This is a genomic window from uncultured Campylobacter sp., from assembly GCF_937921625.1.
Taxonomy (GTDB): Bacteria; Campylobacterota; Campylobacteria; order Campylobacterales; family Campylobacteraceae; genus Campylobacter_B.
In genome coordinates, this window is the sequence record NZ_CAKZTI010000054.1 from 1 (window position 1) to 112,300 (window position 112,300).

Annotated in this window: 109 protein-coding genes, 2 tRNA genes, 1 other RNA gene and 2 pseudogenes; 68 read left to right on the forward strand and 46 right to left on the reverse strand. The window is 45.5% G+C overall.

Annotated features, from left to right (window positions below):
• Positions 1-190 precede the first annotated feature (190 nt).
• From Q0101_RS08410 to Q0101_RS08460, 11 genes are all read left to right on the forward strand, one after another.
• Positions 191-266 (forward strand) — tRNA-Ala (locus Q0101_RS08410).
• A gap of 207 nt (positions 267-473) precedes the next feature.
• Positions 474-623: a hypothetical protein gene (locus Q0101_RS08415; RefSeq protein ID WP_297944308.1), complete on the forward strand. Its 150-nt coding sequence runs from the start codon at positions 474-476 to the stop codon at positions 621-623.
• 103 nt (positions 624-726) lie between these two features.
• The gene (gene imm40, locus Q0101_RS08420; protein ID WP_297944310.1) at positions 727-1,092 is read left to right on the forward strand and encodes an Imm40 family immunity protein; all 366 of its coding nucleotides are present in this window, start codon (positions 727-729) and stop codon (positions 1,090-1,092) included.
• Between the two features lie 34 nt (positions 1,093-1,126).
• Positions 1,127-1,495 carry an Imm40 family immunity protein gene (gene imm40, locus Q0101_RS08425; RefSeq protein ID WP_297944313.1) on the forward strand — a complete coding sequence of 123 codons (369 nt, stop codon included), beginning with the start codon at positions 1,127-1,129 and terminating at the stop codon, positions 1,493-1,495.
• Between the two features lie 259 nt (positions 1,496-1,754).
• On the forward strand, positions 1,755-2,129 hold the full coding sequence (locus Q0101_RS08430; protein WP_297944316.1) for a hypothetical protein: 375 nt from the start codon (positions 1,755-1,757) through the stop codon (positions 2,127-2,129).
• Positions 2,130-2,168: 39 nt separating this feature from the next.
• Positions 2,169-2,483 carry a hypothetical protein gene (locus Q0101_RS08435; protein ID WP_297944318.1) on the forward strand — a complete coding sequence of 105 codons (315 nt, stop codon included), beginning with the start codon at positions 2,169-2,171 and terminating at the stop codon, positions 2,481-2,483.
• A 501-nt stretch (positions 2,484-2,984) separates the two neighbouring features.
• The gene (locus tag Q0101_RS08440; protein ID WP_297944321.1) at positions 2,985-3,461 is read left to right on the forward strand and encodes a hypothetical protein; all 477 of its coding nucleotides are present in this window, start codon (positions 2,985-2,987) and stop codon (positions 3,459-3,461) included.
• Positions 3,462-3,494: 33 nt separating this feature from the next.
• Positions 3,495-3,971 carry a hypothetical protein gene (locus Q0101_RS08445; RefSeq protein ID WP_297944324.1) on the forward strand — a complete coding sequence of 159 codons (477 nt, stop codon included), beginning with the start codon at positions 3,495-3,497 and terminating at the stop codon, positions 3,969-3,971.
• Positions 3,972-4,018: 47 nt separating this feature from the next.
• On the forward strand, positions 4,019-4,645 hold the full coding sequence (locus tag Q0101_RS08450) for a hypothetical protein (protein WP_297944326.1): 627 nt from the start codon (positions 4,019-4,021) through the stop codon (positions 4,643-4,645).
• Positions 4,646-4,664: 19 nt separating this feature from the next.
• The gene (locus tag Q0101_RS08455) at positions 4,665-4,886 is read left to right on the forward strand and encodes a hypothetical protein (protein WP_297944329.1); all 222 of its coding nucleotides are present in this window, start codon (positions 4,665-4,667) and stop codon (positions 4,884-4,886) included.
• A 97-nt stretch (positions 4,887-4,983) separates the two neighbouring features.
• A complete protein-coding gene (locus Q0101_RS08460; RefSeq protein ID WP_297944331.1) occupies positions 4,984-5,898 on the forward strand; it encodes a DUF3137 domain-containing protein in 915 nt (304 codons plus the stop codon).
• Between the two features lie 202 nt (positions 5,899-6,100).
• Here the strand turns inward: Q0101_RS08460 and Q0101_RS08465 are convergent, their stop codons facing one another.
• Positions 6,101-8,473, reverse strand: a complete 2,373-nt coding sequence (locus Q0101_RS08465) for a ribonucleoside-diphosphate reductase subunit alpha (protein WP_297944334.1) — start codon at positions 8,471-8,473, stop codon at positions 6,101-6,103.
• Between the two features lie 394 nt (positions 8,474-8,867).
• Positions 8,868-10,316: a DUF945 family protein gene (locus Q0101_RS08470; protein WP_297944338.1), complete on the reverse strand. Its 1,449-nt coding sequence runs from the start codon at positions 10,314-10,316 to the stop codon at positions 8,868-8,870.
• A 138-nt stretch (positions 10,317-10,454) separates the two neighbouring features.
• On the opposite strand from Q0101_RS08470, the gene Q0101_RS08475 reads away from it, so the two are divergent.
• Both Q0101_RS08475 and recJ read left to right on the forward strand, forming a co-directional pair.
• A complete protein-coding gene (locus tag Q0101_RS08475) occupies positions 10,455-12,086 on the forward strand; it encodes a CTP synthase (protein ID WP_297944341.1) in 1,632 nt (543 codons plus the stop codon).
• Positions 12,076-13,656, forward strand: a complete 1,581-nt coding sequence (recJ, locus tag Q0101_RS08480; RefSeq protein WP_297944344.1) for a single-stranded-DNA-specific exonuclease RecJ — start codon at positions 12,076-12,078, stop codon at positions 13,654-13,656. Before Q0101_RS08475 ends, recJ begins: the two co-directional genes overlap by 11 nt.
• Positions 13,657-14,128: 472 nt before the next feature.
• On the opposite strand, the gene Q0101_RS08485 is transcribed toward recJ, so the two are convergent.
• From Q0101_RS08485 to Q0101_RS08515, 7 genes are all read right to left on the reverse strand, one after another.
• Positions 14,129-14,458 (reverse strand): cupin domain-containing protein, encoded by a 330-nt coding sequence (locus Q0101_RS08485; RefSeq protein ID WP_291939008.1) that lies wholly within the window; start codon positions 14,456-14,458, stop codon positions 14,129-14,131.
• A gap of 66 nt (positions 14,459-14,524) precedes the next feature.
• Positions 14,525-16,024, reverse strand: a complete 1,500-nt coding sequence (locus Q0101_RS08490; RefSeq protein ID WP_297944348.1) for an NnrS family protein — start codon at positions 16,022-16,024, stop codon at positions 14,525-14,527.
• A gap of 74 nt (positions 16,025-16,098) precedes the next feature.
• A complete protein-coding gene (locus Q0101_RS08495; protein ID WP_297944351.1) occupies positions 16,099-16,296 on the reverse strand; it encodes a hypothetical protein in 198 nt (65 codons plus the stop codon).
• Between the two features lie 156 nt (positions 16,297-16,452).
• Positions 16,453-16,626, reverse strand: a complete 174-nt coding sequence (locus Q0101_RS08500) for a hypothetical protein (protein ID WP_297944353.1) — start codon at positions 16,624-16,626, stop codon at positions 16,453-16,455.
• Between the two features lie 107 nt (positions 16,627-16,733).
• The gene (locus tag Q0101_RS08505; RefSeq protein ID WP_297944356.1) at positions 16,734-17,423 is read right to left on the reverse strand and encodes an ATP-binding cassette domain-containing protein; all 690 of its coding nucleotides are present in this window, start codon (positions 17,421-17,423) and stop codon (positions 16,734-16,736) included.
• The gene (locus Q0101_RS08510) at positions 17,423-18,220 is read right to left on the reverse strand and encodes an ABC transporter permease (protein ID WP_297944359.1); all 798 of its coding nucleotides are present in this window, start codon (positions 18,218-18,220) and stop codon (positions 17,423-17,425) included. The genes Q0101_RS08505 and Q0101_RS08510 overlap by 1 nt, the downstream gene beginning before the upstream one ends.
• Positions 18,214-19,173, reverse strand: coding sequence for an ABC transporter substrate-binding protein (locus Q0101_RS08515; protein ID WP_297944361.1), 960 nt, complete (start codon positions 19,171-19,173; stop codon positions 18,214-18,216). The genes Q0101_RS08510 and Q0101_RS08515 overlap by 7 nt, the downstream gene beginning before the upstream one ends.
• Positions 19,174-19,364: 191 nt before the next feature.
• Between Q0101_RS08515 and ilvD the strand changes: the two genes are divergently transcribed.
• Positions 19,365-21,038 (forward strand): dihydroxy-acid dehydratase, encoded by a 1,674-nt coding sequence (gene ilvD, locus Q0101_RS08520; protein WP_297944364.1) that lies wholly within the window; start codon positions 19,365-19,367, stop codon positions 21,036-21,038.
• 554 nt (positions 21,039-21,592) lie between these two features.
• On the opposite strand, the gene Q0101_RS08525 is transcribed toward ilvD, so the two are convergent.
• Positions 21,593-22,858: a 3-isopropylmalate dehydratase large subunit gene (locus Q0101_RS08525; protein WP_297944367.1), complete on the reverse strand. Its 1,266-nt coding sequence runs from the start codon at positions 22,856-22,858 to the stop codon at positions 21,593-21,595.
• A gap of 97 nt (positions 22,859-22,955) precedes the next feature.
• On the opposite strand from Q0101_RS08525, the gene Q0101_RS08530 reads away from it, so the two are divergent.
• The 15 genes from Q0101_RS08530 to Q0101_RS08600 all read left to right on the forward strand — a co-directional run bounded on the left by Q0101_RS08530 (position 22,956) and on the right by Q0101_RS08600 (position 32,260).
• Positions 22,956-23,480, forward strand: a complete 525-nt coding sequence (locus tag Q0101_RS08530; protein WP_297944368.1) for a nitroreductase family protein — start codon at positions 22,956-22,958, stop codon at positions 23,478-23,480.
• A gap of 5 nt (positions 23,481-23,485) precedes the next feature.
• Entirely contained in the window at positions 23,486-24,808 is a 1,323-nt protein-coding gene (locus tag Q0101_RS08535) for an NFACT RNA binding domain-containing protein (protein ID WP_297944371.1), read from the forward strand.
• A gap of 49 nt (positions 24,809-24,857) precedes the next feature.
• Entirely contained in the window at positions 24,858-25,622 is a 765-nt protein-coding gene (locus Q0101_RS08540; protein ID WP_005872778.1) for a phosphatidate cytidylyltransferase, read from the forward strand.
• Entirely contained in the window at positions 25,616-26,716 is a 1,101-nt protein-coding gene (gene dxr / locus Q0101_RS08545; RefSeq protein WP_297944374.1) for a 1-deoxy-D-xylulose-5-phosphate reductoisomerase, read from the forward strand. The genes Q0101_RS08540 and dxr overlap by 7 nt, the downstream gene beginning before the upstream one ends.
• An 80-nt stretch (positions 26,717-26,796) precedes the next feature.
• Positions 26,797-27,741, forward strand: coding sequence for a DUF3137 domain-containing protein (locus tag Q0101_RS08550; RefSeq protein WP_297944377.1), 945 nt, complete (start codon positions 26,797-26,799; stop codon positions 27,739-27,741).
• A gap of 356 nt (positions 27,742-28,097) precedes the next feature.
• Positions 28,098-28,173, forward strand: a tRNA-Val gene (locus Q0101_RS08555).
• 189 nt (positions 28,174-28,362) lie between these two features.
• Positions 28,363-28,632, forward strand: a complete 270-nt coding sequence (locus Q0101_RS08560; protein WP_297944380.1) for a hypothetical protein — start codon at positions 28,363-28,365, stop codon at positions 28,630-28,632.
• Between the two features lie 31 nt (positions 28,633-28,663).
• Positions 28,664-28,984 (forward strand): hypothetical protein, encoded by a 321-nt coding sequence (locus Q0101_RS08565; protein ID WP_297944382.1) that lies wholly within the window; start codon positions 28,664-28,666, stop codon positions 28,982-28,984.
• A 103-nt stretch (positions 28,985-29,087) separates the two neighbouring features.
• Positions 29,088-29,492: a hypothetical protein gene (locus Q0101_RS08570; protein WP_297944385.1), complete on the forward strand. Its 405-nt coding sequence runs from the start codon at positions 29,088-29,090 to the stop codon at positions 29,490-29,492.
• Positions 29,493-29,525: 33 nt separating this feature from the next.
• Positions 29,526-29,957: a hypothetical protein gene (locus Q0101_RS08575; protein WP_297944389.1), complete on the forward strand. Its 432-nt coding sequence runs from the start codon at positions 29,526-29,528 to the stop codon at positions 29,955-29,957.
• 1 nt (position 29,958) lies between these two features.
• Complete coding sequence (locus Q0101_RS08580; protein ID WP_297944392.1) at positions 29,959-30,366, forward strand: hypothetical protein; 408 nt, start codon at positions 29,959-29,961, stop codon at positions 30,364-30,366.
• A gap of 13 nt (positions 30,367-30,379) precedes the next feature.
• Positions 30,380-30,889, forward strand: coding sequence for a hypothetical protein (locus Q0101_RS08585; protein WP_297944395.1), 510 nt, complete (start codon positions 30,380-30,382; stop codon positions 30,887-30,889).
• A 133-nt stretch (positions 30,890-31,022) separates the two neighbouring features.
• The gene (locus tag Q0101_RS08590) at positions 31,023-31,343 is read left to right on the forward strand and encodes a hypothetical protein (protein ID WP_297944398.1); all 321 of its coding nucleotides are present in this window, start codon (positions 31,023-31,025) and stop codon (positions 31,341-31,343) included.
• Between the two features lie 30 nt (positions 31,344-31,373).
• Positions 31,374-31,856: a hypothetical protein gene (locus Q0101_RS08595; protein ID WP_297944401.1), complete on the forward strand. Its 483-nt coding sequence runs from the start codon at positions 31,374-31,376 to the stop codon at positions 31,854-31,856.
• A 35-nt stretch (positions 31,857-31,891) separates the two neighbouring features.
• Positions 31,892-32,260 (forward strand): hypothetical protein, encoded by a 369-nt coding sequence (locus Q0101_RS08600; RefSeq protein WP_297944404.1) that lies wholly within the window; start codon positions 31,892-31,894, stop codon positions 32,258-32,260.
• A 303-nt stretch (positions 32,261-32,563) separates the two neighbouring features.
• Here the strand turns inward: Q0101_RS08600 and Q0101_RS08605 are convergent, their stop codons facing one another.
• Positions 32,564-33,904 carry an FAD-dependent oxidoreductase gene (locus Q0101_RS08605; protein WP_297944406.1) on the reverse strand — a complete coding sequence of 447 codons (1,341 nt, stop codon included), beginning with the start codon at positions 33,902-33,904 and terminating at the stop codon, positions 32,564-32,566.
• Between the two features lie 335 nt (positions 33,905-34,239).
• Positions 34,240-34,863 (reverse strand): TetR/AcrR family transcriptional regulator, encoded by a 624-nt coding sequence (locus tag Q0101_RS08610; protein WP_297944409.1) that lies wholly within the window; start codon positions 34,861-34,863, stop codon positions 34,240-34,242.
• Between the two features lie 277 nt (positions 34,864-35,140).
• On the opposite strand from Q0101_RS08610, the gene Q0101_RS08615 reads away from it, so the two are divergent.
• From Q0101_RS08615 to Q0101_RS08630, 4 genes are all read left to right on the forward strand, one after another.
• On the forward strand, positions 35,141-35,776 hold the full coding sequence (locus tag Q0101_RS08615; RefSeq protein WP_297944412.1) for a helix-turn-helix domain-containing protein: 636 nt from the start codon (positions 35,141-35,143) through the stop codon (positions 35,774-35,776).
• A complete protein-coding gene (locus tag Q0101_RS08620) occupies positions 35,773-36,360 on the forward strand; it encodes a UPF0323 family lipoprotein (protein ID WP_297944415.1) in 588 nt (195 codons plus the stop codon). Before Q0101_RS08615 ends, Q0101_RS08620 begins: the two co-directional genes overlap by 4 nt.
• A gap of 868 nt (positions 36,361-37,228) precedes the next feature.
• On the forward strand, positions 37,229-38,413 hold the full coding sequence (locus Q0101_RS08625; protein WP_297944418.1) for a glutathionylspermidine synthase family protein: 1,185 nt from the start codon (positions 37,229-37,231) through the stop codon (positions 38,411-38,413).
• Positions 38,414-38,997: 584 nt separating this feature from the next.
• A complete protein-coding gene (locus tag Q0101_RS08630; protein ID WP_297944421.1) occupies positions 38,998-39,930 on the forward strand; it encodes a D-2-hydroxyacid dehydrogenase in 933 nt (310 codons plus the stop codon).
• Positions 39,931-40,119: 189 nt separating this feature from the next.
• On the opposite strand, the gene Q0101_RS08635 is transcribed toward Q0101_RS08630, so the two are convergent.
• Together Q0101_RS08635 and Q0101_RS08640 are read right to left on the reverse strand one after the other, a co-directional pair.
• Entirely contained in the window at positions 40,120-41,265 is a 1,146-nt protein-coding gene (locus Q0101_RS08635) for a PepSY domain-containing protein (RefSeq protein ID WP_297944424.1), read from the reverse strand.
• 50 nt (positions 41,266-41,315) lie between these two features.
• Positions 41,316-43,286, reverse strand: a complete 1,971-nt coding sequence (locus Q0101_RS08640) for a TonB-dependent receptor (RefSeq protein ID WP_366939423.1) — start codon at positions 43,284-43,286, stop codon at positions 41,316-41,318.
• Positions 43,287-43,395: 109 nt separating this feature from the next.
• Here Q0101_RS08640 and Q0101_RS08645 point away from each other — a divergent pair, with 109 nt between their 5' ends.
• Positions 43,396-44,352 carry an AraC family transcriptional regulator gene (locus tag Q0101_RS08645; protein ID WP_297944430.1) on the forward strand — a complete coding sequence of 319 codons (957 nt, stop codon included), beginning with the start codon at positions 43,396-43,398 and terminating at the stop codon, positions 44,350-44,352.
• 221 nt (positions 44,353-44,573) lie between these two features.
• Here the strand turns inward: Q0101_RS08645 and Q0101_RS08650 are convergent, their stop codons facing one another.
• From Q0101_RS08650 to Q0101_RS08675, 6 genes are all read right to left on the reverse strand, one after another.
• Entirely contained in the window at positions 44,574-45,377 is an 804-nt protein-coding gene (locus Q0101_RS08650; RefSeq protein ID WP_297944432.1) for a transporter substrate-binding domain-containing protein, read from the reverse strand.
• 15 nt (positions 45,378-45,392) lie between these two features.
• Complete coding sequence (locus Q0101_RS08655) at positions 45,393-46,196, reverse strand: transporter substrate-binding domain-containing protein (protein WP_297944435.1); 804 nt, start codon at positions 46,194-46,196, stop codon at positions 45,393-45,395.
• 65 nt (positions 46,197-46,261) lie between these two features.
• Positions 46,262-47,065: a transporter substrate-binding domain-containing protein gene (locus tag Q0101_RS08660; RefSeq protein ID WP_297944438.1), complete on the reverse strand. Its 804-nt coding sequence runs from the start codon at positions 47,063-47,065 to the stop codon at positions 46,262-46,264.
• 22 nt (positions 47,066-47,087) lie between these two features.
• Positions 47,088-47,897, reverse strand: coding sequence for a transporter substrate-binding domain-containing protein (locus Q0101_RS08665; protein WP_297882281.1), 810 nt, complete (start codon positions 47,895-47,897; stop codon positions 47,088-47,090).
• A gap of 616 nt (positions 47,898-48,513) precedes the next feature.
• Complete coding sequence (locus tag Q0101_RS08670; RefSeq protein ID WP_297944441.1) at positions 48,514-48,957, reverse strand: copper resistance protein CopD; 444 nt, start codon at positions 48,955-48,957, stop codon at positions 48,514-48,516.
• Positions 48,958-49,237: 280 nt separating this feature from the next.
• Complete coding sequence (locus tag Q0101_RS08675) at positions 49,238-50,557, reverse strand: Na+/H+ antiporter NhaC family protein (protein WP_297944444.1); 1,320 nt, start codon at positions 50,555-50,557, stop codon at positions 49,238-49,240.
• Between the two features lie 87 nt (positions 50,558-50,644).
• Between Q0101_RS08675 and Q0101_RS08680 the strand changes: the two genes are divergently transcribed.
• Positions 50,645-51,655 (forward strand): DUF475 domain-containing protein, encoded by a 1,011-nt coding sequence (locus Q0101_RS08680; protein WP_297944447.1) that lies wholly within the window; start codon positions 50,645-50,647, stop codon positions 51,653-51,655.
• A 205-nt stretch (positions 51,656-51,860) separates the two neighbouring features.
• Here the strand turns inward: Q0101_RS08680 and Q0101_RS08685 are convergent, their stop codons facing one another.
• Positions 51,861-52,937, reverse strand: coding sequence for a DUF3137 domain-containing protein (locus tag Q0101_RS08685; RefSeq protein ID WP_297944450.1), 1,077 nt, complete (start codon positions 52,935-52,937; stop codon positions 51,861-51,863).
• A gap of 140 nt (positions 52,938-53,077) precedes the next feature.
• Here Q0101_RS08685 and Q0101_RS08690 point away from each other — a divergent pair, with 140 nt between their 5' ends.
• The 4 genes from Q0101_RS08690 to Q0101_RS08705 all read left to right on the forward strand — a co-directional run bounded on the left by Q0101_RS08690 (position 53,078) and on the right by Q0101_RS08705 (position 57,477).
• Positions 53,078-53,509 (forward strand): redoxin, encoded by a 432-nt coding sequence (locus tag Q0101_RS08690; RefSeq protein ID WP_297944453.1) that lies wholly within the window; start codon positions 53,078-53,080, stop codon positions 53,507-53,509.
• 136 nt (positions 53,510-53,645) lie between these two features.
• A complete protein-coding gene (locus Q0101_RS08695) occupies positions 53,646-54,206 on the forward strand; it encodes a sel1 repeat family protein (RefSeq protein ID WP_297944455.1) in 561 nt (186 codons plus the stop codon).
• A 292-nt stretch (positions 54,207-54,498) separates the two neighbouring features.
• Positions 54,499-55,017, forward strand: a complete 519-nt coding sequence (locus Q0101_RS08700) for a hypothetical protein (RefSeq protein WP_297944458.1) — start codon at positions 54,499-54,501, stop codon at positions 55,015-55,017.
• A 951-nt stretch (positions 55,018-55,968) separates the two neighbouring features.
• Entirely contained in the window at positions 55,969-57,477 is a 1,509-nt protein-coding gene (locus Q0101_RS08705; protein WP_297944461.1) for a succinate CoA transferase, read from the forward strand.
• A 589-nt stretch (positions 57,478-58,066) separates the two neighbouring features.
• Here Q0101_RS08705 and Q0101_RS08710 read toward each other — a convergent pair.
• Genes Q0101_RS08710 through Q0101_RS08720 form a run of 3 tightly spaced genes read right to left on the reverse strand, consistent with a single transcriptional unit; the run spans position 58,067 to position 62,220 of the window.
• Positions 58,067-60,487, reverse strand: coding sequence for an EAL domain-containing protein (locus tag Q0101_RS08710; RefSeq protein ID WP_297944464.1), 2,421 nt, complete (start codon positions 60,485-60,487; stop codon positions 58,067-58,069).
• A complete protein-coding gene (locus tag Q0101_RS08715) occupies positions 60,477-61,349 on the reverse strand; it encodes a cytochrome c peroxidase (protein ID WP_297944467.1) in 873 nt (290 codons plus the stop codon). Before Q0101_RS08715 ends, Q0101_RS08710 begins: the two co-directional genes overlap by 11 nt.
• Entirely contained in the window at positions 61,312-62,220 is a 909-nt protein-coding gene (locus Q0101_RS08720; protein WP_297944470.1) for a bifunctional 2-polyprenyl-6-hydroxyphenol methylase/3-demethylubiquinol 3-O-methyltransferase UbiG, read from the reverse strand. The genes Q0101_RS08715 and Q0101_RS08720 overlap by 38 nt, the downstream gene beginning before the upstream one ends.
• Before the next feature lie 99 nt (positions 62,221-62,319).
• Here Q0101_RS08720 and Q0101_RS08725 point away from each other — a divergent pair, with 99 nt between their 5' ends.
• Complete coding sequence (locus tag Q0101_RS08725; RefSeq protein WP_297944472.1) at positions 62,320-63,087, forward strand: ABC transporter ATP-binding protein; 768 nt, start codon at positions 62,320-62,322, stop codon at positions 63,085-63,087.
• Positions 63,080-63,883: a metal ABC transporter permease gene (locus tag Q0101_RS08730; RefSeq protein ID WP_297904212.1), complete on the forward strand. Its 804-nt coding sequence runs from the start codon at positions 63,080-63,082 to the stop codon at positions 63,881-63,883. Before Q0101_RS08725 ends, Q0101_RS08730 begins: the two co-directional genes overlap by 8 nt.
• Here Q0101_RS08730 and Q0101_RS08735 read toward each other — a convergent pair.
• Both Q0101_RS08735 and Q0101_RS08740 read right to left on the reverse strand, forming a co-directional pair.
• A complete protein-coding gene (locus Q0101_RS08735) occupies positions 63,827-65,665 on the reverse strand; it encodes a DMT family transporter (protein ID WP_297944475.1) in 1,839 nt (612 codons plus the stop codon). The genes Q0101_RS08730 and Q0101_RS08735 overlap by 57 nt on opposite strands.
• A 45-nt stretch (positions 65,666-65,710) precedes the next feature.
• On the reverse strand, positions 65,711-66,340 hold the full coding sequence (locus Q0101_RS08740; protein ID WP_297944478.1) for a hypothetical protein: 630 nt from the start codon (positions 66,338-66,340) through the stop codon (positions 65,711-65,713).
• A gap of 86 nt (positions 66,341-66,426) precedes the next feature.
• Here Q0101_RS08740 and Q0101_RS08745 point away from each other — a divergent pair, with 86 nt between their 5' ends.
• The 6 genes and pseudogenes from Q0101_RS08745 to Q0101_RS08770 all read left to right on the forward strand — a co-directional run bounded on the left by Q0101_RS08745 (position 66,427) and on the right by Q0101_RS08770 (position 71,238).
• Entirely contained in the window at positions 66,427-66,981 is a 555-nt protein-coding gene (locus tag Q0101_RS08745; RefSeq protein ID WP_297944481.1) for a manganese efflux pump MntP family protein, read from the forward strand.
• A gap of 55 nt (positions 66,982-67,036) precedes the next feature.
• A complete protein-coding gene (locus Q0101_RS08750; protein ID WP_297944484.1) occupies positions 67,037-67,207 on the forward strand; it encodes a hypothetical protein in 171 nt (56 codons plus the stop codon).
• Positions 67,208-67,344: 137 nt separating this feature from the next.
• On the forward strand, positions 67,345-67,563 hold the full coding sequence (locus tag Q0101_RS08755; RefSeq protein WP_297944486.1) for a threonine/serine exporter family protein: 219 nt from the start codon (positions 67,345-67,347) through the stop codon (positions 67,561-67,563).
• A gap of 17 nt (positions 67,564-67,580) precedes the next feature.
• Positions 67,581-68,077: pseudogene (locus Q0101_RS08760) on the forward strand (threonine/serine exporter family protein).
• A 123-nt stretch (positions 68,078-68,200) separates the two neighbouring features.
• Entirely contained in the window at positions 68,201-69,838 is a 1,638-nt protein-coding gene (locus Q0101_RS08765; protein WP_297944489.1) for a DUF262 domain-containing protein, read from the forward strand.
• Positions 69,835-71,238, forward strand: a complete 1,404-nt coding sequence (locus Q0101_RS08770) for an AAA family ATPase (RefSeq protein ID WP_297944491.1) — start codon at positions 69,835-69,837, stop codon at positions 71,236-71,238. Before Q0101_RS08765 ends, Q0101_RS08770 begins: the two co-directional genes overlap by 4 nt.
• 264 nt (positions 71,239-71,502) lie before the next feature.
• On the opposite strand, the gene Q0101_RS08775 is transcribed toward Q0101_RS08770, so the two are convergent.
• The 11 genes from Q0101_RS08775 to Q0101_RS08825 form a co-directional block, all read right to left on the reverse strand.
• Positions 71,503-72,294 (reverse strand): class I SAM-dependent methyltransferase, encoded by a 792-nt coding sequence (locus Q0101_RS08775; protein WP_297944494.1) that lies wholly within the window; start codon positions 72,292-72,294, stop codon positions 71,503-71,505.
• A 119-nt stretch (positions 72,295-72,413) separates the two neighbouring features.
• A complete protein-coding gene (locus Q0101_RS08780) occupies positions 72,414-74,486 on the reverse strand; it encodes a TonB-dependent receptor (protein ID WP_297944496.1) in 2,073 nt (690 codons plus the stop codon).
• Between the two features lie 255 nt (positions 74,487-74,741).
• Positions 74,742-75,230, reverse strand: coding sequence for a chemotaxis protein (locus tag Q0101_RS08785; protein WP_297944498.1), 489 nt, complete (start codon positions 75,228-75,230; stop codon positions 74,742-74,744).
• Positions 75,231-76,088: 858 nt separating this feature from the next.
• Entirely contained in the window at positions 76,089-77,498 is a 1,410-nt protein-coding gene (locus tag Q0101_RS08790; protein ID WP_297944501.1) for an SbmA/BacA-like family transporter, read from the reverse strand.
• Positions 77,434-77,991, reverse strand: coding sequence for a hypothetical protein (locus Q0101_RS08795; RefSeq protein ID WP_297944503.1), 558 nt, complete (start codon positions 77,989-77,991; stop codon positions 77,434-77,436). The genes Q0101_RS08790 and Q0101_RS08795 overlap by 65 nt, the downstream gene beginning before the upstream one ends.
• Before the next feature lie 382 nt (positions 77,992-78,373).
• On the reverse strand, positions 78,374-80,878 hold the full coding sequence (locus Q0101_RS08800) for a TonB-dependent siderophore receptor (RefSeq protein ID WP_297944506.1): 2,505 nt from the start codon (positions 80,876-80,878) through the stop codon (positions 78,374-78,376).
• A gap of 298 nt (positions 80,879-81,176) precedes the next feature.
• Entirely contained in the window at positions 81,177-82,022 is an 846-nt protein-coding gene (locus tag Q0101_RS08805) for a universal stress protein (RefSeq protein ID WP_297944509.1), read from the reverse strand.
• 394 nt (positions 82,023-82,416) lie between these two features.
• Positions 82,417-82,668 (reverse strand): hypothetical protein, encoded by a 252-nt coding sequence (locus tag Q0101_RS08810; protein ID WP_297944512.1) that lies wholly within the window; start codon positions 82,666-82,668, stop codon positions 82,417-82,419.
• A 312-nt stretch (positions 82,669-82,980) separates the two neighbouring features.
• The gene (prfA, locus tag Q0101_RS08815) at positions 82,981-84,048 is read right to left on the reverse strand and encodes a peptide chain release factor 1 (protein WP_297944516.1); all 1,068 of its coding nucleotides are present in this window, start codon (positions 84,046-84,048) and stop codon (positions 82,981-82,983) included.
• A 24-nt stretch (positions 84,049-84,072) separates the two neighbouring features.
• On the reverse strand, positions 84,073-84,345 hold the full coding sequence (gene rpsT, locus Q0101_RS08820; RefSeq protein WP_297944519.1) for a 30S ribosomal protein S20: 273 nt from the start codon (positions 84,343-84,345) through the stop codon (positions 84,073-84,075).
• Positions 84,346-84,440: 95 nt separating this feature from the next.
• Positions 84,441-85,175, reverse strand: coding sequence for a cold shock domain-containing protein (locus Q0101_RS08825; protein ID WP_297944520.1), 735 nt, complete (start codon positions 85,173-85,175; stop codon positions 84,441-84,443).
• 92 nt (positions 85,176-85,267) lie between these two features.
• Between Q0101_RS08825 and glmM the strand changes: the two genes are divergently transcribed.
• From glmM to nhaA, 5 genes are all read left to right on the forward strand, one after another.
• Positions 85,268-86,608 (forward strand): phosphoglucosamine mutase, encoded by a 1,341-nt coding sequence (glmM, locus tag Q0101_RS08830; protein WP_297944523.1) that lies wholly within the window; start codon positions 85,268-85,270, stop codon positions 86,606-86,608.
• A 98-nt stretch (positions 86,609-86,706) separates the two neighbouring features.
• Entirely contained in the window at positions 86,707-87,168 is a 462-nt protein-coding gene (gene lspA, locus Q0101_RS08835; protein WP_297944526.1) for a signal peptidase II, read from the forward strand.
• The gene (locus Q0101_RS08840) at positions 87,155-87,547 is read left to right on the forward strand and encodes an SHOCT domain-containing protein (protein WP_297944529.1); all 393 of its coding nucleotides are present in this window, start codon (positions 87,155-87,157) and stop codon (positions 87,545-87,547) included. The genes lspA and Q0101_RS08840 overlap by 14 nt, the downstream gene beginning before the upstream one ends.
• A gap of 9 nt (positions 87,548-87,556) precedes the next feature.
• A complete protein-coding gene (locus tag Q0101_RS08845; protein WP_177386933.1) occupies positions 87,557-87,997 on the forward strand; it encodes a CopD family protein in 441 nt (146 codons plus the stop codon).
• Positions 87,998-88,061: 64 nt separating this feature from the next.
• Positions 88,062-89,225, forward strand: coding sequence for a Na+/H+ antiporter NhaA (gene nhaA / locus Q0101_RS08850; RefSeq protein WP_297944532.1), 1,164 nt, complete (start codon positions 88,062-88,064; stop codon positions 89,223-89,225).
• Between the two features lie 149 nt (positions 89,226-89,374).
• On the opposite strand, the gene Q0101_RS08855 is transcribed toward nhaA, so the two are convergent.
• Genes Q0101_RS08855 through ruvC form a run of 3 tightly spaced genes read right to left on the reverse strand, consistent with a single transcriptional unit; the run spans position 89,375 to position 91,196 of the window.
• Entirely contained in the window at positions 89,375-89,902 is a 528-nt protein-coding gene (locus Q0101_RS08855; RefSeq protein WP_297944535.1) for an isochorismatase family cysteine hydrolase, read from the reverse strand.
• Positions 89,902-90,708 (reverse strand): nitrilase-related carbon-nitrogen hydrolase, encoded by an 807-nt coding sequence (locus tag Q0101_RS08860; RefSeq protein WP_297944537.1) that lies wholly within the window; start codon positions 90,706-90,708, stop codon positions 89,902-89,904. Before Q0101_RS08860 ends, Q0101_RS08855 begins: the two co-directional genes overlap by 1 nt.
• 8 nt (positions 90,709-90,716) lie before the next feature.
• On the reverse strand, positions 90,717-91,196 hold the full coding sequence (gene ruvC, locus Q0101_RS08865; protein ID WP_297944540.1) for a crossover junction endodeoxyribonuclease RuvC: 480 nt from the start codon (positions 91,194-91,196) through the stop codon (positions 90,717-90,719).
• Positions 91,197-91,306: 110 nt separating this feature from the next.
• Between ruvC and dnaA the strand changes: the two genes are divergently transcribed.
• From dnaA to Q0101_RS08900, 7 genes and pseudogenes are all read left to right on the forward strand, one after another.
• Positions 91,307-92,635, forward strand: coding sequence for a chromosomal replication initiator protein DnaA (dnaA, locus tag Q0101_RS08870; protein WP_297944543.1), 1,329 nt, complete (start codon positions 91,307-91,309; stop codon positions 92,633-92,635).
• A gap of 29 nt (positions 92,636-92,664) precedes the next feature.
• Complete coding sequence (locus Q0101_RS08875) at positions 92,665-92,787, forward strand: hypothetical protein (protein ID WP_297944547.1); 123 nt, start codon at positions 92,665-92,667, stop codon at positions 92,785-92,787.
• Between the two features lie 4 nt (positions 92,788-92,791).
• The gene (gene dnaN / locus Q0101_RS08880; protein ID WP_297944550.1) at positions 92,792-93,871 is read left to right on the forward strand and encodes a DNA polymerase III subunit beta; all 1,080 of its coding nucleotides are present in this window, start codon (positions 92,792-92,794) and stop codon (positions 93,869-93,871) included.
• A 9-nt stretch (positions 93,872-93,880) separates the two neighbouring features.
• The gene (gene gyrB / locus Q0101_RS08885; protein WP_297944552.1) at positions 93,881-96,193 is read left to right on the forward strand and encodes a DNA topoisomerase (ATP-hydrolyzing) subunit B; all 2,313 of its coding nucleotides are present in this window, start codon (positions 93,881-93,883) and stop codon (positions 96,191-96,193) included.
• Positions 96,193-97,626: an EAL domain-containing protein gene (locus Q0101_RS08890; protein ID WP_297944556.1), complete on the forward strand. Its 1,434-nt coding sequence runs from the start codon at positions 96,193-96,195 to the stop codon at positions 97,624-97,626. The genes gyrB and Q0101_RS08890 overlap by 1 nt, the downstream gene beginning before the upstream one ends.
• Positions 97,602-98,000, forward strand: a pseudogene (gene queF / locus Q0101_RS08895) (preQ(1) synthase); the annotation flags it as partial. The gene Q0101_RS08890 and the pseudogene queF, both read left to right, overlap by 25 nt.
• A complete protein-coding gene (locus Q0101_RS08900) occupies positions 98,000-99,235 on the forward strand; it encodes an HD domain-containing protein (RefSeq protein WP_297944562.1) in 1,236 nt (411 codons plus the stop codon). The pseudogene queF and the gene Q0101_RS08900, both read left to right, overlap by 1 nt.
• A 3-nt stretch (positions 99,236-99,238) precedes the next feature.
• Here the strand turns inward: Q0101_RS08900 and ffs are convergent.
• Positions 99,239-99,336, reverse strand: an RNA gene (gene ffs, locus Q0101_RS08905) — signal recognition particle sRNA small type.
• A gap of 47 nt (positions 99,337-99,383) precedes the next feature.
• Here ffs and Q0101_RS08910 point away from each other — a divergent pair.
• The 4 genes from Q0101_RS08910 (at position 99,384) to Q0101_RS08925 (ending at position 102,485) form a co-directional block, all read left to right on the forward strand.
• The gene (locus tag Q0101_RS08910) at positions 99,384-99,803 is read left to right on the forward strand and encodes a hypothetical protein (protein WP_297896890.1); all 420 of its coding nucleotides are present in this window, start codon (positions 99,384-99,386) and stop codon (positions 99,801-99,803) included.
• A 64-nt stretch (positions 99,804-99,867) separates the two neighbouring features.
• A complete protein-coding gene (gene typA, locus Q0101_RS08915; RefSeq protein ID WP_297944565.1) occupies positions 99,868-101,670 on the forward strand; it encodes a translational GTPase TypA in 1,803 nt (600 codons plus the stop codon).
• Between the two features lie 112 nt (positions 101,671-101,782).
• Positions 101,783-102,370: an HAD-IB family hydrolase gene (locus tag Q0101_RS08920; RefSeq protein WP_297944568.1), complete on the forward strand. Its 588-nt coding sequence runs from the start codon at positions 101,783-101,785 to the stop codon at positions 102,368-102,370.
• Entirely contained in the window at positions 102,363-102,485 is a 123-nt protein-coding gene (locus Q0101_RS08925; RefSeq protein WP_297944571.1) for a hypothetical protein, read from the forward strand. The genes Q0101_RS08920 and Q0101_RS08925 overlap by 8 nt, the downstream gene beginning before the upstream one ends.
• Before the next feature lie 92 nt (positions 102,486-102,577).
• Here Q0101_RS08925 and Q0101_RS08930 read toward each other — a convergent pair whose 3' ends face one another.
• From Q0101_RS08930 to Q0101_RS08940, 3 genes are all read right to left on the reverse strand, one after another.
• Entirely contained in the window at positions 102,578-102,733 is a 156-nt protein-coding gene (locus Q0101_RS08930) for a hypothetical protein (protein ID WP_297944574.1), read from the reverse strand.
• A gap of 26 nt (positions 102,734-102,759) precedes the next feature.
• Positions 102,760-103,572 (reverse strand): transporter substrate-binding domain-containing protein, encoded by an 813-nt coding sequence (locus tag Q0101_RS08935; protein ID WP_297944577.1) that lies wholly within the window; start codon positions 103,570-103,572, stop codon positions 102,760-102,762.
• Positions 103,573-103,799: 227 nt separating this feature from the next.
• Positions 103,800-104,603 carry a transporter substrate-binding domain-containing protein gene (locus Q0101_RS08940; RefSeq protein WP_297944580.1) on the reverse strand — a complete coding sequence of 268 codons (804 nt, stop codon included), beginning with the start codon at positions 104,601-104,603 and terminating at the stop codon, positions 103,800-103,802.
• A gap of 97 nt (positions 104,604-104,700) precedes the next feature.
• Between Q0101_RS08940 and Q0101_RS08945 the strand changes: the two genes are divergently transcribed.
• On the forward strand, positions 104,701-105,729 hold the full coding sequence (locus Q0101_RS08945) for a hypothetical protein (protein WP_297944582.1): 1,029 nt from the start codon (positions 104,701-104,703) through the stop codon (positions 105,727-105,729).
• Between the two features lie 382 nt (positions 105,730-106,111).
• Here the strand turns inward: Q0101_RS08945 and Q0101_RS08950 are convergent, their stop codons facing one another.
• Positions 106,112-106,693, reverse strand: a complete 582-nt coding sequence (locus tag Q0101_RS08950) for a Crp/Fnr family transcriptional regulator (RefSeq protein WP_297944585.1) — start codon at positions 106,691-106,693, stop codon at positions 106,112-106,114.
• Between the two features lie 127 nt (positions 106,694-106,820).
• Here Q0101_RS08950 and Q0101_RS08955 point away from each other — a divergent pair, with 127 nt between their 5' ends.
• The 4 genes from Q0101_RS08955 to Q0101_RS08970 all read left to right on the forward strand — a co-directional run bounded on the left by Q0101_RS08955 (position 106,821) and on the right by Q0101_RS08970 (position 111,141).
• The gene (locus tag Q0101_RS08955) at positions 106,821-107,387 is read left to right on the forward strand and encodes a hypothetical protein (RefSeq protein ID WP_297944588.1); all 567 of its coding nucleotides are present in this window, start codon (positions 106,821-106,823) and stop codon (positions 107,385-107,387) included.
• A 13-nt stretch (positions 107,388-107,400) separates the two neighbouring features.
• Positions 107,401-109,842, forward strand: a complete 2,442-nt coding sequence (locus Q0101_RS08960; RefSeq protein WP_297944590.1) for a molybdopterin-dependent oxidoreductase — start codon at positions 107,401-107,403, stop codon at positions 109,840-109,842.
• A gap of 227 nt (positions 109,843-110,069) precedes the next feature.
• The gene (locus Q0101_RS08965) at positions 110,070-110,786 is read left to right on the forward strand and encodes a hypothetical protein (protein WP_297944593.1); all 717 of its coding nucleotides are present in this window, start codon (positions 110,070-110,072) and stop codon (positions 110,784-110,786) included.
• A gap of 49 nt (positions 110,787-110,835) precedes the next feature.
• Positions 110,836-111,141 carry a lactoferrin binding protein gene (locus Q0101_RS08970; RefSeq protein ID WP_297944596.1) on the forward strand — a complete coding sequence of 102 codons (306 nt, stop codon included), beginning with the start codon at positions 110,836-110,838 and terminating at the stop codon, positions 111,139-111,141.
• 221 nt (positions 111,142-111,362) lie between these two features.
• Here the strand turns inward: Q0101_RS08970 and Q0101_RS08975 are convergent.
• A partial coding sequence (locus Q0101_RS08975) for an SLAC1 anion channel family protein (RefSeq protein ID WP_297944599.1) occupies positions 111,363-112,300 on the reverse strand: 938 nt, incomplete at its 5' end.

The window sequence follows — 112,300 nt, forward strand, 5'->3', positions numbered from 1 at the left end:
GAACTCGCGACATCAACCATGGCAAGGTTGCGCTCTACCACTGAGCTATTCCCGCGCAAAGAAATGAAATATTACCCAATGCAAGCTTAAAATTTCATTTTATAGCGGTCTTTGCGGAGAAAATTTTGGCGTAGCGCTGGAATTTAAAAATTTTGTAAGTAAAATAATGTAAAATTACAAAATCTTTATTGGGGTTATAGCTCAGCTGGGAGAGCGCTTGAATGGCATTCAAGAGGTCGGCGGTTCGATCCCGCTTAACTCCACCATTTAAGCTATTTTTAAGTTTAATCACTTCTTTTAGATTTCTTTTGCTTCCTTTAAATGCCGATACTTAGGGCCTTTATTAATTTTGATTATTTTTGTTTCTTTTTGTGTTATAATTATTTTAGAATAATTCAGTTGTTTATTAGGTTAGTTAAAAACCTATTAGGTCGGTTTTACAGAAAGAGCGATAAATATCGCCCAAAAGCCCTTTGACGCATATATCGCACAAAAAACCAAAAAACGGCATAAGCGAGAACTATATCGCGAAAATCGTTAAGATGAACGAAAAATATATACTTCCATCTTTTGACGAGCGCGATATAAAGACGATGAAATATAGTGATATTTTAGAATTTTAAAACAAAATAATCCGAGTTCTAGTCGTCTCGAAGCACTTCATTGCCTAATAAACGATATAGAAAAGTCTTTGCAATAAATTAAATTTTAATGGAAGGAGAGATTATGTCAGTTGAAGAAGATGGCGCGGCGTTTATAGATGAAGATTACGTAAATATCGTGCCGCAGGATCTGCTAGAGCGCGGTATACGCTTAAGGGAGGAGTACGGAATTTATGGAATCGCTTGGAAATTTGACGATGTAATAGAGGTGCTAAAAATCACAAGAGATAGAGATATGCTTATCGTCGGAGGGGATGTATATCGCCTAAGCGACAATAAGCCCATAATCACATACGATAGTTGGAGTATTAAATCGGAAGATGACGATGCATTTGAAGTAGCAACCCAATATATCACTAATTATCGCGCTAGAAACGGAGATGATTTTGCATACTGCCCGGTCATTAGCCCCGGGCGGGTGTCCAAATGAAAATTTTAGCTTCCAATATTGAAAAGGAGAGATTATGCCATTTATAGATGAAGACTACGTAAATATCGTGCCGCAGGATCTATTGGAGCGCGGTATTCGCTTAAGAGAGGAACTCGGTTTTTATGAAATCGCTTGGAAATTCGACGATGTAATGGAGGTGCTTAAAATCACAAAAAGTAAAGATATGGTTATCCTCGGAGGAGATGTATATCGCTTAAGCGGTAATAAGCCCATAATCACAGGCGATGGCTGGTACACGAACAAGGGAGATGACGATGCATTCGAAGTAGCGATCCGATATATCACCAATTATCGCGCGAGAAACGGAGATGACTTTGCATACTGCCCGACTATTTGTCCATATACCATCCTACAGGAACCAAATGAACAAACAGAAAAATGATCAATAGCTGGGATACCAAAGCGGAAGACGACAAAGCATTCGAAGTGGCGATCCAATATATCACCAATTATCGCGCTAGAAACGGAGATGATTTTGTATATTGCCCAGCCATTGGCCCTGGGCGGGTGTCTAAATGAAAATTTCATAAGGATTTAGCAAATATAACGAAGCATAAAAGTACGCCGTCGCCTGGATGAAGTTTGGCGAATAGCTACGGCGGGTTTTATTCAAGTCATATTTTAAAACAATAAGGAGCTGTATGCCTAAACATAAATTTTTACTCAAAAAGACAAAAGAAAATATCTTCTCTAAAGAGCACTGCGTAGTAATTAGCGACGATCTGATACTTCATATTTTATACTCTCTAAAGTGGGTACAAACCACATGGAACGATGAGATAAATTTGAAAAAAGGTCTAAATTACTATGGCTATAGCTGGATAGAAGATAAAGCTAAATTTAGAGACATAATATGCTCTTGGAGGTCGCTTTTCTTGAGCGCGGATGAGCAAATTGTTTTTGATAAAACTTGTGTGTTAAACAGATCCTCGGTTATCGAGCAATTAGACAGTCTATTGGAACTAATCGATTCGGCAATTAAAAATGATTTATATATTTTGCATTTAGGAATTTAGCGAGTGTGCGCGATTTAATAATAAAATAGAAGAAAGATCATGAAAAGAAATTATAAAAAGATAATACCCGTAAGAGGTAGAAGGAAATTTTCGATTAATAATTTTAGAGAAATTTTCGCGGAGGGCGATATACTGCAAATCGGTCAAGGGCGGTTTTTATTTTGTAGCTGGAATAACCTGCTGCGTATAAACGGCGATAATTCGGGGGAGTTTATAGTATTGCCGCCCGAAGCTAATGCGAAAAATAATAATAGTTTGATTTCTAAAAAGTGGGTATTGGAGAATTTAGATTTTGTATGTGATACCGAGCCATCCAGAAATATAAGCATATTTTCTTATTACGATAGTTTTTAGCCGAATACAAAAGGATAAATGATAAAATTCCTGCAAAATTTACTTATAAATTTTTAGAATTCAAAGACGATCTAAAAAATGGAGATATTATAGAGTGCCATAAGGCTTTTCGTCCATATGATCGAAAGATAAAATTTATCGTCGCAACCGATACGGAAGGATGCCCGAGACTACCCTATCTGGAGGGGTTTTATTCCGGTATGTTTGCGCCTATTGGCTATAGCGATAAAATGCGCTCGGATAAAGGACGGGAATATGCGATAAGCTCGAGTTGGCTAATTAAGAACTGGGAAGCCGCCTTTGTCGGTAATTGCGATATAAGGCACACTTATGTAAATTTACAAAACCGAAAAGAGATTTTAAATTTTACCGATAAGCAACTGGAAAATTTTATAAAAATTAAGCGAAAGAAGTTTAAATTTAAATGGAAAAAGTAGATAAAGATTTTAAAGCGGGCTTGTATAGCATCACGCAACAAAAGGTTTTTAAAAGGCGAGGGCAATGATAAAAAGCATTATAAACCCGACTAATTTCGATATAGAATTTAGAAAAATAAGCAGAAATAAAAGAGGCGTAGCCAGATCAAGAATAGATTTTGAAAATATCGATGTAGAGGCCAAAATAAGGCTAGTTATGTTTTTAATTTCAAAAGCAAGCCACTTAGATAGCGTAGTTTATAAAATTCTTTTTTGGGAAAGAGACGAGAAAATAGAGGAGTATCTTCTTAAAAATATGAAGGGGCAATACACAAAATCTAAGCCTTATAAAAACGGCGCCAGAGCGGGCGTTATCTTTATAGAAGAAAAGACGCTTGAGCCAAATTTTTTGAGATCCATACTGCTGCACCATTTTAATTTTGAGCTGGCAAAAGAACCCTCTTTGAACATTAGAGTTCAATTAGCCGCAAACAATAAAGAGAAATTTTCGATTTTATTTGATATATACGATGACCGAGGCTGCTATGTGTATTACTTTTAAATTTTATAATGAAAATATTTGAGAAAGGAAGATATGGCAATTTGGCAATGTGAGTTTTTTATTCTGCCCAAAAGCAATACCTACGATCTACAATACGATCCGCAATATAGCGATATAAAGCTCTTTGAAGACGATAAGTATTGGAAAAAAGCAAAGATCAAAAAAGAGATATTTTCTGAAATTTCGCGCCTATTAAAGCCCGAAAAATCTTGGTTTAGCGAAATGGATCTATACGGAAGCGAAAACGGCAACCGCCTAGAGATACTTTTTGATGCTAATAATATAATAGAGTCCGTTACGTTTCGTATCGATTTTAGATCCGAGTATGAAGCGGTATTAAGGGGCATAATATCATTATGTGAGAAAAACGGCTTTTGCATTATAGATGGCAATTTAAAGAATTTAAAATTATCCTTTAATACTATAAAAGAGGCAATCAACAAATCCAAAAACAAAGAATTTTTTACAGAACTTGTTAAAAATAGTATAATAGGCGATAAAGACGGGTAGCCCATCATAGAGGCCGTAGATGATTTCAAATTTAAGGACGATTAAAAATGATTGTAAAATGTATAAAAGAAGATAGGCATGAGTATCTGGGATTAAACAGAACCTATTTTGTTTATGGTATCCAATATGAAGAGGGACAGGTTTATTATTGCATATTGCCACTTGAAGATGATAGAGCCTGGTATCGATTTGATAGTGAATATTTTCAAGTAATAGATGAAACGATACCTACGAATTGGACATTTGGGACGCACGAGGGATATTACAGATGGTTTACCATATCTTACGAAGAGGCCGCAACCGATGAAGATCATTATGGAGGGCTTGTCGACAGCGATCCAATAGAGAAGAAAATTTTTCAGAAGAGAAGAGCCGAGATGATCGATGACGTATACAATACCCATATCATCAAAGATTTTAATCGTTTCATATATGATCTAAGCCCTAATCTATCGATACAGATGAATATTGCAAATAAAGTACTGGATATAGAGATATCTGACGCAAACGCTGAGGCCAAACATCGCAAAATGAATATTTTAAAGGATGACGGATATAGCTGGTATTTGATAGAATCAGACGCGAGCACCTTTAAAGCCAACTTTACAAATGATTATTTAAGACCCGTATTAAAATATCTTAAATTGTGGCTAGGCAGAAAGAATTTTAGATAACCGGGCAGAAAGGTTTAATATGGCGAACGCGATCGATAAAAAAATTTTTATAAAAATTTTGAATGAAGATATCGATGTATGGCGCCCGGTAAAGGCTGCTCAAATCGCGCAATATATTTTTAAAATTACCGATACGACGAAATTTGAATCCGAACTGGATGAAATTTTAGAATTCAAACAGGGCGATATTGTGAAATGTAGAGAAAAAGACGGCGATTTCTATGCTTTTGAGCTATTATAAAAACCCGCCTTATAAATAGCAACGCGCTTATCATATGGCTTGATTTAATCCCATTTTTCGCTATAATGAGCGTCAAATTTCACTAACGGGGATAGCGATGAGCCTTGTTTCTTACGAATTAAAAAAGCAAAAACTAGATGGAGCGCGCAATGTGGCGCTTTGGAAGGCGCGTGGCGGCGTGGCGGCAGTAGTACTGGCGCTGTTTATTGCTATGCGCAAGGATTTCGGAGATTTCTCGTTCCTGTTTTTATTGGTACTGCTAGCTCTTGCTTATCCTGCTTACAAATACCTAGCTGTGCGCATTTCGCATAAATTTGAATCGCTCAGCGAAGAGGCTTTTAAAAACGAATTTCTGCTTTGGATTGCAAAGGAGCTGCGTCTTGCCTTTCAGCCTTTCGGCGCGTTTTTACTTGATGAAATTTACAAAAATCCGCTCCGTAAAGAGGCAAATCTATGCACTTGCAAGCACGCGATAGTGGGCAAGACGCCCGAATTTGGCATAAAAATAGGCGATATCTGTCTAAGCCGCGACTTCGATAAAAACAGAGAGGATCGGGTATTTGAGCTGGATAAAATTCTGCATCTTAAAAAAAAAGACGATACTGCGATCTTCGACGGGCTTTTTGCAAAATTCGATTTTAGCGAGACTTTCGATAGCAAAATTTTAGTCGTACCGCGCGGAGAGTTCATCTTCGGCGCATCGGATCTGAAGCTGCTAAAAGATAGCCCGCATTTAAGCGCATCGTTTGACGTCTATCTTAACAATCTCGCCGCCGCCGCATTTTTGCAAAACAAAAAAATTTTAGAAAACATGCAGACGATCACCCTAAATTTGTTCGGCAAAACCGAGCTTTATCTGGGCGAAAACAGCCTCGTAATCGGCGTTGAAAATAGCGAAATTTTCAAATCTGCGCCGAGCTCGCAAAGCGCGAAGCTACTCGAAAGCCTAAATAAAATGATCGAGATCGCTAAAATTTTTGCTTATCTTAAAAAGCTCGGGCAGGTAGAGTAGTCTACGCCTAAATTTGAGCGAGCGCTATTGGGCAATTTTATTTTTGCAAATCCGATCATAATCGCTCATAATTTAAGTAATTCACACCTCGAGAGGGGCGAATTACTTAGTGAATAATTTTGCCTTTCCATTAGTATTAAACGCTTAAATTTTTACAAAATTCTATGGCGGCGCTTAAAAAATTCTAAAATCTCTCGAAATTTCACTGACACCCCTCGCACTCGATCGAGCGGTCCGCGACGTTGTTTAGCTTCTCGCTATCAGGGCTTTCGGAGCGCAGGTAGTAGGTCGATTTTAGCCCCAGCTGCCACGCAAGCGTGTAAATTTCGCTCAGATAGCCGCCGCTAGCTTTGTCTAGGCTCATGAAAATATTTAGGCTCTGACCTTGATCGATCCATTTTTGGCGGATGGCGCCTGCTTTTACGAGTAGGCGCTGATCGAGCTCGTATGCAGGTACGTACGCCTGCCACGTTTTTGGACTTAAATTCGGCACGACGACCGGGATCATGCCGCTTAGGTTGTGCTCGAACCACTTGCGCTTATACACCGGCTCTATCGTCTGCGTGGTGCCTACGAGTATGCTGATACTCGATGTCGGTGCAATCGCCATCAGATAGCCGTTTCGCATGCCGTCGCGCTTTACTTTCTCGCGCAGTCCGTCCCAATCGCAGCTGCTCTGCTCAAAGAGCCCGCCGCGCTTAACGAGCGCTTTGGCGTTTTCGTTTGCTAAATCGATCGGAAAAATTCCTTCGCTCCACTTTGAGCCTGCAAAATCGGGGTATCTGCCCTTTTCTACGGCTAAATTTGAACTTGCCTTGATCGCGTTAAAACTCACGTTTTCCATTATCCTATCGATCAGCTCGAAGTGCTCGTAGCTGCCCCACTTCACGCCGCGCTCGGCTAGCATCTGCGCTTCGCCCATTACGCCGAGCCCTATCGCGCGGGTTTTTAGATTGGTGTGTTTAACCTTGGCGTGCGGGTAAAAATTTAGATCGATGACGTTATCGAGCATCCGCACGGCGATCGGCATCACGCGAGCTATCTCCTCGCGGCTGTTGATTTTGCTTAAATTTACGCTTGCGAGGTTGCAAACCGCCGTCGCGCCCTCGCTGCAGCCCTTTTCTACGATAAAAATTTCTTTGCCGCCCAGCGTGTCTAGCGCGGTGATCTTTTTTGCCTTTTTTACGATGCCCGCGTCGGTTCTTACATCTTCGTTTTCCTCAAACAGTCTCTCGCTGCCGTCAGCAAAAACGACTTTGATTTTGTAGTGGTTCGGCGCCGTGTTTTGAAAGATCTCCGTGCATAAATTTGAGCTTCTGATTAAGCCTTGATGCGCGTTTGGATTGATGCGGTTGGCGTTATCTTTGAAGCATAAAAAGGGCATTCCGGTCTCAAAATAGCTCGTTAAAATTTTCTTCCAAAGCTCCTTTGCCAGGATGGTGGATTTTGAAATTTTATCATCGGCCTCGTACTGCTCGTAGCGCGCCTGAAATTCCGCGCCATATAGATCGCTCAGATCGCTTACTTCTGCGGGATCGAAGAGCGTCCATTTGCCGCCGCTTTGAAGTCTTTTCATAAACAGATCGTTTATCCACAGCGCGGGGAAAATTTCATGCGCTCTACGCCTCTCCTCGCCCGAGTTTTTGCGCAGATCAAGGAAGTCGCTCACGTCCATATGCCACGGCTCGATATACACGGCGATAGCGCCCTTGCGCGTGCCCAGCTGATCGACGGCGACGGCGATGTCGTTCGTGATCTTTAAAAACGGGATGATACCGCCCGCGGCGTTTTTGTGCCCGTCGATGCTGCCGCCCATCGCGCGCACCTTGCACCAGTCCCAGCCGATACCGCCGCCGAATTTGCTTAGAAGCGCCATCTCCTTGTAACTATCAAAAATCCCCTCGATATTATCGGGAGTGGAACCCACGTAGCAGCTGCTTAGCTGATGTCGCGTCGTGCGGGCGTTTGAGAGCGTCGGAGTAGCCAGCATGACTTCAAATTTAGATATGAGATCGTAAAATTTCTTCGCCCAGCTCTGGCAGTCGAGTTCATTTTGCGCGAGGAACATCGCGATCGCCATAAACATCTGCTGCGGAAGCTCGATCGGCGCGCCGCTTTTATCTTTGATGAGGTAGCGATCGTAAAGCGTCTTGATGCCGAGGTAATTAAACTGCAAATCGCGCTGCGGCTGCAAATAAGAATTTAGATCCTCAAGATCGTATTTTTCCTTTAAGCCGAGCATTATGCGACCCACCGCCTCGCCGCGAGCGAAGTAATCTTGCAGGCTGTTGTAGCCGCTAAAGCCCGTTACTTTGTGATATAGATCGTATAAAAATAACCGCGCGGCGACGAAGGTCCAGTTCGGGCGGTCCACGTCGATCTTTTCGACTGCGGTTTTGATGAGGGTTTGTTGGATCTCCTCGGTGGTGATCATATCGCGAAACTGGATCTTTGCATCCACCTCAAGCTCGCTAAGGCTTACGTTTTCCAGCCCTTCCACTGCCTCGCTCGTGTATTTTTTGATCTTACTTACGTCAAGTTCCTCGGTTCTGCCGTTGCGTTTGATTACTTTCATATCGTTCCTTGAAATTTAAAAATGCAAATTTAGCGTTAGTTTCCCAATATAAAATACGTCGTCAAAAGAGGCGGCGTAATAAATGCCGCTCATAATCCGCCGTCTTTTAAATTTACGCTAGCTGCGCTGCAAAAGCGCGCATTATAGCCAAATTTGCTTAAGAATATCTGTCGTTAAAGGATAAAATTTTTCGATTGTAGAATCAAATGCAGGATCAAAATTTAGCAGGGCGGGCGCAAACTCTGCGGTAAAATTTGAGCGAAATTTTATGGCGCCGCTGCGGAATTCTGCAGGTAAAAATTTGCGCGGAGTTTTGCGAAATTCTGCGCCGAAAAAGTAAGAAATAAAAAGAGCTTTGCGAGCAGGTTTAAAATTTGCTCGCGAAGCTTAAAATTTAGTTGTGCGGTAGTGGGATAGGCTTTCCGTTTAAGATCATAGAGTTGCTTGCCTTATCGAAGCTAAACTCCATCTTAACTCCATCTCCATCAGGCTTAAGAAACTGCGAGCCGTAAACTTCCGCCATAGGCGCAAAATCGCGCAGGCTGTCATAAGGCGATAGGAAGTCCGTGATGGTCGTATTTATCGTAGCTTTGCCGTCCAAGCTCATACGCTTAAAAAGCTGCGTCTCGTCGATGTAGCCGCCTACTAGCGCGCTTGCGTTAAAAGCAAATTTCTTACCGAGGCTATTTTCAAACGAAAAATCATTCACGTTGATTTTCATATCATCTTTTAGTAGCTTCATAAAAAGCTCTTTATTTTCCGCTAATTTTTCGCCTTCTTGCGGATTTGAGATAACAGACAGATATTTTTCGAAAAGTGCGGCGCTAAAGCTGGTATCGACGCCTAAATGGATGTTTCGCACTAGCACATCGGCGATCTTTAAGCTTTGGGCTTTATCACTTTCGTTGAAATTTAAAATTCCATCTTTTACGCGGTAGCTACCTTCCGTGCTCATATCCGTAACTACGACGAAGCGCTGTTTATCTACAGTTACGACAAGCTCTTTTGTGCTGCCTGCAAAATCTATGTCATTCAAAAAGAGCTTGGTTATATTATCGTCTAGATCTTGGATACCGTTTTTAAAGTTTGCCTCATAGATAAGATCCTTCACATCAAGACCCGAATCCTTGCCGTCGTCTATAAAAATTTCACCGATTTTAAAGCCCAAGGCTTTTATCGTTTTACCGCTCATATCGCTCGTGCCGTTTAGACTAAGGCCTGCAAGACGTCCTATTCCGCCATCTTCTAGTACATTTATATCGGCTAGCTTTGCGCTAAATTTAACCTCTGTAGGTCCGTAGTTTAGATGCGTGCTAAGCGGCGCGTCAGTCTTAAACAGCTTCTTGCAAGGCTCCGCGTAATATGGAGTCTTAATCGTTAAAATTCCGTCGCTCTCAAATCCATCCGCAGCGTTTTTTACGCTATGCTTGATAGTGTAGTCATAGCGAAAAGCAAAATCCTCCGGGAAAATTTTAGCAGGATCTGGCTCGTCCGTATCGTTGCTATCTTGCGCGCCTGCTTTTTCCTTTAGCTTGCTAAAGCCCTCGGCAAGGCTTTTTTGTAGTTTCTCTTTTTTTACTACGCCTTCGATAAAGCCGCTTGAGTTGCTATCTCCGGGATAAAATTTAGCGCTTTTAGTCTCGAAAATTTCGTTTCTAGCGATAAATTCCGCAATCTGCTGCTCAATCGCGGCGCTGGCACTCTTGCCGACCGCACCGTCAACCGTTTTGGTTATGCTATCATTTACACTTTTAGCTACGCCCGTTTTAGCGTCCTTTGTCGCTACAAAAACGCCCACTATAAGCGCTACGATGACCACTAAAGCCGCGATGATCTTTTTCATCATCTCTCCTTTAAATTTAAAATTTATTTGGGTGTGTATTTTGCCGTAAATTTCTAAAATTTTCAAATTCTAGCTTAGTGTGCTTTAACCTAAAAGAAGTTATAATCGCGGCATTAATATCAAAATTTAGGAAAACTTATGGCAAAACAAACGAAATATATTTTCGTCACCGGCGGAGTGCTGAGCTCGCTGGGTAAGGGCATTGCGGCGGCGTCGATCGCGACGCTTTTAAAGCACGCAGGGCTTAAAGTGCGCATCCTAAAGGCGGATCCTTATATCAACGTCGATCCAGGCACTATGAGCCCGCTGGAGCATGGAGAGGTTTTCGTCACCGACGACGGCGCGGAGACCGATCTGGATCTTGGACATTATGAGCGGTTCTTGGATGAAAATTTAAGCCAAGATAACAACTTCACCACGGGCAAAGTTTACAGCTCCGTCATCGAAAAGGAGCGCAGGGGCGATTATCTGGGCAAGACGATACAAGTGATCCCTCACATCGTAGGCGAGATCGTGCGCCGCATAAAAAAGGCGGGCGAGGGCAACGACGTGCTGATCGTCGAGATCGGAGGCACTGTGGGCGACATCGAGGGACTGCCCTTTTTAGAGGCGATCCGCGCGATGAGAGTGGAGCTTGGCAGAGTAAATACAATGAATATCCACCTCACGCTCGTGCCTTTCATCAAGGTCGCGGGCGAGCTCAAAACCAAGCCCACGCAGCACAGCGTAGGCGAGCTGCGCCGTATCGGTATCAGCCCCGATATGATAATCTGCCGCTCCGAAATGCCGCTAAATCGCGCGCTTAAAGACAAGATCGCGCTAAGCTGCGGAGTGGATAAAAACTGCGTCATTGAAAGCCCTGATAGCGCGAGCATCTATCAGATCCCGCTTGCGTTTTTGAAGCAGGATATTTTAACGCCGATCGCGGAGACTCTAAGCTTAAACAAGCTCGAAGTCGATATGAGCAACTGGGACAGCCTAGTTAAGCGCGTCATCGTGCCTACGAACGAAACTACGATCGCCTTCGTCGGCAAATATATCGATCTGAAAGAAAGCTACAAATCCCTCACCGAGGGGATCATCCACGCGGGCGCGACGCTTGATACGCGGATAAATTTGAAGTGGATCGATAGCGAAAAAATTGAAGCGAGCAATGTGGATGAAATTTTCCGCGACGTAAACGGAATTTTAGTCGCGGGCGGCTTCGGCTCGCGCGGGGTAGAGGGTAAAATTTTAGCCATAAACTACGCGCGGGTGCGTAAGGTGCCATTTTTGGGTATCTGCTTGGGGATGCAGCTTGCGATGGTGGAGTTTGCGCGCAATGTCTTAAAACTGAAAAACGCTAACTCCTCGGAATTTGACCCGCAGACCGAAGATCCGGTGATTTACCTCATCGACAGCTTTATCGACGCAAGCGGCAAAAAGCAGATCCGCACGCATAAATCCCCTATGGGCGGCACTATGCGACTGGGCGGCTATGACTGCGACGTCAAAAAGGGCTCGCTTTTGGGTAAAATTTACGGCGAGCAAAAGACCATCCGCGAGCGCCACCGCCACCGCTACGAAGCCAATCCGAAGTACCGCACCGAGTTTGAAAAGCACGGTCTTATCGTCTGCGGCGAGAGCGACGGGCTTATCGAAGCGGTCGAGCTAAAAAACCATCCGTTTTTTCTGGGCGTGCAGTTTCACCCGGAATTTACCAGCCGTTTAGTGCGCCCAAATCCCGCTATTTTGGGCTTTATCGAAGCATCTATAAAAAATGCTAGGTAAAAATGAGATAAGGGAAATTCTAAAATCGAGATTTGCGAACGATCGGCATACTAAAATTTCTGAAATTCCCTTACCCTGCGATCTGAAAGATACCTATAAGGCGGCTTTGCGCATAAAAACTGCCATCGAAGAAAACCAGCGCATAGCCGTAGTCGGCGATTACGACGTCGATGGTATCGTAAGCACCGTCATAATGAGCGATTTTTTCAATCAAATAGGCGCGGATTACGTCATTAAGATCCCGAACCGCTTCACCGACGGATACGGGCTAAACAGCGAGATTATAGAAGAGCTTGAGGATGTGGATCTCATCATTACCGTAGATAACGGCACCTCCGCAACGGAAGCTGCCGAAATTTGCGCCCAAAAGGGGATCGATCTCATCATCACCGATCACCACATGCCCCCGCCCGTGCTGCCTAGAGCTTACGCGATAATCAATCCGAAGCAGCCTGACTGCACCTTTCCCAATATCGAAATTTGCGGCGCTCAGGTAGCGTGGTATCTCGTAGGCGCACTAAAAGAAACCCTCGGCGTGAACTACGATATGGCAAGCTCGATGGATATCCTCATCATCGCCATAATCGCCGATATGATGGAGCTGCGCGATATGAACCGCGCGCTGCTGCGTTTCGGCATCAAGCGGCTAAATAGCTCGAACCGCGCCTGCTTCAAGGCGATTAAAGAGCATTATTTTAAAAAACACTTCGAATTTGACGATATCAGCTACACGATCGCGCCGCTTATCAACTGCACGGGGCGGATGGACGATGCTACGATGTCGTACAACTTTTTATGCGCCAAAAATATCAGAGAGGCAAACCACTACCTAGAGACGATAAATTCCATCAACAACTCGCGCAAAGAGGAGGAGAAAAACCTCTACGACGAGATCGTAAAAAGCGTCGATCCGAGCGACAACGTCATCGTCGTGTGGGGTCCGCAGTGGCACGAAGGGATCATCGGCATCGTCGCAAGCCGCCTAAGCAAGACCTACAAAAAGCCCGCGATCGTCTTTAGCGTGAGCGACTCACGCGCCAAAGGAAGCGCACGTAGCATCGGCAAATTCGACATTTTAGAGCTGATCTCCTCACAAAGCGAAATTTTAACGACCTTCGGCGGACACAAGGGCGCTGCGGGCGTAGGGATCGATCCTGCGCTACTTCAGGAGTTTAAGCGCCGTGTAAATGAGCGCATAACGTCTAAAGATCTGAGCGATTTTAGCGCGCAAGACGATCTGTTGGGCGAGCTGGACGCGTCGCAGATAGACTTCGAGCTGCTTGAAATTTTAGAATTTTACGAGCCCTACGGGCAGAAAAATCCGCGCCCGCTCTTTTGCATCAAAGGCGCGCGCGCCCGCAATATCAGGGAGATAGGCAAGGAGGGCAAGCATATCAAAATGGCGCTTGACAAAAACGGCGGCAGCGTCGAGGCGTTGTTTTTCAACTACGACTTTTTGCCGCGCGCTGGCGAGCGAGTGGACGCGATCTTTACGATTAGCAAAAATAACTTCCGCGGCACGATCACGCCCGAGCTCATCATCAAGGAGCTGACCCCGAGCGAGAGCTAAATTTTAAAATTTAGGCCGGCTTGACGTGCATTTCGCGCAGAACACGGCCTTTAAATTTAACGCTCGATCTATGGGCTAGGCGCGCATTGTGCACTCGGCGGGTTCGCCCTACTACAGCGTCCATCTGCTCTACTTGCCCGATATGTATTGCACGCTCGGCGCGACTTTGAAATTTAACGCGCGAGCTATGGATTTGACTTGCGATGCGAGCTCAAGCGTGCGATTTCGGGGCTAGACATAGCGCGCAAACGCGGTGCGTTATTTTCAGCTCCCGCACGGTTTGCAAAACAGACGAAATTTTTTGACGCGGTAAAAGTAAAATTTAAACGTTTCTAAATTTTAAAATTTTGTGAGGGCAAGCGGGAGCAGTCAAAACAGGCAGAATAGCCCTGCAAATGGAATTTCGGATAAAATTTTATGAAGCGGCGGGCGGGCTAAATTTTAAAATTTGACCCGCCCTTAAACTTATAGGCTAAAAAACCACCACTAAAAACCACTTAAACGGCACCGGCGCGAAGATCGCGTGCGGCAAGCCCGCAGGCATGACGATGCTTTGCCCCGCTTTTACGCGGTGTTTCTGCCCGTCGATCGTGAAATCACCCTCCCCCTCAAGCACGTAAACGAATGCGTCGCCGTCGGATTTGTGCGAGCTGATCTCCTCGCCGCCGTCGAAGGCAAAAAGCGTCATATTCAGCGCAGGATTTTGCGCGAGGGTGCGCGAAATCACCTTGTGAGGGGATACTTCGACTAGCGAAGCAAGCTCTACAGCCTTAGCGGCATCGATATTTTTGATATGTTGCATAAGCTCTCCTTGAAATGAAATTTGATCGATTTTAGCCAAAATTTGGCAAATCCGCTTTGATGAGCATCAATCCGGATCCGCGCTGAAAGGATTTTTCAGAAAGATCGGGATGAAATTTATCAGATATAGCGCGACTGCGGCGATAAAAAGCGCCGAGGGGATCATCACGTATAAAACAAAGCTCTCGCCCGCAAAAACGGCTCTTAAAGTCCCCGCGAGTAGAGCCAAAACGAGCGCCGCGCGGCTTAGGCGCGGGAAGTTTAGCGGCGAAATTCCGCTGTGGCGCTGTCCGGCGATCATTCCTACGAAAAGTATCGCTCCATACATATAGCAGATCGCGATGACGTGCAGCGGCGCGGCAGCGTATCCCCCGCGGATCAGCGCCGCGCCCAGCCACAGGTACCCCGCCGCGCACGCAGCTTGCAACGCGTAGTAAAACGCCATATAGTGGCGGCTTAGAATTTCGGCGTAGTGCAGCTCGCGAAGTTTCGCCAAAAACAAAAATCCGATGCCAAGCGCGATAAATCCGCACGTCGCCTCGCTTAAAAATGGCGTCGCGAGCGCCAAAGCAAAGGCGAGGAAAGCGGCTAAATTTTTGTAGATAAAATTTGGAATAAAAACGGCATCCTTCAGCCCGCCCTCTCTTAGCGCTTCGTTGCCGATGACGACGCTTATGCGGTAGCTTACGACGGCGATTGCCGCGACGTTGATATGCACGAAGCTGAGCAAAAACTTCTCATCCCCGCTCGCGCCGTAGGCCGCAGAGAAGGCGCAAAATGCCGCAAGGACCGCCAGGATGCTAAAATTATTCGAGTTTTTATCCAGCCACAAAAGCCATGCCGCAAAGATGAAAAATACCGCCCAAAACAGCCCCACAATCGCAGCCGCAAGCCGTAAATTTAAAAAGCTCGCGATAAAAGCTGCGATCAGGCAGGCGGCAAAGGCAAGCGAGACGGGCTTTAGCGAGCCCTCGAAGTTCGTCCAATCGGGCAGCGCGGTAAGCAAAAACGCCGCGTAGATGCACGAAGGCGCCAAAAATAGAAAGTAAAATTTATGAGCGCCGACATAATCGATCGCCAGCGCATCGGGTGCTAAAAAGCTAAGCGCGCCCAGCGCCGCAAAAAAGCAGGCGCAAAGAACGAAGGCGCGCATCGGATGGGAGAAAAAATTCCTCGCGCGCTCGTCTTTAAATTTAGGCGCGTAAAAGCCTAGCTCTTGCTGCTGTGCCGGGCACGGCTCCGGATTTTTGAGCTCCTGCGGCGAAACGGGCTCGGTTTGGTTTTGCATGGAATTAGCTTTGGAATTCCGATCGGAATTTTTAGCGCTTTGCAAGAAGTTCTGAACAAAATTTGGCTTGACATGGCTTTGCGCGGAGGCGTGTTTGGAATTTTGACTTTGATCGGAATTCTTGGCGCTTTGTAAGAGGTTTAGCGGTAAATTTTGCTCGGAATTTTTAACGCTCTGCGAGAAGCCCAGCTCGGAATTGGATTTGACACTTCTGCCGCTTTGTGAGAAGCCATGAGTGGAATTTTGATATTTGAAGCTTTGCGCGGGTTCCGCTTCCAAGCTGCGAGTTAGATTTTTGAAATTTCGCGTAAAATTTGAAGCGTAAATTTTAAAATTTCGCGTAGAAATTCCGTCTAAATTTTTAAAATAATCTGCGCCAAATCCACAACGCAGATGGGCGTCTGGGTTCGCACCAAATCTGCAATGCAGGCAGGCGGCACGAGCGGAGCGGTCGGATAGGCGCCGTAGCCGATCGCTCGCACTAGAGCTGCGTCGCAAGCTGACACTCGCACTAGAGTCGCGGCGTGAGCGGGTATTTTGGTTTGCGTCAACGCGCCGTAAGCAAGCATCCACGATAGAGCTACACCGTAAGTAAGTACTCACTCTAGAGCCGCGGTACGTATTGCCACGCAATAGCGCCGAATTTTGCGCTGCAAAATCGCAGTGCGCTGCGCCGTTCAAGAGCATACTCTCGCTATAATCGCAGTTCACGCGGCTGCATAGTTTGTATTTTGGTGCGATAAAACCACGGCGCCCAGCGTCCTGCAAGAGCTCGCGTCCGCCCGCACCGACATCGTAACATCTGCCGCCCCGTAAGAGCTCGTTCCTGCGTGCGCTGAGGTCGTCGCATCTAGCGCCCAGTAGACTGTATCTGCACGCATCTGGATCGCGATGCGCGCCAAAGCGGAGCTTACTTGCGCCCGGGCCGCAACGTAAGTTCAAATTTCGTGCGGAACCTCCCTGTTTGCGCGCATTAAAGATAAAATTTCTACTCATAATAGCTCACTCCCCCAAACTGCTCGTTTACCACGCGCTCTTCGTACTGCTCGTCGCGCGCGCTTAGCGGCTCATCTAGGCTCACGACGCGCCTAAGCCTCATTCCTTTGGGCTCGAGCTCGATGATCTCGTGGCTTAGGCGTGCGGCTTCGAAGCGGTCGTGGGTCACTAAAAGGCAGGCAAGCCCCTCACGCTCGATCTTTGAGACCAAAATTTCGATCAGCACGCCGCGCAGATCGCGATCGAGCCCTACAAACGGCTCATCAAGCAGCGCCAGATCGCAGCCGCTAAGGATCGTGCGCAAAAATGCCGTGCGCTTTTGCATTCCGCCGCTTAGCTCTCGTGGGAATTTATTCAGATCGCTCGGGCTTAGCCCGATCTTTGCGGCGAGGGCGTAAATTTCGTTCACGCCGGCGGGGCTAAAAATTTCGATATTTTTAAGCGCCGTGAGGTTCGGCAGCAGGCGGTTTTCTTGAAACAAAAAGCTAATTTTTTTAAAGCCGTTTTCGATCTGCCCGCTTTTTTTATCCTCCAACCCGCAGACCAGCCGCAAAAGCGAGGTCTTACCGCAACCGCTAGGGCCAAAAAGCGTCTTTACTTCGCCCGCGTGCAGCTGCAGCGAAAAATCGGAAATTATAACGTCGCGTAGAATTTCATAGCGCAGATTTGAAATTTTTAGCATCATCTGCTCCAAGGCATCAGTAAAATTTGAAGCGGCTTGGTCACGAGATAATCGAAAAGCGCCGTAAAGGCTATGACCAGGCACACGTAGGCCATGACCTCGACCGTATCGATATTGACGCGCGCTTCGGCGATCTTTGCGCCGATGCCGTCGTTCGCGCCCAAAAGCTCCGCCATCACAAGCACCTTCGCGCCGTTGCTGACCGCGACGTAGATCGCAGGGAGCAGCCGCTCGATTAGGTGCGGCGCGTAGAGGTAGCGCAGTTTTTTTAAAATTGGGCTTTTGTAGCTGTCGAAAAGCTCGGTGTATTCGGCGCTCACGCTAGCCATCGCCTGCGCCGCGGACGCAAAAGTCATCGGCGCGACGACGATAACGACGGTAAAAAGCACGCTCGTATCGCCGAAATGAAACCAAAATATCGCAAGCACGATCCAAACGATGGGCGGCGTCGAGAGAAGTACGGTAATTAGCGGGTTTAAAAAGGCTCGCAGGCTTTTGAAATACCCGGCCGCAAGCCCGCTGCAAATCCCTGCAAAAAGCGCGAGAAAGGTGCCCGCAAGCGCGCGCTTAAGCGACAAGGCTAGATCGTTTGCGGCGAAATTTTTTAAAATTTCGCACGCCTTAGAAAAAACAGCCGCGGGTTCTGGGAGAATAAGCGGCCCGTAGGCCTCGCTCGCCACCTGCCAGGCGGCTATGAAAAAGCACACCGCCCCTAGGCTCGCAAAGCCGCCCCACAGATAGTCTATGACGTAAAACGCCGGGTTTTGAGCTTTGCGAATTTTATCGATTTTTAGCATAGAAAAAACTCGTCCTTAGGCATTGCGCCGCCGATGAGCTTAGGGTTAAATTCCATTAAAATTTCATAAAATTTCAAAAGCTCGTCCTTGATCTCGCTAGGTTTTTTAACACATAAATTCGACGTATCGATGCTCATAAATATCGCAGGCGGCGGCGCAGGAAAGAAATTCGTCCCGATCGCCGCGGCGCTTTGTTTGTTTGCTTTGATCCACGCAAGCGCGTCTGCCAAATCGGCGTTTAAAATTTCAAAATCCGCCTTTTTAGCGGCGTAAAAATCGGTATCTGCGATGATGCCCGCTTGCAGGATTATGGGCTTTACCGAAAACGCCTGCGCCCACATATCGCTTAAATTTGCTCCTCGTTGCACGGCGATACCAGATACTTTGCCCTTTAAGATCATGGCGCTTGCTAGCGGCTCGACCGTGATCGCGACGTCGTAGTCTTTGGCCAAAAACAGCTGCGCGCTCTCTGCGGGGCTGGCGGTGTAATCGATATTTAGCCCGCTAATGCCCTGCTTTTTCGCTATGGCTCGCACGATGATGTCTAGCATATCGTTTTTAAAAGGCATTACGATCTTTTTGCCCTTCAGCTGCTCAAATTCCGTTATCTTATCGCCCTTACTCATCACGAAATTTAGCCCCTCGGTGAGGATATTTACCATGCCGATCTTGCGACCCTGATTTGCGAGGTTCACCCCCACGTTGCTAGGGCTCATCATGACCTTGTACTCGCCGTTTGCCACGCCTGCGCGCAGCTGATCGGGATCGCGCCAAAGCTCGAGCTTGGCGTCGTATTTTTTGCCGATCTGACCCTGCATGCACGCAACGCCGATGATGAGGCTAGGCATCGCGGGCGCGCCGTAAATAGTAAAAGTCTCCTTTGCAAAAAGAGGGCTAGCAAGCCCGCTAGCCGCCAACGCGGACGTTAGTTTTAAGAAATTTCTTCTTTGCATATTCTCCTCTTTTCATTCCTGCCAAACGGCAAGATTTTGATAATCGATGTGCAATTATATCAAAAACAGGAGTGATTCGGTTTGATTAAGCTCAATAGTCGGCTTTAAATTTTAATGCGCTAAAATTTAAAACGTCCGCAGCGATAAAATTTTATGCTAAAATGGAGAAAATTTCAATCCAAGGACATAAAATGAGAAGCGACATCATCAAAAAAGGCTATACGCGCGCGCCGCACAGAAGCTTGCTAAGAGCGACGGGGCTAAAGGACGAGGATTTTGAAAAGCCCTTCATCGGCGTAGCAAACAGCTTCATCGAGATCATCCCGGGGCACTTTTTCCTCAACAAATACTCCGAAATTTTAAAAGACGAGATCCGCAAAAACGGCTGCGTGCCGTTTGAGTTTAACTGCATCGGCGTGGACGACGGCATCGCGATGGGGCATGCTGGGATGCTTTACAGCCTGCCTAGCCGCGAGCTCATCGCAAACTCGATCGAAACGGTAATGAACGCTCATCAGCTAGACGCTCTGGTCTGCATGCCAAACTGCGATAAAATCGTGCCAGGCATGGTGATGGGCGCGCTTCGCGTGAACGTACCGACGGTTTTCGTTAGCGGCGGTCCGATGAAAAAGGGCTACACCAAAAAAGGCGATCCGATCGACCTGTCTACGGCGTTTGAGGCGGTGGGGAAATTTGAAACCAAAGAGATCAGCGCCGAGGAGCTAAAAGAGATCGAGTGCGCCGCCTGTCCAAGCGGCGGCAGCTGCTCGGGGATGTTTACGGCAAACTCGATGAATACGCTGTGCGAAGCGATGGGTATCGCGCTAAAAGGCAACGGTACCGTGCCTGCGCTCACGCCTGAGCGTGAGGAGCTTATCAGGCAGGCTGGACGTCGCATCTGCGAGATCGCGCTCGATGAAAAATACAAAATCCGCAACATCGTGAACGAAAAATCGATCCAAAACGCCCTCGTAGTCGATATGGCGATGGGCGGCAGCAGCAACACCGTGCTGCACATCCTGGCTATCGCGCGCGAAGCGGGGGTAAATTTACAGATCGCAGGGCTCAACGAGATCAGCTGCAAGATCGCGCATATCGCCAAAATCAGCCCGAGCCTACCAAACGTGCATATGGAGGACATCGACCGCGCGGGCGGCCTAAGCGCCGTGATAAACGAAATTTCACGCCGCGACAACGGCCTGCTGGACCTAGGTGCACCGACCGTCACGGGCGAGAGCCTAGGCGAGCGCGTCGGAGCTAGCGCCATAAAAGACGAATCAGTCATCCGCAAGGTCGAAAATGCCTACTCGCAGGTCGGAGGACTGGCGATTTTGTTTGGAAATTTAGCCGAGCAGGGCTGCGTCATCAAGACCGCGGGCATCATCGGCGAGCGCAAATTTAGCGGCAAGGCGGTCTGCTTTAACAGCCAAGACGAGGCGATAGAGGGGATCTCAAGCGGCAAGGTAAACAAAGGCGACGTGGTCGTCATCCGCTACGAGGGGCCGCGCGGAGGCCCGGGTATGCAGGAGATGCTAAGCCCTACAAGCCTAATCATGGGGCGAGGGCTCGGCGCGGACGTGGCGCTGATCACGGACGGCAGATTTAGCGGCGCTACGAGGGGGCTAAGCGTCGGACACGTGAGCCCCGAAGCTGCCGAGGGCGGCATGATCGGGCTGCTAGAGGACGGCGACGTCATCGACATCGACGTGGATACGTACGCGATCAACGTGCGCCTAAGCGAAGAGCAAATCGCTGAACGCAGAGCTAAATTTAAGCCGATTGAAAAACCACTGCCGTATCGCTGGCTGCGAATGTATCGCAAGCTGGTAACGAACGCTAGCAACGGAGCGATTTTGGAGGCGTAGGGCGCCTTAAATTTTAAACATACCGCCGTAAATTTGAGCAAAATTTACGGCGGTTTTGTTAAATTTACGCGTAGGCTTTCGGCTCTAAATTTTAAAATTTAACCTAGGCGAACGCTTGGTACTTATCAATGTAAGCGCCAATGGGATATCTATTTGAAATTTTACTTATTACACAAACAAGCCGAGCGAAGCGGAAACCTAAATTTAAACTCTGCACGTCGGCATTTTTTAAGCATAAATTTTACTCTAACGCACTTGTTAAAGTAAAACTCTGCCAAGTAGAATTTCAAAATTTACGTGATTGCACCGATAGTGGCATTTAAAATCCGCAAGGTTTTAATAACAAAGCCTCGCGGTGGGTGAAAGCGGAATTTATAATGGAGAAATTTGTAGATGGCGAGGTGAAATTTCGCCGCAAAATTCCAACAACAAAGCCGGCCATCCTCACCATTTTTTATACTCGCCAAGCTTTGCGACGCTATCGAATTTTGTATTTTATCCCTCAAAATTTATGACGCAAGCGAATTAAAAATAAAAGGCGGCTTACTAAAAATTTACAAATCCCTCGGATCGGCGATCTTGCCTGCAACGGCACTAGCTGCGGCGACGGCGGAGTTTGCTAGATACACTTCGCTCGTTCTATCGCCCATGCGGCCGACGAAATTTCGATTGGTCGTGCTTACGCAGCGCTCGCCCACACCCAAAATCCCCATATATCCGCCCAGGCACGCGCCGCAGGTCGGGTTGCTCACGACTGCGCCCGCTTCTACGAAAATATCCCACAGCCCCTCTTTTTGCGCGGCCAAAGCGATCTTTTGCGTCGCAGGCGTGATTATGAGGCGGGTTTTGCGCGCGACCTTGCGACCTTTTAAAATTTGCGCGGCAATCCGCAGATCGGAGAGCCTGCCGTTGGTGCAGCTGCCGATAAAGACCTGATCGACGGCGATATCATCGCGCACCGCTTCGCGCACGCTCTTGCCGTTGCTAGGCAGGAACGGATATGCGATCACCGGATCAAGCTTACTCACATCGATCTGTAAAATTTGCTCATAGTTCGCGCCCTCGTCGGAGTAGTGAAATTTCGGCTCGGCGCGCAAGCTTTTATCCGCCAAAAATTCCTTCGTGATCTCATCGACTGCGACGATACCACTTTTGCCGCCCGCTTCGATTGCCATATTGCAAAGCGAAAATCTGCTATCCATATCCAGATGCTCCAGCGCGTCGCCGCAGAACTCCAAAGCCTTATAGCGCGCGCCGTCCACGCCGATGAGGTGGATTACTTCCAGGATCAGATCCTTGCCGTAGATATGCGGCGCGGGCTTGCCGTGAAAAATTACTTTAATCGTAGGCGGTACTTTAAACCAGTTCCTGCCCGTTATCATCGCAAAAGCTAGATCCGTGCTGCCCATACCGGTCGCAAATGCCCCCAGCGCGCCGTGGGTACAGGTGTGGCTATCCGCGCCGATGATGACGTCGCCGGGCACTACGAGCCCTTTTTCAGGCATCAGCGCGTGCTCGATACCCATATCTTTTTCGTCGAAATAGTTTTTCAAATCGTGCTTGTAAGCAAACTCGCGTGAAATTTTAGCTTGGTTTGCGCTTAAAATATCCTTCGTAGGGATATAGTGATCCATCACGATCGCAAAGCCGTCCGGGTTGGCGAGCTTTTTTGCGCCGCTAAGCTCGAACTGCTTGATCGAAATCGGCGTCGTGATGTCGTTGCCGATAACCATATCAATGGCGCTTTCGATGATCTGTCCCGCAAAAACCGCCTCACCTACGTGCTCGCTAAAAATTTTCTCCGTGATCGTCTGCTTCATAAAATCTCCTTCATATCGGTTAAATTTGCGCGATTTTAGCTAAAAAATCATAAATTTTTGCAATTTTATGTATAATTGAGCCGCAAGGAGCGAGACGATGGAAATTTTAGATATTTTTGCAAACCGCAGAAGCGTAAGAAAATACGCACAGGGGCCGCTTGAGGACGAGGCGCTAGATAAAATTTTAAAAGCGGGCCTGCTTGCGCCGTCGGGGCATGCACGCCGCCCGTGGGAGTTCATCCTCGTACGCAACAAACGGATGCTTGAGCGGCTAAGCGGATGTCGCAGCAGCGGAGCGAATATGCTAAAACAGGCCGCGGCCGCGATCGTCGTGATCGCAGATGAGCAGAAGCAGGACGTCTGGATCGAGGACTGCTCGGTAGCGCTAGGCTACATGCACCTTGCCGCAAGCGCGCTAAATCTCGGCAGCTGCTGGGTGCAGGTAAGATTGCGCGCCGCCGCGGACGGACGCAGCAGCGAGGAGTTTTTGCGCGAGGCGCTGGGCTTTCCGCCAAATTTCAAAGCAGAAGCGATACTGGCCCTCGGCGTGCCGCAGCAGCGCCCTAGCCCGCACGATCTGCAGAAGCTAAATTTAAGCAAAATCCACAAAGAGAAATTTTAACGCGTATGAAGTATCAAAATTTAATTCAAATTTGCGAGTATCTACGCGCCAAACGCTTCCTTTCGCACATTAAACGCGTAGGAGATAACCTTTTTAAAGTTTGCTTCGACGGCGACGAGACGCTGTTTTTCGATATGAATAAATCAGGCTGCAATATCCACGAAAATGACGCTTTTACCGAAGGTAAGGTTTACGCAGCGCCCTTTGATGTGCTACTTGCCAAGCGCTTCGTAAAATCTCGCATCACTTCCGTTAGCGTACCAGAAAATAATAGAATTCTATGCCTTGGCGTGAGCCAAAACGCAAGCTACAAAACCCAAAGCTCAAATATCTACTTCGAATTTACCGGGCGATTTACCAACGTAATAATCACCGATGAAAACGATGTGATTTTAGAGGCACTGCGGCACTTCGAAACGGAATTTAGACAGATCAAGGTAGGCAGAAAACTCCGTCATCTGCCGCCTGCAAATATTAAAGAAGCCCCCGTGCCAAAAATTTCGGACTTTAGAGCATTTTTTCGCGCGGAATTTAACGCGCTAAATACGGATCGCTTAAACTCGCTCAAATCCGCAAAAATCACGGCGCTAAATAAAAAGCTAGACTCGGTGCGCAAGGCTTTAGGCTCTTTGCAAAGCAGCGCCGAACTACTTCGAAGCGCCGAGCTTTTAAGTGCAAAAGCTGCCTTGCTAAAAGAAAATATCTATAAAATTCCAACTAGCGCGCGAGAATTTACGCTGCAAAAAGGAGGCGCCGAAGCGGTAGAATTTAAACTGCAAAAGCCTGCAAGCGCCGCTTTGGGCGAGCTTTACTCCGAGGCAAAGCGTCTGCGCCAAAAGGCTGCAAATATACATATCGAAGAGCAAAATTTAAAGGAGAAACTCGCGTTTTACGAGAATTTAAAATCGCTCATTCTTGCCGCACAGGACGCACACGAGATCGAAATTCTAATGCCTAAGCGCACGCAAACTAGGCAAAAAAGCAAGGAAAAAAATAGCGAATACGTAGCGAACTTTTATCTAGGGGATTTTAAAATCAGCGTCGGTAAAAACGAAAAAGGCAATGAGCTCTTACTAAAAAATAGCTCCAAGTCCGACTATTGGTTTCATCTTAAGGACATTCCAAGCGCACATGTCATCGTAAAGACAAATAAACAAAGTCTAAGCGAAGGGGTAATCGAATTCGCCGCTAAAATTTGTGTGAGCTTCAGTGCAAGTGACAGCGGAAAATATCTCGTCGATTACACCAAACGCCAAAATGTCAAAATCAACGAAGGTGCTTTCGTAAACTACGTAAATTTTAAAACAATCAGCGTTTTAAAGCCGTAATAAGCGAGCTTGCGATATAATTGCTCAAAATAAATTCCAAGGAAATTCTATGAAGCAAAGAATAATCACGGCAAGCATTTTACTCGCCGTATTTTTGGCTCTAATTCTCATAAACGCTAGGTGGTTAAATTTCGCCGTATTTGCGCTGATACTTGTGCTTGCGTTTTTTGAAAGCCTCAAGTTATGGGGTTTAGAGGAAACTAGCAAAAAGTGGCTCGCGCTGGCGATCGCGTTTTTTGCGCTGCTACCATTTACGCAGACCGATGAGCCTTTCGTCTCAGCGCTAAAAGTTAGCATCCTAATGATCCTATGCGTCGCCTCTGTCGTGGCCTTTACCAAGGGTCCTAGCCTAAAGATCACGCTTCCTTTCATCTATCCCGTTGCGCCGATATTTTTTATGTGGGCGGCTTACGATGATTTCGGGGAAGTTTTTCACTTCGTTTGGCTGATCTTTATTATCGTAGCTAGCGATAGCGGCGCGTATTTTATCGGTAGAGCTTTCGGCAAAACTCCGCTAAGCGCTAGCTCGCCGAATAAAACCGTAGAAGGCGTGCTAGGCGGTCTTGCACTCGCGCTTATCGTTAGCCTCATTTATGCGCGCATCTTTACCAATATGCCACCGCTTGAAATTTTAGGAAAAACCATCATCATAGCAATTTTTGGCGTATTCGGCGATCTGTTTGAAAGCTACCTAAAACGCGCGGCGGGTCTTAAAGACAGCGGCGCGCTCTTTCCCGGACACGGCGGGATCTTAGACCGCATCGACGGCTATATGTTCGGCGCAATCGCGATGGCGATAGTCTATTCATGGTAGTTTTAGGCTCTACGGGCTCTATCGGCACAAACACCCTAGACGTAGCCGCTCGCAGCGGCAGTATGATTGAAGCGCTTAGCTGCGGACGCAATATCAAGCTTTTAAACGAACAGATCGCAAAATTTCATCCTCGTCTCGTCTGCATCGCGGACGCGCAGCAGAAAAGCGCAGTAGATCACGAGCGCGTATTTTGCGGCGCAGATGGAATTTTACAGATGCTTGCGGAGTGCAAAAGCACGACCGTGGTAAACGCTCTCGTAGGCTTTGCGGGTATGATGCCTAGCCTAAAAACCCAAGAGCTCGGCAAAAGGCTCTGTCTAGCCAACAAAGAAAGCCTGGTCGTCGGCGGGAAATTTCTGCAAACGGATAAAATTTACCCGATCGACAGCGAGCATTTCGGGCTGAAATTTTTGCTCAGCAATGCCAAAATCCCCGTTTTGCGCCTAATCATCACGGCTAGCGGCGGCGCGTTTTACGACGTGCCGCTAACGCAGCTGGGCTCGCTCACGCCGCAAAATGCCCTCAATCACCCCAACTGGAAGATGGGCGCAAAGATCACGATCGACAGCGCCACGATGGCGAATAAGCTTTTTGAGGTGATCGAGGCGTTTTGGCTCTACGGCACGCGCGAGATCGATGCGCTCATCGAGCGCACCTCACAGATCCACGCGCTGGTCGAATTCGCAGACGGCTCTACGACGGCGCACATTAGCAGGGCCGATATGCGTCTAGCTATCGCACACGCGATGTTTAGCGGCGACGTACGGGAACAGATCACAGCGCCCGTGGATCTGTGCGCCCTGCGACCGATAGAATTTAAGCCGATCGACGAGATGAAATTTCAAATTTTTACCCTCAAAGACGTGCTGCTAGCAAACCCCGATCTGGGCGTCGTTATCAACGCCGCGAACGAAGCGGGCGTAAATGCGTTTTTGCAGCAGCGGTGCCGCTTTACCGACATTGCGCGCGTCGTGCTGAAGTGCGCGGAGAAATTTAACTCGCCTAGCGTAACGGACGCGGACGCGCTTACGGCGGTGGATGCGAGCGTGCGAGCGTATGCAAACGAGCTGCTGAAATTTAACGGGGAGCTTTAAGCCTAGCTTTGCCTGCTTAAATTTAGAGTTTAAATTTGAGCTATCTTGCCGCAAGCAGTGAAATTTAGGATCGAAAATTGTTGGACGTACAAACTATCGTAAATTTGGAAAAAGAGCGCCGCAAGCTGCTGCAAAGCCGCATAAAATGGAAAATAATAAGCCTGCTTAAAGCCTGTGCGATATTTATCCCGCTGATTTGTTTGATGATATACAAGGTCCGCGGAGAGAAAATATCTTTTGAGCTGCTATCGGAAATTTTATTTGATCTAATAATGCTGTACTTTGCATATAGGTTCTTTTACGAAAAAACCTATAAAGTCAAAACGCGAGAATTCGCGCTACAATACAAAGCCCTCTACATAGCACCCTACGTCGAAAATCTAGGATACAAATACAACAGATTCGGTGCCATAGCTTTGGAACAAGATATTGAGCATAGCGGGCTTTTTGGAGAATACGCGAACTTTGGCGGAGATGATTTGATATTCGGAAACATAGACGGCGTAGATTTTAGCTTCGGCGATATTTGGCTATCAAAAGACTTCGATAAAAAATTTTTGGTTTTGGCGTCTAAAAAGAAATACATTGAACCGTTCCAGGGTCTTTTTTTCGTGGCGGATTTTCATAAAAAGATCGGATCTGATGTTTTTATTCTCCCCAGCATAACGAAGCTGCAAACCTTCGCCTCCGAAAGCAATGCGTGGCTTCGCAAGATGGATAACGCAAAATTCGACAAATCCTTCGCGGTCTATGCGAAAGACCCGCTCGCCGCTGCGTATGTGCTAACGCCGGCGCTGATGGAGAAAATTTTATTTTTAAAAGTGCTTACGAAATCATACATTGAACTTAGCTTCAGAAAAAACAAAATTTATATAAAAATACCTCGTCTATACGATAGCTTTGAGCCCGATCTAAGTAAGCCGATACGAGGCGACAAGCTCGCGAGCAAGATACAAATCGATCTGGACGCGATGCTACAAATCGTAAAAATTCTAAAGCTGAATGAAAAAATTTGGACGTCTTAACGGGCGCAAGGCGGAGCGAGGCAAGCGGGCGAAATAAGACAGGGCAAGGCAAGTAGATGAAACGAGGCGGGGCGGGGAAAAGCGACTAGATAAAACAAAGCGGAGCAGAATAGGCTGCTGAGGCAAAACACGCGAGCGCCGCGCAAGCGCGATAAAATTCCGCGCGGGATTGCGAAATTTTAGTAATAGGATAAAATTCCGCGCGGGATTGCGGCAAAATCGTGAAATTTCGCGTAGAATTTCGACGGGATTTGATGTCGCGGCGAAATCTTGTATAGAATTTCGGCGGAATTTTACGAAAAATTAAAATTTGCTTGCTATTGAGAGATTTTTTTGATATACTGCCGTTTCTTTTTGGCCCCGTAACTCAGTTGGTAGAGTGTCACCTTGACATGGTGGAAGTCGTTGGTTCAAGTCCAATCGGGACCACCATTTAAGCTATTTTTAAGTTTTAATCACTTCATTTTCGCGCACAGCACCTGTCTTAAATTTAGTTATTCCAACCCCTTTCATTTTTATTTTAGATATAATTTTTCCAAAATACTACGAGATCGATTAGCCGATCGATGAGGTAAATTCATTCGCCAACCGATTAAATTTAAAAAGGAGTATCGGCGATATATGGAACAGTATGTTATAAAAACATTAGACTATTGCGCAGAAAAGGGACTGCAGCTACAATGGGAAAAGGACTTCGCGATCTCCGTCAATACTCTCGAAAACGAAGTTACTATAAGGGCGAATAAAAGCGGGCTTATATCTCTTGCCAGGCATCTGCTTACTTTAGCGCAAGATTCCGTGCCGAAACATTCGCATATACATCTGGATGAGTATAATTCGCTTGAGGAAGGCTCGTCAGAACTTATAAACCAAAAAGATACCGAGCGATAAAGATAAATTTTTATGCTAAAGGAAGGCGACAATGAGAGAAAAACACATTGTAGAGTTATTATCCTCCGCAATCGAAGGAGACGGGATCATATCCGTAGTATTTAAATTTTTCCATATAGATTGGGAATACACGCTAGAGGAGCTCGATCTAATTATAAATTTTGGTATAAAAAATGGCGATCTTCTTATAGAAGATATGCATGATGAAAACAAGCACTACGACAAAATAGATTGGCGGCTAGATAATGTGTATCAAGAGATCGTTATGGTAGATATTTACAAATATATGCCATTGCTATTTTCTAAATATCCGACGGTACCGGATCCTTATAGGCAGTTCATTACGGAATGAAATTTGCGTATGACAGCACGGATAAAAATATAAAATTTAAGATCATACGGTATGGCGCAAAACACGATGAGCAAAGCAGATCATAACGAAAAGGAGCAGCAAAATGCTAGATAGAATTGCCGCTTTTTTGACAGGCATAATGTGCTTCTTATATCTTATAAATTTTGCGGTACATAAACATGTAAAGATAGGCGAGAAATATATTAATTTTGATGATGCGGGTAGTTTGTGGATATTACCTGCAATCGCATTTATAGTCATAGGTATTTCTGGCTTTTATTTTGCCTTCCGCTCTGAAAAGAACATAAAAAGATACCCGAAATATATGTGGTGTAAGGACTGCTTTAAATTTTACATGTACGAGGATGTCAAAAATACGGATCAAATTTGCCCGGACTGCGGCAAAAAGCTTACGGAGTATAATGACGGCGACTACTGGCGAAGAAACGCCTCCGATCAAAGCGCTAAAGTTCCGAAGATCAAAAAGCGTAAATTTAAAAAGCGATGAAATTTTGATTTGTTATACGAGGAATATATAAAAATGCTAAATAGACTTTTTGCGCTGATCGGCTTTTTCGCTTTTTTCGCATGGAGACTGGCAGCCGCTTTATTGGGGAGAGTTGATATAAAACCCGGCTTTATGGCATCAGTAAAATTTGATAGTATATATCTGCGTATAATAATTGGAACTTTATGCTTTGCGGCGTGCGCTTTCTTTTTATATCTCGCATTTCGCCCTGAAAAAAGCATAAAATATTATCCTAAATTTATGCGCTGCAAAGGGTGTCTTAAATTTTATAATTTCTTGGACGTTAAAGATAGGAGGGTTTGCCCTAAATGCGGAGGCGCGCTGCAAGATTATGCCGAGATAGAAAAGTGGAATCAAATAGAAAAGAATAAAAAGCTTGAAAGATATTTTAAATTTGAAAAAGAGTGGCTAAAGATGATAAAAAAACAAGGGAGCGAGAAATAAAATGATAAATTATAAAAATATCGGCTCTATTTGTGAGCTTAACTCTTTGTCTAAAAGCAGCTCGGATATATATTTGCTTATCGGATCGCACTTTATGGATAAGATAGATATCTTTAGTAATATCGCAACGGATTTTCTTATAGGCGTCAAGTGGATATTCTTCTACGCAGAGAAAGCGTCGCAATTAGAAGATATCTTTGATAGCTTTATAGAGCGGCACGATTTATTGGATATAGTTACATTGTCATACGGAATCGATGAAAAAACGGAGCTTGTAAATCTATTTTTATCCAAGATTACTCCAACAACTATGGGCGTATCAATATTAGATGAGAAAAATGCCGCCGAAAGCGAGCTATTGCATGAAATTCTAAAAGGCGTAAATGATAAAAATAGCGATAAAATTTAAAATAAGGTGAAATATGCAGCAAAATGAAGAATTGTATTATTTAATAGCTGGATTTCTATCCGATTGGTGCGATATAGAGCTGTTTTGCGATGAATTTTATAAGATGTATGATTTGGAATCGCAATATTGTGTAACCAATAAAGCGGAAGAGCAGGCATTAAAAGAATTGGATATGATGGCGGGTAGATTTTCTGAGTTTGATGAAGATTTTAAAAAGGCTCCTAACATATTTTTTAAAGAAGGCGAGATAAGGCAAAAGACAGAAGAAATTTTTCGATTATTTTCTAATATCAAAATTTCAAAAGAGGAATTTTTTAGATTTTTGAAAGAACAGAGAGGGCTAAATTTTTCGATTGGCGTTGATTTGGGCGAAGGCTATGTAATGTGCCCGAATTGCTCTAATGCAATGAAGGTAGATGGACGCCAAAGCGTAATTACATGCGATAATAAATATTGTATCACTAAGTTTATCAATCCTTTAGCGAAATTAACGCTTGCGGAGATTAAGATTGGAAATGAATAAAATTTGATTTAGACAAAATAATTTAATACAAAATTTATGGAGAAAATAGATGCTTAATTTAGAAGGGCAGGAATTCCGCGTAAAGAGTATTTATGATAATATCGAGGAGGCTTCTAGCATAAAGTAGCAAAAAATGTATTGGCTGAATGAGAACAACGTAGAGGGCTATATTTCATCGTATATAGAGCTAATGTGTACACTTTTTGATGATTTTGATTTCGACGATTTTGTAAAAAATACGGCTTGTCGTTTAGGATTCCCACTAAAACTTATAGAATTATTGCAAGAATTTAGAGATACTATAAAAAATTATCAAGCCAAAGACGAAACCGATGATCGCGCCATTATAGAGGATCCAAATTGGCATATCGTAGTAGAAAAGGCGCGAGACGTCATAAAAGAATGGAATAAATACGATTTAGGCTCGAACGATAGAGCATTTAAATTAAATTAGGTAGTAAAAAACAAAAAATAGGATTTTAATATGATAAAAAATGAATTTGAATTTTTAATTGCCTCCGTGCCGGATAGAGAAAAAGTAGTAGCCGAGATCTGGCATATGGGCAGAGAGGCTTTAATAGAGATCAACCATGAAACGAATAAGCTTTTGGTCGCTGCTACCGAGACTCGGCATAATATCAATTTTTACGAGCTTATATGGGCGCTATATGCTGGGGGATTATGGCTAAAAGATGGAAATCAAACACCGAATTTTACGGAGCAATTTGAGAAATTTTCAAAAAGAAACGGAAGATGTTCGAAAAATATCTTTAAATTTACAAGATATGAGAATAAAGTGAGTATAGAACATAAAGGCAATCTAATAGCGCATGTCATAAAAGATGGCGACGCCCTATCGGTAGGTTTGTTAAATTTTGGATTTGAATTAAAAGACTGCGTAGAGCTCGAAAATTTCGTATGGGCTTTGCAAAATTCTAGGAAACTGCTAGATAGCGCGGTCAGCTGAGTATCGCGGCAAAAACATCTATAAAGGATAATAAAATGACCGATTATTTCGTAAGAAAAGAAAGCGCTATAAAATTAAATAAGCTTTTGGGGTTAGATTCTACGGGAAATGAGCAGGATTGGGAGCTAGAATTAGCAGATATCGGCAAAATTACGTCAATGATAAATCTACTAGAAAACAAGACATTAAATTTCCAAGACAAGATTGCTCTGTCGCATTTAATTGTTGCTTCGTTTGAGAAAGAGGATGAAGAGCTAGGCACAGTGAGCAAAGATAGGGTTAAAATATTTGCAGACTTTCTGGGCGATAACTTACAAATTAAAAATATCATAAGAGAATACTGGGTAGTTGCGTATGGGAATTTGAGTAGAAATTTAGCCTATTTGATATTTGAGGATAAATAAAGGTATTAAATTGTGAAATTCTGAATAACAAACGATTAATGCATACGAGCAAGCACTAGCGCATAGTTTTGCGCACGGCTCGTTTATAAACAATTCCAAGATATCCAAGCCAAAAAATAATTTACAAACGAATGACAGATAATACAGGTCAAGTCCTAGCGACCAAGCAAAAGGTGGAGGGAATGGGCTTAAATTTAATTAAGTTCGCTCCAAATTTAACCCGCTCCGGCGCATTAAATTTTATGATAAATTTACGTTTAGGCACTCGGATATCCCTAAGTCCGAGTGCGTTAAATTTCAAATTTAAAACTGTCCGAAAAGATCGTTCAGCGCCTCGCTGATGCTCGGGTGCGTAAAAATTTGGTTTTTGAAAAAGTCCGCCTTCGCGCCCAGCGCCATGGCGATCGCCAGCTCATTAACGATCTCGTGCGCGTTTACGCAGTGAAGCGCCGCACCTAAAATTTCGCCGCTAGCCGCGTCCACGACCGCTTTCATCATTCCCTCGTCATGCGCTACGACCTTGGCGCCCGGCACCGCCGCCATCGAAAGCTTCAACACCTTGATCTCGCGTCCGCTCGCTCTTGCTTTGCGCTCGCTAAGGCCGATGCGAGCTAGCGGCGTGCGGGTAAACAGCACGCTTGCATGCGGTGCGCGGTTTTTCGTAGTGCGCGCGCCGTCTCCGAAAAGCGCGCTAAAAATGATCCTAAAATCGTCTAAGCTCGTGTAGGTAAACATCTCGCCGCCGCGCACGTCGCCTGCCGCGTAGATGCTCGCGGCCGAGCTTTGCAGATGTTCGTTCGTGATGATATTGCCGTATACGTCCGTCTGCACCCCAGCAGCGGCTAAATTTAGCTCGCCCGTATTTGCGCGACGACCGAGGGCGTATAAAAACGCATCCGCCACGATCGTTTCGCTCTCGCCCGCGAGGTTAAATTTTAGCTCCCCGCCCTTTAAGCTCAAAAACTCGCAGCCTTCGATAATCTCCACGCCTTGGGCCTGCAGAGCGGATTTGGCGCTGGCAGCCACGTCCTCATCCTCGTTTTTCATAAATTTCGAGCGCATCAGCACGCTTACTTTCGAGCCGAATCCCGCAAACATCGAAGCAAACTCAAGCCCGATAAATCCGCCGCCGATGATTACTAGATGCTTCGGCAGGATCTTTAAATTTAAAATTTCTTCGCTACTATAAGCGATCTGCGAGCTTACCTCAAAGCTAGGCTCGACCTCCCTCGAGCCCGTATTTACGACGATCGTTTCTGCCGAAATTTCACGTGTTTGTCCGTCAGGACTTAGCACGCGCACGGAATTCGCGCTCGTAAATGAGCCCTCGCCATCGATTACATCGATATTTGGGCTTCCCTTTAGCATGGCTAAATTTTTCGCCCTCAGCGCCTCTACGAGCTCGTCCTTTTTCTGCATGCTCAGCACGAAATACTCTCCGAGCACGCTGAAATTTACGAAGCCAGCTTCCTTGCTCGCCGTAACTAGTCGCTTGGTCGGGATGCAGCCTACGTTGATGCAGGTGCCGCCGTACATTTGCGGCGAGCGCTCGATGAGAGCGACCTTTTTACCTAGCGCGGCGGATTTTGCGGCAAGGGTTTTGCCTGCTTTGCCAAAGCCTATTACGATGATATCATAATCCATTTTTAATCCTTTTGATCTGAAATTTCGCGGGATTATAAGAGGTTTTATTAAATTTAAAATCTGAGTGGCGCAAATTTAAAGGCGCAGGCAAGCGGCGCGAAATTCCACGACGAAATTTTAACTTCGGCACAGAATTTAATACAGAAAATAAAAATTTCAGCTCTAATCGTTTCAAAAATTTTGCATCAATAGAATTAAAATTTTAAGTGCGGGATACGTGGCATTTTATAGCGCTTGGTAACGGATAGAATCCAAGCTACAAAATCCAAGTCCCAAACCGCTCATAAAATTTAAAGGTGCGAAAAACGCGGAATTTGCGCTGTAAAATTCCGCCATTAGCGCTTTTTTACGCCGAGCAAAAACATATCGATGCGGTCTTTGATTAGCTCGCTCGCTTTGAAATTTAGCTTTTCGTCGAAAAACAGCAGCCTGCTAAAATGCGGCTCTCTAAGCAAAAAGCAAAAATATAGCGCTAGGCTTTTTGCCGTGCGTCCGGGCGCAAACTCGTCCTCATGCGCCGCCAAATACTCATCCAGCGCATTCGGCGAACCTAGCACGCCGCTTTTTAAAAAGATTTTTGGGCTCTCGCTAAGCGCTCCGTTAAAGCCGCTGAAAAGCATCAGTCGGTAGAATTTTATCGCTTCCGGAGCGAAAAGAAACTCCAGATAAATCCCTGCAAACTCCTGCAGATACTCACGCAATTTTAGGTCTTTATTAATTCGCATGCGCTCGTTCATGCGCTCATCGAGCTTTTTGCTTTGCAATTCGATGATGCGCAAAAATAGGCTTTCTTTGTTATCAAAATACTTATAAACCGACGATAGCGAGCCGCCGCTAAGCTCGATGATATCGCTTAAGCTCGTAGCCTCGTAACCTTTGGCTAAAAACAGCTCCAGCGCCGCGTCTAAAATGAGCTTGCAGCGAATTTCGGATTTTTTATATTTAGGCGATTCGGGCATTTCGCCTCCTTTGAAATACTAAAATTTTTTGTAAGTGTATAAAAAATATACTTAATTAAGCAACATTATTGGGCTAAAATTCTAAAAGCTCAGCAAAAAATAATTTTGCGCGGCTTTGCAAGCGAAGCGAAATTTTATATCTAGCGGGCGCAAGCGAGCGGAATTTATCGCGCGCCAGCTGCGATAAAGCGGAATCTATCTTTGTAAACGAAGCGTTTAATGCCTATTTTAGGCAAATTTAGCAATAATTACCTAAAACGCTAAAAGGCATCTTTGTATGAAAAAAGTCTCGATCGGCGAAGCAGCCGAAATTTTAGGAATTTCAAAAGAAGCCGTCTATAACCGTATCCGCAGAAATTCCTTGCGCGCCGAGGAAAGCGGCGGCGTACGCTACGTGCTTTTAGATGATGAAATGCAAAGCGAGCCCGCTTCGCAAAGCTCTGCGAAAAGCTCGCGTACTAGTGGCACAGCTGGCACTCAAAGCTTCATCGACTATCTCATCAAAGAAATCTCCGAACTAAAGGGCAAAATCGAAGCACTACAAAGCGATAAGGACAGACTTCACAAAGAAAAAGAGGAAATTTTAATCGCCTCGAAAGATGAAATCAAGCTGATGTATAAAGAGCGCGATGAGAAGCTCAGGTATTTTTTGTCGTTTTTCGACAAACCGCTGCTTTCGAACAAAAGTCGCGAGGTCAAACCCTATGATGTCGAAATCAAAGAAAAAACTTTTGATCGCAGCGAATGGACGAGCCTTGCAAAATTCGTAAAATCGCTCAAACGCAAAAAGCGCCTCAAAGCGCAAAGCTTAATCATCGAAAACATCGGCAAGAGCGAGTTTATCCGCGTCGAGGGAAACGAGCTTTTGATAAATCAAAGCCTAGATATAAAATCACTGAAAGGATCTAAATGAAACTACGCAAAATCGCTAGCTATGCGCTGGTAAGCGGCTTCGGCCTCGTTATGACGGGCTCGCTAGCGGGCTGCGACGATAAGGAGCAGGAGCAAAACGTCCGCTTGCAAGAGGGCGCGCTCGTGCGGCTCGAAGAGGTCGCGCCGGGAAAATATAAAATTTTAGAGGAATTTCCGAGCGAAAAGACCCAGATCATCTTAAAATCGCTCGACGGCACGGAGAGAATTTTAAGCGACGAGGAAACCAAAGCCCTTCTAGCCGAAGAAAACGCCAAAATCGACGCCGGCACTTCAAATTTGACGAACCAAAACGCGCAGCTTAGCAGCGGCGGCATGAGCCTGGGCGAAGCGATCTTGGCAAGCGCTGCGGGAGCCATCATCGGCTCGTGGATCGGCGGCAAGCTGTTTAACAACCCCGCCTATCAAAGCCAGCGCCAAACCGCCTATAAAAGCCCGAGCGCCTACTCCAGAAGCGTCGATAGCTTCAATCAAGCAAAGCAGCAAAACGCCAAGGCGCGAAGCGGCAGAAGCGGATTTTTCGGCGGAAGCAAAAGCGGCAAGAGCGGCGGATTTTTCGGCGGCTAAGCACGCTTTGAAACATACGGCGGCTCTGCGCGGCGAGTTTAAATTTTAACACGCGGCACTTGAAAGCGAGCAAAATTCCGTCGCAGCAGAATTTTAGCTAAAACGAAAGCGCGCTCCGTGTTGCACGTCTTTGGTGAAATTTGATACGACGAAATTCCGTATCGCTCGGGGGACAATGTCCTACGGCTACGTTATCGCTAGAAAAAATTTTATGGTGCGCGTAGTGATTTGCAATCCTTACGCGGCGAGGTTGTCAAGATAAAATTCCGCGCCGCTACGCGTATAGCAGTTTGTAATTATTGCCGCGGCGATGTTATGACGAGGCGGAATTCGCGCCCGCTGCCGAGCGCATCGAATCGCATTTTTTACTGAGGCATTGCCACGCGGCGAAATTTTGATATGAAAGGCAGCGTCGTGCGATAAAATTTTATATTGCGACGCGACGTTAAGGCTAGCGAGGTCGTGCTGCGACGGAAGTTTTATCACCGCATCTGCGATACGAAATTTCGTATCGCAGCGCTTCTTGTGGCAAATTTTATATCGCCGAGCGGTGCCAAAGTGAGTAAATTTTACCCGAGCGAAATCCAGGTCGTAGTGGCGTGCGATCAAGACGTGTCGCAGTTTTTGAGGAAGCCGAGGAGGGGCTACTTGCAAGGGTGTATTTCTTGCAAAAGAGGCGCCGCTCTGCAGCGGAGCAATGCACCGCTCGCCCGCCGAGCTCTGATTAACCGGTGCGCTTAGAGGTGCGAGCCATAGCTCGCGTTTTATTCTGCTTCGCTGCGCTCGTAAAAGATGCCGACAGCGACTAGTGCTATATTTGTTTTGCACTGCGGGCGGAATTTTAAAATTTACATAAAAAGGAAAATCTATGCAACTAAAAAAGATAACGCCGTTAAGCAACGAATATCTCGAAAAGCTCGGCTTTTACTGGCACACGGACACAGACGAGACCCCTTACGTCAGCGACGAGATTGTGCGCGTGAGCGCTGCGGAGGCGGATGCATACTACGAAGCGGCGAACGAGCTATACGAGATGTTTATAGCAGCCGCGCAGCACGTCATCGACAATAACCTCTTCCACGAGCTCGGCATCCCCTTCAACCTCGTAGATCTAATCAAACAAAGCTGGGAAAACGAGGTGCACTGGCACCTATACGGGCGCTTTGATTTCGCAGGTGGGCTGGACGGCAAGCCGATCAAGCTGATAGAATTTAACGCCGACACGCCTACAGCAGTGTTTGAGACGGCGATCATCCAGTGGGCGATGCTCAAAGAAAACGGCATGGACGAGGCGAGCCAGTTCAACGACCTCTACGACGCGCTGCGCGATAATTTCAAGCGGCTCGTGGTGCTTGACGGCGAGCTGGAGGACTTTTCTAAATTTTATGAGGGGTGGAAAATTTTATTTAGCAGCGTCGCGGGCAATGTCGAGGACGAAAAGACGACGAAGCTTTTGCAGCAGACCGCGGAGGATGCGGGCTTTACGACGCGCTTTGCCTACGTGGACGAGGTGGAATTTAACGACGAAGAGGGCGTGTTTTTTGAGGGCGAAAACTACGAGTATTGGTTCAAGCTGATCCCTTGGGAGGCGATCGCGATCGAGGAGGGCGAGCTCGCGCTCATCTTAAAAAACATCGTGCAAAATCAAAAGGCTATCATTCTAAACCCCGCATACACGCTGCTTTTCCAAAGCAAGGGGATTATGAAAATCCTGTGGGATCTGTATCCGAACCACCCCCTGCTGCTGCAAAGCTCCTTTTCGCCGATCATCGGTAAAAAGATGATCAAAAAGCCGTTTTTGGCGCGCGAGGGGGCGAACGTGGCGATTTTCGACGCGGACGGCAAAAAGATAGAGGAAAACGGCGGCGAATACGGAAATCAGAAATTTTTATATCAGGAATTTTACGAGCTCAACAAAGACGAGCGCGCCCAGAGCTACCAAGCGGGGGTATTTTTCGCATACGAAGGCTGCGCGCTGGGCTTCCGCAAGGGCGGCGAGATACTCAATAATCTCTCAAAATTTGTGGGGCACTACATCGAGGATGCGCAGTAGTGGCGCGGCAAATTTTATAAAATTTGAGAAATTTTAGAGCGGCGGCTTTTGGCGATAAATTTGGCGGCAAGGCCCTCGCCGCGGTAATTTATCGCTCGGCGGCAGCGGAATTTAACGCTAGGAGGCTACGGCGAAATTTAACGTAGCGTCGCGATCGGAATTCTGCGCGGATAAAATTTCGCGCAAGTTAAATTTGCGTGAGTTGAAATTCCGCGCGGAGCGAGATTTGCGCACATTAAAATTTTAAAATTTAAACGCGAGCGACAAAAATTTATCTCTCGCTTCGACATGAAATTAGAATTTTAAAATTTAGACGCAGGTTTCAGCGGCGGTAAAATTTACCGCTTATTTCGATGTGAGTTAGAATTTTAAAATTTAACGCTCCGCGCGCTGCAAGCATTAAATTTTGCGAGGGCAGAATTCGCGATAGTTAAATTCCGCTAGAGCAAATTTCCGCAATAGCTAAATTTCGTGAGTTAAAATTTGCCGTTTAAGCGCCGTGCTCCGAATCGCGCAATGGAATTTAGCGGCTAAATTTAACCGCGCTGCTACGACTTAAAATTTTAAAACGCAAAGGGGAAAATATGAAAATCGTATGTTTGGATGCCGCGACGCTGGGAGCCGATGCCGATCTTAGCGAGATTGCGAGCTTAGGCGAGTTTGAAAGCTACGAGATGACCGAGCCTGCGCAAACCGCGCAGCGCCTAGCGGGCGCCGATGTCGTCATCACCAACAAAGTCCTAATCACGGATGAAATCATGGCACAAACCGCGCTTAAGCTGATCTGCGTAAGCGCCACGGGCACGAATAATATCGATATGCAGGTAGCGCAGGCTCGCGGCATCGCAGTGAAAAACGTGGCTGGCTATTCGACGCAAAGCGTCGTGCAGCAGACCTTCGCGTCGCTGTTCGCGCTAACCAACGCGCTCGGATACTACGCGGATTACGGCAGCAGTGGCAAATGGTGCGAGAGCGAAATTTTTACCCACATTGACGCGCCCATCAGCGAAATTTACGGCAAAGAATTCGGCGTCATCGGGCTTGGACAGATCGGCGCAAAGGTTGCCCGCATCGCCGCCGCGTTCGGCGCGAACGTGAGATACTACTCCACCGGCGGCGCGAACAACAACGGCGAGTTTGCCAGAGTGAGCTTGGACGCGCTTTTGAGGGCCTGCGACATTATCTCGATCCACGCCCCGCTAAATGAAAAAACGGCGGGATTGATCGGCGAGACGGAGCTTGCGAAGATGAAAGAGGGGGCGATCTTGATGAATTTCGGCCGTGGCGGCATCGTGGACGAGGAGGCGCTGGCTCGCGCCGTGGACGAGCGAGGCCTGCGCGCGGCGCTTGACGTGCTGCAAACAGAGCCGATGAGGGCGGATCATCCGCTGCTGCGCGTGAAAAATCGCCGCAACGTCATCATCACGCCTCACATCGCATGGGCAAGCATCGAGGCCCGCAAACGGCTGATAAAGATGATCGCGCAAAATATTAGGGATTTTATGAACGGCAAATAAGCGCGGTTGAAACGCCGAAGCAAATTTAACAAAATCAAGATGCGGCACAAGGTCCACAAAGACTCTGCACGCAGTATTTCAAAGCGCTGTATATAAAATTTTATTAACTGAAAAGAAGCGATACTGCTTCGGATAAAATTTTAAATTTACGCCGCGGATAAGCTATCTCTCCGCTTTGAATTCGTAGATTTATCTTTTCTTATAAATTCTTTTTATGCTCATCCAAAATCCCGTAACTATAAAAAATAACACTGAAATCGCCGCTACGCAAAATAAGAACTTACCCGCCTCTCCGAAGATATAGCCCGAATGCACGCTCAAAACGGCTTTATGTATAGCAAACGGGCGCGGCATGGTGCTTTTCGCATCATCATAGCGAGCATGCCGCAAGATGCCCTTTTTAACGTTTACACTCATCGTGTTCATATGCTCTTCGCCCTCTTCGCCTTTATCGAAATAAAAGATCATAAAATTTTCTCCATCTTTTTGGGCGATGATGTTAAAGAATTCGTAGTTTTCACCGCGTTCACGCTTAAAAATATCAAATGCCGTCTGAAAATTTAAGATTTTATCTTCATCCTCAAGCGAAAATCCTCGCACTTCGGTAAAACTCGTTTTTCTAAAAATTTCCTTTTCCCCTAGCGCTCTGTTGGTGATTTTGGCTATCCAATCATATGACCAATAAAGCCCACTAGCGCTTATCGTAAGCAAAACGGGCAGCAGCAAAACTCCGACCGCGCCGTGCAAGCTATATAAAAACGCATAACCTCTCGCTTTAAAATTTATCCTAAATGCGCGTAAAATCTTTCCTCTAAAGCTAGGATAATAGATCACCACGCCTGAAATTAAGACTAAAATAAACATAATTGTGCTAAACGCCACGATATTTTTGCCTATTACCCGCAGAGTTTCGTTTTTGCTTAGCCCAAATCCCAGATTGGTATGTAGGTTTAGCATTACGCCGATAAACGTATCGCCTATGTTTTCCGAAGTAATTTCGCCGTTATAAGGATCTATAAAATATGATTTAAACTCGCCGCTGGAATCTGTACCGGAAAGCCTAATCGCCTCATTTTTATTTTGAGGAATTCTATAATAACTGAGCGTAAAACCGGGCTTGACTTTTCTGAAAATATTTAAAATTTCGGCGGGTTCGAGGGCGTCTTTTCCGCTCGGACTCACGAAAGATTTGCTTTGATTTAACGCATCTATAATCTCATCATGATACGAGATAATAGCGCCGCTAAGGGCTACGATTAAGATCGGCACGCAGCATATAAGCGTCAAAATAAGGTGGACGTTGAACCAAAATTTTTTCCTTTTTAGAATCGCCATTAATTTCCTTAAATTTTAAATCCGCAGACGAAATTTTATGCGCCGCGAATTTAAAAGTTCACGTTAAATCCAACCTGCGCCTTCATCCCGTCTACAACCATCATTTGATAATTTCCCGAGCGCGTTAGTACGAATTCGTTGAATATGTTATAAAGCGTAAAATTTAAACTTGCGTCTTTTGTGACTTTATAGCTCGCGCCCAGATCAAAAAGCGTGTATGAGCGGATATCCTCATCGTAGCTTAGGCTATCGCGCGTTCTACTATAATAATTTATTTGCGACCATAAGTTTAGCTTGGAGCTTACGTCGTAATCAAATCCTAGCTTTACCGAATGGATTGGAAAATTATTTAAGGTTTTGCCCTTCTCGCTACCCGTTTTTTGCTCGGATTTCGTATAGGCGTAGTTTGCATGCAGCTTCAAATTATCTAAAATTTGATAATCGTTACTTAGCTCTAGACCCCTAACCTCGGCTTCTCCGATATTTATAGTGTCCCAAATACCGCGCCTGTAAGTTTTGCCGTTATGCACGCAAGGATTTCCCGGTCTTGGGCGGCAAATTAATTTGGTAGAAATTCCATCTTTGATTTCGGTATAAAACGCAGTAGCGCTAAAGTTAAATTTATCGTTATCGTCGTAAGAAAACCCGCCTTCGTAGCTTATGCTACTTTCGGGCTTTAAAGAGCTTCTGCCGATCTGCGCTCCCTGACCTCCTGCAAATGGCAGGGCAAGGCCCTCGCTACGCTGCTTAATATCCGGAGTTGAATATCCCGTCGAAACGCCGCCTTTAATAGAAAAACTTTCGTTTAAACGATAAACGGCATAAGCGCGCGGTGATATATGGCCGCCGTAGTCTTTATCTCGGTTATATCTGATTCCACCGGTTAGCGTTAAATCGTCAGTTAGATAAAAATCATCCTCGCCGTAGATCGAATAATCCCATCTTTTGACATTTGCCTCATCTGCGGTAGTGGCGGCTTCGTTTAATCTCTCGCTTCGGTATTGCACGCCCAAACTCAAAGCATTTGAATCGAAAAAATATGAGCCTTTAGAATTTAGCGTAGTCGTTCTAAGATGTAGATCCTGGGCGCCGCTTTCTTTCATGCTATCGTAGTTTGCATAGCTATCTATCATAAACTTATCGTATTTTCCCTGGTGAGACAGGCTTGCAGTGTAGCCTTTCATATCCTCTTTCGCAATATCGTTATTGCCTCCTGAGGTTGTTCGCGTACGCCCGTATGTACGTCTAAATTTATTATTTACTTTACGATAATCAAGCGCTACCTCATCGTTTTGCGTTACGTTATACATCAGTTTTGCGCCCATATTCGTCTCTTCATTATTTCTATTCGCATAAGGCTCTTTGTCCTCTATCTTTTCAAAAAATCTGCCGTAAAGTGCGATACCTAGCACGTCCGGGACGATAGCTCCGTTTAGATAAAAACCTGTTTGATAATCACCTTTTATTTGCGATTTTTTGGCAAAAGTATAGTATCCGTTTACATTGCCGCTAAGCTCATTTGAAAAGCCCTTGGTTATGATATTTATTACTCCGCCCATAGCGTCGCTGCCGTAAAGCGAGCTCATAGGCCCGCGGATGACCTCTATGCGCTCTATCGCATTTGCGGGAGGCAAGAAATTCTGGCTGCTGCCGATACTTCTTAATCCTTTATAAGCACTATCGCTGGTTGTAGGCTTGCCGTCGATTAAAATTTTCGTATATTTTTGAGATAGGCCTCTTAGGCTTATGCCTTTTCTAGATGCAGCACCTAGCGTTGCGGTAAAGGCACTCGGCAAATCTTTTAGCATTGCGGAGATATCTTGATAGTTGCGTTTTTGTATCTCTTTTTGCGTAAGAACGGAGATAGAAGCGGGTGCGTCTTGAATATTTTGCCGATAGCCCGTAGCACTGACTACGGTAATTTCGCCCAAATTTACGCTTTTGCCTTGTTTTTCTAACTCACTCGATATCCCGGCTGTCGCTATAGCAGCAATCAGCGATAATTTATATATTGCGCGCACAAACGCCCCTTTTCTTATTAAAATTTAAACTCATTTTACTATAATAAGATATGCATTATCAAGAAATACTAAACGGTAGAGGGAGTATTTTAAACGCTAAAGGGATAAGATGAGCAAGGAGATAAGTTTAGATGATTTTTTGCAAAAAATATCTAACGACATTGAGCCGTCCAAGCAATGCGGGTATAGTAAAACCGAGCTTGAAAGCGAAAGCATAAAATTTGGCTTTAGCTCTTTTTATACGGGCGGAGAGATAGGATATTATAGCAGCGATATAATTTGCAGAGATTTTCTTTTGCATCGCCACGAGCGAGGTAGCCGCTATTCATTTTTATTTTTCAATACGGGCGAAAATCCTATCTGCTTCAGATCGGATAAAGATCAATTCGTTTTGAATAAAGGTGAGTTTTGGCTCGGAACTATGCAAAGCAAATTGCGTGGCGTTCACGAGCTTGAAAATAAACACTATAAAAGCTCCTGCATAGCGCTTAGCACAGCTTTTGCAAATGAGCTGGGAATTTTAAAAAATTTGAATTTAGATCAAGCCGTTTGCATGAAGAAATTTAAAACAAGCGCCGTGCAAAATATTATTCTCAAAGAGCTCGAAAATGCCGCGATATACGACGGCAAAATACGCGAAATTTTTATGGAAAGTAAAATTTTAGAGATGCTTTATAGAAGTTTTCATAAATTTAATGAGCCCGAAAATGCACTTAGCCTTGATGAAAATCGCATAAAAACAGTTCAAAAAGCAAAGAAAATATTACTCGAAAATATGCAAAATCCACCTAGCATTAAAGAGCTCGCTCATCTTTGTGCTACGAATGAATTTGCACTAAAAAGGGATTTTAAAGCATATTTTGGCACGAGCGTTTATGCGATGCTGACAAATGAGCGGCTTGAGATTGCAAAAGAGCTATTGAGTCTAGATCAAATCAGCGTAAACGAAGCCGCCAAAATGGTCGGATATAATAATTTATCGCATTTTTCTAAAATTTTTAGGACTAAATTTAACGTGCTGCCGACGCAACTGAAAAAGGATATAAAATTTTACTACTCGGATTAGAATTTCTTGCGACCGGCTATCTTTTATAAGCCGCGCCCTTTCACAACCGCATATCAAAACATCATAAAATTTTATATCGCAACCGGGATCCGTAAAAATACGGAATTTAAATTATAAATGCCGCCGAAGCCTTGGCGGCAAAGCAAGCTGCGATCAAATATCGCAGCTGCGGGTATGTTTAGACGCCAAGGGGCGCCTTAAAATTTTAGATGCATCTAAATTTAAAACAGGCTATAAACCTCATCGAGTGTGAAGTGCTTTTTATCGATCTTACCACCGTAGTATGGCTTGATATCCTCGTCAAAAGCCTTATGGAAAAATTTCGCTTTATACATTTTTACTAGACTGCTATTGACCGCATCAAGCAGCTCGGTATTGCCCTTAGATAGGGCAACAGCGATATAATCTACCTTGCCGAGGTTGATGATTTTTGCATCAAGTGCGGTATCGTTTCTAGCGTATCCGAGTACGACCGTATTATCGTCGGCAAAGCCTATGCCCTCGCCAGCCTTTAGTCTGGCGACGCACTCATTCGCGTCGGTACATGTCGCAATCTCATAGCCCGCGTTTTTGAAGTGCTCCTCGGCAGTTGTGCCCTTAACGCTTAGAATTTTTTTATGCGCGATCTGATCTATTCTTGAAATATTATCATCCTTACGGCTTAGCACGCCAATTTGCACTGAATAATACGGGTAAGAAAAATCGACTTTCTGAACGCGATCTTTTGTGACGGTGAGCTTGGATATGATGAGATCTACTTTGTTTTGCTCCAGTGAGGGAACGCGATCTTTAGATGCTACGGAGATAAAGTCGATTTTGATCTTTTTATTGCCGAATAGATTTTTGACTAACTCATTTGCCAAATCAACCTCAAAGCCCTTTAGCGTGCCGTTATCATCGAAGCTAAACGGAGGCTGGGAATCTTGCAAGCCTATGCGAATTTCGCCTGCTTGCTTGATATCTGCTAGGGAATTAGCGCAAAGCGCGCCAGCACCCAGCAAAATACTTAGTAGAATTTTTTTCATATTTCGTCCTTTGAATTAAAACATTTTATAAAGATCATCTAGCAAGAAATATTTTTTCTCAGCCTTTCCCTTGTAAAAAGGATCTATGCTATCGTTAAAAATTTTCTTGAAAAAGCCATTTTTGCTGAGCTTGACAAGCCCATCGTTTAAGGCGTTTAGCAAGTCATCGTTGCCTTTTTGCACCGCGATAGCTAAAAAGTCCGTCGTGCCTAAATTCTTTATATTTACCTCTACCTTGCGATCTACAACCGAATAACCCAAAACTACCATATTATCGTCTGCATAGCCGCTGCCGCGACCGGATTTTAGCGCTCGGAAACATTCACTAGAACTAGCGCATGAGATAACCTTAAATCCTTCCTTGTTAAAATAATCAAACGCCGTAGTGCCAGGCTCTGCTAAAATTTCTTTGTCTTGTAAATCGTCTACGGTTTTTATATTATCATCGGTGCGAGTTAGCACGCCGATATTTACGCTAAAGTATGGATTTGAAAAATCCACTAGTTTCTCGCGCTCTTTCGTAACCGTAATCGCCGCGATATCCAAATCGACCTTGTTATCTTGCACGGCTGTGATACGGTCGTTGCCTAGAGTTACGACATATTCGATTTTGCCGCCCTTATCGCCGAAAATTTCTTTCACGAGCTCTTCGATAAGCGAAATTTCAAAACCGCTGTATTTGCCGTCCTCGGAGACGCTAAGCGGCGGCAGTGAGCCGTCTATTCCGATACGAATGAGCCCTTTTTCTTTGATCTGCACTAAAGAGTTAGCAAATAACGAACACGAAGCGATTAACAACGCAAATATAATCTTTTTCATAAAATTCCTTTAAATTTTACTAAAATTTTGCCAGCGAATAGAATTCCATCCATCGCCACTTTAAATTAAAACAAGCTATAAAGATCGTCCAGCAAGAAATACTTTTTATCAATGGTGCCTTTATAAAAAGGCTCAATACTCTCATCAAAAATTTTTGTAAAAAAACCCTTTTTACTTAGCTTAATTAGTCCCGCATTTACCGCGTTAAGCAGCTCGGTATTGCCCTTTTGCACCGCGATGGCCAGGAAGTCCGTCGAGCCTAAATTCTTGATATTTACCTCAACCTTGTAATCGACTACGGCATAAGCAAATACAAGTAGATTATCATCGCCGTATCCGTCGCCCTTGCCCGATTTTAGGTCATTAAAGCATTCATTCGCGCTCGCACACGGTACTACGTTATAGCCCTGTTTCGTAAAGTAATCAAACACAGTAGTGCCGGGCTGCGCTAGTATAGTCTTCCCGTTTAGATCGGAGACCTTTCTGATATTATCGTCGCTACGAGTTAGCACGCCGATATTTACGCTAAAGTATGGATTGGAGAAATCTACCAGCTTCTCGCGCTCTTTCGTAACCGAGATTAGCGCGATATCTAAATCGACTCTGTTATCCTGCACCGCTTTTATACGATCATCGCCTACCGTTACGACATATTGTATCTTGCTGCCTTTATCACCGAAAATTTCTTTAACAAGCCCTTCGATTAAGAGTATCTCAAAGCCGCTATATTCGCCGGCTTTAGCGACACTAAACGGCGGAGATGAGCCATCTATACCGATTCGAATAACCCCTTTTTCTTTGATTTGAGTCAAAGTGTTGCTAAGAAGCGAGCACACAGCCAGCATTAACGCCAAGATTATCTTTTTCATAGCGTCCCCCTTTTTTTTAAAATTACAGCAAGCTATAAAGATCGTCCAGCAAGAAATACTTTTTCTCTGCAGTTCCTTTGTAGTAAGGCTCGATGAAATTATCGAACGAATTTTTGAAAAAGCCCTCTTTGCTTAGCTTGATCAGCTCGCCGTTTAGAAAATCCAAAAGCTCCGAATTGCCCTTTTTCACGCCGATGGCTAAGAAATCCGAAGTGCCTAAATTCTTGATATTTACTTCAACCTTTTTATCTAATACCGGATAAGCCAGCACGACCAGGTTATCATCGGCATACCCGTCGCCCTGTCCAGCTTTTAGCGCCTTGTAGCAAGCGTTTGCGTTATCGCATCTGGCGATATTATAGCCTTGCTTTTCAAAGTATGTTTCTGCAGTACCGCCGCTAAGAACTAAAATAGTTTTATCTTGCAAATCGTTTAAGGATTTAATCTTATCTTCGACGCGGGTTAAAATGCCTATATTGACACTAAAATACGGGGTCGTAAAATCGATCTGCTTCTCGCGCTCCGGAGTTACGGTAAGAGTTGCAATAACCGCGTCCACCTTATCTTCTTGTAGGAATTTTATACGCTGATTTGCAAGCACGGAGGTAAACTCCACCTTTCCGCCTGATGGAAGCATATCTTTGGCGATGGCATTTGCCATATCGACCTCAAAGCCCTGATGCACGCCGTCTTCTATCTTGCTAAATGGCGGCTGCGCGTCATAAACGCCTATTCTAAGCACTCCGCTACTTTTGATCTCGGAGAGCGATCTTGCGCAAAGCGCACTACTAGCTAAAGCTGCGACAAGCAGACTTAAGAGAAATTTCTTCATCCTTTTTCCTTTCTCATAAATAATTTCAAAACCATTGCCACGGCTACGGAAAACCTCAAAATCCCGCCCGAATGGCAAGCAGACATTAAATTCGCCCGCAGGCGAAAAGCAATTTTAGCTTTTTATATCTTTAATGATTATTAAATAGTAAGTAAAGTCGCCAAATAAATTCGCTTTTTCATTGTTTGCTTCGATTTTGCGCGAGTTTTTTTTAGAGTTTTCATCCGCATCCTAGCGATAGAATTTAAAATTTTTAAAATTTTGCAAAATTTTAAAGCCACAGAATTTTACAAAATTTTAAAGCTGCAGAATTGGGTGAGAAATTTTATGAGCGCTTTAAAACTCGCGATGAAATTTTAAAATTTTATGAGATTAAATTTTGCAGATTGCATTTGACAAAACAGCACAAAAAAGGAGTGGAATTTTAAAATTTCGCGCTTTAGTGCAGACATAGCGGAATTTAAAATTCTTAAATTTCTACTCCCGCCCAGCAAAACGGAATTTTAAAATTTTTAGCAGACTACAAAATTCAAAAGCAAGCAAAATTAAATCTTTGCCGCGCTCCAGAATTCCGCGATAAAAGTCGCGCCGTCAGCGCTAAATTTTGCGCCATAAATCATACTGCAAACATCAGCTTGGCGCAAAGCACGATGATGAATCCGAATACAAAGGCGATCTTGTGGATATTTACTCGCAAAAACTCAGGCGCAGGCCTTCCCATCGCGCGGCAGCTTAAATTTATCGCTACGCACACGGCGATGATGAGCGCGAGCGTGACTTTTAGCATAAAGATTTTTTGAAGCGGCGTGCCGAAATACCCGCCGTTAGCGCTTCCGACCCAGCGGCTCATCATCATTCCGCCGGTGATTATCAGCGTAAAAAGGCAAACCGGCATGATTTTAATCGCGCGCGAGCCGATCGCCTTTTTAACGCGCTCAAAATCCGCGCCCAGCGCGCTTTTAAGCCGCGAAAAAATCACGACGTCGAAAAATATGTAGCCCAAAAAGATAATGGCGCAGATGAGATGGACGATCTGCACGTAGGGATAAATTTGCTCCACCGCCGCTCCTTGCTATGAAATTTCGCCCATTTTATGCGAAATTTCAAATTTTAGCAATGATTTTCATCAACGTGCCGCGAGCGGTTAAATTTAAGCCGATCGTGCGAGCGACGCAAATAAATTTTGGCAAAATCGCGCGAGCAAATTTAAAAGTAAAGCCGCGCAGCTAAATTTAAAAATGGCCGCATTCGTAAATTTACAAAATTTACGAGCAGCGCCGCGCGGACGAAATTCTAAAATTCTAAAATTCCGCCCGCGAAAACCGCGTAAATTTCGCAATCTATAACATCATTGAAAAGATTATGCCGAATATGATTAGCGGGATATTAAAGAAAATAAAGGTCGGCACGCAGGTGTCCCACATATGGCTATGCTCGCCGTCGATATTCAGCCCCACGGTAGGCCCGAGCGTGCTATCGCTCGCAGGCGAGCCCGCATCGCCGATACCCGCGGCCACCCCGATGATAAAGATCGTCGCCGCCGTGCTAAAGCCCAGCTGCGCGGCTAGCGGGCAGTATATCGTAGCGATGATAGGGATCGTGCCGAAGCTCGAGCCGATACCCATCGTCACGAGTAGCCCGATGCCGATCATCAGCAGCGCGCCGCCTAGCTTGCCGCCGCTTAAAGTGCTCGCTACGTGCACCAGCTCGTTCACGCCGCCGGTTTCTTTTAAGATCGTGCCGTATCCTGCGGCGATCAGCATCAAAAACGCGATGTATCCCATCATATGCACGCCCTCGTCAAATACGCTATCCAGCTTTTTCCACTCAATGCCTTTGCTAGCAAGCATTACCAAAATTCCGCTAAGCGCGGCAAACGGAAGGGATTTGATCCAAATTTGCACCGCGAAGCACACCGCGATGCCCGCTAGAGCGCCCCACTCTCGCACACCCATCTTAAGCTCGCTAAAATGCGCATCCAGGCTCTCTTTGGTTTCGGCATACTCCCTCGGCTTGCGGTAGTAGATCACAGCTAGGATGAGGCCCACGAGCATCGGCACGGCGCTTAGCCACATCACGCTCGATATGTCGCCAAGGCTTACCGCGATGCCGTTTGCGTTCATATTTTTTTCGATTAGCCCCATAAAGATAAGCCCAAATCCCAGCGGCAGCGCCATATACGGCGTCTGCAAGCCGAACGTCAGCGCGCACGCTACGGCGCGGCGGTCGATCTTTAGCGAGTTCATGATCTTGACTAGCGGCGGGATCAAAATCGGGATAAAGGCGATATGCACGGGGATTAAATTTTGTGAAAAGCACGCAAAAAAGGCGATCGAAAAGATAAAGACGTATTTTTTGTCGCTGATTAAATTTGCCACCGCGCGCACCAAGATCGCCGTTAAGTTCGTCTTTGAGATCGCGCTTGCGATGACGCCTAACAGCAGATATGAAAGCGCGGTTTCTAAATTTCCGCCCATACCGAGGCTGCCGGCGTTTTCAGGGTTGCCGTTTATGAATAAATTTATGGCATCGCCCAGCGGGATATTGCTTGAGAGCACGGCGCATATCGTGCCGATTAGGATCGCGAGCATTACGTTGCACCTCAGCAAGCATAGCGCGCACATCACACAGATACTGATAAATACGGGATTGGTAAGCATCTTTTGCCTTTTTTGGAATTTTTGCAATTATATAGAATTTAGGGCTAAATTTTGCTAAAATCGCGCAAAAAATCGGCTAGGACAGCGATGAAATATTTTTACTCCTCTTTTGTAGTAAGCCTAATTGCGCTTGCTATCGCATTTTATATCGGCGGTGCTGGTGCCGCTTATATCTGTGCGCTTTTGTGCGCGCTGGAAATCAGCCTCAGCTTCGACAACGCCGTAGTCAATGCCAAGGTACTAAAAGATATGGCGCCGGTGTGGCAGAGCAGATTTATCCTCTGGGGCATTCCGATCGCGGTTTTTGGCATGAGGTTTTTATTCCCCGTACTAATCGTCGCCGCAAGCGCGCATCTGGGTCTTTGGGAAACCCTTGTGCTGGCGCTTAAGCAGCCGCACCGCTACCATGAAATTTTAAGCGAGAACGAAGCGCAAATTTACGTTTTCGGCGGCGCATTTTTGCTGATGGTCTTTTGCGATTTTTTCTTCGATGCGCGGCGCGAGCTACACTGGCTAGGCATAATCGAAAATAACGGGCTCGTGCGATTTTTAAAACGCATTCCAAACGCCCCCACGCTGATCGCTCTAGCCGCGGGGCTCGTGCTGCTTGCTAAAACGGGCTCGGCTACGCTCGGCACAGCGTATTTCGGCGCGATCCTGCTCTATCTGCTCATCTCCTGCTTCGACCGCCTTTTCGGCACGGACGGCGTAAAAAACGGCCTTGCGGGCTTTTTGTATTTAGAAACCCTGGACGCGAGTTTTAGCTTCGACGGCGTGATCGGCGCGTTTGCGCTAAGCGATAATATCTTCATCATCATGCTAGGTCTCGGCGCGGGCGCGATGTTCGTGCGCTCCATCACGCTGTATCTCATCGCCCGCGGCACGCTGTCGCACTTCGCGTATCTGGAGCACGGCGCGCACTACGCCATCGCGTGTTTGGCGTTTATAATGTTTGCCAAGCTGAAATTTGAAGTAAGCGAGATCATAACGGGCACCGTGGGGATATTATTCATCGCGCTATCGCTCCTTTCGTCGGTGCTTTACAACCGCCGCAACAAACGCAAGCTAATCGAAACGATCGCGGGAAACAACGAATAAAATTTCATCGCATATCTTGCTGCGCGCGAGATCAAATTTTAAAATTTCAAACCACTGCCGCAAGCGGTAAAATTCGCTCGCTTGCGCCGCGTTAAATTTCAAGAGACGCTAAATTTCAAAAAATGCCAAACTCCAAAAAGCGCTAAATTTAAAGCCGCGGGCGATGAGATTGAGATTTTACGAAAAGCATTAAATTTTATCCATCCTAGCGATCGCGCGAGCTTAAGCCTTTATCGCGCAATCTTTGTAACTCCTTGCCGCTGAGGGATGGGCTATTTGCGGGCTCGCCGCTCTCGCTTGCGCCGCCAAAAAATCCCTCATTCAAGCGCAGCTCGTCAATGATACCCAGAAGCTGCAAAACCTCGGCCTTTATCCGCTCGGCGTCTTTTAGCGTAGTGCGCGGCGAAAACAGCGCGGGCTCGAAGCGGTTTTTCGCGCCGTTCAAAAATAGATAAAATTTTCCGTCCATAAACGCCGCGCTAAGAGCGATCTTGGGCGCAAGCTTAAGCTTCAAAGCTCCGAGGCGATCCATAAAGCTAGGCGTCAAAAGATACCGCGCCTCTATCTTATCGCTTGCGAACACGCGAAATTCCTCTCCGAAAATCACGTCGTCCATCAGCTCCTGATCGCCTAAAAATTTGGTGCCGGGCGAGCGGTCCGCGATGATAGTTTGCCCCTTAAATTTCTTATAAAACTCGCACACCAAAACCGAGCCGCTAAAGGCTTGCACATATTCGCCGAGCCTCCAAGCGTTCCAAAGCGCGATCGCCGATAGCAAAAAAGCCGCGGAAAGATCGCTCTTGGACCTTTGAGATAGCCTTACAAGCTCCATAGACTCGCGCGTTTCATAGATTTTTATCGCCTCGCTTAGGCTAAATTTTACCCCTTTATACACGCCGTCTATCTGATCCTCGGCTACGAATTCATTATTCGGATAGATGCCCGTTTTGCGGATTTCTTCTTCGTCTATGCCGCTTCGCGGCTCGTATCTAAAGGCAGGATCGATATCTGAAATAATAGCGCGGATGAAAGCGTCTTTGTAAAAGGCGTTGTACTCCCACTTGGCGATGGAATCATCATAAATCCCCCATACGCAGCTTACCGCAATTATCGGGATCATCGCGGACATCAGCACGGCGGAGGAGTATTCGTTTTGGATCAAGCCGTGGATAAACCAGCCGACGGAAAAAACCGCGATGCATAGCAATAAAATCAGCGGTTTTAGAAATTTTATCTTGCACTGCTGCTGCTTTTTTGCCAGCTCCTCTATCACCCTATCCATATCCAAAATTTAACTCCGAATTTGATTTGCCGAAATTTTGCCCTTTATTTTACGCTAAATTTTATTAAAATTTCATCCGTTAAGCGGGTTTAAGATTTTTTATGCTATTTTTGCGACCTATTTCGATCAAAAGGCGAGAGATGATAAATTTACCGAAAAATTGCGTGGTTTTTACCTACCCGAAAATGGGCAACAGCGGCAAATTTTTGCCCGCAGAGTTGCACGGCGTGGCGGGGCTTACGGGCTGCACGCTTCAGTGCAAGGCCTACGAGGGCGCGCTTGCGCAGATAAAAGCCCTCGGCTTTGAGCTTATCGCCGTAGGCAGCATGGGCGAGGCGGGCACGAGCGAGTTTAAGCGCGCTACGGGCGCTACGTTTGAGTTCATAAACGACGAAAAATTCGAGCTTGAAGCGCCGCTGCAGCTCGAAACCTTCACCACCGGCGACGGGAAGAAATTTTACCACCGTCAAACCCTGATTTTTAAAGACGGCAAGGAGATAAAGCGCTTTAGCCGTATCGCTGAACCCGAGCAGGATGCGCAAAACGTACTTGCGGCGCTAAAGAGCCTGTAATCGATCGCTTTGGCGGCACGCTTTAAATTCGCGCTCCAAACACATTGCGACACAAAGCTGAAATTTAGGACAGAGCGCATTTTTATTAAATTCAGCATTTTTAATTAAAATGGCGCTAAATTTAACGGAGGCGGGTATGAAAAAACTTCTATTTTTGGCGCTATTTTGCGCACTTGCGGCAAACTGCGGCGAGAGCGCGCAGGCGGAAAAAGCTTCTGCGGCGGGCAAAACGGACAAAACAACGAGTATCGGCGAGACCGCAAGCGCGCGCTTTATAAAGAGCGGCAAAGCAAGCGTCGGCTCGCAAAGCAGCGCCGATGCGGTCATCCAAACTGACGGAATTTCGCGGGCGGATCTGCAAAGCTGCATCGTAAAAAGCGACGAAGGCTCCTGCGAGCGCGTCGCGCGCGGTCTGAAAAGCGGCTGCGAGCGCAAAGATCAGCTGTCGTGCTTTTTCTACGCAGATGCGCTAGGGCGAGGCTTGGGCGTGGAGAAGGACGTCGTGGCGTCGTTTGAGCTTTTTCGCGAGCAGTGCGATGCCGGCAGTAGCGAAGCTTGCTACGAGCTGTCGGTCAAATATCTCCAAGGAATAGGCACTCCTCAAAGCTTTGAGCTCTCGGGGCAGGCGCTAGATAAAGCGTGTAAAATGCACAACAAGCGCGCCTGCGCGGTGCTCGATCTACTGCCGAAAAATTAGTACAGAAGAGGCAAAGCGCTTCTTTGAGCGGCACAGAATTGCTTTTTAGGGCTAGACCGCGTAGATTGCCGGACGCCTTGTAAATTTCGCCGCACGAAAGCTTAAATTTTACAACTCGCACCTAGATGAGCGTGCGATCCGCATTTAAAGGCGCCGACCACCGCGTAGCAGCCCCGTCCTGCTTCGAATGAGCGAGGTTCGGTTTTAAAATTTAAAGCGATTTTCGTGGGTGCGGCGCACGATGAAGCGGTAAATCAAAGCGTGCGAGCGGATAAACGAAAAAGGAGCAAAGATGAAAGCTTTAAAGCTTGCGCTGGCGGCGGCGCTGGCGCTTAGTTTGGTAAACGCGGACGGTGAAGCCAAAGAGTTTAAATTTAGCGGCGCAAAAACCAGTGCGCTTTTAGCAAAATGCAGCAAAAAGGACGCCGCCGCATGCTACGAAGCGGCGATGAGATACGAGCTGGGCGGTCGCGGCGTCGTGCGAAACCGCTTCAAAGCACAGGGCTTTTTCGCAGACGCGTGCGAGCTCGCCACCCTCGCCGAGCGGAAGCAGGGAGGCAAAACGGACGGCGCGGGCGGGCGGGCGATGAGCGATCTGCGCGAGCGAGCCTGCCTAGGCAATGCCGCGGCGCTGGAGAGCTTCGCGAGCGGGCAGTGCCGCAACCTCGTGATATACGACGAGCTTTGCGAGGGCGGCTCGCAGGAGGCGTGCGACAATCTGGCGCGGATGAAGCGCGAAGGCTGGGCGCCTAAGGAGAGCTGCAGCGATGAGATAGTCGCAAAATTCGGCGACGGCAAGCCACAAAGATAAAATTCCACCCCATTTCACGGCGATAGAGTTTAAAATTCCACGAGTATAAAATTTGCCGAAATTTTAGTAAAACTCGACCGAAAATAGTGACAAGGCGGGCTAAATTTTGAATTCTAAAACGCGTTTAAATTCATGTATTGAGTGGCGTCAATTTTTGGGCTCAGCAAAGATTATAATTTGTGCGGCAAGGCTCTTTGAATTGTAAATCGTGCGTGACGGCCAGGCTAAAATTTTAAGAACTAGAATTTAAACAAAATCTGAAATTTAGTCGTGACGATGATATAATTTTTAGAATTTTGCAAGCGTAAAATATCAAAATTTTGTGTATCTATATCGAGCCGTTCCCAAAAAAAGCGCGGTCGAAATTTTAAATTGCCGTCTTGCGTGTAGTGGCAAGAATTTTAGGCAGAGGGAATTTCAATTAATGTGGATTAAAATATAGGTGCGGCGGGCAAATGCGTGCACCGCAAGCGATGTAATTTCAAATATGAGTTCAAGGCTCGCTAGACGCGGAATTTGAACGCCACGAGCGATAAATTTTTAAAACGCCTATTTTAAAATTGCGAGGCCGGGATTTAAATTTAAGTGCGGTGAGTGATTAAATTGCAAAAGGAAGCTTAAATTTAAATATCGCAGCTCACAAATTATGCGATGAAATTTTGCGCCTAAATTCCGCAAGATTTGGTGCGAGATAAGCGTTTAATGATATCGTAGCTAGATCATTAACCAAGCTTCAATCACGCTAAAACCCTATTTACCGAGCGCTCGCGCAAGCGGGTATTGCAAACCGCCGAAGCAAAAAAGCTTGATCAAAAGCGTTTGCGGCGTATATCCCAACCGACCGCCCCCCCATATTTTGCTCTATAGCCTAGCTCGCGCACGAAATTTTAGGATTTTGAAATTTAGCGCAAAAATATTATAATTTCGCCCAAATCACGGCTAGGACAGAAAATGAACTCACGCGTGCAAAACAAATATCTAAAATCAAAAATTATGAGCGCCGAGGAAGCCTGCGAGCTGATCCCAAATGGCGCATCGGTGGGCTTTAGCGGCTTTGTTGGGGCTGGCTGCGCGCTAGCGCTACCACAAGCCCTGGCACAACGAGCGACAGCACTGCACAAAAAAGGCGAGCCCTATCAAATCGAAATTTTTACAGGCGCATCGACCGATCCGCTTTTAGACGGAGTTTTGGCAAAAGCAGGTGCCGTGAGCTTTCGCGCGCCGTTTTTTACGGATGCCGATATGCGCCGTGCGATAAATAGCGGCGCCGTGCGATACGCAGACGTGCATCTATCAAGCCTTGCCGCGCAGCTTAAGGCGGGCTTTTTTCCGCATCTAAACTTTGCTGTGATCGAAGTGGTAGCGATTAAAGAAAGCGGCGAGCTCGTGCCGTCCACATCGCTAGGCAACAACCAAGCCTGGCTCGATATCGCCGATCGCGTGATTTTAGAAGTGAATTACTATCAGCCGCTTGAGCTTGATGGCATTCACGACGTTACGGATCTGCGCCTGCCGCCGCATGCTGAGGAACTGCCGATCAAGCATGTAGGTGATCGCGTAGGCAGCCCATACATGCATGTAGATCCCGCCAAAGTAATCGCTGTCATAGAGGCTAGGACGCATGATCGCGTCAATAATTTTACCGCCGTGGATGAAATTTCAAGCGCGATTGGGCGCAACGTCGTAAAATTCCTAAAAAACGAGGAGGCTTGCGGCAGACTTCCCGCAAAGAAGCTGCTGCCGCTACAATCGGGCATCGGCAACGTCGCTAACGCCGTGCTTAGCTCACTACAAAATGCTGGCTACCAAGGGCTGCAGTGCTACTCCGAGGTGATCCAAGACGGCATGCTAGATCTTATCAAAAGAGGCGTCGTAGGCACTGCAAGTGCCACAGCGCTATCGCTTAGCCCTGCAGGTGTCGAGGAATTTCAAAAAAACATCGATTTCTACCGCAAGCACATCATACTGCGCTCACAAGACGTCTCCAACTCGCCAGCGCTCATCAGAAAGCTCGGCGTCGTGTCGATGAATGGCATGCTCGAGGCAGATATCTACGGCAACGTAAACTCCACCAACGTCATGGGTTCGCAGATGAAAAATGGCATCGGCGGTAGTGGCGACTTCGCTCGCAACGGATATTTGTCGCTATTTTTGAGCCCGTCGCTCGCTAAGGGCGGCGCGATTAGCGCTATCGTGCCCTTCGTGAGCCACGTCGATCATACCGAGCACGACACTCAAGTCATCATCACCGAATACGGCATCGCCGATCTGCGCGGTAAATGCCCTCGTGAGCGTGCTCGCGCGATGATAAGCATCGCGCATCCCACTTACCAAGACGCGCTGAGAGATTATTTCGAGCGGGCATGTGCGCAGCCCTGTGCGGGGCATACTCCACACATCCTAAGCGAGGCGCTGTCGTGGCATCAAAGATTTAAGGATACGGGGAGCATGAAGGCTTAGAGCGAATTTACTTGAGCTAATGCACTAAAGCCTAAAGATTAAACCCATTCTTGCTGAAGTGGGAAGTTTGCACTTAAAAATTCTGTCTGCATTTGAAAGCTCTATCGCTACTTAGAGCAAGGCGTGCTAAAATTTTATTTTGCAAAGCTCGCGCGAAATGTTATAAAACGAATGGATCGAAATTTGCGCCATAAAATTTTAAAATTTGCAGGCGGATTTAAGGTGCGGAATTTAAAATTTTATCGCTACGGAATTTTAAAATTTAGCCCTAAATTTGCAGTTCGCGCATTTTAAATTTTAAAATTCTACGGCTTAGAATTTTAAAATTTTGAACTTCGCAAAATTTCATCCATAAATCCGCTATTAAATTTTAAATTTAGCTCTCACTTCATTTGCCACGCGTAAGCTTTTTTGGCAATTTAGCTATAAGGCGCGCCATAAGTTCGCGATAAAACCGCGTAGTATTTGCCAAGATAAATTCCTATGAATTAAAGCGGCGACTTGCTAAATCAGAATTTCTCACCTTACGAAGGCGATCTTTGGGCTATAAATTTAAAGAGGCGGGCTATAAAGTCGCGGCGAGATGAGATTAGAATTTTATCCTCGAAGGCTCCATCGGCTTGCTGTAGAAGTAGCCTTGCATATATTTAATCCCCATCTCTTCTAAGATGATTGAAATTTCGTGGTTTTCTACGTATTCGGCGATGAGCTCGTAGCCCTGCTTGCGCGCGAAGTTAGCGATGGTTTCGACGATAGCGCGCGAGTTTTTATCGTTTGCGATGTTTTTGATGAGTGCTCCGTCGATCTTTATGTAATCCACGTCGAGCGTTAAAATTCTATAGTAGTTGGAGTATCCGCTGCCAAAATCGTCTATCGCGACCTTGCAGCCGTAGTTTTTGGCTACGGCGATGAAGCTTCTAAGACTCTCGTAATCGTCAAATTCCTCGCTTTCTAAAATTTCGATGAATAGATTTGAAGCATTTGGGCTGGATGCGAGCTTGCGCTCTAAAAGCTCTTTGATGCCTTCGTTTGCGATGTCAAAATATGAAAGATTTATGCTAAAGCAAGTTCCCGCGAAGCGGTCTAGCAAGCGAAAGGCTTCGTTTATTACGACCTGAGTTAGCGGGATGTAGAGAGAGGTTTGCTTTGCGATGTCGATAAACTCACCCGGGCAGCGCGTCTTGCCCGAGCGGTCGATTAGGCGGATTAGAATTTCATATACTAACGGGACATAATCACCGCCCTCGGTGCCGTAGGTGTTACCACTAGGATCGCGGTGGGTGATATCAAATATGGGCTGAACAAGCACAAAGACTTGATTTTTCTTGATCGCATTTTGAATGGTGTTGATCATAATCTGATTTTGCAGATATTTTTCCTCAATCGCATTTGGGCGCGAATAAAAGCCCACGTGCTCGTTTTTGCTCTGCGCCTCATACATCGCCATAACCGCCTGAAAGACCCTATTTGCGCCACCCGCTACGTCGGCACGCTCGCTCACGCCCATCGTGATATTTAAAGGCGCGGAGGCAAAGCCCTCGGTGGTATGGAGATTAAAAACCTTGTCGGTGAAGTATTTATTTATGATCTCCGCGTCGCGCGCGACATTTAGTCCCTCGTAAAATAGGCAAAACTCATCCGATTGGATGCGAAAGATACTAGCTTTGATCTCGTGCGATTCGATACACATCGCAAGCGTACGCGCAAAGGAGCGCAGAATTTCATTCGTCGTCTCCGCCTTGTAAAAAAGCCGTAAATTTGCAAAATTTACGATAGTTATGTAGATCGCTACGCCCGTTTTTTCGGCGTTTATTAGCTCATATAGCGCTGCTTCGTTGCCCTGACCCGTAAGATGATCGATATAGACTTGATTGTTTAAGCTCTCCTTTGCGCTCGCAAGAGCTAGTTTCATAATCTCGCGCTCACCGATGTCATGAGTGTAAAGCGCATATAGCGGCGGCTTGGATGCAGCCACGATATTTGCTAGTCTTAGGCTTACATCGGCTAGCTCGCCGTTTTTACGGAGCAGGCGCGTATCTTTGGCGCTTTTATTTACCATCGTAGGAAGTTCGATCCCTTTATCTTTGGGCATCAAAACTCCAAGATCGCTCCCTTGTAGCTCGCTTTGTTCGTAGCCGCTTAAGCTAAGCGCGCTTTTATTAGCGTATAAAATTTTAAAGTTTTGATCTGCTAAAACTATCGCTTCGCCTGCCTCCTCGCATAGCGCGCGATAGGGCGCGAGGGCGCGTTTACTACGCAAAGCATCGGAATTTATGATGTAAGTAAGCAGTAAAAACGACAAAAACACCGCCGTGTAAAGCATCGTCATTTGCATAAACGAGCCGTAAAATTCCTCGCTAGCGTAAGAAAATCGCTCGCGCAGGCTTGCGAAGCGCTCGTTGAGCAACGAGAGATTATCGCTTACAATGATATTTTGCCGCTCGAAATTCCTTAAAATTTGCCGTGCGATTCCTATAAACGCAGCTTCGTCGGGGCTTGACGCATCTGCGCTTTCTAGCGCACTTTTTAAAGCGGAGATCTCGGAGCGATTTTTATAATTAAGCCCTAAAATTTGAGAGTAGAGATTTGCTCTTTGCGCATTTGCGCCACTGGATAAAAATTTTTGCTGCAGACTTTGAAAAAGGATTAAATTCTGCGAATTTAAAGCCCCAAGCTCGTCCAAAAGTGAAATCTTATCGCTAAAAGCGTTTCCGATCGCGCGCACATCGCTGCTAAGTCCGATTTTATCGATGATTTTGTCTTTTTGTAAAGCTTGCAGCACCTGATAGATGCCGCGCATATCGGCATTTGCGATCGAAAAGTCCCTTCTTGCGATCTTTGCATCAAATAATATATTTAAGCGGTTATCGGCGTTATCGATCAAAGCTAGCTCGCGCGAAATCGTGCTAAATCTCGCTACATCTCTTAGCGACGAGAAATAATTCCCGGCGATGATTATGCCTAATATCATAATCCCCACCATCAAAGCCCACATTATCTTATCTTTCATCCTGCGCCTCCGTCATCTCGCCCTTAAGTGTAGCCAAAAAGCTCATCAAAGCATCAAGCTCCCCATCGTTAAGATCGTATTTTAGCAGATCCTTTGCGATCTGTCGCACCGCAAGACGCAAATCCGTCTGCCCGTTTACGTAAGGTGCGGTTTGCGTGATATTACGCAAGCTAGGCACGCGGCGCAACTCAAATCCGTCGGAAGTGAACCTATGCCTAGGCGCATCCTCCTCTTCCGCGCTTGGGCGAATTTTAGTAAAACTGCCGGTGCCTAGGCTAACGCCGTTGTGACATGCCGAGCACAGCCGCACAAAAAGCACATATCCGTTATATTCGGCATCATTTAGCTTAACCTCGCCGCGCAAAAATCGGTCAAATTTGGAATTTATCGCCGTTTTGGACTTTAAAAATTCCGCCAGCGCATCAATGAAGTTCGCCGTATTCGCCTCGCCGTAAGCACTTTCAAAAGCCTGCTTGTAGGCTAAATTCTTCCTAATAAGCTCTAAAATTTTATCTTCGCTCGCATCAAGCTCGTTCGTGCCAAAGACCGACGCTGCGATCCGCGCTTCAAAGCCCGCGAAATTATAATCGCCTAAGTAGCGATCAAAGTAATAAGAATTTATTAGCGTAGGCACGCGTCCATCGCGTACTGAAGCGCCTGAGTCGTTTAGATAGAAGTTATGGCAGCTCTCGCAGGAGCGGCCTTTGCTACTAAATCTTACATCGGTAAAAATTTTTGCGCCCAGCCGCGCCTTTTGTGGGTCATATTTAGGCATCTCAAGCGGCGAGAAAAGATTGCCGCAAAGCCCCAAAACCGGCGCCAGGCTAAATATAAAACAGCTTAAAGCTCGCTTCGATCTCATCGCTTATCATCCCGCCTTTAGCCCGCTTTTTCAAAAGCTCCTCGATCTCGCGCTCACTAGCCTCCGCGCCGTCCATATGCAGGTGCCACGCGGCGTTTTGCACAGCTTCTTGCAGGCTGCGTTTTTGCTCGCGCTTTTCGGTTAAAATTTCGCTTTTAAATTTGATGTCGCGCGCCCCGAGCAGCGCCTCAAACTTTTCGGCGGCGGTAGCAAGCCTTTTATGCCCCGTGCCGAAGCGCTCAAAAAGCGGCGCCAGCATCGATGAATTACGCTCGCTCGCCCAGTTTAGATAAATTTTGCGCTCGCCCAAAGCCAAAAACGCCTCAAAATCCTCCGTGCTTTTTAGCGCGGGGCTCATCGTAAGAAACGCGATGTCAAAAGCTGCGGGAATTTTAAAATTTTCGCTCCCTCGGGTTTTGCTCGCGGCGTCTTTAAAATTTAAAGCCCGCGCTTCTTGAGCTTGCGCGTTTGAAATTTCGCTTTGCGAGCGCGGATAAATTTTAAAATTTTCGCCCGCCGCGTCTGCAAAGCTATCGCGGCTCAGCCGCTCGAAAAACTCCGCAAAGCTTAAATTTAATACGTTTTGCAAGCTGATGCCAAACTCCTCCGCGCTGCGCCTTAGCTCGCGCAACATCCCCTCCGAGCTATCGATCGCCGTAACCTTAGCGCCCAGCGACGCGAGATATAGCGAGTAAACCCCCGTGCCGGTGCCCACGTCGAGCACGCTTTTGCCCGCAAAGCTCACGCCCCAGCCGCGCAGTATCTCAAACACCCGCTTACCGAAATCCCCTAACTCGCCGCTAAATTTAGCGTAACTTTCGGACTTTTTATCCCAGCTATTTTCATGTGCTTTTTCGCCGATTTTCTCCACCGCTAGCCTTTAAATTTTTCGTAATAATAGCAAAATTTGGCAATTTTTCCGAATTTGGGCTATAATAAATGCTTTCAAAATCTAGGCGAAAGGGCGTTCATGGCGGACGTGACGATAAGAAATTTAAACTTTGCTTACGAAAAACGCGAAATTTTAAAAGATATAAACTTAAACTACGAGCTACGCGATTTTTTAGCAATTTTCGGGCCCAACGGCGGCGGCAAAAGTACCCTTTTAAAGCTGCTTTTGGGGCTGCTGCGACCAAGCTCGGGCACGATCGAAATTTTAGGTAGATCGCCCGCGCTTGCCAGAGCGCAAATGGGCTACGTGCCGCAGTTCATCGCGATAAACAAAAGCTTTCCCATAAGCGTGCTCGAAGTCGTTTTAATAGGGCTGATAGATAAGAAAATTTTCGGCTTCTACTCCAAATCCGAGCGCGAGCAAGCCATGCAAGCTTTGGAGCGCGTAGGCATGCAGAGCTTAGCCTGCTGCCGTATCAGCGAGCTTAGCGGCGGGCAGAGACAGCGCGTTTACATAGCGCGGGCGCTGTGCGCGAAGACTAAAATTTTACTTCTTGACGAACCGCTAGCGAGCATCGATACGATGGGGCAGGTTCAAATTTACGAGCTTTTAAAATCCCTAAATGAGAGCGGCTGTGGCATAATTCTAATCAGCCACGACGTGCAGCTTGCGCTAAACTACGCAAACCGCGCTCTTTACGTCGCAAACGGCTCGGCGCATACTCATGAGATCGATCCGGGGGGCAGAGCGGAATTTTTAGAACACCTGCAACGCGAGCACGGCCACTTCTGCGCCGTCGATCTCGCGCTTAACGAATGCTGCTGCAAGGAGGGCGAAAATGGCTGAAATTTTATCTTACGATTTCATGCGAAACGCCCTACTTGGCGGGCTTTTAGTCAGCATAGTCTGCGGCGTCGTGGGCTCTTTAGTCGTGATAAATCGCATGAGCTTCATAGCAGGCGGCATCGCGCACGGCGCATACGGCGGCATCGGCATCGCGCTATTTTTAGGCATCTCGCCCGTGCTAGGAGCTAGCGTATTTGCGCTGTTTTTGGGGCTGCTAATCGCTTACGTCACGCTGCGAAACACCGAACGCTTTGACGCCGTAATCGGCGCGATATGGGCGTTTGGAATGGCGCTTGGGATAATCTTTGCCGATCTCACGCCAGGGTACAAATCCGATCTGATGAGCTTTTTATTCGGCTCGATCTTAGCGATAAATCACGAAAATTTGATCTTCATCGGCATTTGCGGCGCGGCATTTGCGGCGCTTACGGCGTGCTTTTACAGACAGTTTTTAGCGATCAGCTTCGATAAGGAATTTGCCCTGCTGCGCGGAGTTAATACGAGCGTCTTTTACTACGTCCTCGTAGTGATGGCTAGCCTCGCGGTGGTCGCGTCGATTCAGATCGTGGGGCTAATCTTGGTGATCTCGCTGATGACGATCCCGCCCTTCATCGCCGAAAAAATTTCAAAAAACTTAGGCTCGATGATGGCGATAAGCTGTGCGCTATCGGCGCTTTTCTGCGCGGCGGGACTTATTTTGAGCTTTAAGCTCAATCTAACCAGCGGCGCTTCGATAATCCTAGTCGCCTCGGTCTGCTTTTTCGCAAGCTCGATCTTTAGCAAACTTCGCGCCTAAAAGCCCGCCTAGCTCGCTAAGCAGGATGCCTGCGAGTATCAGCGCCGCGCCTAAAATTTGAAGCGCGCTTAGCTTCTCGCCGAAAGCATACCCCATAATGCCCGCGCTTACGGGCTCCAGCGCGAAAATCAGCACCGTTTTTATCTCGCTTACGCCGCGATTTTGCGCCATTGTTTGGATCACAAACGCCGCAACGGTAGCAAAGATCGAGGTCAAAACCAGTGCGAAAACGAAATCAAAGCTCGGCGAAAAGATCAAATTTCCAAGCACCTTTATCTCGCCTTCAAATTCCGCGTGCGGAGTGAAAACCGCCACGAGTAGCGCGCAGACGCAGACGCAGATGAACTGCACGATCACGAAGCCGTAGAGATTGCTTTTGCGCGCGCAGACGCCGGTAAATACGATGTGAAGCGCGTATGCAAACGCCGAAACTAGCGTCAGCCGCTCGCCTATGCCGAAACCCACCGCGCTTGCTCCGCTTAAAAAATACAGCCCCAAAAGCGCTACGACCGCGCCGCCAAAGGCGCTCGCACCGACCTTTTTGCCGAAGAACGCAAGCATCAAAAAGGGCACGATGACGACATTTAGCCCCAAAATAAACGCCACCGTCGAGGAGAGCGCATAATCAAGCGCTATGGTCTGGCAGGAAAAATCGCAAAATAGCATCAGCCCGCAAAACACGCCCCGCCCTATCGTGCCGCGGTCGAATTTGACGCCGAAGCGCAGGCAGGCGAGGTAGGTAAAAATACTCGCCGCCAAAAAGCGCCAAAACAAAAAGCTAAAAACGTCGCCGCTATGCAGCGCCCGCTGAACAGGCACGAAGGTACAGCCCCAAACGATCGCTACGAAAAGCAGTCCCAGATCCCATAGCCTGCTAGGCGGAGCGGGATTTTGCGCGCGGCTTTGCGCAGAATTAGAATTTTGCCCGAAACTCTGCGTAGAGTTCGAGCTTTGCGTGCAGTTTTGCGTAGAGGCAGAATTTTGCGCGGTAGCAGGGCTCTGCGTAGAATCAGAGCTTTGCGCGAAATCGAAATTCTGCGCGAAATTTAAGCTTCGAGCGGAGCTAGAATTCTCTGCCGAATTAGATTTCTTCGCAAAATTCCGCGCCTTAAAATTTTTCAATCCAAAGCTCTGCGGCGTATGAGCAGAGCTTGGGCAGATTGCAATGACCTCGGTAAAATTTTTCTTTGAGCGTCGCGTATGGGCGGCAGCGAGACTTTTTGCGAGGCTTAAATTTGGCTCGTTTACGATGCTTGCACGGCTTAGCGAACTTGCACTGTTTGCGCTGTTGCGAGTAAAATTTTCCGCAAAATTTAATATAAAATTTCGCTTGAAATTCTTTGTGGAATTTTCGCAAGGATCTGTTTTGGAGAATTTCGCGGAATTTAAAGCCCTGTTTTCGGCGTAGCTAGGAATCTGCGCGGGCTTTAAATTTAACGCAAAAGCCGCGAAATTTAAAGCGGATTTTCTTTCGAGATTTTTGACGCGCGGAGCGGAATAGGGCGCTACGAGACTGTGCACGGCAAAACCGACCGAGGCACGATTGCGTGCGGCGAAACCGGCCGAAGTGGGATAAAATTTTAAATCTCGCACGCTCATAAAATTTAACTCGGCGACCGCGTATTGAAATTTAAAATTTCTTTTGAAGCAGGAAGCGGGAGCGAAATTTACCGCACCGCCGGACGCTGTGTTTTCCGCGCACTCACATACCTGATTTGAGATAAAATTTAAAGCGGATTTTGAATTAAAATTTTCCGCGGGCTCCGAGATAGAATTTTTCATAAATTTAAAGTAGAATTTCGCTGAGATCTTATCGTGGTCGCGCGCCTATCTGACCGTCTTTATCGCGTTTAAAATCGCGCCCGAGTTTTTGCGAAACTCCCTTTCGTTTTTACTTAAAAAATCGAAGCTTTCGTTGATGAGCGCGCTGCTAAATTCGCTACTAAAATCGTCTCCGGGCTCGCGTCCAACGGCACTTTTAAAGCTTTTAGCAAAGCTCGCGTCGGCTCCTAGTTCGCGTGCCAAAGGGCGAATGATTTCGTAAATTTCATCAAAGGCGTTGGTGCGCAGATAGTGGCTAAATAGCACCTCGCCGCTCATTACTGCCTTAGTATCGGCTTCGGACATATCTTTTATTTTAGCGAGTAGGAGCTTTTTGATCGGCTCTACGGCAAGACTTAGCTTCTTGCTCGCCAGCCTTTGCATATTCTGCACGGCGATACTTTTTTTGCCCGCGCGCTCGGTAATGTAGCTAGGCAGATCAAGCTCGTAATCCTGCACGCCAGTGCGTTCGTATTCATTTGCGGCACGCTCTATCAAAGTGCTTAGTGAGTTTTTAAAATTTTCGCTATCGCCCGCGCCCGCACTAAGCATCACGTCCAGTCCCTTTACGGCAACCTCTTCCCAGCTAGCAGTCGCAAATAGCGGCAATAAACAAAGGATTAATTTTTTAAGCAAAGTTTTTCCCCAATTAAAGATTGATTATTTTATTTCGAAAATTTTAATGTATAATCAACGCTTTTATAATACCAAAAGGGCTAAATATGGAGCTTTTACTCATCGCTTTCGCGCTTGCGATGGACAGCGTAGCGCTTAGTATCTCAAACGGCGCGAAATATCCGAATTTTAAATTTGCGCAGATCGCGCGCATCGCATTTTTCTATGCGGCGGCTCAGTTTATAATGCCGCTTGCAGGCTACGCTTTGGGGATAAACTTCGTCAAATTTATCGCGCAGATCGATCACTTCGTCGCGTTTGGGATTTTATCGTTTTTGGGCATTAAGATGATCGCGGAATCCCGCCGCGAGCAGGACGAGCCAGATCCACGCCTAAGCACGAAGGAGCTGGTGCTGGGCGCGATCGCCACCAGCATCGATGCGATGGCCGTGGGCGTGACCTTTGCGTTCGGTGAGATAAACATCCTCTACGCCTGTTGCGTAATCGGGTTCGTCTGCTTCGCGCTGTGCGTCGTGGCGTGCTACGTAGGCAAGCTAACGGGCGAATATCTACACTCAAAGGCGCTCGTTTTAGGCGGCGTGATTTTGATACTAATCGGAGTTAAAATTTTACTCTCGCACCTCGGTATTATCGATATTTAGCGGCTTTTAAGCGCCGCTTTGCGATAATTTTTAAAACTAATACGCAGGAGCGAAAATGAAAAATTTGATAAACCTAACTAGCGGCGACTGCTTAAATTTGCGCGTGCAGGACAAAATTTTAATCAGCGAGAGCGTCAAAAACGGCAAAACTAGGCAGACGCAAAAGGAGTTTGCAAGTGCTGGCGAGGCGCAAAAAGCCTGCGAAAAAAGGAGTGGGAGAGCCTGAAAAAAGGCTACGTCCTGCAAAACAGCGACGCGAAAGCGAGCGAGGCGAGTTTGCACGTCTATATCGGCGGCGGATACACGGGCGCGCTAGCTAAGATAGATATCAATTTAAAGTCTCAAATGCTTTAACTTTGGTTTATGGTTTTTATCACACATTTTGGCGTATTTTACAGCTTTACGCATACTAGCGACGTGGCGATCGGCTCGTCGATACTCTTTTTGATGCCGGGCGTTTTTCTCATAAACTTGGTCTTTGATATCCTAAACGACAATACACTTGTGGGCATCAGCAGAGCCGTGAGCACGGGCATCCTGATACTTTGCATCGCGGGGCGCCTATATCACGCTCTCGCTTAGCAGCGCGGAGATTTTACATGTTTGAGATTTTGACCGCGACTCTCATAGACGGCGCTTTTGCCGCGGTGGCTGGGCTTGGCTTTGCCTACGCTAGCTCGCCGCCAAAAAGGACTCTCGCATTTTGCGCGCTTATTGCGGCATTTGCGCACACTAGCCGCTTTTGGATCATGCAGATGGGATTTTTAACATCAGCATCGCTACTCTCATAGTATCATTTTTAAGCGGGATTTTAGGTATGCTCTTTGCCAAGCGCCTAAAAGTACCGGCCGAGATCATAGCGTTTTTGGTGCTTTTGCCGATAGTGCTCGGAGTTTACGCGTATAAGGGCATTTTGACGCTGTTTTTTGTTTCTAAACGAGCCTGATATCGCTAAGAAAAACGAATACTTAATCATATTTTTCGATAACGCGATCACAACCACGACGGTCTCGCTAGCTCTAGGCGTGGGCGTTTCAGTGGTGCTGATTTCATTTTACGATCAGTCTTGATGATAACTAGAGGGGCGAAATTATAGAAAAGCAATAAAGCCTTGTATTTTTATTCCTAAGATATTTTGTATAAAGAAGTTATTTATATAAAATAATCTATAATACGAAATAGCATATAACAACATGTCTAGGAAATAAAAGGTAAAAATATGAGTTTATCATTATCAGCAGAGCAAAAAAACTTAAGAAGTATTTTTGACATTCAGCAGCAGTATGTAATACCTTCCTATCAGAGGGGATACTCTTGGGAGTATGACGAATGTTATCAAATGTATAATGATATCATGGATGCCCACCATGAAAATCAAGAGTATTTTATTGGAAATCTAGTTATTGCAAAAAGCGACGAAAATAAGGATAGATTAGAAGTTGTAGATGGGCAACAAAGGCTTACTACATTGCTTCTGTTTTTTAAGGTCTTGTACATATACCAACCAAAGTTACAGAAATTACATGACTGCTATATAAGAAAGGATATATACAGTGATCGTGAAGATATTAGAATAAGATCCGAAGTTTTTGAAGTAAATGATGAAAGAAATCTTGCATTAGTATTGCACTACGATAGAAATGATTTTAATAACAAAATTAAAGAGTTTTTGGATTCAAAAGGGGGATTTTTGGTTCATAAAATCATGAATATATTTGAGAGAAATGCTTTATTTTTTTATCACTGGATTGAATATTATATAAATAACGGAGGGGATTTAGATGCCTTTATTAGATTTCTGTTTGAGAGTGTATATCTGCTTCCTATAGAATTAAATGGAAAAAATTTTGAAGAAGCCAATAACAAAGCGCTAAAGATATTCGAAACTCTTAATAATCGCGGTAAAAGTTTGAATGATGCAGACATATTTAAGGGGAAATTATATGAAAAAGCGAGAAAGATCAATGAAGCAAAAGCCTTCATTGATCAATGGAAAGACCTAAGAAGTCGTTGTGAGATTAGTGGTACAAAAATAGATGACTTGTTTAGATATTATTCTCATATAATAAGAGGCAGGGAAAACAAAACGACTTCCGAAATAAATATTAGGGATTTTTTTATTGAGGAAAAATATTCGCCATTTAAAACGAAGAATTATGATGAAGTTTTACAAGAGCTATTCGATATCATAGAGGTTGTAGAATTTATAAATAAAGAGAAAAACGGAGAAACCGAATTGGCTAAATGGTTACAGCTATTGGAAATTTATACAAATCAGTTTCCTAAAATAGCATTGGTAGTATATTTGTATGTTAAAAATATTAATACACAAAATACTATCGAAACAGTTAAATTTTTAAAAAAACTTATAAGATTGGTATATTTTAATGGCTCTACTAGTGTCATTAAATTTAAAATATTTAACATAATAAGAGATATTAGTATTGATAGAGACATTGATGATTTCATTGAGAAAAATATACCCATTGAGCGTTTTGATTATTTGGGACTTCTTAAAAACGGATATGCGCTTTTGGCGTTTTATTTAATAGAGGATAAGGCTTTGAAGCAAACTAGTTTTGATAAAATTATTAATTATAAGGATAAAAAGTATCTTGTAGATTGGAGTGATGAACAAATATCTGATGTTGTAGATATGCTTGGTAATATAATTGTTTTAGATATAAGCAAGAAAAATATCACTATAGATAAAAAGAAGGATTATTTAAAAAAATCAAATATAGAAGAAGTGAGGTCAATAGCTGATGACATGGATAATATATCGTATGAAAAACTAAAAAAAAGAGACATTGAATTAAAAGAGAGGCTTATTAAATTTTTTAAAGGTGAGATATGATTAAAACAATAAAAATCAATAATTTCTTAGCTCATGAAGATTTAGCGGAAATAAACTTAGAAAATGGAGATAATTTTTTGCTTTATGGAAACAATGGGGCAGGCAAGAGTTCTATATATGAAGCATTAAAATTATGTTTTTTTTGGGAACGGTTAGTGAATGAATTTGTACCGTCTGATATCAAAACCAATGAGGATCGCGAACAGGCAGTAAATGATTTTTATATGAGCTACAACAAAAAAGAGGCTAAAGAGAATTTTGAGATTAAGATAAATAACGTCCCTTTTAAAGATTTTAATAGTAGAAATTGTAGTAGCTATATGGCGGATATAAATTTGATAATGGTTGATAAAAGTTTTAAATTAGAAGATATAATCAAAAAAACTTATCTTTGTGATTGTAAACTTGATAAGGTAATTTTAAAGATTGATGATATTCAAGAAAAATCAAATGATTTTTTGGAGTATTGTAGAGAAGATATAAAATTAGAAATAGATCAAAAGGATGACTATTATATTAAAGTGGCAAATTCAAAACGAGGTATTGAATATACTAAAGAAATAAGGAGATATTTTAACGAAGGAAAGGTTAATCTAATTATATTCTCTATTTTATTTGCAATTATTGAAATTTTTAAATCTAAAGAAAGCAAAAATGTATTAATCTTAGATGATTTTGTGACTAGTCTTGATAATACAAATAGAGCATTTATTATAAAGTATATTTTAGATTATTTTATAGATTTTCAAATAATAATTTTTACGCACAATATATATTTTTATAATCTAATTATAGCTATTATCGATATAAAACGGGAAAGCCATGAATATTCAGTAAAGTGGCAATTTGCAAACCTGTATGAGATTGGAAATAGTGCTAGAATATATAATAACTCACAATATAAATCAGTTGAGAAAATAAGAAAGTATTATTCTGAACAAGCTAAAGGATCAGAACCACAATTTAAGATTATAGGGAATTTGATTAGACAAAAATTTGAAAGAATGGTATATGAATTATCAAAAATTGTGATGATTGGTGGTGTTGAAGATAGTAAAAATATTATTCATTCGATATGTGGTCAGCAATCAATATATATGAAGAAAGTTGATAAAAAGATTAAACTTGCCAATGATTTAATAACCGAGATTGACGAATTAAATTCTATTGAAGAGATAAAGAGTAAAATTAAAGAATATCGTTTGGATATTTCTGATGAAATAAAAAATGTACTGTTAAATTTGGACATATATAAAAAAGTTATCATGAATCCGCTTTCCCATGCGCCCCAGTTGGACGATAGCCATAATTGGTATGAAAAGGAAATAGAAGATGCGCTGGTTTTGCTAGAAAAATTGGAATTAAATATTAATGGTTTAAAGAAAGGTATAGTTAATTAGTATTTGTAACATGAAAATACGAATCTACTACGAGGATACCGACGCAGGCAGCATAGTCATCGCGCAAACCTATATAAAATTTCACAAGCAAACACTTAGATAGATGTTTTTGATTCAAAACCCAAGCTTTTTGTAAAGACGGGCATTTTGTCGCGAGCAAGATTTGGGCTAAATTTAAAAAGCCCAGCCGTCTTGGACGACATACTAATAGCTGAGCTAAAAAAGATGTCTGCAACATTAACTTATCAAATTTACGAATGCTCTCTATTTTCTACCCGCCAGAAGCTTTGAGCTGCCTAGCATCAGCCATTTGGCTTCGCGCGAGCCCATAAAAAGCCCCTGCGTCGTGTCTATTAGCTCGAGCTGCTCATAGCCCTGCTCTTTAAGTCGTGCGATGAAAGCGTCCATGTCGCCGTAGTTTCCGCGCGAAAAAAGATCATGGATTGCGAAGCTGCCGCCCTTTTTAAGCACGCGGAGCGTCTCTAAAAGCAGCTCCTGGCGGTCCTTGCGCATGATGTTGTGATATACGTAGTTGCTTGTAACCGCATCGAAGCTGCCGTCCTCAAAGGGCAGCTGCGTGGCGTCGGCTTGCTCAAAGCTAGTGTTTTGCACCCCTTCGGCGCGCGCGTTGGATTCGCACAGCTGCTTGTTAAAAGACGCGTACTCAAAGCCCCAGCGATCGACGCCTAGCACCGATGCCTGCGGGTTGCGCTTAGCGACGGCGATCGTTAGCGCGCCGCTGCCGCAGCCTACGTCTAGCCCCCGCCCGCCCTCGGGCAGATCCACGTATTTCGCCGTGCCCTCTACGATCGCGCGAGAAAGTTGGCGCTTGCCGCCGTAATCAAACGCGCGGTACCACACGACGCAGTAGATCGTAAAGCCGATCAAAACCAGCGCCGCGGCGCCGAAAAGCCCAGCAAGAAACCACCTCAGCACGCCGCCAACAAAAGCGCCGCAAACGCCGAAAATCAAAAATAAAACTAGCGCTACGCCCGCACCCGCGGCAAAGCCCGCGATCATGCCCTTAGGCACCCAGTTTTTATAGTCCGGTTTCATCTTCGCTCCTTTTATTAAATTTAATCCCGCGGCGGCAAAGCGCGCTGCGGCGAAATTTTAAATTCCGCCCATAAATTTTAAATTTCGCAGCTCAAACCTCGCTTAAATTTAAACGCACGCTAATAGGTGTATTTAAACTCCGCGTAATAGTTGCGCCCTGGAGCGGGAGTATAGATGTCCGAGCGTAAATTTTGGTTGTAATTATACTCCTCGTCAAAGACGTTTTTGACTCCGGCGCTTATCAAAAATCCGCTTGCGAAGCGGTACGCAGCGCCCAGATCTACGATCGTGCGCGAGTCGATTCTATCGTGGTTGCCGTCGTGCGATGATGAGAAATATTTAAAATCGCTCATCAGCGTTAAATTTCTAATCGGCTCGTAATCGAGCCCCAAAACGAACTTCGAGCGCTCCACCAGCGGAACCTGCTTGCCTTTATTCGCGCCGGACTGGATCTTGGCGTCCACGTATGAAAAGGTCTCGCTGAGCTTTAAATTTGAAAGCAGACTTTGCTCCGCATACAGCTCCACGCCCTTGCGGCGCGTCTCGTCGATATTTATAAAATGCCAACCGTCGGTGATTGAGCTGCCCAGAGTTTCGTTTACGATCTCGTTTTTTGTATCGGTCCAAAAGATCGTAGCGCTTACGTATTGCCCGTAGATTAGATCCTTCATGCCGATCTCATAGGTTTTAAAGGTTTCGGATTTGAGGTTATTAAGCACATAAGGGCCGTTACGACCGAGCTTGTCGATAAGCTGATTAGGGGCCGGCGAGATATAGCCGCGCTCAAATTTAAAATATAGATTGCCATCCTTGGAATAATTAAAATTCGGCGTGATCTCAAAAGCGTAGTTGTTTTTATCATCCGTTACGTGTGTGCTTTCTTGTGTGTGAAAGATGCGCCCCATCCTACGCACCGTCGTAGAGACCTCGCGATCTACTTTGTATTCGGCGCGCTCAAACCGACCGCCCGCACTAAGCGAAAACAGATCGGTGAAATTGTGCTTTTCTAAGGCATAAACCGAGTGCGTCTGTTTTTGCATATCAAAGATCGTAAGCTGCGAACGACTAACCATAGGATTTATTACAGTATTAAAATCGATCCTACGAAAGCCCTTGTTTTTGAGATAATCATATCCCGCTATGAACTCGCCGCTGTCGTAGTCGAGCTTGCCTTTTAAATTTGCCCCCTCTTTGCGGTCTTTCATCACAAATCCCTGCTGTATGCTCCTGATATCTTGATAATAAGGATGCAGATTCATCTCTATCCGATCACCGAATTTTACCGCGTAGCTTAGATCAAAATTTGATCGCGTGCTTTTGGTAAAGGTCCTCTCGCCTCCCTGCTGGCGGCGATCCGCTTTAAGCTCGGCAAGACCCAGAGTAGGCACGGAATAGGTTCTAGCTTGATAAAAGCTCGGATCAAAAGAGATGCTTTGATCGTCCGAAATTTTATAATGTATCCCGAGCGAGCCGTAGTAGCCGGTATTTTTCTCGCCCTTGCGGTATCCGCGCTGCTTAAAGCCCTTAACGGCGGTTTTTAGAAACAGATTATCGCTCACGCCTCCGCCAAGCCCTAAATTTAGATCATTGTAATTATACGACGCGATCTTGGTCGAGATATTGGCGTACGGGTATCTGGCGCCCTTTTTCGTAATGATATTTATCACGCCGCCGCTGGTGCCGCTGCCGTAAAGCACGCTACCGCCGCCGGGGATGATCTCCACGCGCTCAATATCTTCGATCGGAACTAAATCGATCGGAATGCTCGTCGGCGTCGTGTCGATCATATTGAGCGCGACTCCGTTAAGAAGGACCTTGACGGAGGTATTTGCCTTCTGTCCCTGCCCGCGCAGATCGACAGTATCGCCGTGAAAGCTAACCCCCGGCGCCTTTTCTAAAATTTCGCGCAGATCGCGGTAACCGCGGTTTTCCATATCCTCCGCGGTGGTGACCGAGACGTTGCGAACCTCGTTTTTAAGCATATCTTCAAAGCCCGTTGCGGTAACTACGATGGTACCCAGCTTCGTGGCGTTCGCGCCGGAAGCGTTTTTAGGAGCTGCGGAATTTACCGCTTGCGCGCTAGGCACGCCGATATTTGCGGACGTAGCGTTGTTTTCGGCTCCGTTTAGTTGTAAGGTGGCGCACAAACTTAGCGCGATCGCGGCATTTGAAAGATAAAATTTCTTAAACATTACTCTCCCCTATTCAAAATTAGGATTTTGCGAATGATTTGCAAATGCTATATTATAATTTCTCTTGATTAAATAATAATAAATTTCAAAGATTAAAGATAGATTTTTAAAAATTTTGGCGGAAATTGGATGAAATTTTGATCTTGAGCATTTTACGTGGCGCGGTAAAATGTCGGTTTTAAATTTAGCTTCTTTAGCGACGTTTGTTTTTAAAACGGTAAATTTGCGAAGCGAATCTAGCCGGAATTTTAAAATTTAGACCTTACACCCGCCTGCTTTACCAAATTTTGCCTCGATCAAAAGCACCAAGATGAAGAAAATTTTTTCGTCGTTAAACTTCGCAAGCTCGCGCAGGCCTTGATCTGCGCTTACAAGCTTGATGCCGTTTGATTTCAAAATCTCAGCGAGCTCGTCCGGCTCAAAGCCCATTTTATTAGCGATTTCTCTGATATTATAGCGCTCGATCGCGCCGATTATGCGATCCATATTACAAAAGCCGGGATTTTTGCGGCTCAAAACCACGTCCAAAAACTCGCTCCAGAGCTTTACGAGCTTCTTTCGCCTTGTGATTATATGCAAGATCGCGACGCAAAGCAGGCCAAATCCCGCGATCTTATGCAGGCTCATCCATGCTTCGTCGTATTCGCCGCGCGCAAAGTAGGCGCCCGAAAAGCCTAAAATGCAAAGCGCGCAGCCTAGCAACACGATGAGCGCAAATTTATAAACAATCCCCGCTTTAAGCATAAAATCTCCTTGCTTCGTTTTAAAATTTGGCGGCTTAGGCGTAGCGCCCGCGAACGCTACGGCGGCGCTACGTCTCGTCGGTCGCCGCTATCGTATTGCCTCGGCGTTATTGCGCCGCCCACACTGCTGCTTCACTTATACGCTCCGTCGCCATCATCGTATCGCGCGTTTGCGCTACTTGCACTGCGCTTTCCCTACATACGCATCCTGTCAATCGCGGTTGCCATATTGCGGCATTTTATGCTGTCGCCGCCGCAATCGCGCCGCGCCCTTGTGCTGCCGATCCGCCGTCACGGCCGCGCTGCTCGCTTCGATCGTAGCACCGTTACGATGATGATTTGCCCGAGCGAAGGTTATGTCATACGGCGCCGAGTAGGTACGTATTGCCGCTCCGCTTCTCGACTACGGCGTGCCGTCTGCGCCGCCGATGTGTTACGCGCCATCCGACGCGCTACCGATTTATCGCTACGCCCGCGCATCGCGCCGCTGCCGTAGCCCGTTCATTTAGCACGCCGTTACGCTACCGATCGAGGCTCGGTCTAAAATTTTATTTAGGCGCCGTCTTCTTGGCGGATCATTTCGCGTTTAAATTTTACTGACTTAAATTTTCGCACAGAACGTGATCGCACGCCAGCTATCGATTTCCAAGCCACTTGTCACGCCGTAGTGCTTGCCTGCTGCCGACTGCGTGCGAGCGCCTAGCCGTACGGGTGCCGATGCCCATGTATGCGAGAACTTAGCGTCTAGGCTAAATTTTATCGCCGCTTAATATAAATGAGTAATTTTAATAAATCTGGATTTAAAAAGATATGAATTTAAAGGCGAAATCCATGCCGCGTGAAATTTAAACGGCCGAATTTAAAGCTCTATAGTCCGCTCAAATATGTCCTCAAGCCCCGTTTGATGCACGATCGCTAGCATGCCGAGGCTCGGCAGATCCGTACGCAGACCCAGTAGCAGCTCGCGCGCCGAGGCGAGATCGAGCGCGGACGTGATCTCGTCTGCGAAAACAAAGCTCGGCTTGTGGTAATGAATACGTGCGAAACTAAGCCGCTGCGCCTCCCCGCCGCTTAAAATTTTAACGTAATTGGCGCGCGAGTTTAGCATGCAGGCAAATTTTTTAAGCCCTACGCGGCGTAAAATTTCTAAAAATTCCGCGTCGTCTGCGCGCGGCGGCTGCGGATAAGCGATAAGCTCTTTTAGGCTAAGCGGCGCTAGATAGGGCTTTTGCGGGATAAACATCACGCCCGTATGCGGCAGGCTGATCTCACCGCGGCCGTATCTCCAAAGACCCGCCGCGTAGCGCAGAGCCGTGCTTTTGCCCGCGCCGCTCTTGCCTCGTAGCATTATAAACTGCGCGGGCGCAAGCTCGAAGCGTAGATCCTCGATCAGCGGCTCGCCCGCAGGCGTGAAGACCGACAAGCCCTCGCAACGAGCGGAATTTTCGTCGCTTTGTTTGACGCAAGTACGCAGATTTGCGCTCTCGCCGTCCATGCGCGAAATGAACTCATAGATCCTCTGCACGCTCGCCGCCCACTCCATGATCTGCTTATAGTAGTCCATAAACCACGCAAATCCGTCCTGCACGCTGTAAAACGCCGAGCGCGCCTGCATCATGTCGCCAAAGCTCATCGCGCGCGACAAATACAGCGGCAAGCAGGCAAAGATCGGGATTAAATTCGTGATTTTTAGGTAGCTTGCTGAAAAGCATTCGAGGCGAAATTCCGTATTCATGATACTGCGCCAGTTTCTCATGATCTCGCCGAAGCTCGCGCGAAAGCGGCCGCGCTCGGCATCCTCTCCGCGCATAAAGGCTACTGCTTCTGCGTTTTCGCGCACGAGCAGCAGATCCGAGCGGTAGTCGGCTTCGGCGCGCTGCTTGGCAAAATTTAGCCCCCTAAGCCTGCGCCCGATGAGATGCGTAATCAGCGAGCAAATTAGCGTATAAAGGAGCGCTACGTAGAGCAAAAAGCCTTCGATCTCAAAGCGCATGCCGAAAATTTCAAATTTCAATACCTTCGAGACCTGCCACAAGATCGCAACGAAGGCGATGAGCTTGGCGAGATTATAGACGAGCGATTTTACGAGATCGACGCTTTTTTGCACGAGCAGCAGGCTGTCCTCGGCGATACGCTGATCGGGGTTGTCTAGCTTTGCGATCGTTTTTGAAATTTCACAATCTGCGCGAGTTTTGGATGAAATTTTATTCTCGCTTGCGCCGCTTTGCCCTGCTGCATTTTGCTCCGCCGTGCTCGGTAAAATTTTCAAGCCCCTTTACGTCTCCATGCAAAGCCGCGCTATCCGCTTCGGCTGCGGAATACTCTGCGCGCTCGTTTAAATTTTCATCTAAATTTGCGTCGCCAGGTTTTTCTAAATTTGATCCGCCCCTGGCGCTAAAATTCCTCCCAAGGCTCGTGCGGTAGAAGTTGGCGTTATGTAGCCATTTGCGCTCCATCATCGCGCTTAGCCGCTCGCGCCAGACGATTACAAGCAGTTTACGAAGCCAGTTGCCGCAGACGATGAAAAGCACGATGAGCGCCGTGTAGAGCAAAAACTCGCCCACGAGCGCGGGGATCAGCTCGCCTTTAAGCTCGCTTAGCGCGTCGTAAAAGCGCTTATCCCACGCGTTCATCAGCACGCTGATTTTGATGATAGCGAGACTAAAACCAAGCGCGAGCAGCAGCAGCGCCCACAGCTTCGCCGCCCCCTCGCCGAACCAGTGCGGACGTAGAATTTCAAAAAATTGCTTTAGCGTTTTCAAATTTTCTCTTTAAATTTTAAAATTTAGCGCCGGTTACAGCGAGATCGCGGGATTAAATTTGATCCCGCAGACTCGCGAGCGAATTTTATGCTCGCAAGTCTGTGCGTTTAATTCGCTTGGAATTTCGCGAAATTAAATTTATCGCCCCTGCCCGCGATCGCCCGCACTAATCAATCGCTAATCAACCAAATCGCGAGCTAAATTTTAATCCCGCGGCTTCGTTTAAATTTTACCCGCCTCGCTATGTGCTACTTGCGACAAAGCTTAGCCTCGCGCCTCTGTGCCCGCTTCATCCGCGCTCTTATAAAGCGCGGAATTTATCCAAGGCCGCGTGCGAGTTCGGTCAGTCCGAGTTCGCATAAGCGCAAAATTCCATCCGCACCTAATACGTATAATTTAACGTCAACATAAAATTCCGCGGCTCGCCGTAGTAATTATTCATCCCCGCGACGCGATTTTGCGTATTTTGAAAATACTTCTTATCCGTGATGTTTTTGACCGCAAAATTTACGCTAAAGTGCTTGTCAAAATGATAGCCGACATTTGCGTCCCACAGCGCGTAAGCCTTCTGCTCGGGAGCTACGTAATTTACGTTTTGATAGAATCCCGACGTGGCGCTTTGGTATCGCATACCGACGCCAAATATCAGCTTGCGCTGAGCGGAAAATGGAATTTCGTAATTCGTATAAATTTTAAAAAGATGCTTCGGAATATATTTTTTCGCATTGGCGCCCTTGCTATAATCGACCGTCGTAGAATTCGCCTTCTCGCTTTTTAGATATTCGCTGCGATTAAACGTATAGCCCGCAAACACTTTCCAACTATCCGTTATCTCTCCTTGCGCCTCTACATCGACGCCTCTGCTTCGCACCTTGCCCTCGGCGATAGAGTAATTCGTATTTAGCGGATCTTGAATAGCTCTATTTTCTTGGATTATCTGAAATAGCGCAATGCTGGTATTTAACGCGCCTTCAAAATACTCGCCCTTTACGCCGGTTTCTACGTTGTATCCAACTACGGGATCTAATATCTCACCGTTTCTGTCGGTAGAACTTTGCGGTTTAAAAATTTCCGCATAGCTTACATACCAGCTGTGATTTTGCGTAAAATCCCACGTTAGCCCCGCATACGGCGCAAAATGTACTTTCGTAGGTCTGTCTCGCTTGCCGGTCTCGTTCGGATAGATATAGTCTTTCAGATAGGCGTTATATTTTACTCTGGAATATCGTCCGCCCAATAATATATGCCAATCCTCGCTGAGATTGTATCTGGTGCCTAGGCTAATAGCAGATTGATAAATTCTATTGTATTGCGTATAATCCTGGGCAAGGCTGCTTCGATTGTTCCAATCAGGCTCTAGGATCAAGTCTTTGTTCCAGTTGTAAATACCCATTCCAAGCGAGTTTAGAGTTAAATTTGTCGGATATTTTCTATTGTTGCTAAATTTTTCTCTCGATGCCGAGCCGTCTATAAAGAATTCGTGTTTGTTGCCGAAAAGCTCATACTTACCTTCGAGCCCGATTTTTGCGGCGACCTCTTTGGAGGTATTTTCATATTTTTGTCTCCTTACATTATGCGACGTAGTGCCGTTATAAGGATTTACTCCGCCTAGGGAGCCAAATTTAAACATACCTTTGCTATCGGTATAATTCACTTTCACGTAGGCTTTCGTATCGTCGCTCAATTCATGGCTTAGCTCGGTAAAGGCGTTGTATTTTCTATACTCGCTTCTATCCCAATTCGAGCCGAAATAGCTTTTGCGGCTTAAATTTAAAAGATTTCCCCGCTCGTCTATAACCGGAACGCCGAAAACATCATAAACGCCTCTTGATTTTTGATAGATCACGCCCGTGCTTAGCAAAGTCTTCTCACCGATGTCAAAGTCAAATAATCCACCCACCGCGCTGCGCCAGCCGTTAGCGTAATGTTTGTAAGCGCCCTCTTTGCCTGCTACGCCGATCAAGCGTCCGCGCACGGTGCCGCTTTGATTTATCGCATCCGTTACGTCGATCATGCTACGGTAATTATCCCGACTTCCGCCGCTTAGGCTTGCGTTAAAACCAAATTCATCGCTAGGGCGCTTACGAACTAAATTTACCGTACCGCCGGGCTCGCCGTTGCTTTGAGTAAGCCCCGCTACACCGCGCAAAACCTCGACGCGGTCGTAAAAAGCAAGATCGGTAAATTCTTTTGAAAAGCCCAAAGGACCTTGCACAGAGGAGGAAACCGAGCTAATCATTCCGTCTTCTTGGATATTATCTATATCAAATCCGCGCGAGTTTATACGCATTCTGCCGCTGTCGTTACGCAGCGTAATCCCCGGAGTATAGCGTAGCGCGCTATCTACGTTGTTTAAATTTAGATCCTTTATCACTTGATTCGATACGACCGATACCGACTGCGGCGTCTCTCTTATGCTTAAATTTAGCCCCGTCGCGGTACTCATATTGCCCGTCGTATAAGAGCCGGTGCCCTCGGTAGTGGACAGATCGGCCTTACCCGTGACGTTTATGGTGCCAAGGTTATCGCCGTCTGAGCTCCGCGGCGTAGAATTTGCTGCGCTATTGCTTTGCGACGTGGAATTTTGTGCAACGCCTTTAGTAGCGGGGCTTACGACGGCGTTGCCCTGCGGCGCGGAATTTACGGTGGTAGGGTTTCGAGGATTTTGCGTAGAGCTTTTCGGCGCCGCATTATTGGCGGCGAAATTTGAAGCAGACGGCGCGGAGCTCCGTGATACGGCGGCTGCATGTGAGCTTTGCGACGACGAAATTTTAGAGGTGGAGCTCGCGACGGACGAGTTTTGAGAAGCGCCGCTATTTTGCGCCACAGTAAGCCAAAACGGCGAGCAAAGTAGCGCCAAAGAGAGTAAAATTTTACCCTTTTTCATAAAAATCCTTTTTAGATTTTATAATCCATATCAATTTACTGGCGGGATTATCTTACAATTCCTCTTAAATAATAATAAAATTTTTAATAAACTAAATCATAAAATTTTATATGCAATTACTAATTTAACGGAATTTAATAAGATCTATTGACGAATTTTTAAGAAAAATTTATATGGATTTTAAAAAGTATATGAATTTGAGAAGCAAAGGATTTAAGAATTTTAAATTCTAAAATTCCGCCGCTTTAAAATAACGTAAGCGACGGAATTTGGCGTTTATCGGTGTTTGGTCTTGCGATTACGATAGCACTAGCACCGGTACAAGTGCATTGTGCAAGATATCCTCGGAGACGCTGCCTAAAAAGAGCTTTTTGAAAAACCCTTTCGTAAAGGCACCGGTAGCGATCAGATCGAGGTTATTGGCGCGGCGATATTTGATGATCTCATCGGCGGGAACTTCGGCTTGGATGCATTTGAAAGTGGCATTTTGAGTGCCTAAAATTTCGCGCGCCAGATCCAGCATCCGCTCGCCCTCTGTGGCACCCGCATTGATGTGCAAGACATGCTTATGTGCGCTCGCAAGAAGCTTTGAGCTCTTTATAAACTCAAGCGTGCGTTTCGCCGCGTCAGTGCCGTCAAACGCGATGAGCACGGAGTTAATCGGCGAAAATTCTTTATTTACGAGCAGCGACGGCACGTGAAGCTCCTTTATCAGCACGCTTGCGTTAAAGCCTACGTCCTCGTTATTTGAGCCCTTGATACCGAGTACAAAAATTTCGGCTTCGTCCTTGTACTCGGCGATAACGTCGATAAAATCGCCATCTTTGATGATCTTACTCGCCTTTACGCCCGCAACAGTCGCAGCGCAGATATATTCATCCAGCATCGCTTCGGCTTCTTCGTGGTCCTTTTCCGCATCCACGCCGCCTAGTGTGGGACTTCCGTAGCTATTTGCAAGGATATCATTCTCTCCTAGGACGATCCCGCCTGCGGCTAGCCCATAAAAATTCTCACCAAGCTCCGGGATTTCAACCACGTGAATAAACACGAGCTCGGCACCCAAGGTTTTAGCGACGTAAATTCCGTAATCTCTAACCGCCGGGGCAAGCGCATTTTGATCGACGCAAGTGATGACCTTTTTCATTTTTCGTCCTTTTTAAAGATAAAATTTTAATCAAAATAAGCTTATCAAATTTTGTATAAAAGTTATTTAAATTCGTCAGATTTGAATGCGGAGCGGGCGATTTTGCAAAATTTCAAAGCCGTGCCGCAATAGGTTTGTAAGGCGTGGGCGCGCTTGTGGTAAGCTAGCTCAGGCTCAGCTGACAGCGATCGAGTAGTTGCAGCGTAGTAGGCGACTAAAAAGCGTTGCGGACGCGGCAGACAAGGTGCGGCGCGGGCGGTTTTAAAATTTATCAAGCCGCTAAAAGCGCGGTTCAAAGCGCCGTTATTGCGATTAGTAGCCCAAAGATGATCCCCGGGAAATTCGCCGCGGCGAGCGGATAGTCCTTTTTGGGCTTTAAAAGACCGTAGCTAAGCTATATCGTGCAGTTTATCGCGGCTGCGAGCGGCTGGAGAAACGGGACTTTGTTGCCGTCTAAATTTGCCATTATGTTCGGCACATAAGATACGTACATGATGACCGACAGGCATGTGCCTCCCAACCTAAAATTTGTAAATTTCTTTCGCTCATCTGCTTTCCTTGTTTTTAAGATACGTTTCAAATTTACGAATGAAACGGAGCGGGATTTTAATACACCAAAGATAAGAAACAAATTAAAAGATAGCAAAGGGCGGGATTTGCCTTTAAAAATTTATCGCGGCAGCTCCTTGCCCGCTCGCGTCTGCGTAAATTTTAAAGAGGCATTTGAGGCGCGCATTTTAAAACGGCGAAATTTAAAATGCCAGGCGGCGCGGCGATAGAATTTAAATTTAAAAGGCGGAATTTCAAGCGGAGTTTGCGGCTAAATTTAAAGTAAAATTTGCCGAGGCAAAAGCCATTAAATACGTTGCCCCAAAGGCTAGCGGTTAAATTTAAAGTAAAATTTTGCAGCATAATCGTAACAAAATTTTGAAAATATGAGGATTAAATTTTAAAAGACTTAATAGCCGGCGTTTGCGATCGCTTCGGCTTGAGAGTGCGCGATGAGCGGATCTATGATCTCGTCGAACAAACCGCCCGCCATGATCGCATCCAGGCGGTAAAGCGTTAAATTTATGCGGTGGTCGCTGATGCGATTTTGCGGATAGTTGTAGGTACGAATTCGCCCCGAGCGGTCGCCGGTGCCTACCTGATCCTTGCGATCTTTGCGCTCTTTCTCTAAGCGCTCCTGCTCCTGCATATCGTAAAGACGCGCCTTTAGCACCTTCATCGCCGCCTCTTTGTTTTTGTGTTGATCTTTGCCGTCTTGGTTGGTGACGACTAAGCCGGTCGGGATGTGAGTGATGCGAACGGCGCTATCGGTGGTATTTACGGACTGCCCACCGTGGCCGGAGCTGCGCATAACGTCGATGCGAAGGTCATTTGGGTTGATCTGTATCTCGCTATCCTCGATCTCAGGCATCACGGCGACGGTGATCGCGGAGGTATGTACCCTGCCCTGGCTCTCCGTTTCGGGGACGCGCTGCACGCGGTGGGTACCGCCTTCAAATTTCAGCCGCGAATACGCTCCCGCGCCCTTTACGAGCAAGATCGCTTCTTTGTAGCCGCCGACGCTGCCTTCGCTAGTGCTTACGATCTCGCATTTATAGCCGCGAAGATCGGCGTAGCGCAGATACGCGCCTAGCAGATCGCCCGCAAACAGCGCCGCTTCGTCGCCGCCTGTACCGGCGCGGATCTCCAAAAAGATATTCTTATCGTCGTTGGGGTCTTTTGGAAGCAGCAAAATTTTGATTTTTTCTTCGAGCTGCGGCTTTTGCGTCTCTAAGCTTTTAAGCTCCTCTTTGGCTAGCTCGCCGAGATCGGCATCGCTTAGCAGGGCTTTGTTTTCTTCGATCTGATCTAAAATTTTAAGATACTCGCTAGCCGCCTCTTTGATCGGCTCGATATTGCGCTGCTCCTTAGATAATGCAGTCATATTGGCGATATCCGCGGTAACAGCGGGATCGCTAAGCATGCGCGAAAGCTCGTCATAGCGATCCAAAAAAGGCTTTAGTTTATCGGCTAGCATTTAAATTTTATGCGTAAGGAGCGCTTACGCGGCGGTTTTTAAAGAATTTACGAGTTTGGCTAGGCGGCTTACTTTTCTGCTCGCGGCCTGTTTTTTCAAAAAGCCCCTGCTTACGAAGCTGTGGAAGCTTTCATTAGCCGTTTTTAGAGCCTGAGTCGCTGCGTCTAGATCCTTGCTCTCGACCGCCTCTCTTACGGCTTTTGTGATATTTTTTACTCTGGTGCGATAAAATCTATTTCGCTCCGTTCTTTTTATGGTTTGTCTCGCGCGTTTTTCGGCGGATTTGTGATTTGCCATAACGTTCCTTTTCGGTTAAATTTGAACCTGCGATTATACGTAAAAAATATTTAATCGACGCTTAATTTAAGCGGTATTTAAAACTTGTTTTGCTCTCAAATTTCTACTAGCCACCAATCGTAATTCGTAGCATGACTAAATATATACGCTATGACGATAAGGATAACTGCAAATATTACTCTATTCGAAACGTATAAACCTAAAGATACACACAATATGACTATCCAAAATATCAGCCTATACAATTTAGCTCTTCTTGTTTTTGCAACAAGTTTACTTTTTAAATAAGCGGCTCTTTTATCAATACAAATAAAATCGTCAATTATACTGCCATTAACGACTCTTTTACCTATATTTACCGCTATTGCTCTACAACTATGTATGGTAAAATAATGTGTTCCTCTTCCGCTGTCGCTCGTTTCTTCCCCCGTGGATCGAAAGTATTCTACTTTTACAAGTGCGTTTGCTCCAATCATTTTAGCTCGATTAATCATATCTTCTTTCGCTTCGTTAGGATTTCTAGAGCTACCCATTACCATCCATTTCGAAAATTCAAGAATTTCAAAATCTCTAAATTTATCCGTTACACTACAGAGAAATTTATCAGGTGATGTATAACCTACAGCTCCTTTACCTACCACCTGTATCTTTGTGGCTACGTATCCTTTTGGCGTTGCTTTTGGATCAAAATCTACCAGAAGTTTTTCACATATTTTACTTTTATCCGTATCATCAAACGACGAATAACGAAAAAAGTAATCCTTGCCGTCATCGCCTTTTATAAAACCGTATTGTTTTTGATCGAGATGCGTTTTGATGATTCCTCTCAAGCACTGGCTCCTTAAAAATTTGTTTGATAAATGATAATTATACAAAATTTTTGCTAGAATAAGAAAAATTTATTTGAATTGAGGATTTGATAATGAAACTTTTCGGAACGGACGGCGTACGCGGTAAAGCGGGAGAATTTCTAACCGCCGAGCTTGCGATGCGCGTAGCGATGGCGGCGGGGATTTATTTTAGGAAAAATTCTGTTACGAATATGATTTTAGTCGGCAAAGATACCCGCAGAAGCGGCTATATGATAGAAACCGCGATCGTAGCGGGCCTTACCTCCGTGGGCTACAACGTCCGCCAGATCGGACCGATGCCTACTCCTGCGATCGCATTTCTCACCGAGGACATGCGCTGCGACGCAGGCATCATGATAAGCGCGAGCCACAATCCATACTACGACAACGGTATTAAATTTTTCAACAGCGAAGGCTTTAAACTCGACGAAAAAGAGGAAGCGCAGATCGAAAAAATTTATTTCAGCGACGAGCTCATCGCCGAAGCGCGCACCAAAATGATGCAGATAGGCGCCGCAAAACGCGTAGACGACGTCATCGGCAGATATATCGTGCATATTAAAAATTCCTTCCCTAAACAAAAGACGCTGCACGGGCTTCGCGTCGTGCTTGATTGCGCAAACGGAGCAAGCTACAAGGTCGCACCTACCGTATTTAACGAGCTAGGGGCCGAAACTATCGTCATCGGCGACGAACCTAATGGCAAAAATATTAATGATGCTTGCGGCGCACTAAGCCCGCAAAATTTAGCCTCGGAGGTCAAAAGATTACGCGCCGATGTCGGCTTTGCCTTCGACGGGGATGCCGATAGGCTCGTAGTCGTGGATGAAAACGGCGAGATCATCCACGGTGACGCGCTACTTGGAATTTTAGCGGTTTATTTGAAAGAGAAAAAACGCCTTGCGGGCGATCAGATGATCGCGACGGTGATGAGCAACTCCGCGCTGGAGGATTTTTTAGCCAAACACGGCATCGCGCTTCATCGCTGCAACGTCGGCGATAAATTCGTACTTGAGATGATGCGCGAGCTGGGCGCAAATTTCGGCGGCGAGCAGAGCGGGCACGTGATTTTCGGTGATTATGCCAAAACGGGCGACGGCATCGCAAGCGCGCTGCAATTCGCCGCCTGCATGCTGGATACGCACAAAAAAGCGAGCGAACTCTCATCAATGCTTAAGCCGTATCCTCAAATTTTACGAAATTTAAAGATCGCGGATAAAAAGCCGCTTGAAAAATTAAAAGGGTTAAAGGAGTTTGAAGCAAGCCTCAAAGCGGACAAAATCCGCTCGCTCTTTCGCTACTCCGGCACCGAAAACGTTATCCGCCTCTTAATCGAGGGCAAAAACGAAAAAATGCTTCAAAAGCGAATGGACGAGGTCGAGAAATTTTTTACTAAAGCCCTAAATGAGTAGCGTTGCGGTGAAATTTTACGGCGCGACAAGCTCATGGCTCGGTACAAAAAGCGCGGACAAAAAATGCAGGCTTTACATATTTAAATTTAGGCTGCGAGATGGCTAAGACCTGTATTAAATTTATCCTGCTTTTTGTGGTGATCTTCGCGATCGATCAAGCGATCAAACTTCTGTTTTTAAACGGCTTTTCGTGGCAGGGCGAGTTTTTTTCGCTAGAGCTTACGCTTAACCGCGGCGTTGCGTTTTCGATGTTTGCGTTTTTGGGCGAAAATTTAAAATTTATCCAGATCGTGCTGATCTTGGCGCTTGCGGCGTATGTATTTTGTCATAAAAAGCTCTTTTGCGAGCACTGGGCGCCGTTTGCGCTGATGCTCGCGGGGGGCTGTTCAAACCTGCTCGATCGCTTCATTCGCGACGGCGTCGTAGATTATGTCGCATGGCATAAGTGGTTTGAGTTTGCGGTGTTTAATTTCGCCGACGTGATGATCGATCTAGCCGTGGTGATTTTTATTTTTCAGGGCTTACGCACCGCAAAAAAGGAGAAAAATGAAGAGAAATAATTATATCGCTTACGCACTTTGGTTTTTAGGTGCGTTTTCGTGGATCGCAGCTATGCCGATCGGCGGCGGACTGCATAGAATTTATTGCGGTAAATTTATCAGCGGATTTGCTCAAATCGCGCTATTTTGGCTAGGGAGCTTTACACTATGGTTTTTAGTGGGCTTTTTGTTTTGGGCGATTTGGGGAATTTGGATTTTGCTAGATATATTTTTCGTAGGAATTTGGGTGGAAGATTTAAATGCTTTTGTAAGTGAGACGGAGGAAGACGACTACGAGGGGCGTCTGAAAAAGGTCGATGCACTTTATGAGCTGTATCAAAAAGGCGCGATTTCTAAAGAGGAATTCGAAGCGCGAAAAGAAATTTTAATGAGAGATTAAGGAGAAAAAATGAGTTACTATTGGTTTAAATTTGTCCATTTTGCGGGTTTTATTTCATGGATGGCGATGCTATTTTATATGCCGCGTCTGTATGTTTATCACGCTGAAAATTTAGACAAGCCGGATTTCGTAAAGGTCGTTAAAAAGATGGAGCGGATGCTGTATCACGCGATCGGCTGGATAGCAATGGCAGTGACGGTTTTTAGCGGCGTGATGCTTATTATTTTAAATCCGGGGCTTATGAAAATGGGATATTTTCATATAAAATTACTAGCCGGAGTTTTGCTAATCTGTTATCATTTGTGGCTGTATTATTATATGTATAAATTTGAAAAAAACGAGTGCCACAGGAGCGGAAAATACTTCCGTGCGATCAACGAAGGCCCTACGATCATAATGTTTATAATACTTTATGCAATGCTAATAATGCCGAATTTACCGAGTAACTAGCCCGTTTTGATAAAAATTTAATTAAAATTTGCATAAAATTAGAGCAAAATTTTAAAGGAAGCATGTGCAACATATCATTAAGAAAATTTTATCAAGTGAAAGTAGCGCCGGCGTTATATTACTTCTATCGGCCGTTTTTGCAATCGTAGCTCAAAATGTGGACTTTTTATCAAAATATTATGAGGCGTTTTTACATCTAAACTTCACCATAGGCGTCGGCCCTGCAAAGCTCGATGAAACGATGCATTTTTTGGTAAACGATGTGCTCATGGCGATATTTTTCTTCGCTATCGGACTTGAGCTAAAGCGCGAAAAGATCGAAGGGCAGCTGCGCCATTTTTCTCAAATTTTACTTCCTAGCTTCGCAGCTTTGGGCGGAGTAATGATGCCCGCGATTATATTTTCGATCATTAACTGGGGCGATGCCGTCGCGATGAAGGGCTGGGCGATCCCGACGGCGACCGACATAGCCTTTGCCGTGGGTGTGATGGCACTTTTGGGCAAAAAAATCCCCGCGAGCCTTAAAATTTTCGTTTTGACGCTTGCGATAATGGACGATCTATGTGCAATTTTAATCATCGCTTTGTTTTATTCCTCTACCATAAACGCAATCTATCTAGGCGGCGCAGCTGCCTGTGTCGCAATAATGCTAGCGATGAGCAGACTTGGCGTCGATAAAAAGCTTCCGTTTATCATCGTAGCCGTCGTGCTGTGGGTGATGGTACTAAACTCCGGTATCCACGCAACCATCGCGGGAGTACTAGCGGGCTTTTGTATTCCGCTTAAGACCCGCTCCGGCTCGATGCTAAAGGATATGGAACATGGCTTAGCCTACCCCGTAAATTTTTTCATCTTGCCGATCTTTGCCTTTACAAACGCAGGCGTCTCGCTAGCGGGCATCAGTCCTAGTTTCCTTTTCGGCCCGGTACCGATGGGTATCATGCTAGGACTATTTTTCGGTAAACAGATTGGAATTTTTGCCTTTAGCTGGATCTTAATCAAAGCCAAAATCGCCTATATGCCCGAAAACGCGGGCTGGCCGCAGCTTTACGCAGTAGCAATCATCTGTGGTATCGGCTTTACGATGGCGCTTTTCGTCGATGGCCTCGCATACGGCGGCAGCGATATGTATCATTACACAGACAAGCTCGCGGTATTTTTAGGCTCGATAATTTCCGGGGTAGTTGGATTTTTCGTCGCAAAAGCAGTCGCGGTAAAACAAAGCTAAATTCCATAAAAAGATTAAAATTTTATGAGCAACACAAAATTTTAAAATTCTACCGCTCAAAAATCTAGAATTTTAAGAACGGCTCTAAAATTTTAAAAATTTATACACTACAAAATTTAGCTTGAAATTCTGTTTAATCTAAGTACAGCTTAAATCACCAAAATTCCCGCATTTTGCATTAAGCTTAGCGCGCATTCGTCGTAGTAGCCGCGCTCATGGTTCGGCGCGTCATAGGTAGCCACCGCATCGCGCGGAACGATTATATCTTTATCAGCGCCCGTTTCGTTGAGATAGGTTCGCAGGCTAAGCGCAAACTGCATCACGCAGATGTCGGTGCAACAGCCCGTAATCACGAAGCGATCGAAGCCACCCAAAATTTTCTTATCCAAATTATGAAAGCCGTTCGTGCTGCGCTTAAAAGTGACGTTTTGCTCGCTTACGTAGGGCGCGAGCTCCTCGATCACCTCCGCTTCGGGCGAGCCAACTAGGCAGTGAACCGGATAGCGCTTCATCTCCAAATCACGCTCGGCGTGAGCGTCGCAGATGAAATGCGCATTTTTCGCCGCCTCAATCTGCCTAATCACCGCAGGAGCGATCTTTGCGATGCTGGGATCGGCCATCGCGCCGAACTTTACGAAGCCGTTTAGCATATCGATCACAAACACCAAAGTTTTCATCAAAACTCCTTATAAATTTCAGGTTTCATATCTTTTAAAAGATCCATTTTAGCACGAAATTTTAAAATTTCATTTAAATCCGCTCGAGCAATCTTCACGGCCTCTTTTTTGTCTAGGCGCGCGACGATCTCACCGCCCGGACCGATCAGCATGGAATTTCCGCCGAAACTCTCGCCCTGCCCCGTATCGCCGCAGCCGTTTACCGCGCAGATAAAAACTTGATTTTCGATCGCACGGGCTCTCGCAAGCGTGATAAAATGCTCTATGCGGCTCTGCGCAAACTGCGCGATCACAAAAACAATCTGTGCACCGCGAAGCGCTAAGGCGCGAAAAATTTCACAAAAGCGCAGATCATAGCAGATCGCGACGCCGATTTTGACCGCGCGATTTTGAAATTTTATCTCGCAAATGCCTAGCTTATCTCCGCCGCTTACGATCTCGTTTTCGTGAGCGAGCGAGAAGGCGTGGATCTTGTCGTAGCGTAAAATTTCGGCTCCGTTTTGATAGATAAAAGCGGAATTATAAATTTTATTTTGCTTGGAATTTATCGCTCCACCAACCAAAACAGCGCCGCTTTTTCGCGAAATTTCGCTTAAAAATTTTTTTGTATGAGTAGCGTTCATATCAGCTAGCTCTTTAAATTTAGCCGTATTGAAGCCCGTATTAAAGGCTTCCGGCAGCGCCGCTACGTCCGCGCCGCGTTTTAACGCGCGATCGATCAGCCCGCGCACGCGGATAAAATTTTGCTCACAATCTGCAAAATTTTGAGCCATTTTCACGTCCATTTGCAAAATAGCGATTTTCATAAAACCTCCTATTTAGGCGCTAAGCGCATAACATTTGCATGAGTAAGCGCGATAGCTATAGCATCCGTAATATCAAGCGGCTTAATCTCCTTATTAATCCCCAAGATCCGCTTCACCATGAACGCAACCTGCTCCTTCGCCGCCTTTGCTTTGCCCGTGACCGATTTTTTTATCTGAAGCGGCGTGTATTCGGCAAAATTTCCAAAAATTTGTAAAATTTTAAGGGCTAGCGCGCCGCGAAACTGAGCGAGCTTTAAAACAGACTGCGGATTATAGGCATAAAACATCGATTCTATCGCGACCTCATCGATCTTATGAGCGCTAAAAATTTGATCGATCGCCTCGCTCATCTGCGTCATTTGAAATTGCACGTTTTCGGCCTTCATTTTCACAAGTCCCGCTTCAATAAGAACAATCTTATTCACGTCTTTTTCCAAAATAGCATAGCCTAAATTTCTAGTTCCAGGATCAATTCCTAAAATTTTCATAGCCACCTTTCACGCTTATTCACGGCTTAATCACAAGTGAATAAACTTAAATTTACCGCAAATTTAGTGAAATTTAGCTAAAATAGCGGCTTAATTTATAAGGGAATTTTATGGCGACATCGCAAGCACAAGAAATTTTATCGAATTTAGAGAAGGAAATTTTACCTACCGAATACTCTAGATACATTAAAAATTTGAAATTTAACGATAAAAACTCGACACCCCAATTTTTCATCTACAACGCTACTAACGAGTTTATAGCCAAATACGCTCAGACAAAATACGGCGCTAAAATAAAAGAGCTTATCAAAAAACAATTTGGATTAAACGACGTGATCGTCAAAATCACCTCAAAGGCTAAAATTTCTCCGAAAGAAAAGGTAAAAATCATCTCTGAAAAGCCTAAGAGCACGATTCTAAGTGAAAATTATAATTTTGAAAATTTTATCATCGGCGATTCAAATAAATTTGCCTTCGAGTGTTCGGTATCCGTCGCGAAAGAGCCAGGAATTCGCTTTAATCCGCTCTTTATCTACGGACCTAGCGGGCTTGGAAAAACTCACCTACTTCAATCGATCGGAAATTACTGCATTAAAAAAGGCAAAACCGTCATTTGCGTCACCAGCGAGCAGTTCGCTAATGATTTCGTCTTTAACCTTAAAAACAACTCGATTGATAAATTTAAACAAAAATACCGCAATTGCGACGTTTTGCTCATCGACGACATTCAGTTTTTGATCGGACGTGATAAAGCTCAAGAGGAGCTTTTTTATACGTTTAACGAGCTGAAAGACAAAAATTGTCAAATTGTCCTTACCAATGACCTACCACCAAAATTCCTAAAAGGTTTTGAAAGTCGTCTTACAACACGATTTGAAAGCGGCATAATAGCAAACATAACCCCGCCGGATCTAGAAACTAAAATCGCCATTATCAATAAAAAGAGCGAAGAAAATCGCGTTAGAATTCCACACGACGTCGTAGAATATATCGCCGCAAATATGGGCGATAATATCCGCGAAATCGAAGGCGCAATAAATAAACTAAATGCATATTCGTCGATACTTCGCACGAAGATCACGCTAGAATTTACCAAAAGTACACTGCAAGATCAAATTCACCAAAAATATTCAAGCGTGAGCCTCGAACACGTCATAGAGGTGATCTCAAAAGAACTGAACGTAAAACCTAGCGAACTAAAGAGCAAAACGCGAGCTAAAAACGTCGTCGAAGCGCGCCAAATTTGCATATATCTAACCAAACAGTTAACTCAAAACTCAATGCCTAAAATCGCCGCATTTTTTAATCTAAAAGATCACAGCGCCATCAGCAAAAATATCAAAAAAATCAACGAACTCATTCAAACCGACGAGATGTTAAAAATAAAGATCGAAGAACTAAAAAACAAAATAACCAAAAAGGATAAGAATGAAATTTAAACTTTATGAAAATAAAGCAAAAAAGGTAAATGAAAGTGAATAAAACAAAGCTACTTACTCACTGGATAAACTACCTAAAGACAAGCTTTAGGATAAGTTTTTCACAAAAACCACTTGCCAACTACTACAACGATAAAAATTTAAAAGGATAAAAATATGAAAGTGCTAATCACTAAAAAACTTCTAGAAGAGATAGTTTCAAATACTAGCTCCTATCTTGATAAAAAAGATCTAAGCTCGATAACTTCGCATCTTTTAATGAGTGCTAAAGATGGAATTTTCAGTATAAAAGCTACCGATCACGAAATAGGCCTTAGTTATAATCTACAAAATATATCAATAGAAACAGAGGGAGAAGCTACGGCAAACGGAGGCAAACTTCTTAGCGTTATTAAAGGCTTAAGCGACGATAGCGTTACTTTAGAAACCGTTAACGGAGCACTATTTGTAAAGCAAAAAAAATCCAAGTATAAACTTCCGATGTTTGAAACGAGGGATTTTCCAAGCTTTCCTACAATAGATGGTAAAAACAGCTTTGACGTAAATGCTGGAATTTTAGGCAGAAGCCTTAAAAAAATATATCCGTCGATAGACACCAACAATCCAAAATATGAGCTAAACGGTGCTTTAATTGACGTAAAAGAGGGCTTTATAAATTTAGTCGGAACCGATACGAAGCGACTTAGCGTTTATAAGCTGATCACTCAATCAAAAGCGGGCGAGCTAGATACTAAAATTTTAATCCCTAAAAAGGCAATAGGCGAAATTCAAAAGCTATTTTCTGATAAAATTAAAATTTACTACGACGAAAACGTGTTGCTAGCTGTGAGCGAGAATTTTGAGTTTTTTACAAAGCTTATTAACGGCAAATTTCCAAACTACGAGCGCGTGATCCCAAGCGATACGGCATATAAAATTTTAATTCCGCGCGATAAGATGGTAAGCGGCGTGCGAGCGATAAACGCGATGTGCGAGGAGATGAAGGTTACCATTAAGAAGGACGTAATGGTTTTTGAGAGCATCAACGAGGACAATTCCGAGGCAAAAACCGAAATTGAAGCAGCGATCGAGATAAACGGCGAGATAGTTTTCGGCGTGAAAAATCGCTTTTTGCTCGATTTTTTAAGTAGCATCGAGAGCGAAATTTTTGAGCTTGATTTTAACAGCTCCGATACGGCGTTTGTGCTTAGCGCGGATGGTTTAAAAACGGTCGTCATGCCGATAAATAATATTTAAAGGAAAAATATGAAACAAAATTACGGCGCCAGTAATATTAAAGTTTTAAAAGGTCTTGAGGCTGTTAGAAAGCGCCCTGGAATGTATATCGGAGACACCAACATCGGCGGACTTCATCATATGATTTATGAGGTTGTAGATAATTCGATCGATGAGGCGATGGCAGGGTACTGTGACACGATCGATGTCGAGATCACTAGCGAAGGAAGCTGTATCGTTAGCGATAACGGTCGTGGAATCCCCGTCGATATACACCCGACTGAAAAAATTCCTGCCGCGACGGTGGTTCTGACCGTGCTTCACGCAGGCGGTAAATTTGACAAAGACACTTATAAAGTCTCCGGCGGTCTGCACGGCGTGGGCGTTAGCGTTGTAAATGCGCTTTCAAAAAAGCTCGTTGCTACGATCAAACGTGACGGAAATATTTATAGACAAGAATTTGCCAAAGGAATTCCTACTACCGAGCTTGAAAAGATAAAAACTACTAATCGCACGGGTACTACGATCGAGTTTTGGCCCGACGGCGAAATTTTTGAAATTTTAGAATTTGACGATGAAATTTTATCAAAAAGATTTCGCGAGCTAGCGTATCTAAATCCAAAAATTACGATAAATTTTAAAGATAATCGCACGGGCAGGGACGAGCACTTTCACTTCGAAGGCGGCTTGGAAAGCTTCGTAAATGATATGAATAAAGCGCCTGCCATATCCAAAGCTGTATCGTTTAGTGATAGCGCGGATGATGTTATGGTCGATTTTGCGCTGATGTATAACGAAACGTATAGCGAAAATTTATTAAGCTTCGTAAATAATATCAAAACTCCGGACGGCGGTACGCACGAGGCGGGTTTTAGAGCGGGTCTTACGCGCGCGATAACAAATTACGTCGCGGCAAATGCGGCTGCGCGCGAAAAGGACACGAAGATTACCGGCGACGACGTTCGCGAGGGACTCATCGCGGTAATTAGCGTAAAGGTTCCCGAACCACAGTTTGAAGGACAGACGAAGGGAAAATTAGGCTCCAGCTACGTTAAGCCGATCGTGCAAAAGATGGCGTTTGAAGTGCTTAGCAAATATTTTGAAGAAAATCCGATTGAAGCGCGCGCTATTATGAATAAGGCTCTTTTAGCTGCGCGCGGTCGTGAAGCGGCGAAGAAGGCGCGCGATCTAACGCGCAGAAAAGACAATATAAATTCTGTAGGGACCCTTCCCGGAAAGTTAGCCGATTGCCAGAGTAAGGATGCGAGTATTAGCGAAATTTATCTAGTCGAGGGCGATAGTGCGGGCGGTTCGGCGAAGCAGGGAAGAGACCGCGTGTTTCAAGCGATCCTGCCGCTTAGAGGTAAAATTTTAAACGTAGAAAAGGCGCGCCTGGACAGGATTTTACAATCCGAAGAGATTAAAAATATGATCACGGCCTTTGGCTGCGGTATCGGCGAGGAATTTAACGAAGAGAAGCTCCGCTATCACAAAATCATCATTATGACGGACGCGGACGTCGACGGCAGCCACATTCAGACGCTGCTTCTAACATTTTTCTTTAGATTTTTGCGTCCTGTTGTCGAAAACGGCTATGTTTATCTAGCACAGCCGCCGCTTTTTAGATATAAAAAGGGCAAAAAAGAAATTTATTTGAAAGACGAAAAGGCGCTTAGCGAGTTTTTGATCGAAACGGGCATCGATATTGGCGAGTTTGAAGGTATTGGCAACGAGGATCTGATCGATTATCTAAAAATTGTCTCAAACTATCGCTCGCTTCTAAATGAGCTCAAAAAGCGTTTCAGCGTGCTTAGTGCGATCAGATTTTTAATAGAAAACGACGAAGCGCGTAGCCTCGGCTACGAGGAACTATTTGAAATTTTAAAACCGCGCCTAGAGAGTGAAGGATTTAATATCTTAAATTCCTATGTAAATGATGAAGGGATTAGAATTTACGTTCAGACGCCAAGCGGCCTAGAACAGCTTGTGATAGATGAGAATTTATTCGGCAATTATATCTTTGAAGAGGCGATTAGAATTTATTCAAAGATCAAAGATCGGGATGTAAATTTTGGTAAGGATTTTATTGAAATTTTAGACGAAATCGAAAAAAGCTCGAAAAAAGGCGCTTATATTCAGCGTTACAAAGGTCTTGGTGAGATGAATCCGGAGCAGCTTTGGGAAACCACTATGAGCCCTGAAAATAGAAGGCTTTTAAAAATCAGCATTGCAGACGCACAAAGTGCGAGCGATACCTTTAATCTTTTTATGGGTGACGAGGTCGAGCCGCGCCGAAACTACATCCAAGATCATGCCAAAGATGTTAAACACTTGGATATATAATGTCTGTTCTATTTAGTGAGACCAAAGAGCGCGAAAATCGCTTCATAACGGCACTTAAAATTTCGGTGCCGTTTACCTGCGTTTTAATTGTTTTTGGAATTATTTTGTTCCGAAACGGCGAGTTTAAATTTGACGACGTAATTTTGTTTTTGATACTTTTGATCTGCTATGTTTATTATGTCATTTATCAAATTTACTTCGGCTTTCAAAAGACGCTGATTGATCCCGTTACTCACGTGTTTGTGCGCGAGGAGATCGAGAAAATTTTAAGCAACGATCTAGCTAAAAATCGTCAAATAAATATCGTTCTTTTGCGAATTAAAAATATCATCGACATAAATGATCGATACGGATATAAAAACGGCGATGAAATTTTATACGAGTATTGTAAGGAACTTTCAAATTTTATGGCGGAGCAGGGTTTTAAGGACCTTCCGATCGGGCGCTTTATAAACGGCTACTTTGTATTCGGCGTAGAATCAAAAACTACGAATTTAAGCCATATTTTGCGAATGTTCGAGCATAAAATTTCAAGTCAAACGATTAAAAATGTAGAGATAAAAAGCGAATTTGCAATGCTTCCAAGCTCTTATGACCGAAATCTAAATAATATCGTAAATGCTCTATTTTATAAAATAAATCACCTGGACGACGAAGAGCACGGCGAGAAGGCTATTGACGTAGAGAAAGTATTAATTGACGTATTTTCCGCCGATGTAATGGAAGCGATAGATAGTGAAAATTTCAGTTTTAAATATCAGCGCGTCGCAGATAAAAACGGGGTAAAATCTCATATAAATTTAATTCCGAAACTTGATCTGCGAAGCGGCGAAAAGATCACAAAAAGTAGAATTTTAGATATTTTGCTTCTAAATCATTACGATATTAAATACGATATTTCGATGATGAGGCAGATTTCTAGGATCATCTATTTTAAGGATATCGACGCTAAAATTTTTATTGAGATTATGCCTCAAACGCTGCGAAATAACGAGTTTCGTAATGAAATTTTAAAGCTTATCGATAATAATCTGATCGATCCGAAAAAGATTGTGTTTGAGTTTAACGAAAAGCTTATCTATTCGGAGATCAAGCGCTTTGACGAAATTTTGATTAAATTCCGCGAACTCGGTTTTAGCTTCGCGCTGTCGCAGTTTGGCGGCTCGAATGCAAGCTTTGAGTATTTAAAATTTTTAGAAGTGGATTTTATCATTTACGACATAGAATTTAATAAAAATTTAGACGACGAAAAGATTAAAAATATCTTTGTAGGCATTAACGAAGCCTGTGCAAAATCAGGCGTCAAAACTGTAATGCGCTTCATAGATAAAGAGGAATTTCAAATGCAGCTTTATAAAATGGGCATCGATTATATTCAGGGATTTTGCGTCGAAAAGCCGAATGATATATCGAATTTAAGGAGAGTGCAGTGAGATACGGCGAAGAGGAAATTGTAAAATTTAACATCGAAAATTTAGAAGTTTGGCCCAACAAACAAGAGCGCGATTATCTGATAAAAATCACCCTGCCCGAGTTTTGCTGCCGCTGCCCGCGCTCGGGATATCCGGACTTTGCGACGATCTATTTGGAATATATCCCGGACAAGCTCGTAGTAGAGCTTAAGGCGATTAAAATTTACATAAATTCCTTTATGAACCGCTATATCAGCCATGAGGATAGTATAAATGAAATTTACGGCGCGCTTCAAAGTAAGCTAAAGCCTAAATTTATGAAAATCACGGGCGATTTTAATCCGCGCGGCAATGTCCATACCGTAATCGAAATAAACTCGGATCAAATTTACCGATGATAAGCTCAAATTTAGTCGAACAAATTTTTAAATCCGCAAGCATTAGCCGCTGGAACGATTACCCAAAGATGGTGAGTTTAGTCGAGCTCGACAAACAGGCGCATAAATTTATTATCGCTTATTTCATCGCTAGCTTTGAGCGTGATGTGGATATCAACTATGTGATAGAAGCGGGGATCTTTGAGTTTTTAGCGCGCATCGTAGTAACAGACATCCGCCCGGACGTCTTTCATCAGATACAAAAAACCAAGAAAAAAAAGATCAACGAATGGGTTCTAAGTGTCCTGGAAAGCGATCTTTTGCCTATTCAAAACGGCGAGTTTTTCGAGCGATTTAAAAAATATCTAAATTCCAAAGATCATAAGAAAGAAGCGGTGATCTTAAAGGCAGCGAGCTATCTCTCTACGCGCTGGGAATTTAACATCGTTTATCAAACGAGCCAGTTTCTAAACGACATCGAGGAGCTAAAAGCCAAGGTCGAGGAGGAGCTCGAGGATTATTACGAGCTAATCGGTGTGCGAAAGATCGTGATGAATAAAAAACTTGCCCGCATAGTTGATCTTAGCGGCAGACTTCGTTTTCAAAAACGCTGGGCGCAGACGCCGCGCATCCCTGAGACGTCTGTACTAGGACATATGCTGGTAGTCGCGATTTTAAGCTACTTTTTCTCGCTTGAAATTGGTGCGTGCCGTTCGCGCACGGCATATAATTTTTTCTGCGCTCTATTTCACGATTTGCCCGAAAGCCTCACTCGCGACATCATTAGCCCCGTAAAATACGGCGTCAAAGGCCTTAGCGACATCATCGGCGAATATGAGATGCGGCTAATAGACGATAAAATTTTGCCTTTCGTGCCCGAGCATATGAGAGATGATTTCAGCTATATTTTGGGTATCCGCAAAGAGGGCGGTAAATTTATAAAAGACGAGTTTGAAAACCGAACCTTCGAGTTAGGTAAAGAGCCTAAATTTGCGGAGGGCAGCCTAAAGATGTTTAATGAAGATAAATTTCGCGCAATCGACGGCAAGGCGCTTAAGTATTGCGATAAACTCGCGGCGTTTTTCGAGGCTGGAATTTCAATAAGCTACGGCGTAAAGAGTAAGGAGCTGCTTAGCGGATATAATTCGATGTTAGAGTTTTTCAAAGCCAAGCCGAAAATCGAAGGCGTCGATTTTCAGAGTGTTTGCGAGGATTTCAAAGAGCATTTCGGGCTTAATAGGATCGATTTGTAAAACCCCTTCCCAGATGGCTGCGGCACATGCGAGATCTAAGTGCTCTGCTGTATTCCTACCCTGAAGCGGTGCCTAAAAAAAGCATTGCACAGGTCTAAGAAAGGGCAAACGGGATTATATGGAAATGTTTCTTAAAGTAAGGTTATAAATGAATTTCAAAAATCATCTTCTATCCGTATTTCGCGAGGTCTTTATCCCTCATCATCGCTCTATCGAGTTTAGAGCCAAAATTTTTGCCGCGATGCTACTTGCCAAAAAGAAGCAGACCGACGAGGATTACGACGTGATCAAAGATATAGCGGGCGAAATTTATCCGGGCGACGAGCAACGCATCGGCGTACTGGTATCCATCGTAAAAGAGTATATCTTAAAGGCGAAGACCTATAAAGGCCTAAATTTAGACTCGCTTTTAAAAGAGATCGACAGAGATATTAAAAATAACAAAAAATATATCAAAAAGATCGATTTTTCGCATCTGCGCCGTCTGATCGGCGACGATGACGAGGACGCGTTGATCCAACAGCGCGTTTATGAGTTTTTTGTCTGCGAAGTCAAAGAGTACTCGTAAATTTTTATCTTAAGAATTTTTTTAGTATAATCGTCAGCCTTTAAAATAGCAAACGGAGAAAATTTTGGAAAATATCAGAAATATCGCGGTTATCGCGCACGTCGATCACGGCAAGACCACTATCGTAGATGAGCTTTTAAAACAGTCCGGCACCTTTGGTAATCACCAAGAAGTCGGCGAGCGCGTGATGGACAGCAACGACATCGAGCGCGAGCGCGGTATTACGATCCTATCCAAAAATACTGCCATCCACTACGGCGGCGTTAAAATCAATATCATTGACACTCCGGGCCACGCCGATTTCGGCGGCGAGGTCGAGCGCGTGCTAAAGATGGTGGACGGCGTACTCTTACTCGTCGATGCGCAAGAAGGCGTTATGCCGCAGACAAAATTTGTCGTCAAAAAGGCGCTATCTTTGGGGCTGCGGCCGATCGTGGTCGTAAATAAAATCGACAAGCCCGCAGCCGATCCGGACCGCGTGGTAAATGAAATTTTCGATCTTTTCGTAGCGCTTGACGCAAACGACGAGCAGCTCGAGTTTCCGGTCATCTACGCCGCTGCTAAAAACGGCTACGCAAAATACGATCTAAGCGACGAAAGCGCCGATATGAAGCCGCTTTTTGAGACGATCATCTCTCACGTTCCGACCCCTAGCGGTAGCGATGACAATCCTTTGCAGCTGCAGGTTTTCACGCTCGATTACGATAACTACGTAGGCAAGATTGGCATCGCTAGGATTTTCAACGGCACTATAAATAAAAACCAAAGTGTTATGTTAGCCAAAGCCGATGGCACGCATATAAATGGTAGAATTTCAAAACTGATCGGCTTTAGCGGGCTTGAGCGCACCGACATCGACGCGGCGGGCACCGGCGACATCGTGGCGATCGCTGGCTTTGACGCACTTGACGTAGGCGACAGCATCGTCGATCCCAATAATCCGATTCCGCTTGATGCGCTACATATCGAAGAGCCCACCCTTAGCGTAATTTTCAGCGTAAATGACGGACCGCTAGCCGGCACGGAGGGTAAATTCGTAACCTCAAATAAGATTGACGAGCGCTTGGAAGCGGAGATGAAAACCAACATCGCGATGCGCTATGAAAACGCGGGCGAGGGAAAATTTAAAGTAAGCGGTCGCGGCGAGCTGCAGATCACGATTTTAGCCGAGAATATGCGCCGCGAGGGCTTTGAGTTTTGCCTCGGGCGCCCGGAAGTTATCATCAAAGAGATCGACGGCATCAAATGCGAGCCTTTCGAGCACCTAGTTATCGACGCGCCCGATGATTGCACCGGCACCGTCATCGAAAAACTAGGCCGCAAAAAGGCCGAGATGAAGGTGATGAACCCTACCGGCGATGGGCAAACGCGTATGGAGTTTGAGATCCCGGCGCGCGGTCTTATCGGCTTTCGCTCGCAGTTTTTGACCGATACTCGCGGCGAAGGGGTGATGAATCATAGCTTTTTGGAATTCCGCCCTTTCATCGGCGCGGTCGAGAAGCGACAAAACGGCGCGCTCGTGAGTATGGAAAACGGAGTGGCGCTAGGATACAGTTTGTGGAATCTGCAAGATCGCGGCGTGCTTTTTATCGCTCCGCAGGCGAAGGTTTATCTGGGTATGATCATCGGCGAGCACAGCCGTCCGAACGATCTGGACGTCAATCCGATCAAGGGTAAAAATTTAACCAACGTCCGCGCCAGCGGTAGCGACGATGCGATCAAGCTCGTGCCGCCGCGTGCGCTAAATTTAGAGCGCGCGCTGGAGTGGATCGAGGAGGACGAGCTTGTGGAGGTTACGCCCGTAAATATCCGCGTGCGCAAGCGATACTTAGACCCTACGACGCGCAGACGAATGGCGAAAAAATAGAATTTCAAAATGAAATTTTAAAATTCGGCGTGAAATTTAGCTTTTAAATTTCACGCCTTTTTTATAGGCAAATTTTAAAATTTACGCTGCTAAAATTTTGCTAGGAGAGGCAATGAATCTTGTTTTATTCGACTTTGATGGCACGATCACGCGCGATGATTCGCTGCTCGAGTTCGTCGCCTACGTAGTCGGATTTAAGAAATTTTTTCGCGGGATTTTGGTGCTATCGCCCATTTTAGCGGCGTATAAGCTAGGTCTTGCGAGCAATAATTTTACGCGCAGAAAGCTCTTGGGCTACTTTTTTGCGGGCATGAGCGCCGATAAATTCGATAAAATTTGCAAAAAATACTCCACCACTCACATCGAAGATATCCTAAAACAAAGCGCGATGGACAAGATCGCAAGCTACAAAGCCGCAGGCGATAAAATCGTCATCGTCACTGCCTCGCTCGAAGATTGGCTACGTCCGTGGTGTGACGCACAGGGCTTGGAGCTTTTAGGCACTAAAATACGGCGCAAAGGCGGCATTATCACGGGCGAGATCGAGGGGCATAACTGCTACGGCGCGCAAAAGGTCGCTCGCGTGCGCGCGGCATATGACGTGAGCGCGTTTGATCGCGTTATCGCTTACGGCGACAGCAGAGGCGATCGCGAGATGCTCGAGTTTGCCGATGAGGCGCACTACAAGGTGTTTGAGTAAATTTCTGCGACCACAAAGCTTAAGCGATAGTATCTGCGACGACTGCGCTTTTGCCGTGGGTCAGAATTTAGCTCACGCAGAATTTTATCCTTTTAAATTTATCTCGCTTATCTAGGGGATTTTGTTACAGCATGGATTTTGAAATTCGCAGTGCGGGTAAATTCTAAAATTCCGTCGTGTATAAAATTCTGTTCGTAGCGTAGAATTTTACTTTGAATGGAATAGATATTCTAAAACCGAGCGAGCGTGAGATAAAATTTTAAATTTTAGAATTTTACGAAATTTTGCAGCTACAAAAATTCCAAAATTTGCAGATCGTAAAATTCCACTCGCCGTGTGCGAAGCGGAATTTTGAAATTTCAAAATTCCGCGCCTTAGAATTCTAAGGTCTAAAGCATGTTGTAAATTCCGTCTAGCAGGAAGTATTTTTTATCCGCAGTGCCGCGGTAAAATGGCTCGAAAGTGTCCTCATAAGCCTTTTTGAAAAAGCCCTCTTTGCTTAGCTTAATTAGATCGGCATTGATGAAATCAAGCAGGCTTTGATTGCCTTTTTGCACGCCGACGCCTAAGAATTCCGCCGCGCCTAGGTTTTTAAACGGCACTTCGAGCGTATCGTCTACTACGGCGTAGGCTAGGACGATGATGTTGTCATTGGCGTAGCCGTCGGCTCTGCCGTCCTTCATCATCGCATAGCACTCGGAGGTATTTTTGCAGTAAACTAAATTGCTAAATTTCTCTTTGCGTAGATAGCGCTCGGTCATTGAGCCGTTGGGATTTTTTTCGATTGAAATTCTCATATCACGAACTTGCGCGAAATCCCTTACTTGATCCTCTTTACGCGTTACAATGCCAAAATTTACCGATAGATACGGAAGTGAGAAATCCACCTGCTTCTTACGCTCTTGCGTAATCATAAAGGTGCCGATGACCATATCGACCTTGTTATTTTTCAAAAACGGGATTCTATCGCCTGCGGTTACGGCTACGAACTGCACTTCGCCCTTTTTATCGCCGAAAATGTCTTTGGCGATTGAGCTAGCAAGCTCGATTTCAAAACCCTCAAACTTGCCGTTATTAGACTCGCTTAGCGGCGGACGACCTTCGCGCACGCCTACTCTGATAACCCCTGCCTGCCTGATTTCATCTAGTGTATTTGCAAAAATGCTAGCGTAAAATAAGGCTAAAATAAAAAGTAATCTCATAAAAAGCCCCCTACTTTTTAGTTTTCGGAATAATTATAGCACTATATATTTTAGAGAAAATAAATGCAAGCGGTTTAAAATTTAATTACCGCGCGTATGCAGGTTTGAAATTTAGGGGCAAAGCGGGGATTTAAAATTTTGCAAATTTGCTAAATTTTAAATCCCAAGATTTATTCGTTATGCAAACTGCCTTCGATAAATTTTATATTTTGATTCCTAGCTCGCTTTTATAGCAAATCATAAATTCCATCTAAAAGGAAGTATTTTTTATCCGCCGTGCCGCGGTAAAAAGGCTCAAAGGTATCCTGATAAGCCTTTTTGAAAAAGCCCTCTTTACTTAGTTTTACAAGCTCTGCGTTGATAAAATCAAGTAGCTCCTTATTTCCTTTTTGCACGCCAATACCGATGAAATCGGGCTTGCCGAAGTTTTGAAACGGCACTTCGAGCGTATCGTCCACGACGGCGTAGGCTAGCACCGTGATATTTAGATTGACGTATCCGTCGGCTTTGCCGTCACGGATCATCGCGTAGCATTCGCTTGTACTTTTGCAGTAGCTTACGTTGCTAAATTTCTCTTTTTTGAGATAATTATCTACGGTCGTGCCCTCTTCGGTTATGAGCCTCATATCGCGCAAACGCGATATATCTTTGATGGCGTCCGCTTTGCGAGTTAGTACGCCGAGATTGGTCGAAAAATACGGCATCGAGAAGTCTACATGATTTTTGCGCGCCGAATCGATGACGAAGGTAGCTGCAACTATATCGACTTTATTATTGACTAGATATGAGACGCGATCGGCGGCGCTTAGAGAGACAAACTGCACTTCGTCTTGTTTAGCGCCGAAAATCGCCTTTGCGATCGCATTGGCAAGCTTGATCTCAAAGCCTTCAAATTTACCACCGCTAATCTCGCTAAAAGGCGGTCTGCCGTCTCTGACGCCTACTCTAATGACGCCGCTATTTCTGATCTCTTGCAGCGTGTTTGCAAAAAGCCCTGCACAAAGCAAGATCAAAGTAAAAAGTAGTTTCATTTGCCGCTCCTTTGTTTAGGTTATTTACGGCTAATTCTAGCGAAATTAAAATCAAAAGGCGCTTTTTTGGGCTAAATTTATTTGTCGTTTGCTTTTTATGAAATTTCAAGACGCCGTTAAATTTAGCCTTAGATTTGATATAATCGGGCAAAATTTAAGCGAGGGCGATATGAAAAATTTTATCTTTTTGTGGCTTTTGCTTGCAGGCTGCGTTTTCGGCGGCGCTAAGGATGACCCGAGAGTTTCTGCTTCACAGCAAGCAGAGTCAAATTTATCGCAGCCAAATTTTGAAATTTTTTACGATGAAAATGCTAGCGATGCGCAGATAGATGCGGGCTTGGACGCGCTTTTGGAATTCGCGGCGCAAAACAGGGGCAGGATCGACGAGGATTTCGGGGAGTTTAAAGATAGAATTTTCACTGCTTTCATTTTTAATCCGAAGGTGCTGCGAAATTCAAAATTTGACTTCGAGCGGATAGAAAAAATCCTTAAATTTAAACCAAATCTCAATTACGGCGGAGACGGCGGTTTTTTCTCGCCGCTAAAGCTCGCGATCTTTTTCGGCTCGAAATTTAGCGGCGAGACGGCAAAGCTTTATCACTTTGATAGCGCCGATGCGATGCGGCTTTTAGAGCTTTTGGTGCAAAACGGCGCGAACGTCAAGGCTAGCGGGCTGCTGCGAGATGCCGCGGCAAACGATAATTTCGAGGCATTTAAGTTTTTGATCGCAAACGGCGCGCGAGATACGAAAGACGTGGTCGGCTCGGTTGCGGGCAGCGAATTAATATTTTTAAGCGATAACAACGTTTCTATTCTCGGATATAAGGAGGCGCTGCCGCTTGCCGCGAGGGAGTTTGCCGCGGGCGCCAAATTTAAAGAATTCCGTGACGGGAGATTACGCTATGTGGAGGAAATTTTAAAATTTCAAAGCTTTGCGAGCATCGATAAAAAGGAGATCGAAACACTTATCAAAGTAGCTGTGGTGCTGGATGACGAGATGACGGCGAAATTTCTGCTCTCGCACGGTCTGTGCGAGCAGAAAGAGCTTTGCGAGTTTCTAAAAGCGCAGGCGAAAACTTACGACGCTGTAAAAATTTCTAAAATTTTAAGCTGCAAAGAAAAGTAAATTTTAAAATTTGAGCAGCTATGGCGGTGCAAAGCAGATAAATTCGCTATTATAATTGCGCCAGTCGCAGCCGCTCTACTTTGTCATTTAACGCGAGCGAAAAAGCAAAATTTGTTCCGCCTAACCTACCCTCCTCCGCTTATCAAACAGCTCGCTATTAAGTTCATTCGAGATAAATTTTAATGTATTTGCCAGACAGCGCGGCGGCGAAGGTAAATTTTAAAATTTAGCCGCTCGCTACTAAAATTTCAAGGTTGCTTTCAGCTTTAGTGTGCCGCAAAAGCGCACTATATATTGTGTTCAGACACAATCAAATAGCTTGTAAGACGCGAGCTTTTCAAATAGTCTTGCATTAAATTTACATCTGCCACGCGAATTCAAACTATAAAATTTTAATTCTATTTCCTTTTAATTTCACGATCTTTTTGTCATTTACGAGCTTCGTAATCGCCTGAGAGACGTTTTGGCGAGGCGCTCCGAGCAGGCTTGCCAGCGTCATTATATTAAAGGGAAGCTCCACGATCTTATCTGCGTTTGCGATGCGATTTAAAAAATTTAAAATCCGCGTCTGGATTTTTGCAAAGACGATCTCTTTAATTAAAATTCGCTGCGAGTAGATATTTTTGATAAGCGCGTTTATGATCGAGCTTGCAAACTCGTCTCCAAGCAGCCCAAAAAGCTCCGAGATGTTGATCTGCAGCGTCTCGCAGTCGCTTAAAATTTCAAGGCTAGTATTTTTATCCAAGCAGACGTAGGCGCCGCTTTTTACGAAGCTAAAGATAAATTCCTTGCCGTTTTCGTAGCAGTTTAGCTTCGCCCTGCCACGCAGCAGAATGATAAATTTAAACTTCTGCGCGTAGATCACGTCGCCGCGCGCATAGCTCTCGCGCCTAAATTTAGCAATCCGCTCCCTGCTTAAAAAGTCGAATTTCTCGCTGTAATCGTTATTTAGTCTATCTATCATAGCAGCTCTTTGCATAAAATTTCACGTAAATTTTACTTAAAAAGGATAAATTCGTCGCAATCGCGACAAATTTAAATTTATCTTTGATTTATAATTCGCGTTAAAGACAACCCAGAAAGGATACTTTATGAGGAAAATTTTTATCTCATTTATCTGTGCGTGTTCGCTTTTCGGCGGAGAGGTGATCTCTAAAACCGCTACGATCTCGCAAGACGGCAAAGCAATCGGCGAGGCTGAAATTTTAACGCCGATCGAGGTAATATCCAGCGATGGCGGCGTTGCCAAGATTAAAATTAAAGGCGTCGTGAGCGAAAACTATCAGCTTCAAATCCAAAAAAATATGAAAGAGGCTGAAATTTACGCGATTTTTACGAACGAAGTCGAAGCAAATTTTAAAAAGGGCAAAAAGCTCGAGGACGATTACGGCGAGGTTTGGTACGAAGTCGAGGGAGTTTATGAGATCAGTTCGGATGCCGTAGCTAAGGACGCTAAGGCGCTTTATGCGGAGGCAAAGACGAACTACGAGCAGATCTGCTCAGCGTGTCACCGCCTGCATGAGCCAAAGAGCTTCACGGCAAATCAGTGGCCTGCAAATTTACAAGAGATGATCAATGCAAACTACGTAGCGCTCGAGGGCGACGAGCTAAATTTGATCATAAAATATCTACAACACAACGCAAAAAAACCTGAATGATAAAGGAGATCAGATGAAAAGGCGAGACTTTTTAAAGGCAGGGATTTTAGGCGCAAGCGCAGCAAGTGCTAGCAGGATTGAGGGAGTAACGCAGACGATTTTTGATAACAAAAAGGTATTCGGCGCGAATAGATTCGGCACTTTTTGGCTAAATTTAAACTCATCGCAGATAGTTTCGGTAAGCGATTTTGAGGGCGATAAATTTCCAAACACGATGAATTACAGCCTACCTGATTCCGTGCAGAACGAAAACCGCGTGCTATATCCGATGGTGCGCAAAAGCTATTTAAAGGCAAAAGGCGCGGCAAAGAGCGAACTGCGCGGTAAAGAGGAGTTCGTACGCGTTAGCTGGGACGTAGCGCTTGATCTAGCCGCAAAGGCTTTGAAAGAAAATTTCGACAAATACGGCGCCGAGGCGATCTACGGCGAGTGCTACTGGTGGGGCGGCAGCGGCAAGATCGGCTGGGGACGCACCGTAGCGCACCGAATGCTTAAAATTTTAGGCGGCTACGTAGAGGAAAGCGGCGATTACTCCACCGGTGCGGGGCTTGTTATAATGCCTCACGTGCTTGGCTCAAGCGCCGTTTATGACGCGCCTACTACGTGGAAAGCGATCGTCAAAAACGCTAAAAACGTCGTATTTTGGGCGACCGATCCTGCGGTAACCAATCAAATTTCATCCATTCCGCCTACGCACGACGGCTACATCGGCATGCAAGAGCTTAAAAAATCGGGAATCAAAACCTACAGCGTAAACGTGATGAGAAACGACACCGCGCGCTACTTCGGCAGCGAAGATATCATCGTGCGCCCGAATACCGACACCGCGCTCATCATCGGTATGTGCCATTATCTGTTTACGAACAACCTCTACGACGAGGAATTTATCAAAAAATACACGGTCGGATTTAATAAATTTAAAGACTACTTCCTCGGCACGCAAGATAAAGTCGTAAAAGACATCGAGTGGGCGAGCAAAATTTGCGGCGTACCTGCGGGCACGATAGCGCAGTTTGCGACGCGCCTGGCTAAAGAGCCTACGACCGTGCTGATCGGCCGCGCGCTACAAAGAGCCGACCACGGCGAGCAGCCTTTTTGGGCGCTAGTGGTGCTAAACGCGATGCTAGGACACGTGGGTAAAGAGGGGCTAGGATTTGAGTTTAGCCTAGGATACGACTCCGCGGGCGCTACGGACAAGATCGCTCCGGTGCTAAAAGGCCTAAGCACTCGCATCGACGAGAAATACGAAAACGTAGACGGCGCGCCGTGGAAAACGACTAAAAACATCACCATCCCGTCCTCTCGCAGCATCGAGGCGCTAGAGCATCCGGGCAAAGAGATCGACTACGACGGCACTAAGATCAAGCTGCCGCACATGAGAGTGGCATACATGGCTTCAGGCTCGATGTTTACGCGCCATCAGGATGTAAACAACATCGTAAAACAGTGGCGTAAATTTGACACCGTTATCACCGCCGAGCCATACTGGACTAGCACCGCAAAATTTAGCGACATCGTGCTGCCGGTAGCTATCGAGGTCGAGAGAAACGACATCAACCAAACGGGCTCTACGGGCGAATACATCGTGGCATATAAACCTGCGATAGAGCCGATGGGCGAGAGCAAGAGCGACTTTTGGATCTGCGAGCAAATCTGCAAACGCTGGGGTAGAGGCGAGGTATTTAGCGAGGGCAAGGACGAGCTAGGCTGGATGAAGGAATTCTACGCCGACGCGGCCGAGCAGGCTAAGGGGCTAAGCTTAACCATGCCTAGCTTTGAGGAATTTTATGAAAAAGGCTACGTGAGGTTTGAAAAGGACAACACCGAAACCGAGCTATACACGCGTCTAGCGGCCTTCCGCGAAAATCCGGCCAAAAACCGCCTAGGCACTCCGTCGGGTAAGATAGAGATCTACTCGCCGACGATAGCGAAGATGAACTACGCCGACTGCCCGCCGATGCCTACGTGGATCGAGCCAAAAGAGTGGCTAGGCAACGCTAGCAAAAAGTACCCGCTACACGTCGTTAGCCCGCACTCTCGCTACCGCCTGCACAGCCAGCTAAACAACTCTATCATTAGAAATTTCGCCGAAGTTAGCGGTAGAGAGCCGGTTTTAATCAATCCAAAAGACGCCAAAGAGCGCGGCCTAGCCACGGGCGACGTCGCGCGCGTATTTAACGACCGCGGCGAGATACTAGCGGGCGTACTAGTCACCGACATCGTGCCTGAGCGCGTCGTAGCTATCTGCGAGGGCGCGTGGTACGACCCTGAAAAATGGGGCGAAAAGAGCCTCTGCCAGCACGGTTGCGTAAACGTGCTAACTTTTGACAAAGGCACGTCAAGTCTCGCGCAGAGCAACTCGGCTCACACCGTGCTAGCCCAAATCGAGAAATTTAAGGGGGAGATTAAACCTATACAAGCGTTTAGTAAACCTAAAATCCTACAAAGTATTTAACGCGTCGTCTCGCGAGTGCTTTTGAGAGAGATTTGAAATTTTAAGTCTGCGGCAGACTACTTGTCTAGCCTTGACTTAAAATTTCTGCACAACTCTCAAAATCATCTCGCGATACTTCCGCTTGTCTTTTCGCGCTCAGATTTGCAATTTATTGAATTTGGGCGTAAATTTTGCACAGACTAAAAACTCTGCTAAAATTCGCTCAAATTTAATCCAAAGGCCGCGCCGTGCAAATTCCGAATTTGATCCAAAATTTTATCCGCAAACGCATCGTTTCAGAGTCCGTTTTGCTGCCGTTTTTCTATCCTGACGAGGGCGAGTTTGAGAGTTTTCAGGAGGGATATAGGCTCGCTAGCCGCAAAACTGGCGAGGAGCTTGCGGACGATACGCCCGGACAGTGGCGAAAGAGCTGGCGGGTCATCGCGCGTAACGGCATGGACGATCCGTTTTTTGTGGATTTTGCCCTCGGGGACGCCTCGCCCGTGTATTTTGCCTATCACGGCGCGGGCTCGTGGAAGCCGATAAAGGTAGCGGACGACATCGTTAAATTTGAAGAAATTTTAACCGCCCTTGCCGCGCTTAAAAAACCCTGCTCGCTTGATGCGATCGCGCCGCTTACTGATTTAAACAACGAATTTTACCGCGAGCTGGCGGACGATTACGCGCGGAAAGATGAAGCGCGCGCGGAGCCCGAATATAAATATTTCAGCGTTTTCATCGAAGACTTGGGTGCCGATGAGGTAAAAACGCTAGTGTTTTTAAAGAAATTTTTTGACGACGAGAGCTTTGCGGCGACAAAAGATAGGACGCAAAATTTGCCGCTTTGCGTATTTAACGGCATAGAGGAGCTGGCACTGCCGTTGCAAGATAAGCTTGCCTCGCTCGGAGTTAAATTTCACGTCCGCGAGATAACTTTTAGCGAACTTATCGCCCGTCATGGCTAATTTATCCAAATTTCGCTATCATACGCCGCATTTTTTAAAAAGGATAAATATGAAAAAATCACTGCTTTTCGTCGCGCTTTGCGCTTTTGCCGGACAGCTTGCGGCTGCTGAGATGCCTGCTGCTTGCGAGGAGTACAAAAAGGTTTCTTACGAGTTCATCGACGCGATGGAAAAACAAGCCAAAGCTCAGGGCAATAAGGAATTTAGTGCGGAGGCGACGAAAAAAGAGTTTGAGGCCGACTACGCTAGCATAAAAAAGCTAAGCAAGGAGGAGCAAGAAGTCGCTTGCCATAAGGGCACGGCCGAGGTTAAAGAGATTACGAATATGCTAAAATCAAGCGGATTGCTAAAATAATTCGCTTTTTTGGCTAGGATAGGCTAGGCGACGCAAATCTCGCAAAATACCGCGGTTAAGCGTCGCTACGCCTCATCTAAATTTGTGCTTAAGAAAGCTAAATTTGCCGCTTGGTTTAAATTAAACGCGGCGACAAACGTCTCAAATCCGAGTTAAAGCAAATAGCGCGATATTTTAGCTCTTAAATTTAGCGTCTTTTGCGCCGAATTTACGCTAAAATCTCACTTCTGCGCCGTAAAAATCTCTCCGCTAAATATCGCTTTTGCCGTGTAAAAGCCCACGATACCTATAAAAACGCATAAGATGGCAAAACCCGCCGCCCCCGCAAACAAGAAAAATTTGATCCCGCTAAACTCAAACGCTCGCAAAAATGCGATGCTAGCCGCAGCCGTCGGGAAGGTAAACGCCCACCACGAGAGGAAAAATTTAAGCCGCAAAAAGCTTTTAAACATAAAAAGGATGAGAAGCGCGAAAAATAGCGTGATGTAGAGCATGATCTTCGCCGTGACGTCAAAGCTGCCGGTGAGCTTGACGTAGTCCAAAAACGCCATCGCAGGCGGCGCGATCACGATAAAAAGCGTCGGGATAAATTTCTGCGGCATCTGATCGTGAAAGATGATGCGGTAAAACAAAACCGCAAAGAGCACGGGCCAAAAAAATATCCCGATCGCAAAGTAATACCACGCAAGCTCGTTTGTGGCGGGCGCGGCTAGCGGGACGAAGAGATTGCCCACGATCGGGATGAACCACGCGGGGTTTGAGTGTGCGATCTGGACGTTATTTTTGATCCAAAAAGACACGACGTGCAGCGTAATAAAGGTCTGAAACGCGACGCCCACGCAAAAAAGCGCGTCATAAACTGGCGCGAAATTCCGCCAGAGCGAAGCGACTAGCAGCGTGCCGATCGAAAATGCGGCGAAAAAATTTACGCGCACCGGGTGGAAAAACTCTGCCTTGCAAGCCTGCGGGTATCTGATTAGTTTTGCCACGTAACAAGCGCAGATGAGCGCGTACGCTAGGCTCGCCGCGCCGCGTAAAATCTCAAAAACCGCGCCTGAGATATCAAATATCAAATTTAGCCGCTCGTATGCGAGAGCCAGTCCGCCAAGCCCCATAACTACGGTGTAAAACATGATCGGAAAGTGCTGCAGCCAGCTTG

Bases quoted from the DNA above. Each gene is read 5' to 3' on its own strand.
- Q0101_RS08470 (WP_297944338.1), bottom strand. From the start codon at position 10,316: ATGAAAAAGATCATCGCGGCTTTAGTGGTCATCGTAGCGCTTATAGTG.
- Q0101_RS08910 (WP_297896890.1), top strand. From the start codon at position 99,384: ATGAATTTCAAAAATCATCTTCTATCCGTATTTCGCGAGGTCTTTATC.
- Q0101_RS08645 (WP_297944430.1), top strand. From the start codon at position 43,396: ATGAGCAAGGAGATAAGTTTAGATGATTTTTTGCAAAAAATATCTAAC.
- Q0101_RS08655 (WP_297944435.1), bottom strand. From the start codon at position 46,196: ATGAAAAAGATTATATTTGCGTTGTTAATCGCTTCGTGTTCGTTATTT.
- Q0101_RS08765 (WP_297944489.1), top strand. From the start codon at position 68,201: ATGAGTTTATCATTATCAGCAGAGCAAAAAAACTTAAGAAGTATTTTT.
- imm40 (WP_297944313.1), top strand. From the start codon at position 1,127: ATGCCATTTATAGATGAAGACTACGTAAATATCGTGCCGCAGGATCTA.
- Q0101_RS08700 (WP_297944458.1), top strand. From the start codon at position 54,499: ATGAAAGCTTTAAAGCTTGCGCTGGCGGCGGCGCTGGCGCTTAGTTTG.
- Q0101_RS08685 (WP_297944450.1), bottom strand. From the start codon at position 52,937: ATGGATAGGGTGATAGAGGAGCTGGCAAAAAAGCAGCAGCAGTGCAAG.
- Q0101_RS08755 (WP_297944486.1), top strand. From the start codon at position 67,345: ATGGTTTTTATCACACATTTTGGCGTATTTTACAGCTTTACGCATACT.
- Q0101_RS08890 (WP_297944556.1), top strand. From the start codon at position 96,193: ATGTCTGTTCTATTTAGTGAGACCAAAGAGCGCGAAAATCGCTTCATA.
- Q0101_RS08630 (WP_297944421.1), top strand. From the start codon at position 38,998: ATGAAAATCGTATGTTTGGATGCCGCGACGCTGGGAGCCGATGCCGAT.
- Q0101_RS08935 (WP_297944577.1), bottom strand. From the start codon at position 103,572: ATGAGATTACTTTTTATTTTAGCCTTATTTTACGCTAGCATTTTTGCA.
- Q0101_RS08900 (WP_297944562.1), top strand. From the start codon at position 98,000: ATGATAAGCTCAAATTTAGTCGAACAAATTTTTAAATCCGCAAGCATT.
- Q0101_RS08460 (WP_297944331.1), top strand. From the start codon at position 4,984: ATGAGCCTTGTTTCTTACGAATTAAAAAAGCAAAAACTAGATGGAGCG.
- Q0101_RS08945 (WP_297944582.1), top strand. From the start codon at position 104,701: ATGAAATTTCAAGACGCCGTTAAATTTAGCCTTAGATTTGATATAATC.
- Q0101_RS08585 (WP_297944395.1), top strand. From the start codon at position 30,380: ATGCAGCAAAATGAAGAATTGTATTATTTAATAGCTGGATTTCTATCC.
- lspA (WP_297944526.1), top strand. From the start codon at position 86,707: ATGGCTAAGACCTGTATTAAATTTATCCTGCTTTTTGTGGTGATCTTC.
- Q0101_RS08775 (WP_297944494.1), bottom strand. From the start codon at position 72,294: ATGAAACCGGACTATAAAAACTGGGTGCCTAAGGGCATGATCGCGGGC.
- recJ (WP_297944344.1), top strand. From the start codon at position 12,076: ATGCTAGGTAAAAATGAGATAAGGGAAATTCTAAAATCGAGATTTGCG.
- Q0101_RS08595 (WP_297944401.1), top strand. From the start codon at position 31,374: ATGATAAAAAATGAATTTGAATTTTTAATTGCCTCCGTGCCGGATAGA.
- Q0101_RS08605 (WP_297944406.1), bottom strand. From the start codon at position 33,904: ATGGATTATGATATCATCGTAATAGGCTTTGGCAAAGCAGGCAAAACC.
- Q0101_RS08650 (WP_297944432.1), bottom strand. From the start codon at position 45,377: ATGAAAAAAATTCTACTAAGTATTTTGCTGGGTGCTGGCGCGCTTTGC.
- Q0101_RS08840 (WP_297944529.1), top strand. From the start codon at position 87,155: ATGAAGAGAAATAATTATATCGCTTACGCACTTTGGTTTTTAGGTGCG.
- Q0101_RS08535 (WP_297944371.1), top strand. From the start codon at position 23,486: ATGAAGTATCAAAATTTAATTCAAATTTGCGAGTATCTACGCGCCAAA.
- Q0101_RS08970 (WP_297944596.1), top strand. From the start codon at position 110,836: ATGAAAAAATCACTGCTTTTCGTCGCGCTTTGCGCTTTTGCCGGACAG.
- Q0101_RS08780 (WP_297944496.1), bottom strand. From the start codon at position 74,486: ATGTTTAAGAAATTTTATCTTTCAAATGCCGCGATCGCGCTAAGTTTG.
- Q0101_RS08445 (WP_297944324.1), top strand. From the start codon at position 3,495: ATGGCAATTTGGCAATGTGAGTTTTTTATTCTGCCCAAAAGCAATACC.
- Q0101_RS08730 (WP_297904212.1), top strand. From the start codon at position 63,080: ATGGCTGAAATTTTATCTTACGATTTCATGCGAAACGCCCTACTTGGC.
- Q0101_RS08770 (WP_297944491.1), top strand. From the start codon at position 69,835: ATGATTAAAACAATAAAAATCAATAATTTCTTAGCTCATGAAGATTTA.
- Q0101_RS08600 (WP_297944404.1), top strand. From the start codon at position 31,892: ATGACCGATTATTTCGTAAGAAAAGAAAGCGCTATAAAATTAAATAAG.
- Q0101_RS08570 (WP_297944385.1), top strand. From the start codon at position 29,088: ATGCTAGATAGAATTGCCGCTTTTTTGACAGGCATAATGTGCTTCTTA.
- Q0101_RS08725 (WP_297944472.1), top strand. From the start codon at position 62,320: ATGGCGGACGTGACGATAAGAAATTTAAACTTTGCTTACGAAAAACGC.
- Q0101_RS08430 (WP_297944316.1), top strand. From the start codon at position 1,755: ATGCCTAAACATAAATTTTTACTCAAAAAGACAAAAGAAAATATCTTC.
- Q0101_RS08875 (WP_297944547.1), top strand. From the start codon at position 92,665: ATGAAAGTGAATAAAACAAAGCTACTTACTCACTGGATAAACTACCTA.
- Q0101_RS08960 (WP_297944590.1), top strand. From the start codon at position 107,401: ATGAAAAGGCGAGACTTTTTAAAGGCAGGGATTTTAGGCGCAAGCGCA.
- Q0101_RS08455 (WP_297944329.1), top strand. From the start codon at position 4,665: ATGGCGAACGCGATCGATAAAAAAATTTTTATAAAAATTTTGAATGAA.
- Q0101_RS08510 (WP_297944359.1), bottom strand. From the start codon at position 18,220: ATGCTAAAAATCGATAAAATTCGCAAAGCTCAAAACCCGGCGTTTTAC.
- Q0101_RS08745 (WP_297944481.1), top strand. From the start codon at position 66,427: ATGGAGCTTTTACTCATCGCTTTCGCGCTTGCGATGGACAGCGTAGCG.
- Q0101_RS08485 (WP_291939008.1), bottom strand. From the start codon at position 14,458: ATGCAACATATCAAAAATATCGATGCCGCTAAGGCTGTAGAGCTTGCT.
- Q0101_RS08860 (WP_297944537.1), bottom strand. From the start codon at position 90,708: ATGAAAATCGCTATTTTGCAAATGGACGTGAAAATGGCTCAAAATTTT.
- Q0101_RS08515 (WP_297944361.1), bottom strand. From the start codon at position 19,173: ATGCAAAGAAGAAATTTCTTAAAACTAACGTCCGCGTTGGCGGCTAGC.
- Q0101_RS08955 (WP_297944588.1), top strand. From the start codon at position 106,821: ATGAGGAAAATTTTTATCTCATTTATCTGTGCGTGTTCGCTTTTCGGC.
- Q0101_RS08625 (WP_297944418.1), top strand. From the start codon at position 37,229: ATGCAACTAAAAAAGATAACGCCGTTAAGCAACGAATATCTCGAAAAG.
- imm40 (WP_297944310.1), top strand. From the start codon at position 727: ATGTCAGTTGAAGAAGATGGCGCGGCGTTTATAGATGAAGATTACGTA.
- Q0101_RS08475 (WP_297944341.1), top strand. From the start codon at position 10,455: ATGGCAAAACAAACGAAATATATTTTCGTCACCGGCGGAGTGCTGAGC.
- Q0101_RS08805 (WP_297944509.1), bottom strand. From the start codon at position 82,022: ATGAAAAAGGTCATCACTTGCGTCGATCAAAATGCGCTTGCCCCGGCG.
- Q0101_RS08660 (WP_297944438.1), bottom strand. From the start codon at position 47,065: ATGAAAAAGATAATCTTGGCGTTAATGCTGGCTGTGTGCTCGCTTCTT.
- Q0101_RS08845 (WP_177386933.1), top strand. From the start codon at position 87,557: ATGAGTTACTATTGGTTTAAATTTGTCCATTTTGCGGGTTTTATTTCA.
- Q0101_RS08500 (WP_297944353.1), bottom strand. From the start codon at position 16,626: ATGCGTGCAGATACAGTCTACTGGGCGCTAGATGCGACGACCTCAGCG.
- Q0101_RS08705 (WP_297944461.1), top strand. From the start codon at position 55,969: ATGAACTCACGCGTGCAAAACAAATATCTAAAATCAAAAATTATGAGC.
- Q0101_RS08620 (WP_297944415.1), top strand. From the start codon at position 35,773: ATGAAACTACGCAAAATCGCTAGCTATGCGCTGGTAAGCGGCTTCGGC.
- Q0101_RS08940 (WP_297944580.1), bottom strand. From the start codon at position 104,603: ATGAAACTACTTTTTACTTTGATCTTGCTTTGTGCAGGGCTTTTTGCA.
- Q0101_RS08525 (WP_297944367.1), bottom strand. From the start codon at position 22,858: ATGAAGCAGACGATCACGGAGAAAATTTTTAGCGAGCACGTAGGTGAG.
- Q0101_RS08750 (WP_297944484.1), top strand. From the start codon at position 67,037: ATGAAAAATTTGATAAACCTAACTAGCGGCGACTGCTTAAATTTGCGC.
- prfA (WP_297944516.1), bottom strand. From the start codon at position 84,048: ATGCTAGCCGATAAACTAAAGCCTTTTTTGGATCGCTATGACGAGCTT.
- Q0101_RS08675 (WP_297944444.1), bottom strand. From the start codon at position 50,557: ATGCTTACCAATCCCGTATTTATCAGTATCTGTGTGATGTGCGCGCTA.
- Q0101_RS08950 (WP_297944585.1), bottom strand. From the start codon at position 106,693: ATGATAGATAGACTAAATAACGATTACAGCGAGAAATTCGACTTTTTA.
- dnaN (WP_297944550.1), top strand. From the start codon at position 92,792: ATGAAAGTGCTAATCACTAAAAAACTTCTAGAAGAGATAGTTTCAAAT.
- Q0101_RS08615 (WP_297944412.1), top strand. From the start codon at position 35,141: ATGAAAAAAGTCTCGATCGGCGAAGCAGCCGAAATTTTAGGAATTTCA.
- Q0101_RS08450 (WP_297944326.1), top strand. From the start codon at position 4,019: ATGATTGTAAAATGTATAAAAGAAGATAGGCATGAGTATCTGGGATTA.
- Q0101_RS08610 (WP_297944409.1), bottom strand. From the start codon at position 34,863: ATGCCCGAATCGCCTAAATATAAAAAATCCGAAATTCGCTGCAAGCTC.
- Q0101_RS08855 (WP_297944535.1), bottom strand. From the start codon at position 89,902: ATGAAAACTTTGGTGTTTGTGATCGATATGCTAAACGGCTTCGTAAAG.
- Q0101_RS08710 (WP_297944464.1), bottom strand. From the start codon at position 60,487: ATGAAAGATAAGATAATGTGGGCTTTGATGGTGGGGATTATGATATTA.
- dnaA (WP_297944543.1), top strand. From the start codon at position 91,307: ATGGCGACATCGCAAGCACAAGAAATTTTATCGAATTTAGAGAAGGAA.
- Q0101_RS08465 (WP_297944334.1), bottom strand. From the start codon at position 8,473: ATGAAAGTAATCAAACGCAACGGCAGAACCGAGGAACTTGACGTAAGT.
- ruvC (WP_297944540.1), bottom strand. From the start codon at position 91,196: ATGAAAATTTTAGGAATTGATCCTGGAACTAGAAATTTAGGCTATGCT.
- Q0101_RS08715 (WP_297944467.1), bottom strand. From the start codon at position 61,349: ATGAGATCGAAGCGAGCTTTAAGCTGTTTTATATTTAGCCTGGCGCCG.
- Q0101_RS08505 (WP_297944356.1), bottom strand. From the start codon at position 17,423: ATGCTAAAAATTTCAAATCTGCGCTATGAAATTCTACGCGACGTTATA.
- Q0101_RS08560 (WP_297944380.1), top strand. From the start codon at position 28,363: ATGGAACAGTATGTTATAAAAACATTAGACTATTGCGCAGAAAAGGGA.
- Q0101_RS08440 (WP_297944321.1), top strand. From the start codon at position 2,985: ATGATAAAAAGCATTATAAACCCGACTAATTTCGATATAGAATTTAGA.
- dxr (WP_297944374.1), top strand. From the start codon at position 25,616: ATGGTAGTTTTAGGCTCTACGGGCTCTATCGGCACAAACACCCTAGAC.
- Q0101_RS08435 (WP_297944318.1), top strand. From the start codon at position 2,169: ATGAAAAGAAATTATAAAAAGATAATACCCGTAAGAGGTAGAAGGAAA.
- Q0101_RS08575 (WP_297944389.1), top strand. From the start codon at position 29,526: ATGCTAAATAGACTTTTTGCGCTGATCGGCTTTTTCGCTTTTTTCGCA.
- Q0101_RS08565 (WP_297944382.1), top strand. From the start codon at position 28,664: ATGAGAGAAAAACACATTGTAGAGTTATTATCCTCCGCAATCGAAGGA.
- Q0101_RS08785 (WP_297944498.1), bottom strand. From the start codon at position 75,230: ATGCTTAAAGCGGGGATTGTTTATAAATTTGCGCTCATCGTGTTGCTA.
- Q0101_RS08580 (WP_297944392.1), top strand. From the start codon at position 29,959: ATGATAAATTATAAAAATATCGGCTCTATTTGTGAGCTTAACTCTTTG.
- Q0101_RS08695 (WP_297944455.1), top strand. From the start codon at position 53,646: ATGAAAAAACTTCTATTTTTGGCGCTATTTTGCGCACTTGCGGCAAAC.
- Q0101_RS08590 (WP_297944398.1), top strand. From the start codon at position 31,023: ATGTATTGGCTGAATGAGAACAACGTAGAGGGCTATATTTCATCGTAT.
- Q0101_RS08635 (WP_297944424.1), bottom strand. From the start codon at position 41,265: ATGGCGATTCTAAAAAGGAAAAAATTTTGGTTCAACGTCCACCTTATT.
- Q0101_RS08665 (WP_297882281.1), bottom strand. From the start codon at position 47,897: ATGAAGAAATTTCTCTTAAGTCTGCTTGTCGCAGCTTTAGCTAGTAGT.
- Q0101_RS08690 (WP_297944453.1), top strand. From the start codon at position 53,078: ATGATAAATTTACCGAAAAATTGCGTGGTTTTTACCTACCCGAAAATG.
- rpsT (WP_297944519.1), bottom strand. From the start codon at position 84,345: ATGGCAAATCACAAATCCGCCGAAAAACGCGCGAGACAAACCATAAAA.
- Q0101_RS08530 (WP_297944368.1), top strand. From the start codon at position 22,956: ATGGAAATTTTAGATATTTTTGCAAACCGCAGAAGCGTAAGAAAATAC.
- Q0101_RS08800 (WP_297944506.1), bottom strand. From the start codon at position 80,878: ATGAAAAAGGGTAAAATTTTACTCTCTTTGGCGCTACTTTGCTCGCCG.
- Q0101_RS08735 (WP_297944475.1), bottom strand. From the start codon at position 65,665: ATGAAAAATTCTATCTCGGAGCCCGCGGAAAATTTTAATTCAAAATCC.
- Q0101_RS08920 (WP_297944568.1), top strand. From the start codon at position 101,783: ATGAATCTTGTTTTATTCGACTTTGATGGCACGATCACGCGCGATGAT.
- glmM (WP_297944523.1), top strand. From the start codon at position 85,268: ATGAAACTTTTCGGAACGGACGGCGTACGCGGTAAAGCGGGAGAATTT.
- Q0101_RS08680 (WP_297944447.1), top strand. From the start codon at position 50,645: ATGAAATATTTTTACTCCTCTTTTGTAGTAAGCCTAATTGCGCTTGCT.
- ilvD (WP_297944364.1), top strand. From the start codon at position 19,365: ATGAGAAGCGACATCATCAAAAAAGGCTATACGCGCGCGCCGCACAGA.
- Q0101_RS08540 (WP_005872778.1), top strand. From the start codon at position 24,858: ATGAAGCAAAGAATAATCACGGCAAGCATTTTACTCGCCGTATTTTTG.
- gyrB (WP_297944552.1), top strand. From the start codon at position 93,881: ATGAAACAAAATTACGGCGCCAGTAATATTAAAGTTTTAAAAGGTCTT.